We start from the raw sequence: 115,343 nt of genomic DNA on the forward strand, positions 1-115,343 counted from the left end.
TCAGAAGTGAAACGCAATTGCGCCGATGGTAGTGTGGGAGTTCCCATGTGAGAGTAGGTCATCGCTAGGCTTTCAATTTAGAGAATCCCGCTTTACAGCGGGTTTTTCGTCTTGGAGGGGTTCCCGAGTGGCCAAAGGGATCAGACTGTAAATCTGACGGCTCCGCCTTCGGTGGTTCGAATCCACCTCCCTCCACCATTATTACCAAAAGCCTGCTTATTGCAGGCTTTTTTGTATGTGACAGGGAGTGGAAGAGAACCTGGTTCGACAAAATCGTCAGGAACTATTTTGAACGCTCTAGCGTCCCTTTAGGGTAAAATATAGGGATTTATTTTATCATCCACCTCCCTCCACCATCATTACCAAAAGCCTGCTTATCGCAGGCTTTTTTGTATCTATAAAATTATCCGTGCTCTATTTAACGGTGCTTGCCCGTAACCGTGGGTTAGATATTCCCAGGTTGCATCCCTTTTATCCTCCAGTTTCATCGAAAAATTTTATAAATTCGCTATATTTCCTCTCAGACTAAAATAAATTGTAAGCATGGCTCAATGAAATTCGGAATAGATCTATTGGTAATCTTATTTGGTTGACCAAAATCGGGTTTTGGTTTGTTGGTTGTTTGACAATGCGTGAGTGATTCGATAGTTTGATTAACAGTTCGCTATCTAAAAACTAAATTAAATTAGAAAGTTGGAGGTATATATGACCATGATTAATAAAGTCGCTATTGTTGCTGGGGGAGGTCGGGATATTGGCCGAGCTTGTGCTATCGAGTTAGCTAAAAAAGGCGCAAATATTGTTCTGACATATCACTCAAGCGCGGAATCTGCATTGAGTGCGGTCAGTGAAATAGAATCTCTCGGTGTTAAAGCGCTAGCATTACAAGCGGATTTAACGAATCAGGTTGAAGTGACATCTGTAGTGAGTACAACAATAGAGGAAATGGGCAGTATTGATTATTTAGTCCATGTTTCAGGTGGATTAATTGATCGTGTCAAGGTCTCAGATATGTCGCTAAGTCATTGGCATAAGGTGATGGATGTAAATCTAACGTCTCTATTTATGATGTGTAATGCCGTGATCCCCCATATGTCTGCAGGTAGCTCGATTGTTACTTTTGCATCACAGGCAGGTCGTGATGGTGGTGGACCGGGAGCCGCAGCGTATGCTGCCTCTAAAGGAGCGGTCATGACCTTTACTCGCGGGTTGGCAAAAGAGCTAGGTCCGGATATTCGAGTGAATAGCGTCTGCCCAGGTATGATTGCAACAGGTTTTCACGACACGTTTACAGCCGACCAGGTTCGAAAGAATGTCGCTGCTATGACTTGTATGAAGCGAGAGGGGAGTTCAGAAGAGGTGGCTAAGCTAGTTGCGTTTTTAGCAAGTGATGAAGCTTCCTATATGACGGGTAATAATGTTGACATCAACGGCGGGCTGTTATTTTCTTAGGTTGATGTTTAAAGACAATAAAAACCACTTTTTCGGTGGTTTTTATTCTTATCGCAATTTGGTATTACCACAATTAAACTAATTGGTTTACAAAATTGTCAATTTTGGTAATATTTACCCCGCTCGTTGAATGGATATTAACTTTTAATGTCTTTCAAAAATATAATCTAATTTGCAGGACAAACTACAAGGGGCTAATGATGCCAACTTTTTCTTCTATGATGGGTAATCAAACGATTTTACCTATCGTCCAGGCTAATACACCTCAAGAGGGTGTAGAAATCGCCAGAGCTATGCAAGCAGCTAACCTAACAGCAGTCGAGGTTGTGTTAAGAACAGAACAGGCTTTAGCGACTATCACTGCAATTAAACAACAATTGCCTGATCTTAAAGTTGGGGCTGGTACTGTGTTGGATCAATCAATGATTGATGCAGTGATCAAAGCTGGTGCTGATTTTATTGTGACTCCTGCGAGTACTCCTGCGTTATTAAAGGCACTATCTGACTGCAGTATTCCTGCATTGCCAGGCGTGGCGTCAGCGTCTGAGGTTCTGATGGCTCGCGAGTTTGGGTTTAAAGAGCTTAAGTTCTTCCCGGCAGAGCAAAAAGGCGGGGCGCCTTTTATTAAATCAATTTCATCTGTATTTGCTGGCACTAAGTTTTGCCCTACGGGCGGTATTCATGCGGGAAATAAGGCTGATTATCTAAATCTGCCGAATGTTTTTGCTGTTGGTGGAACCTGGATGGCAAATGCTGAATGGATTAAAGCCGGTGAGTGGCAAAAAATAACCGATGCATGCATTGAAGCAAATGGCTAAGCATAATTTTCAATGAGAAAAATCATGACTGATTTAAAGCAACTGGTTAAACCTGGTGTCGTGTTTGGCGAACAGGTTACTCAGTTATTAGACCATGCAAGACTTAATGGCTACGCCATACCTGCGATTAACGTGACTGGTACTCAGTCAGTTAACGCGGCACTGGAAGCTGCGCATAAGGTAAATTCCCCGGTAATTATCCAATTGTCACATGGCGGAGCAGGATTCTTTATTGGTAAAGGCGCACCGTTAGACAAAATGGAGTTGTCTATCCAAGGGGCGTTAGCGGCAGCGGTTTATGTTAACCAAGTCGCAGAGCATTACCAGGTACCTGTCATTTTACATACAGATCACGCAAACCTTGCGTTGCTGCCCTGGATTGACGGTTTGTTGGATGCTTCACAGAAGCACTTTCAGGCAACCGGAAAGCCACTTTACAGTTCCCATATGATTGACTTGTCTGCGGAAACTTTACAGGAAAATATCGATATTTGCTGCACCTACATGAAAACCATGGCAGCGATGGATATGACTTTGGAGATCGAGTTAGGCTGTACAGGTGGTGAAGAAGATGGTATCGATAATTCACATCTAGATAATAGTATGCTCTACACCCAGCCAGAAGACGTTGCGTTTGCTTGGCAACAACTTTCGGCTATCAGCTCTCGATTTACGATTGCGGCATCGTTTGGCAATGTACATGGCGTTTATAAGCCTGGTAATGTGCAACTGACGCCCGAGATCCTGAAATTGTCACAAGAATACGTATCGGCTAACTTTTCATTACCAGAAAAACCTGTGAATTTCGTATTTCACGGCGGCTCAGGTTCTGAGTTGGCAGATATTCATGAAGCTATCGAGTATGGCGCGGTTAAAATGAATATTGATACCGATACTCAGTGGGCCATGTGGGATGGGGTTAATCGCTATCAGCAACAACATAAGGGGTATTTACAAAGTCAAATTGGCAACCCTGATGGTAGTGATAAACCAAACAAAAAGTTTTACGATCCAAGGGTTTGGTTGAGAGAAGGTGAAACTTCAATGGTCGCCCGATTGGAACAGGCTTTTGCTGATTTAAAATGTATTAATCGTTACATCTGATATAGCGATATGGAGTTAATCTGAAAGCTTTCAGATTAACTCTTTACTAAGTGGTTTAGTGAATATAAATCACGTGTTTGGCTTGTCTTACGTCGCACTTCCTCTAACGCTTTTGCTTCACTTGCTTCAAATAACGAATTAATCAAACGATTAAAGTGCGCATGCATTGCCGAACGAGCTCCTTGAGAATCACGATTTTTCAGGGCTTGGTAGATACTTGTATGCTCTCGCAAACGCTCAGCATCACTTTGACTACAAACCCCTTTATATGCGGCTTGAATATCCTTGTTTGACTCTCGTTGGGCCCAAAGTCCCGCAATCGTAAGCTGCAAAGCATTATTTCGGGTTGCACTGGAAATGATATTATGGAACTCTTTATCCGCTTGTTCTGGATTGTTGCCTGAGTCCATTTGCAATAATGTCTGTTGCAATCGCTCAAGCTCTTCATCGGTGATAATTGATGCGGCAAGTGCTGCAGCTTCGCCTTCGACTAGAGCGCGAGCTTGAGTCAGCTCAAATGCGCTGATACTTGGCCCATCTTTTTGATCTTTGCCGCTTTCCAGTACGTATACACCGGAGCTGGTTTTCACTTCAACGCGACCGCGTACTTCCAAAGCAATAATGGCTTCGCGGATGGTAGGGCGACTTACGCTAAATGTCTCGGCGAGCACACGTTCTGGTGGCAGACGACTACCGACAGGATAGGCTCCAGCATCAATTTGTTCTTCGATTTGATCCACGATTTGCCAAAACAATCGACGGTTTTTCATGTCGCATTTCCTATATAACACAAAGTTAAACTGTTCGTGATGAGGACGGACCTCATGCACTTAAAAGTCTTGATGAAAAAAGACCAAAATTCATTCTATCGCAATCATAAACAAGCTGTCAAATTGGTAAGTTTTACTAAAATTATTGTCTTACAATTGGTAATAACAAGCTCTCACATTTGGTCATCTAATGTTTGACAATAGTTACCCATATTGGTTACATTAAATTGTCTGTACATGAATTATTTTTATGCATTGCACAAAATAATAAAACCAACTGAGAAAACAATAATGTTCACAACAATAAAGCTCAACAAGATTGCGCTGGCACTCCTTAATAGTAAAAAGGCCAAACGTACATCTTCGCTGGTCTGCGCATCAGCATTCATGGGGTTACTATCTGCACCCGCGTTAGCGGAAGAAGAAGCTGCTCAAGCCCAAGTGGCACAGCAAGACGTAGAAGTTATTGAAGTCACCGGTACTAACCGCCGGACAATGACCAAGTCCCTTGATATTAAGAAAACGGCTACTGTCATCGGTGATGGTATCTCTGCGGCAGACTTTGGTGAATTACCAGGTCTTTCTCTGTCAGACGTTATCGAAAATGTTTCGGGTGCTTCTGGTCACCGTTTAAAAGGTAGTCAAAACGAAATTTCTATTCGTGGCCTGGGTTCTTACTGGGGTTACGCAACATTTAACGGCCGTACCATTACCAATGCCGGTCCTGGTCGCGCGGTTAACTTTAAAAAATTCCCGTCAGAACTTGTCGATGGTGTATTCATTTACAAATCACAATCTGCTGACCTTGTCGAAGGTGGTACTTCCGGTACGATTGAAGTTTCTTCACTTCGCGCGGTAGATTACGGTAAAAATGAATCAAGAGTTGAAGTCACAGGTATCTACAACGATTACTACAGTGATGTCGATGGTGAAGACGCAAACCCTTGGGGTGCAAAAATCACCGCATCTACGGTTCAAAATTTCGAAACTGACAGCATGGGTGATTTCGGTTTCACCTTAGGTTTAGTTCATTCTGATGACTCAAACCCGGAAGAAAACTTTGGTGGTAACTCACAGATGGGTATCTGTGCAACTCGCCTGGCTGACGGTACGCCTTTGTCGGACAACGGTTCCGATTGTACCTCTGGTGAGCAAGCTGTGAGTGCTGGTCGTGTAGGTCGTAACCCTACACCGATTGATGATTGGGCAAACTTGCCTGAAGGTGAAAGCGCTTCGAACTACCGCCTAATTTCCGATTATGACCCTTCATCTATCTTTTACGTTCCAAACGACGCATTTTGGCGTACCGGTGAAGATGAAGATACCAGAACCAGTATCGTAGGTACCATGCAGTGGATCCCTAATGATCTATTAAATATCAACCTCGATTATGAATATTCTCGCCTGGAATACACTGAACAGCGCATGGAATTAGGTCTGGATACACGCCGTCGTGCATTGTCCGATCATATCATTGCCGATGACCACACCTTGCTTTACGCCAAAGGTGAGGCGCGTCCACATTTATATGGTGAAAGTCGTAACCAGGTTGATGATTATGACGGGTTTGGTCTGAATTTTGAATTTACGCCAAATGACGATTTAACTATCTCGTCTGATCTATCGTATTCTCGCTCATATCGTTATCGTGTTCGTCACCGTTCAAAATTCCGTTCTGAAGAGCGTTATCAGTACGAATTAGACTTCCGTGGCAATAACGTACCTTCACTAACATGGTTAGATGATGACCGTAATGGTCCAAGTGATGCAGGTTTCAATGCTGCAGAAGCGTTTGATGCCACAGATATCAACTCTTTTGTTCACGATGGCGTTGCTTATGCCGAGTATCGTCGTGGCCACGACGAGCGTGAAGATGATATCTGGGCGCTAAGACTTGATGGTGAGTATGTTCTGGATAACGAATTCTTTAGCTCAATTAAAGCGGGTGTTCGTTACTCAATGGAACACTTGCTCGATTATCAGACTAACGATGTATCCACTACCTTCGCCGGTAATGAAAGAACGACCGCTACAGATACCGCAGATTTTGATTGGGATGATAATAACGAAGCAGCACATATAGCGCTTACCCAAGGTATTGTCGATAACTGTCAAAACGGCCATTATAATGGCAACTTATTTAACGAAGAGGGCGGCGGTTCCGGTCAATTCGTTACGTATAATGCCAAGTGTTTTATTGGTCAAATGCAAGGTCAAATTGCCGGTAACAACGGAAACACAGATTTCTATGATATTGGTGAGCGCATGGATGGCCGTAACGGTTCAGACCGTGACGTTGAAGAAGATATCTTCGCGGCTTATGTGATGGCAAATATCGACACTGAAATTGGTGGCTTGCCAATTACTGGTAACATCGGTTTACGTGCGGTAAAAACCAAAACCCATTCTCGTGGTTGGGGTGATAAGGTTTATATCACTTCAAATGAAGACGGTACTTACAGTGCTGTAATCAACCCTAATGACGAAATTGAACGTGTAACGCTGGATTCCAGCTACACCAAGTACTTACCTAGCTTAAACCTACGTTTTGATTTAGGTAATGAAGTCTATCTTCGTACTGCCGCATATCGTGCAATGTCTCGTTTCCAAATGAATGCAATGTCAGCTGGTGTAACTTACGAGCGATGTGAAGATGTGAATGATGATTCCGATTGTGATGAAAATACCAATACAGATTACACACAGGTTGTACAAAGTGGTCGTGCTGAAGGTAATCACATGAATCCGTATATGTCGACTAACTTCGACTTATCTTTGGAATACTATCCAAGTGAAGATTCAGCATTAACACTTGCTGCATATTACAAAGCATTCAATGGCGGATATGAAAACGTTCAGGATGTTCGTGACATTACAGTTAATCTAGATGGCGTTGATAGTATTTATCCAAACGTTTCGCACAGTGCGGTTGATACGGCAGATGATGAATCAACCATCACCGGTATTGAATTTACGGCGAATCAACATTTTTCAATGTTGCCTTACCCGTTTAATGGATTAGGTGCTAGCCTTGCATATAACTATGCAGATTCTGACTTTGTCACTGAAGAAATTGCAAGCCCAGGTATTGTACCTGATGCCAACTTGTTTGGTTTTTCAAGTGACGTAGCGTCTGCATCTGTCTACTGGGAGCAAGGTCCGTTTTCTGCTCGAGTACTTTACAAGTATCGTTCTAAGTACTTCCAGCCGAATAACTTACCGTTTCCAACGCGTACACACCGCTACGTACAAGATCAAGATTACTTAGATTTTTCAGCTAGGTATAAGATCACCAGCAACGTATCGGTATCGCTTAAAGCATTGAACTTGCTTGACGAGCCACAAGTAATGACGCGTGGTAATGATACTACCATCGCCGATTACTCGCGCTCTGGTGCTAAGTTCTACTTAGGCGTTAAAGCTAAATTCTAATGTAACTCCCAAACATTAGGATTAATCGAAGCTCTCTTTTACTGCACATATTAGAGAGCTTCACCTTTTTTAGACAACTAAAAATTGAGTAACAGCATGAGTCGTATTGTAAAACTGGTCAAAACGTTTCTTCCTCTTATCGCTTTAAGTTTGCCGCTAATGAGCAATGCGGTTGCTGCCAAGCAGTTTAAAGTTTCTTCACAGGAACAATATTCGAAAACCCTTAAAAAAGTTCAGCCTGGCGACACGATTGTTCTGGCCGACAAAGTCTGGAAAGATTTTGAAATCGTTTTTAAGGCCAAAGGCACCAAAGCCAAACCAATCACATTAACCGCAGAAACCTCTGGAAAAACGATTTTGTCGGGCAATTCTAATTTGCGACTTGCTGGTGAACATTTGATCGTTAAAGGTTTGGTATTTAAAGATGGCTACTCGCCAACTGGAGAGGTGATTTCATTTCGTCGTAACAAAGATGATTTGGCTTACCACACACGTGTTACCGAAGTGGTTATCGATCACTACAGTAATCCCGATAAATTTGAATCTGATAAATGGGTAGTTATGTACGGTAAACATAACCGTTTCGACCACTCCCACTTAGTCGGAAAAAGCAATTCTGGTGTGACTATGGCGGTTCGCTTAAATAGTGAACAGAGCCAGGAAAATCATCATAAAATTGATCATAACTATTTTGGCCCGCGTCCAATTTTAGGTTCTAACGGCGGCGAAACATTACGTATCGGAACCAGTCATTATTCTTTGTCCGATTCTTTTACGATTGTTGAGAATAACTACTTTGACCGTTGTAATGGTGAAGTGGAAATTATCTCTAACAAGTCCGGAAAAAATGAATTTCGAGGAAACGTATTCTTTGAATCGCGTGGCACCCTGACGTTACGCCACGGTAGCGGTAATTTAGTTGAAGAGAACATTTTCTTTGGTAACGGTGTTGACCATACCGGTGGTATTCGGGTCATCAATGGCGATCAAACGATCCGCAATAACTACCTACAAGGTTTGACAGGTTATCGCTTTGGTAGCGGTTTTACGGTGATGAACGGTGTGGTTAACTCGCCAATTAATCGGTATCACCAAGTTGAAAATGCCAAGATTGAAAACAATACCTTAATTAATGTCGATCATATTCATTTGGCGGCAGGTAGTGATAAAGAGCGTCAAGCTGTGCCGGTTGACTCTGTATTTGCCAACAACCTGATTGTGAACGATACCGACCAGGATAATTTCAGTATCTTTGATGATGTCTCTGGTATTGAATTTGATAATAATGTTCGCTCGAACGTCACTGAACCAAAATTAACCGAAGGGTTTAGCGACCAGAATATCACCCTTGAGAAAGCAGATAACGGCTTGTTATATGCGAAAGACGCGTCAGAAAAAGTGGGTGTTAGCCCAGCGCTTAAGGTGTTAGATAAAGAGCAAACCGGTGTTTCCTGGTATGCAAAACCTGGTCGTGAAGAAGACTTTGACCAGGGTAAAGTTCATCAAGTGAAAAACGCGGATGGATTATATAAAGCATTGGAACAAGCGCAATCTTCCGATGTTATTGCGCTTACGAAAGGCGAGTACATATTAGATAAAATCATTCCTTTAACGAAAACGTTAACGTTTAAGTCTCTCGACAGTGACAACGTTGCAACGTTGAAAATTTCCCGTTCAACCACCTTTGATATCAAAGATGGCGGTAACTTAAAGCTTAAAGATGTTATTCTTGATGGTCAGTATGCTCCGGATAGTGCAGGTAACGCCGTTATCCGTACTTCTAAAATCCCGATGTTGGATAACTATCGTTTTATCGCCGATAACATTCAGGTATCAGGTCTGGATATTAACCATTCTTTTCATTTCTTTGACGTTGGCAATCGTTCATTTGCCAATGAAATTGTCATTACCAATAGTTCATTTAGCAAAATCACCGGTGACATTCTGCGCCTTGACAAAGAAATGGATGATCTGGGTATCTATAATGGTGAGTACATAACGCTGACTGACAACGTATTTGAGTCGATTCAAGGCGCTGTCGCGAAGGTTTACCGTGGTGGTACCGATGAAAGTACGTTTGGCCCGCACTTCACCTTTAAAAATAATCAGGTCATTTCGACCGGTAAAGGTAAGCGTAACAAGTATAAGGCATCTTTATACCTCCACGGTGTACAGGTGAGTAATATCGAAATGAACGAGTTTAGCAACAGTGCTGGTCTTGTCATTGAACATACCGTTGGTGAACCGCAAACATTGGTTAAGTCGAATGATTTTATAGCGACACCTAAAGTTGATGTGAAAGAGCTTAATTTTCCAGGTGAAATCACCGCGACTTTGACCGACAACCACTATCAAGCCGCAGCTAAGAAATAAGGGATAAAGAAAGTGTTATATTCCAGCTTCCTCACGACTATCCAGAATAGGTTAAGTCGTACAAATAAATCGTTTAAGGCGTCTCGCGCTGTGCGTGGGCTGTTAATTCTTGCGAGTCTAGCCGTTGTGCCGTCTACCTTTGCTTTTGCAGAGAGTTTTAATCAAGGCGCACACCCAAGATTGGTGGTAAACGCCAGTGATATTCCGGCAATGCAAAAAGCGGTTAAGCAAGACGGCAGTTTTCAGCAAGCTTACCAGGCATTGAAAATTCAAGTTGATGCGCAATTAGAACGCGCGGTTAATATCCCTGTCCCGAAAGATGCTGGTGGTGGGTTTACCCATGAGCAACACAAGCGCAATTATCGTGCGATGCATGATGCGGGTATCTTGTTTCAACTGAGCGGGCAGGACAAGTACGCAGAGCGTGCTATCGAATTAATGCTTGGCTATGCCGAAATGTACAAAGATTTGCCATTGCACCCGAAGCAAAAAGAGCAGGCACCAGGGCGCTTATTTTGGCAGAGCCTGAATGAAGCCGTATTTTTGGTTTACAGCATTCAAGGTTATGACTTTGTCCATGATTTTGCGACGAAAGAACAGCGCGAGACTATCGAACAAGGACTATTTCGTCCAATGGCGAGCTTTTTATCGTCTGAATCGCCGCAAACATTCGATAAAATTCATAACCATGGTACCTGGGCAACTGCTGCCGTTGGTATGACGGGATTAGTACTTGATGAATCCGAGTGGGTTGAGCAAGCACTTTATGGTTTAGATAAATCCGGTACAGGCGGTTTCATGCGTCAACTGGATGAATTGTTTTCACCGCAAGGTTATTACACCGAAGGCCCTTACTATCAGCGCTATGCATTGATGCCATTTGTGTTCTTTGCCAAAGCCGTGGAAGTAAACCAACCAGAACGTAAAATCTTTGAGTATCGCGATAACATTTTGTTAAAAGCAATCGATACCACGATTCAATTGAGCTATAACCGTCTGTTTTTCCCGATTAATGATGCAATTAAAGACAAAGGTATTGATACGGTTGAATTGGTTTATGGTGTAACGATTGCTTATGGCTTAACCAACAATCCGCAACTATTAGATGTTGCGGAGCAGCAGCAACAGGTATTACTGACCGGTGATGGATTGAAAGTGGCACAGGCAATAGATGCCGGTGAAGCCCAGCCCTATCATTTTGCCAGCAAGGAGTTTGGTGATGGTCAGGATGGTAAGCAAGGAGCTCTAGTTGTGATGCGCGCGAATCAGGACAGCCAAACCAATCCTGAAAAGCACCAGGCGCTGGTCTTTAAAGCGACCTCGCAGGGAATGGGGCATGGTCACTTTGATAAACTAAACTGGATTTTTTATGACAATGGCCATGAAGTCGTCAGCGATTATGGTGCGGCACGTTTTCTTAATGTAGAAGCCAAATATGGCGGTCACTATCTACGTGAAAATAATACCTACGCGAAGCAAACCATTGCTCACAATACGTTAGTTGTCGATCAACGTAGCCACTTTAAAGGTAACACTAAACGTGGTAACAAATATGCGCCGACGGTGACGCTATTTGCCAGCGATGATGATGTTTCTTTGTCTTCAGCTTTCATCGATACTGCGTATAAAGGCGTAGAAATGCGTCGAACTCAGGCGTTGGTTAAGGTTGCTAATCGCGAACTGCCAATCGTAATCGATGTGTTTAATGTGAACAGTGATAAGTATCATCAATACGACTTGCCGTTACATTTCAATGGCCATCTGATGGACACATCGGCGACGTTAAAAACGAATAACACCTCGTTAGCGCCATTAGGTAAGAAAGACGGCTATCAGCACCTTTGGTTAACGTCAGAAGCGAGCCTGGAACAGCCCCTAAGCAAGGTAACCTGGTTAAATGATGATCGTTTTTATACCATGACTACCAAAGCGACAGAAGATATGACGTTGTTGTTCACCCGCACCGGTGCCAATGATCCTGACTTTAATCTTCGCGAAGATAAAGCTTTCATTTACCGCTTAGAGAAAGCGAAAAACGTGGACTTTGTCAGCCTGCTTGAATTACACGGTGAATACAATCCAAGTAAAGAATATACATTGGACGCCCATTCTCAGTTAGAGTCTCTGGATTATTCCGTTGAAGATGACGTTCATGTTGTTCGCTTTAAATTAGCCGGCTCGGATGCTATGTTGTTGGCATTCGTACCAGAAGGTAAATCGGACCAGCAGGTTAAGTTCTCTTTCAATGGTCAGAGCTATAAGTTCAAAGGTCAGTATCTTCTTACTACGGAACAGTAACTTTACAAGCTAAACAAAGTTAAGTTATCCCATTGGCTTTATCCGCTCATTCGGGTCGATAAAGCCAATTTTCAATTTAAATCTTAAAGGAAAATCAGGCCAAATGAACAAGATCGTATTAATGGGCGAATGTATGATTGAATTGCTACAGGACAAGCAATCAGGTCAAATTGCGGGTCAGTCATTTGCCGGCGATGTCTATAATTCTGCTGTTTATTTAAAGCGATTGTTTCCCGCCGTTGATACCAAGCTATTAACTGCCATCGGCGGCGACAGCATGAGCGATGCAATGTTATCTAGGTTTGCCAGTGAAGATCTGAATAATCAATTGGTGTTTCGTGACCCGGAACGATTACCAGGGATTTATCTGGTACAAACCGATGACGAAGGCGAACGCTCATTCCTGTATTGGCGTGAAAGCGCTGCTGCACGTCAGGTTATGCAGTTTGTTGATGCCCCTGAAACTTTGCAGTTAGATGCTGGCGATGTGTTTTTCTTTACCGGGATTTCACTGGCTATAATCGAAAAATCTCATCGTGAAAAGTTTTGGACAGTCGTTAGTCAATTAAAGCAACAGGGCGTTAAAATTGCGTTCGATTTGAATTATCGGGCCCGCCTTTGGAGTACTCTTGAAGATGCTCAGCAACAGTTTGCGAATGCGTATCAACTTGCGGATATTTTGATCCCTGGTGTTGATGATTTTGAACAAATGTACCCATCGTTATGCAATGGCAATATCGATTCAGCAGAAGCGATTGTTGCGTTTTTCCAGGATTATGAATTTTTGGAACTAATCATTAAAAACGGTGAAAAGAATATCATTGTTATGACGCAAGATGAGCGTGCTGAAATTGATGTGCAACGAGTGACCAATGTTGTTGATACAACGTCTGCGGGGGATTCGTTTAATGGTGCGTATTTAGGCGCTCGCATTGCAGGAAAATCAATGCAAGATGCGACTCGCCTCGCTGCAAAAGTTGCAGGTGAAGTGATCCAGCACCCAGGTGCGATTGTTCCCAAAGATGCATTTAGTAAGCTAGACGTCTAATCATTTAAGCGTGCAGGGGGTGCTCATATCACCCCCTTAGCAACGAGTTTTTCGCAAACCCTCAAGAACTCCGCAAACCCTCAATAACATCCGCAAATAACCAGCATCGCAATATCTTTGTGGTGAGTTAATCCGTTTCACTATTTCAGTTTTGATACTTTAAGTCATCTAGTGAATAACCTACTGCTCCTAGCGACTATCATTCACCATGCTACCGTCAAAGTTCCTTTTTAGTGGTTTGTGTTGTTCAATTTAGGTCACACAAATTCTTTGGTAATTGCTCTGCAATTCCGACCAATAAATTCAATGAAAGGCAAAGAGAAAGCGGCAAAGTCTTAAACATTTACTAATCTTATAATTCTTGGCTTTTTCTTTTTAGCTACCTCTGTTAAACATCGGATTCTTGCAGTTTAGAACCCCTGAACAATACACTGCGAGGCCATCACGATGCGTTTCTTGATCCTGTTGTTGTTTTTCTCTTTCGCCAGCATTGCCAATGTAGATTTAGTGAATGTAGATTTGGTAAAAGTAGATTTGGTAAAAGTAGATAAGTCCAAGAACCTTATGTACTTAATCAAACAAGGGGAAGTCGTTCGTCAATACCATATTGCGCTGGGCGAAAACCCTAAAGGGCATAAACAGCGTCAAGGGGATGAGCGCACGCCCGAAGGACGCTATATTCTCGATTACAAAAAAGAAGATTCCTCTTTTTACCGGGCTATGCACATTAGTTACCCTAACGAAGTCGATTTAGCCAATGCTAAGCAAAATGGTGTTTCCGCTGGCGGGCTAATTATGATTCACGGTCAAAAAAATGGTCGAGAAAAACTCGCACCGATTACGCAACAATATAATTGGACCGACGGCTGTATCGCGTTAACCAATGAAGAAATGGACGAGTTCATGGCGTTGGTTAATGTCGGTACACCGATTGAAATCGAGTGGTAATGCTCCCTGTGAATGACCGTAAACATTCTTGCTTTGTAAAATTGTGATTATCATTTATGCAAGCCGTTTTGTCGTATGTACTGCTTGAGCCGGAGAATGTAACCGGAGAATCTGTCTGTTTTTTCTCCTCCTGTGTGAGACATTGACCATTGTTGCAGGGGGTTAAAACCTAACTTTTATCAGTTTAAAATTGAAAAATGCATTAAATACAGCACTTTAGTGCTGTTGAGGTTGTTTTCTGTATGACAAACGCCAATTTTTGGATTGTAACCAAGTGTAACGCGAGTAAACTTAATAACAGCTACAAGGAGTAGCCAAATTAGAAATCAAATAATGGAATTTCAGTAAGGATGCTGGATGGACATTCTGGTAAGGATTACCCTTTTAAGCACGGATTGCTTACTTGCTTAGGAATAGCAATTTTACCTCTTTTGAGGTTATGGATAGCCTATAAGGTGTCAGGACGACCGAAAAGAAAAAATAATGTACGGATACGAACGAATATATGGATAGTTTATAAGGATATATTCTGGCTGGATTGCCAACAAGAAAAAGAGCTTGTTAAGAGCTTTGGAAAAGCGATAGTTAACCCTATCGCTTTTTTTTCGCCTGTCGATTAATGACAACTAATTGAGTGAATTCTGGGGTTTTACGGCACTATGCAGTAAAATAACTCTATTACCCATTATTTACAGACTTCTAATGTCACGTTCAAAAAAATCTCGTAAAGAAGGCGCCTTGATGAAGGCGATTTTACCAAAGCGTACTCCGAAAGAAGAAAAGGAAAAGCGCATCCGTAAAAAAAGCGGCAATAAGCCGGGTTCTCGCCAGGTAACAGAAGCAAAACAATCGAATCAAGCCAATCAATCTGCTCAGCGCGATCCTCGATTAGGGAGCAAAAAGCCGATAGCTTTAGGTGTTGAGCAGGTAACTCATAGTAAGCCTGCACCTAAGCCTGAGAACAGGCCGGAATCGATAGCTCCTGTCCGTGTTGTCGACAATAGTGCCGCGCTGGAGCAAGAACTTCTGGCGCTCGAAAATAATGAAGCCTTGCAAACGCTGGCGGCTCGTGATGAAGCCGGTGAAGCGTTAACTGAAGAGCAACAGTCGCAGTTACAGGCGGGGTTAGCGCGTTATCAGGAGTTAGTGTCTGAACTTGGATTAGAACAAGAGCAAGACGAAGATGTGCAGACCCAAGAGAGCTCGCAAGTTAGCGAAGAGGCGCTTTGGGATAAGCTCGATGATTATGACTTTAGCGAATATCAAGAAGACAAAGAAAAATAGGGTAGTAATTCTGTGTCAAATTCAATGATAGCGGTGCTCATTGGCGCCGCAGTTGTGATCTTTTTACTGGCGGCTTATGCCAGTTATCTGCTGTTTCAGTTGCGACATCAACAGCAGTCGCAGCGCAGCATTGCCCTTAAGCAACAGCAAAAGCGTGCAGAAAAAGATCTCAAGGTAGTTTCCAGTGTCTTGATTATTTGTAAAGCCATACAAGAAAAACAATGCGATTTATCAGAAGGTTGCTGGCGCCTTTCGGTTCTATTGGAGTCTATGGAAGAGTCCCTTGAATCACCAACTCAAAGATTCCCTGCTATATTTAATTTATATAACAAGATTTCGCATATGCCGATTCTTGAGGAAAGAAAAAAGCTTTCCAAAAAAGAAAAGTTGGCGCTGGATCTGGAGCGTATGGGTTATGAAGAGAGTTTGGAATCGGACATTTATGCCGATATTGAGCGCCTGATACCTGACGCATCGAATCGTCAACAAGCATTGCGAGATCTGACACAAAGCAAATAATAAAGGGGCTACGTCTATGTCAGAAGTTCTTAAAGTGGAGTTTACCAAGCGAATTGTAGAATTACAGTCAAGGGTAACCTCAATTCATGATGATTTTGCCGAAGGCAGAAATGCGGATTGGTCGGAACAGGCTGGCGAGCGAGAAAACGATGAAGTTCTGAATGCGCTTGAATTCGAAGCAAAGATTGAAATACAGCAGCTTTCGAATGCCATCACTCGCATTGAAAATGGTTCCTACGGTATTTGCCAGGACTGTGGTGAAGATATTGCGCGGGAGCGCTTGAAGGTACAACCCGCGGCCACTAAGTGCATTCAATGCGCTGACTAAAGTTATTTTTGATACTGCTTTTGTCTTAGATCAACGTTTCAATATCCATTGTCCATTAGACTGGCGTTTTTACGCCAGGCCTGATTTTATGTCCATTGTTCCTATTGCTCAAAACCCACTTGTGTCCAAATATAATTTGCAAGGGCCTCGCTATACTTCTTATCCGACCGCATTAGAGTTCACCGAAAAATTTAACCGTCAGGCTTTTTTAAATGCCATCAACACTGGCAAGTGTCGGGAATTATCCTTATATATTCATATCCCATTCTGTCATAAGCTTTGTTATTACTGCGGCTGTAATAAAATTGTCACTAAACATAAGCACAAAGCAGAGCAGTATCTAATCTTTTTAAAACGAGAAATACATCAACAGGCAAAGTTATTTTCCGATCGTAAAGTTTGTCAGATTCACCTTGGTGGTGGCACGCCAACATTCTTGAATGACCAGCAACTTGATGAGTTAACCTCTTATTTACGCCAACAATTTAACGTGTCAGATCAGGTCGAAATGGGGATTGAAATTGATCCCAGAGAAATGACCGTGGCGCGTATCGCACATTTACACAACATTGGTTTTAATCGTTTAAGTATTGGCGTGCAAGATGTCAATGAGGCAGTGCAGGAGGCGATAAACAGACAACAATCGACCGAACATGTCGCCGCATTAGTTGAGGCCGCGAAAAACCACGGATTTGCTTCTGTTAATTTGGATTTGATTTATGGTCTTCCCCATCAAAATTCCGATACCATGGAGCAGACAATCACGGCCGTGCAGGCAATGGATCCCGATCGCATATCATTATTTAGTTATGCCCACATGCCGCAGCGCTTCGCGTCACAGAGAAAGATTAAGGACAACTGGTTACCAACGGCTGAACAGAAACTGCAGTTAATGGAACAGGCCATGACCGCATTTACCGACAATGGCTATCAGGCTATTGGTATGGATCATTTTGCTAAACCGGATGATGAACTATCCGTCGCCCAAAAAGCAGGGCAGTTACACCGAAATTTTCAGGGGTATACTACCCTTGGAGATAGTGACTTATTAGGACTTGGGGTATCGGCAATCAGCGCCGTTGGCAGAAGTTTGGCGCAAAATCATAAAGACTTAAATGACTATTATCATGCGATTGACGAGCATGAGCATGCGCTTGCTCGAGGGTTAACCTTAACGGCTGAAGACGAATTGCGTTCGGATGTTATCAGGCAACTCATGTGTAATTTCAGTCTGAATAAGAAACAAATTGAAGATAAATATAAAATTATCTTTGATGAGCATTTTTCCGACGACCTACAGAGCTTGAATGCATTAAAAGTTGATGGCTTACTGATCGAGGATAAAGAACAACTTCAGGTCTGTGATATTGGTCGATTATTTGTTCGCAATATTTGCATGTCATTTGATCAATATATCAAACCGCAATTGGCAAATAATCGCTATTCGAGCATCGTCTAGTGGTTTACAAATTGCCGATTGAAAAATCACTGCCGGCGCTTGAAATTACAGCGCTCTGACGTTCGGGTTGAGTGGGGTCAGTTTGTACTTTTGCGATTTCAGCCCATTGATAATAAACGTTGCGGTGTACTCTGGCGTAAAGGTTCCTGCGAATCCGCACTTTTAAACCCAGCGTATCAATTTCTATTGGGTTTTTATTAGAGATCACCACCGAATTTTCAAGGCTGGTGCTTACCTGGATCAGAGTGTGGCTTTCGTCGGAGTCGGTTTTAATATTTTGCCACTGGGTGATAATAAAAGGCAGATCTTCTACCTCAATACGCACTTTTTCCACAGGGGTGACGAGAAAGTATTCGTCATTCTCAAACCATAAAACGGTTGAAAACAGTTTGACCATCGATTGCCGCGAGATTTCACTACCTTGGTAAAACCATTTGCCGTTACCATCGATTTTAATCGGAATATCACCACAAAAAGGCGGATTCCATTTTTCAATGGGTGGCCCTTCATTCGCATCAAGGTTTAAGCCTTTGGCAAGATGTTCTAACGACATATATGTACTCGGTTAATAAAGTCTGTTTCAAGTATATAGGAGTTAACCTGTGAGATAGTGGGGGATATCTAAGCTGTGGCTAAAATTTTGGTTAAAAGTGAAAGTTTTTGCCTCTCGCGCTTGTATTTGTCGGCTAAGTTAATATACAATCCGCGCACTGTTTCAGGCTGTCTTCCTTGGCCTAAACACACCTTCAGTGGTGGCTGTAGCTCAGTTGGTAGAGCCCCGGATTGTGATTCCGGTTGTCGTGGGTTCAAATCCCATCAGCCACCCCATCTTACCAACCCCCAGAAAGTATATTTTTTAGCTAAAGCGCCAGTAAACCACGATGCGAAATCCCCTTGTGATTCCGCAAATACAGATTGGCGTGGATTCAAATCCCATCAGCCACCCCATCTTACTATCTCCCAGAAAGTATATTTTTTAGCTAAAGCGCCAGTAAACCACGATGCGAAATCCCCTTGTGATTCCGCAAATACAGATTGGCGTGGATTCAAATCCCATCAGCCACCTCATCTTTACCCTCAGAAAGAATGTAAATTTCCACGTAAGTAAAACTGATCCACGAACGTAATCACTCGTGATTCCGCAAATACAGACTGGCGTGGGTTCAAATCCCATCAGCCACCCCATCTTACCAACCCCCAGAAAGTATATTTTTTAGCTAAAGCGCTAGTAAACCACGACGCGAAATCCCTTTGTGATTCCGCTAAACGCAGTGCTACCTGGGGTTAATTGAAATAAGTATCCAGCATAATACCCAGGCCGACTTTCTGTTGATTATGGTTGTAATCAATCAAACTTTCGCCGTAGCCATTGAAGTACTGCAAGTAGCCTCTTAAACCACTCCAGATTGGAAAGGTTAAGCCAAGTTCAAATGCGCCTTTATGGGTGGAAAAGTTTTCACGGAGCATGATATCCATCCCCACATCTCCCCACAAATATTCGAACTCTACCTGATAGTTTCCCATGTAATCGCGAATATCCGGGTTGTCATCACCTTCAGAGTCTTCAGGGCTCCTTTTTTCATTTTCAGGCAACCGATACCAAGGCTTGAAGGTGGCTTTAAAGTCTGTTTTCTGAAATATAACTTCACCATACATGCGATTCCAGCTGCGGCTAAGAAGCTGCGAACGGCCATTCGATTGATGCTCCACTCCAACCCCAAGGGTAATGTTGCCATCGAGGAGCTTCCACGGGGTTTTTACCCGATAGAAAATTTCAGGTTGGTAATTGGTTTCGCGAAAAGGTTTGGAGATGTTATCGGCATAGATTTGCCACCAGGATTGCAACGAAATGCCAAAGTGCAAACTGTCTTGCTTGAATAGGAAACCTTCATTCAACAAAGGAAACTTTAGGCTGATCTGGTACTTAGCTTCAATATCTTCAAAATTATCGGCAAATTGCGGGACCTCTGCGTATGCCTGCTCGTTGAAATTATCGGTTGCCGTTATCGGTAAGATATAATTGCGTTTGTGGGGCTTAAGAATGAAATAGCGGGTGTCATAGCGAGATTCCGGCTGCTCATCCTGCTGCGGTTCATCGGTCTTTAAGGTTTTGTCTGCGGCAATGGCGAACGGCACAGACAGGCAAAAATACACACTAAAAATGTAAAGGAGAGTTCGCACAGGGTTGTCCATCTAATTGTTTTTGTTTTACTAAAATTCCATAGTCGGTGATTATATCCTAATTTTCAATGAATATAATCAGGCAACTATTGCACTCCGATTGAGGGTTGGATCTGATACTGGAATTGGCTTAAATTTTAACGTTGAGGCTTTGGTCATCAGTTTCTTACCAAGCTCAGGCCAAAAAAAAGCCAGGTTAAACCTGGCTTTTTCATTATTGATATCGGGTCTTATTTTAAAGAAGACATATATTGCGCAACGGCTTCCATATCTTCATCAGTTAACTTGGCGGCGATATTACGCATCATACTGTTCATATCGTTACCACGTGAACCATCTCGGAATTTGCCAAGTTGTATTTTCAGGTAATCAACGTGTTGTTGTCCAATAACCGGGAAGCCCGCAAGCGCCATTCCCTGACCATTGACACCATGACAAGCGACACAGGCCGTGATGCCACGTTGTGCGTCACCACTCATATATAAGGTTTCACCAAGCTCATTCGCTTCCGCCGCGCTTGGCGATACTTTCTGGCTAGCAAAATAGGCCGCAAGGTTTTGCATATCGTTTTCAGATAATGGCGCAATCATACCCGCCATTACTGGGTCAACACGACCTTCTTCGTTGTTGGTATCAACGGCTTTTTTGAAATCCATCAATTGCTTGAATAAATACTGTTCGCTTTGCCCCGCCAGTTTTGGATACATAGGCACCATACTGTTACCGTCAGCGCTGTGACAAGCGATACATGTCGCAGACTTTTCTTTACCAAGCGCAACATCGCCAACATGATTTAATTCGACGGTTTTCTTTGCTTTCGCTGCTTGTTTCACGTCTGCAGGGGCTTTTAAAAATTCGCCAATATCTGCGATATCCTGTTCAGTAAGGTTCGCAGCAACCTGGTTCATCGCTGCATTAGCGCGTCCAGCTTCACCATCGCTAGTGGCGTGCTCTTTGAAGTTATTTAATTGCTTAACGATGTATTCAGGATGCTGATTAGAAAGATTTGGGTTAATCAATACTTCACTATCGCCATCTTTACCGTGGCAAGTAATACAGGCGGTGATACCGCGGCTTTCATCGCCTTTCTCGTACAAAGTTTTACCCATAGCTGCATCAGCAACAATGGCTGGTGCAGCCGGTGCTGCTGGCGCTGAACCCGCTTCTGCACTCGCACTGTCTGTGCTACCACCTTTGCCTACATTCTCAAAGTACGCACCTAAGTCGGCCATATCCTGTTCCGATAAATTAGCTGCCATCGGCGCCATTACCGGATCGACACGAGACCCACCTTTAAACGCTTTTAGCTGCTTAACGACATAATCGGCGTGCTGACCAGCTAGGTTAGGGTAGGCATCAGTGGTGCCGATACCATCTGCACCATGACAAGCGGCACATACAGCTGCTTTACTTTTACCAGCTTCTGCATCACCTTGAGCCAATACATTACCCATCAAACCGCAACCTAGGATTGCTGAGAGAATGATTTTTTTCATAGAGTTTCTGCCTGTATTTCAAATTGTAATGCGCACATCGCTTTACAATTTATAACGCGTTTATAAAAAATTTCCGACATTTTACACGAAAATATACAGTTCTGTAATGGCTAAGATCAAAAATCTCACCCAGAAGTCACGGTTATTTTTAAATTTTCTTAAAGAGGGGAGGTATTGTTCAAGGGGAAATTTGCACTCGGTTAAACGTGAGTGGAGCAAGGTTTTTGCTCTATGCTTTAGCAAACCCGTGCTTGCAGTACGGTATAGAGAAAAAGCGTCGAAGTAAGCTTAAAATAACCCCTGAAACCCAATTTGATTGAAAACACTTTTGTCATTCAATAGGTTTAAACGTTACCTTTCACGACTTTTCTTCGGCGAAATGCTTAAAAGCTGACGCTTAAAGGTCAACAGAGCGGCTAAAAAAGGATATAATTTAGCGCAAGTAACTTTCATTTTTGGAAAACATTTTGACAGCACCGGTAATTCATCTTCACAAAGCCAAATTCACGTTAAGTGCGCCTGATATCCGTCGATTGCCGGAAGATTCCGGAATTGAGGTAGCATTCGCTGGCCGCTCAAATGCCGGAAAATCTAGTGCTCTCAATACGTTAACCAATCAAAAAAGCCTGGCGAGAACCAGTAAAACCCCGGGGCGTACCCAGCTGATCAATGTCTTTGATATTGGTGATAATCGCCGATTAATCGATTTACCCGGTTATGGTTTTGCAAAAGTTCCTCTGGAAATGAAGAAGAAATGGCAAAAAGCACTTGCTGAATATCTGGAAAAACGACTGAGTTTGAAAGGCTTAGTGGTATTAATGGACATTCGCCACCCATTAAAAGATTTAGATTCTGATCTCATTGAGTGGGCTAATGATAGTGGATTGCCGGTTTTGGCGTTGCTCACCAAAGCCGATAAATTAAAATCCGGTAAACGCAGCGCCGAAGTTTTACAGATTCGCAAAGCGTGTGAACAGCTTCATGACAATATTAAAGTGCAGGCGTTTTCATCGCTTAATCGCTTGGGCCTGGATACCGCGAATCAAGTAATTTGTGATTGGTTTGCAACCTTAGAAGAACAGCAACATGACTCGGAAGAGCAATCGGATTCTGAGTAACCCCAGTCTATACTATGATTAACTGACGCCGGATTTATCCAGGTGGATATCCACATATACGCAATCGGTTAATCATGACTCTACAATGCTCTGCTTATATTGCCACATCACTCGATGGATTTATTGCCGGGGAGGGTGGTGATCTTTCCTGGCTCGATGACGCCAACGCATTAGTGCCCAAAGGTGAAGATTGTGGTTTTTCAGCCTTTATGGATAGCATCGATTATCTAGTGATGGGACGCAATACCTATGAAAAGATTTTGTCCTTTGGGCAGTGGGTGTATAGCAAACCGGTTATTGTGTTAAGTTCCAGATACCTGTCGATACCCGATCACTTAAAAGATAAAGTTACCGCCAGCTCCCAACCCATACAGGCCCTTTGTGAAAAGCTCAGTCGCCAAGGGGCAAAACGCTTGTATATTGATGGCGGCTTTACCATTCGCAGCTTTATTGAAGCCAGGCTTTTAACGGATATTGAAATCACGTTGATACCAACCGTGATCGGCAAGGGCATTCCATTATTTTCTGGCCTGGCGCAAAAGCAACAATTCACCCTGCTCGATACGAAAGTCTATGACTTTGGCTTTGTACAGCTTAAGTATGGATTGGAGTACGGGAGTTGATATCGCTGAAGTGAGCAAGTGGCAGGCTTCAGAGCTCAAAAAAACACAAATTTTAACAAACTATCCGCTTTCTGGTTTTAAACCGTCATGATGAGCCAGTTTGTAATTACCATACGATGGATTGTTTATATCGAATAGCTTGGCTATATTACTTGTGCTTAGCGCTGTGTTTTACAAAGCGTTCCTTCGCTAAACCAATGAAGGTAAGTATATGATATACATTGAGTATTGCACTTTACATCTAAAAAAGGCGCAAGAAAATGAACCAGGAGAGTTACCTCGGTTATGTCCACAGTTTTAGAGGGTTTGCGATTCTTAATGTCGTGGCTATTCATGCAATCGCTTTCGCTTTACTTATCCCAATGGATTGGCAATTAGACACAACGCACCCTCTGGTGATGCTCAACGAATTGTTGTTTCATGATGCAACACTGTTTTTTGCCCTGATTTCGGGTCTTCTGTTTTCATCGATTCTGCGGGTGCGCGGTTATCAAAGCTTTTACAAAAGCAAAGTAATCAATGTGCTACTGCCTTATATCTTTTGCACGATTGTATTTACAATGATGCGCTGGAATGCATCGAATACTGGTCTGGCGCTTCCCGATGATGCTGCTGACTATTTCACCGCAATATTGCCCAACTTTATCCGAGGTGAAGCCCAGTTTACCTACTGGTATATTCCGTTACTGTTAATCTTGTTTATCCTTACACCACTGCTAAATAAACTCACATTACTTCGTTCTTATTCTGCGGTGTGGGTGTGGTTGGTCATGTTGTTGCCTCTGATCTTTTCAAGACCTGAATTTTCTCCAGAAACCTCTCAAATTAACGTGGGTGCCGTGATCTACTTCAGCGGAGCCTATACGGTAGGGATTTTTCTCGGCAATGATCTTGAAAACCTACTCAATAAACTGGCTAGATTTCGATTTTATTTGATAATGACGGTTATCGTCAGTTCAGCCGCTATTGCCTGGTTGATGTACAATGAAATCAATCGCTTTGGCTATTTTTCATTGCAAGAATCACTGTTTTACTTGCAAAAACTAAGCATGGCGACATTGGTATTACTCTGGCTTCGAAATAAGGGAGAGAAACAACCGTATTGGTTGAAGATATTCGCCAATGAGGCGTTCTCGATTTATTTTCTGCATGCTTTTTTCATTTCCCTGCTAGGTATGTACTTCTGGGATTTTCAGCACATCACGGATTACCAACCCTGGACAATGTATTTTTTCGGCGTTGCCAATTTTGTTTTTTCGTTGGCCATGAGCATGATGGTGGTCTGGCTGCTGCGTAAGATGTTCGGTAGACGATCGAGAATGTTGGTTGGTAGTTAAGCTATTCGTATCCAACGTCTCATTCGATTAACTAAATTAGCGTAGTTATGATGCTGAGTGCTTGGGTTTGAATACAGGGGCCAGGAAAATCGGTGAATCCTGACTAGCAGCATCCATGGCTCGTAGACTACACGGATGTAGAAATCCTCGGATCGTAGGGAACGAATACCTGGCCGGATAAGTGCTTTCCATGCATAGTCGAATTTCAGTTCCCGACAAATTCGAGCTGCCTACTTCCGTGTAGGCAAAAAAAAACCGATGCCATTGGCATCGGTTATAAGCTTATGGGGAAGCTAGAAAACAAAAGTTATTACAACAAGAATTCCGTTAGGAATGATTGTAGTTTAGAGTAGCGACTCTAGTTTGTAAAGTCTTTACTCTAAAATAAATTACATTTTTTAGTGGTTTTTTGTAATTTTAATCGGTTTATTCGTGTTTGTTCGTTATTTAACCATTAAAAACCAGTTATTTATGTAATTTTATTTCACTTTTGATCTAATTTTTCATTTTTTGAGTTATACCAATCCATGTTGATAGGTGAACTAAATTATGAAATATACCCTTTGGAACATTTGCTGAATGATCACTAATTAATATGGCTTGGTATTAATGCGCCTGCTGCCAATTATCGCCAATGCCAAATTCAGCAATTAATGGTACCTTTAATTCGACGGCATCATTCATAATCTGAACCAGCTTTTTGGTTACTTCATCTACAATATCTTCATGAATTTCAAAAATTAATTCATCATGAACCTGCATTGTCATTTTAACTCGAGGATCATTCTCGACGGTTAGCCACGCATCCACGGCGAGCATTGCCTTTTTAATGATATCCGCAGCCGTACCTTGCATTGGCGCATTGATAGCCGCGCGTTCCGCTGCCTTTTTACGAGCGCCGTTACGAGATTTTATTTCTGGCAAGAATAACCGGCGTCCGTAGAGAGTCTCAACATAGCCCTGTTCATTGGCAAGCTGTCGTGTCTCTTCCATATAGGTTAAGACACCTGGATAGCGTTCAAAGTATTTATCCATGTAATCCTGAGCTCGGCCTCTTGGAATTCCCAGCTGTTTGGATAGGCCAAAAGCTGACATCCCATAAATCAGGCCGAAATTAATCGCCTTGGCACTGCGCCGGTGATCATTGGTGACGTCATCAAGCTCAATATTGAAGATTTCTGCCGCAGTCGCCTGATGGATATCACGGCCCTGGGCAAAAGCATTTAACAGACCCGGATCATTGGATAAGTGCGCCATGATGCGTAATTCAATTTGCGAGTAATCGATGGCGACTATTTTGTGATTGTCGGGTGCGACAAATGCCTGACGAATTTTTTTCCCTTCTTCGGAGCGAATAGGAATGTTTTGCAAGTTTGGATCCGTAGACGACAAGCGACCAGTCGCGGTTACAGCCTGATGGTAAGAAGTATGTACCCGTCCAGACTGGCCATCGATCATCAGTGGTAACTTATCTGTGTATGTTGATTTAAGTTTTGCTAATCCGCGGTGTTCAAGAATCAATTTCGGTAACGGGTAATCAAGTGCCAGTTCCTGCAATACTTCTTCTGCTGTCGATGGTGCACCTTTAGGTGTCTTTTTAATGACCGGGATTTGTTGCTCTTCAAACAGTATCGTCTGTAGTTGTTTAGGCGAACTTAAATTGAAGCTCTTACCGGCGATATTATGGGCTGCGACTTCGATTTCATCGAGACGTGTTGCGATATACTGGCTTTGCTCATTTAGCAGGTCGGCATCAATTAGTACGCCATGTTGCTCCATTCGGGCAAGCACGGGTAATAGTGGCAGTTCAATATCAGTAAAGACTGAGCATTGCTTTTCGCTTTTTTCCAGTTTGGGCCACAACACCTGATGTAACCTTAAAGTGATATCCGCATCTTCGGCGGCATAGTGACCGGCCTTATCGATATCAATTTGATTGAAAGTCATCTGTTTTACGCCCTTACCGGCGATATCTTCAAAATGAACCGTCTTGTAATCCAGATATTTCTCCGCCAGTGCATCCATATTATGACGAGTCGCAACACTGTTAAAACAGTATGATTCGAGCATAGTATCAAAGCCAATGCCTGCTAAGGTAATATCGTAGTTATTCAATACATTGGCATCGTATTTTAGATTTTGGCCAATTTTTAACAGCGTCTCGTCTTCAAGCAAAGGTTTAAATTTACTCAACACCAATTCAAGGCTGAGTTGTTCTGGCGCATCATCGTAGTCATGACCAATGGGCAAATATGCTGCTTCGCCAGGCTCTATTGCAAAGGACAACCCGACGAGTTTGGCTTGCATGTAATTTAATGAAGTGGTCTCGGTATCAAAGGCAAAGCAACCGCTTTTTATCAGCTTTACAATCCACTCATCTAGTTCATCTTCGCGATAAATGATTTGGTAATTACTGGGAATATCTTGGTTTAATGGTGTTAATTCTTCTGCATCATTCGCGGTCGCCGCGTCTTCTTGAGTCGCTGGAACCGAACCGGCATTTAAATCGGCAAGTAATCGCTTAAGTTCAAACTCTTCATATAGCGATCGCAACGTTTCCGTGTCAGGTTCACTTGCTTCAATATCGGCAAGGTTTTTCTCTAATTCAACGTCGGTTTTTATGGTGGCAAGTTCATAGGATAATGGCAGTTGCTCAACCGCAGCTCTAAGGTTTTCACCGATCTTGCCTTTGATCTTGTCAGCATTGGCGACAACGCCGTCTAGTGTTTCATATTCCGTTAACCATTTTACCGCGGTTTTAGGTCCGCATTTCTGTACCCCGGGAATGTTATCGACTTTATCTCCCATCAAAGCGAGATAATCGATAATTTGATCGGGGCGAACTCCGAATTTCTCAACGACCCCATCAACATCCATGGTTACATTCGTCATGGTATTAATCAGGGTGACGTGTTCCGTTACGAGTTGCGCCATGTCTTTATCACCGGTGGAAATCACCGTTTCTAAACCTTGTGCGCTTGCTTGCTCAGCCAAGGTGCCAATGACATCATCCGCCTCTACGCCTTCAATGACCAACATCGGATAACCCATAGCGCGGATTATGTTGTGCAATGGTGCAATTTGACAGCGCAAGTCGTCCGGCATCGGCGGGCGATTCGCCTTGTATTCTGGATACAAATCGTTGCGAAAGGTTTTTCCCTTAGCATCAAATACCATAATCACCTTGCCATCAGGGTAATCTTTGTTCAGGCTTCTGAGCATATTCAGGACGCCAGTGATCGCCCCAGTAGGGTGACCATCTGCGGTCGACAATGCTTGCAAATAAGGGACATGGTAAGCCCGGAATAGATAGGACGAGCCGTCCACTAAGATATAAGGAGATGATTGTGTCATGGGTATTTAGTGCAATACGAAATTGATGCTTCTAAGAATGCCACAAGCGAGCAATTTAGACCACCGATAACGGCGTTTGTATTGTACACCGAGCAAACGACGTTAAAAATGAAAGAATCGGTTTCTGTGGTAATTTTTCACACAAAATCAAGATGATTTGCGCCGTTTTTGCACTATGTTTGGGCAACAAATGTTGTGGATAAGTCTGTTGAACAATTAACTGTACCACCAATTCAAAAATCAAATGAATTAGTGTAACGAAGCTGTAAGTGTTGATTTTAGTGGGCAGCGCAATAAGGGTAGAACCGTTTCTATTTATTATTATTGGTTAAATAGATGTGGATAAAAATTCCATTTCGCTTGCTTTTTAAGCATCAGAAGATACGGCAGGATGACGCTTTTTTGTACAACCGTGAAAGATACTATCAGAAAGTTTTTCAAAAAAACATGCCTTTTTTACATTTTTTTAAAGAAATTTCAGACGATGAAATTTGCCGCCTCTGTACCCCACTAAATTGCTGGATTTCATATAAAAGTAGCTTTGAAATAAAAATGTAGCGGTAGCGGAAGGGGACGAAAAAAGGCGAACAATTTTATTCGCCTTTTGCTGGCATAAATGTTGACCGCCTAGCTTAATAATAAAACAGCGCCTTTGTATCAATAATCGCTTTGTAGGTGTTTAGCGCATCGTGACAAATTCTTCTGCTGCGGTTGGGTGGATCGCGACAGTATTGTCAAAGTCTGCTTTGGTTGCACCCATTTTTACCGCCACGGCAAATCCTTGCAGCATTTCGTCACTTCCTAAGCCGATACAATGCATACCCACAATTTTTTCGTTTACACCCTGGCAAATAAGTTTCATGCGGCAAGGCTGACGATGTTGGGTAACTGCGGTGTACATCGAAGTAAACTGCGAAGTGTATATTTTGATATCGTCTTCGCCGAACTGTTCTTTGGCTTGCTGTTCCGTTAAGCCTATCGTGCCAATGGTAGGGTGGCTGAATACAACGGTGGGGATCAATGAATAGTCCAGATGCTCGTCGGTTTTGTTATTGAATAATCGCTCTGACAAACGACGACCAGCGGCAACCGCGACCGGGGTAAGCTGTGCCCGTCCGGTATTATCGCCGACCGCATAGATATTATTGATATCGGTATTTTGGTATTTATCCGTCTCGATATATCCTTTCTCATTTGCTTCGATACCGGCATTCTCAAGACCTATGTTGTCCGTTGCCGGTTCACGTCCAATGGCCCAAATAACACTATCGACGTTAAATTCTTTACCATTTTCCAGCTGCAAGGTAAGTGAGCCATCTTGGTTTTTCACGACGGCTTTCGGAGTCGCACCCGTTTGCAGTTGTGGTCCTTCCTGCGCCATGATCTCTACTAACGTGTCGCTCATCAGATCATCAAAATCGCGCAACGGCTTGTGTTTGCGGACCAGCAAATGAGTTTCACTGCCCAAAGCATTAAGTACCCCGGCAATTTCTACTGCAATATAGCCAGCACCGACGACTGCGACTCTTTTCGGTTGCTCCGTTAACGAAAAAAATCCATCGGAGGTGATACCATGTTCGGCCCCTGGGATATCCGGAATCGAAGGGCGGCCACCGGTGGCGATGAGAATATGATCAGCGGTGTAATGCTCACCATTTACTTCAACCGTATTGTTATCGACAAAACGACCAAAGCCATTGATCACTTCAACGTTATTTCTGCTAAGCACCGTGTCATACGAGTTATGGATACGGGAAATGTAGGCTTCGCGACTTTCAACCAGCTTGCTCCAGTTTAACGGGCCGGCGGATAAATCGAAGCCATAATCCTGGCTTAAATGGACAGCATCGGCAATTTGGCCGGCATACCACATGACTTTTTTGGGAACGCAACCAACATTGACGCAAGTGCCACCTAGTGCTTTGGCTTCAATCAGAGCACATTTTTTGCCATACATGGCAGCTCTGTTTACCGAGGCGATACCGCCGCTTCCTGCCCCGATGGCGATATAGTCAAAATGCTTACTCATTGGTGTACTCCGAAATTCGCAACTGTGTTAATCATTGTGTCTAATTGTCTGGTTTTCAACTTATTTTACTTTATATCAGAGCAAGAGCCTGGTCGGTTCCATAGTGGCAACGCAAAAATTGATTTAAATTAAAGGGCTTGGCTAAGGTGTAATCGGCACAGAACCGCGAATTAATATCCGCCTGCTCTTGAAACTCTGCGCTTTAGCACATATTAATTAGCTACTACCTGTCTAATTCCAGAATCAACAAGAGCGACTATGACTACGGAAAATACCGAATCTTTATCAGCAAATCCTCTATTGGCGAATCACGATTTACCCGCCTTTTCACTTATTAAGCCGGAACACATAAAACCCGCGGTCGAAAAAGCAATCGTGGATTCAAAGCAGGCGATTGATGCGGTGGTGGCTACCCGCGGCCCATATACCTGGCAAACCCTGGTGGCTGATATTGAAGCGGTTGATGATGTTCTGGAAAAAATCTGGTCCGGAGTCTCTCATTTAAATTCGGTTGCCAGCACGGATGAAATTCGCGAAGCCCATGATGCTTGTTTATCTATGTTGTCAGAATATGGTACTTGGGTTGGCCAACACCTTGGTTTGTATCAGGCCTATGAAGCATTCGCCAAAAGTGATGAATTCAATCACCTCAATGTTGCACAGCAAAAAGTGATAAACAATGCATTAAGAGATTTTAAACTCTCAGGTATTGGATTACCGGCAGAGCAACAGCAACGCTACGGTGAAATCCAGACACGCTTATCAGAATTATCTTCGCAGTTTAGCAATCATTTATTGGATGCCACTCAGGCATTTTCGGTAAATGTTACCGAGGAAAGTGAGTTATCCGGTCTGCCAGAAAACGCCAAGGCGGGTGCCGCTGAATTAGCGAAAGCTCAAGAAAAATCCGGGTGGATTTTTACATTAGACATTCCAAGTTACTTACCAGTTATGATGTACGCGGATAATCCGGCTCTGCGCGAACAGTTATATCGCGCTTATGTCACCCGAGCCTCAGAATTGGGTCCAAATGGTGGGGAATTCGATAATTCAAAAATTATGGCTCAAACCCTGGAGCTACGTCATGAAGTGGCTCAGCTATTGGGTTTTGAGAACTACGCGCAAAAATCGTTAGCAACGAAAATGGCGGAATCTAACGAGCAGGTTGTTTCATTTCTGGAAGATTTAGCGACTCGCTCGAAGGCGCAAGGGAGTGATGATCTGGCGCAGCTTAAAGCGTTTGCTAAAGAGCAGTTTGGTAAAGAACAATTGCAACCTTGGGATCTTGCTTATTATTCAGAAAAACTGAAACAGCAAAAGTATGCGATTTCCGATGAAGATCTCCGTCCATACTTTCCAGAAGATAAAGTCGTCAGTGGCTTGTTTGAAGTGGTGAATCGCCTGTATGGGTTAACCATTACTCCACGGGAAAATGTCGATGTCTGGCATAAAGATATCAGCTTTTATGACGTATTCGATAAAGATGGCGGTTTGCGTGGTAGTTTCTATCTGGATTTATATGCACGCGAGAAAAAACGCGGTGGTGCCTGGATGGCAGATTGTGTAGGGCGACGTGAATTAAGCGACGGTTCAATACAACTTCCCGTGGCGTTTCTTACCTGTAACTTCACCAAGCCAGTCGGCGATAATCCGGCTCTGTTTACCCATGATGAAGTCGTTACACTTTTCCATGAGTTCGGTCATGGCCTGCATCATATGCTGACTCAAATTAATGCTGCAGGTGTTGCGGGTATTAATGGTGTGCCTTGGGATGCGGTCGAACTGCCAAGCCAGTTTTTGGAAAACTGGTGTTGGGAACCGCAAGCGTTAGCCTTCTTGTCTTCACATCATCAAACGGGTGAATCGTTACCTCAGGAAATGCTCGACAAAATGCTGGCGGCGAAGAACTTTCAATCCGCCATGCAAATGTTAAGGCAGCTGGAATTCAGCCTGTTTGATTTTAAAATCCATGCCCAATATGACCCAGCCAAGGGCGACCAAATACAATCGATATTGAATCAGGTTCGCAAACAGTATGCGGTTGTGGAAGCGCCGGAATTCAATCGCTTTCAACATAGCTTTGGTCACATATTTGCTGGCGGCTATGCGGCAGGTTATTACTCATATAAATGGGCGGAAGTGTTATCCAGTGATGCCTATTCCCGATTCGAAGAAGATGGCGTCTTTAATCGCGAAACCGGGCTGGAATTCTTAACGTGTGTACTCGAGAAGGGCGGTAGCGCCGAACCGATGGAGTTATTCAAAGCGTTCCGTGGTCGTGAACCACAGGTCGATGCCCTGCTGCGCCATTCGGGAATTGGTGCTTAACGCTGATCTGAAATTCACCAAACCGGAACCGATATGGAAAAATTAAGCAGTATCTATCAACGGGCGGAAGATCGTAAGGGAGGAGAAGGGAACTTATCACTTCTCCTTACGCCGTATCATACCGAGGCCGCAAATAATCAGGAGTTGGCCCAGCTTGGCGACGATAGGTTTTTAGCCCATTTCACCAAGAAGGTATTTCAGTCGGGCTTTGTCTGGCGTGTGGTTGAACAAAAATGGCCTGACTTTGAAGAGCACTTTTTTCAGTTCGATATTTTTAAAATCATGATGATGAGTGAAGAGATGCTGGAAAAAAAAGCCCAGGACCCGAAAATCATCCGCAATTTTAAAAAGGTGCAGACCATTAAGGCCAATGCGCAAATGATTTACGATGTGCAGGTTGAGGACAACGGCTACGAGAGTTTCGCTGAGTTTATTTCGGCGTGGCCAGAAGACGATATTATTGGCTTGTGGGCATACCTGAAAAAACATGGCCAGCGCCTTGGTGGGAATACCGGGCCATACGCGCTGCGCGCCTTAGGTAAGGACACATTTTTGCTCAGCCGTGATGTCGAGAGTTATTTTCGTGAGCATAAATTGATTGATGGTGGCCTAACCACAAAATCCAGCCTGAATACGATTCAGCGTTGCTTTAATGAGTGGCAACAGGAGTCAGGTTACAGCTTGCAAACGCTAAGCCGACTCATTTCCTACAGCTGCGGTGATAATTCAATTCAAGTTGGCTTATAATCTGACTTTAGCCTGTTAAGCAATGGATCCCTTTTGACGACGATTGATAACCCTAAGTGTTTGGTCTTTGCCGAGACGTTTAGCAATATTATGCAAGCCGAGCAGGTTAGCGAAACCTGGGCATTGCCCTATGGTGGTGAACTTAGAGACATTCGTAAAGTAAAGTCGCCGTTTTATCTGTTAGCGACCGACAATCAGCTTGAATTACACAAAACTGACGAGCCAAAACTGGGCGGTATTGTCGTTGATTTTGTCAGTGGTGCGGTCGGGCATCGACGCAAGTTTGGCGGCGGCCGAGGGCAGGATATTGCCAAGGCAATTGGCCTTAAACATGGTTTTTCTCCAAACGTTTTGGATGCAACCGCTGGTTTAGGAAGGGATGCGTTTTTGTTGGCCGGACTTGGCTGTAAGGTGACCATGATTGAGCGACAAACACCGGTTGCAGCATTACTCAATGATGGGCTTGAGCGCGCCAAACAAGATTCGGAAATTGGCCCTTGGGTGCAAGATAGGATGCAGATGATTCATGCATCTTCCCTTGAGGCGATGAATATTGAAAAACTGCCGCAAGCGTTACGAGAAATCGATGTTGTTTATCTCGACCCTATGTACCCGCACCGAGAGAAATCCGCACAAGTGAAAAAAGAAATGCGGGTGTTTCAGTCTTTGGTAGGCGAAGATCCGGATGCCGATGATTTATTAGAAAAAGCGCGGGCAATTGCACAATATCGGGTTGTGGTGAAACGACCCAATTATGCCGAGCCACTTGCGGGCGTTGCGCCATCCACCACGATTAAAATGAAGAAGAATCGTTTTGATGTCTATGTGAAAAAGGGCATCCCTAAGGTTTAATGCATCATTGCGGACGCCCTTTGACGAGTTGAATCAGGGATTATCGGAGTCAGGTTATTTGAGCTCTTGTTTATAGATAACACCATCTTTCATAATCAAATCTAATTTATCCTCATCGAGAATCAGTTTGATGTCCTCTAGGGGGTTACCGTCCCATAATAAAATATCTGCAAAGGCATTTTCTTTAATCGTGCCAATTTCATAAGTCGGGTATGGATCGAGTGGTCCTGACCATTTCAGCACAATACCGGCGTTACCGGTCCAGTGTTTTAACGCTTCTGCTGGCGTATACCCGGCATCAACATTACAGGTAATGTCTTCTTTGATCATACCCTTGTAAGGGGAGCTAAACATGTCTGCTCCGCCGATGGTAAATACTTCATGTTTTTTCATCATCTCGGCAACTTTTCGGGCGCCTTCACCAACCGCGACACCTTTGAGTTTTTGTTCATGGGTGAAAAAATCCGGCATTGATTCGTAGCTGCCAAACGTATTGACACTCATAAAACACTGGAAGCTCCAAACGATTTCATCGCCATCATCGATCATATCGGCCATTCGCTCGACAGTCTCTTCACTGACCAAAAAACCATGCTCAAAAGAGCGAACTCCGGCATCTAATGCGCGGTTGTATGAGTCGTCATGATAGGCGTGCACTGCGACATACGTGCCGTAATCACTGGAAATTTCAACCGCAGCTTCTAACTCTTCTTTAGTTGCCCCAAGAATTTCCAATGGATCAAAAATACTGGCCACGCCGCCGCCGGCCATAATTTTGATAAAATCCGCTCCGCCACGAAAGTTTCGTCTTGCAGCGCGGATAACATCTTCACGGCCATCAACAATATATGACTGTTGAATGAGTGCTCCATAATCATTCGGTTCAGCATCGTTTTTGGCGCCCCAGTCACCATGACCACCTGTGTGGGAAAGAACACCACCTGAAGTGTATAGGCGAGGGCCCATAAGAGCACCTATTTGAATTGCATTGGCAATGCCACGCGAGTTGCCGGCGATATCGCGCGCCGATGTAATGCCTTTTAATAAGTAATCATCACGTAGAGATTGCGCTGCCATTGCCCCTGCCGCGCCAAAATCCCATTCGTAAGTAAAGGTATTCGTCCCCTCTGGTGCCATAAATGTGACGTGAGAATGCATATCGATTAGTCCTGGCGTCAGGGTGCGTCCCTCACCATCGATGACTTTGGCACCTTTTGACTCTTCTTCATCAATATCATCGTCAACCTTGATGATATGGTTCCCTTGTATCAACACACTTTTTCCTTTGATTAACGTTGGGCTGAAGCCATCAAAAATGTTGACGTTGGTAATTAAGATAAGCGGTTCAGGCTCTTCTTCTGAGCTTGTGGAATCGCTTGGTGGTGTTGCTGAGTAGGCTAAGTTAGATGCTAAAAAAATCGATGTGAATGCCATCGATATGAGTAAAAAGGCTTTTTTCAGAGGAAATAAGGCCATATACGTTACTCCTAACGGTTACTGAACATTACCTAGAAAGTTTATAAACGATAGAAAAAATGTCCAATAATCGCGATGGAGCGCGGTCGTGAAGTGGTCAATTTATGCCGGTAATGTCGGTTAGAGCGGGTTGTGACTCATTATCGATTGGGTTACCTGCGTGATTGTGGGTAATTGTTGTTGAGGGTTTTTTTGGAATTGCTTGGGTGTTATTCCGCACAGCTGCTTGAACGTTCGAATAAAATGGGTGCTGTGCTGGTAACCAAGCCGGCGGGCGATGTCTTGTACAGACTGTCCTTGCATCAGTAATTTTACAGCGAGTTCCTGACGCAGTTGCTGGATCAACAAGGTCAGCGTTAAATTTTGACTCTTTAGTGCACGTTGTAAATTTCTCGGACTGATGTGGCCCATAATCGCAACGCTATTGAGACTTGGCATTTGCTGACCAAAATAGGGTAATAAAATATCGATTAAATTGGCAAGTTCAGGGTAGGATTTTCGGCAAATTGGCGCATCGAGGGTGGAGGAAACCGATAAACGGGTGTTGCTTGGCTCAGAAGCATCAGCCGAGGGGGACGTTTCCGGCAAGCGAATATCGGTACTAGCAGAGTCCTGAATGGCGCTAATAGTCACGAGCTTGCGGCGACGTTGACAATTTAAATATTGATTTGAAAATTCAATCGTTGTGTGAGGATTGCCGAAAGAAATCAGCTCTTTATTTAAATTGAACTTATGAAATTGTCCAACGGAATCTTGGTTGTCCATTAGGCTTTGCAATTGTCTATCCCAATCCTTTGGTTCAGGACTTCTCAAGCGAATAATTGATGGCGTAAAACTTGCGGGGACATATTGGTGAATGATATCGAGTATAACCATCACCAGATAGCTTTCTACGTGATAATACCCTGGGTAATCCCGGACAACGCCACCGATATGGCAAAATTCAACTTTGTCGTGTCGGGTTAGCATAAAAAAATCGGCATGTGAGGCGCCAGTGTAGGTGAGCCTGGGAATGAGCTTTAAACATTGTTTCAGCGTTTGTTCTTGCAGGGCTCTTGAAGCCAAACCCCGAAGCCCGGTATAGCCGCTCTTCAACCCCGTTTGCCAACCGAGATCTGGGCAGGATTCTGATGTCGCCACATGATCTAAAAACCGATATACGAGATGCGTCGAAATTTTCATGTCGCCCTTGAAAAGGAGACGGTCGGGGAGCTCACATTGATGTATGTAATGACTCACATCAATGCCAAACAAATGCATGTTTCCGGTAAAGGCCCATAACTGCTCAGCGCTGGTTGTCGCGAATTTAAGCACACGGCACCAAGTTAAGTGAATGAATTAGATACTAAAATTTTGGCATAAGCTGGTCGCTTTTCAAATTTTATCTCCAATTAATGTCAACTTTTACTAATCTTAATGGGTTGGCAATATCTGTTTCGATGCCAAAACGTCCGTTTCTGTGGTGTTAATACTTATGATAAAAAGATTTTTCCATTATTTTAATTGGGTATCAAAACAGGCGCATTGCTTAGCAAAACATCTGATTGGCTCTGTCGTTTTGATCGGTTGTTTCTGTTCATTTCCTGGGTTTGGTCAACAAGCCGAGTTTCCTGATACCGCGATCCTGATCGAAAACGTTAATATATTCGATGGCAAAAAAGATGCCATTAAAGCCAATTACCATGTGTTAATTGTTAATCAGTTAATCAAAAAAATCTCCGATAAAAAAATTCCCTATCAAGGCGATGCGTTAAAGATAAATGGCCAGGGCTTTACCTTAATGCCGGGTCTTATTGAATCCCACGGCCACCTCGCGATTGTCGATAGTTTGCCCAACCTCAAACATCATTATGATTGGGTTGATATCGGTGTCCGTCAGGCGGCGATGGCGAAGTCTTGGCTGTTAGATGGATTTACAACCATTCGAGATGTTGGGGGGCCAACAATGGGTCTCAAGCGCAGTATCGATGCCGGTATCGTTCCTGGTCCGCGTATTTATCCATCGGGGGCATTTATTTCACAAACATCCGGGCATGGTGATATGCGTGAACGCAGCGACAGACACCCGTATCTTGATGGCGCAATTGATGAAACCATGCAGCGGTTGGGGTATTACTATATCGCCGATGGTGTCCCCCAGGTGCTTGCTGCCACCCGCAACAATCTTCGCAATGGAGCCACGCAAATAAAAATTATGGCAGGTGGTGGCAATGGTAGTGAATTTGATCCCATCGATAGTTTACAGTTTCGCCCCGAAGAAATTAAAGCGATTGTGAATGCGGCAAAAGACTGGGACACCTATGTTACGGCGCATGTATTTTACCCGGATCAGATTAATCGGTTTATTGATGCGGGTGGCATGAGCATTGAACATGCCCCGGCCATTGACGAATTGACAATGAAAAAGGTCGTCAATAAAGGCGTGTTTGTGGCGATGCAAATGAACGGCTTGTCGAAAGAATTACGGGACAGTCCATTTAACCCTCCTTATGCCAAAGCAGGCATTATCGAAATTCAAAACGATTCGAAAAATTTCGTAAAACTGGTTAAAAAATACCGGCCGAAAATGGTCTTCGCTACCGACGCCCTAGGAGACATTGATACTCAGATGAAGCAACGGCGGTTCGAACTGTATGAGCGGGCGCGGATTTTCGGAAACTTCGAAACGCTAAAAAGTGCCACCTCGGTAGGTGGTGAATTAATGCAACTTACCAATCGACGTAATCCTTATAAACTTGGAAAACTCGGTGTTGTCGAGGAGGGGGCTTATGCGGATTTATTGATTGTGGCCGGTAATCCATTGGCCGATATATCCTTACTTGGCGCAAATAAACAGTGGCATGATGCGCAGCCACCCGAGTCGATTGATACCATCAAAGTGATTATTAAAGACGGGCAAATTATTAAGAGTCGGTTGAGGAATGGTCATGCAAACGACTAAGTGGCATCGCGGCTTATTAATCAGCAGTAGTGTGGTGTTAATGCTGCAAACGCCTTCTGTTCAGGCAGCAAAAGGCGTTAAATTTGGAAGTACCGATGCCGTCGATAATCGCATTACCCAGGATAAAAAAAATCGTAGTCTTCCTCTAAAAGAGCGATTATCGCAAGATGGGATCAATCTTGCGCTCGATTATTCCATGATCACTTTAGGAACCAGTGACAATTTACCTGGCACCGATGATAACGCTGCCGGCGGTATGTTTCGGTTCTATGGGAGTTGGGATCTGGCTGGTGATGATTCAAGCAATACCGGGAGCTTTGTCTGGAAAGTGGAATATAGACACAGTTACAGTGATTTAGAACCGAGGTTTTTAGAGTTTAATGTTGGCGGCCTGGGGCTGCAAGCGCCCCCATTTTCCGATCAAAAAGGCCGCGTTACCAATTTATATTGGAAGCAAAAATTAAATAACGGTAGATCGACGATTGTTGCGGGTTTTCTCGATGCTACCGACTACCTTGACGTGTATGCGGTCGCCAGCCCTTGGACGGGGTTCGTAAATTTTGCCTTCAGTACCGGTAATAGCACCATAGCGCTACCTGGTGATGCTGCACTCGGAGTTGCCGGTGCGACCATGCTTAGCGATAGCTTGTTTGTCATTGCCGGCATCACCGATATGGAATCCGATCCAACAAATCCCTTCTCGGATCTGCTCAGTGAAAGTCATTACTTTAAGAGTATTGAATTCGGATGGACTTCCTCTCAGGAGCAGATTTTTCTGGATAATGTTCATGTGACTTTTTGGGATGCCGACGAAAGCATTTTTATGAATCAGGCCGAGGATTCTGGGGTTAATATTTCTGCTTCGAAAATGATTGGCGCCTGGTTACCATTTGTTCGTGCCAGCTGGGCTGAAAATGGCAGCACTTTAGGCATTGATAAATCATTAAGTACGGGCTTTGCGTATTATGGCCTTGGCGGCGAAGGCAATACGCTTGGGGCGGCCTTGAACTGGGCGGATACCGCAACCGAAGATCAATATACCCTTGAAGTGTTTTATCTGCTGAAACTATTTGGCTCGGTTGAATTGTCACCGGATATTCAGGTTATTAAAAACCCTGCGAACAACCCTGATGAAAATCTGGCAATGATTTATGGTTTAAGGGCGCGGGTGTTCTGGTGATCTTTGGTCTGGGTGCAACTAAGATTAGTGATTAACCAGGCATTAGCAAGGTGTCATTAATCGCGGTAAATCGGTCGCAGCTTTGCAATAAAGCATTGGCGGTTAGCGTTTCTACGCCAATGACTTCCACCTGACACTGGTATTTTGTTTGTAGCTTCTGCACCAGTAAATCGAAGTCGCCGTCGCCGCTAAGAAGAACAATACTGTCACAATCTTCTCCGTAATCTAAAGCGTCAAGCGTGATGCCAACATCCCAGTCGCCCTTCGCCGAGCCGTCACGGCGTTGAATATAAGGTTTGAGTTTTACGTCAAAGCCGATGGCCTGCAATATTCGTTGAAACTGCCGTTGTTTTTCATCCCCAGCATCGATAGCGTAGGCACTGGCATGGATGATATCTCCTTGTGCAGAAATTAAGGCCCACAATGCATTGTAATTAAAATTACGTTTAAAGGCCTGTTGGCAGGTGTAATAGATATTCTGCACGTCCACTAGCACCGCAATGCGTTTTTCGGATGTCATGTCTTTCATGGATTTTCCTCTGCCTACCCATTCGATGGCGATTTTGATGCTTGCTTTCTAAAAGGAGTCTAACACAGAGCCAATGAGTGATTGCGAATAACGATTTAAAGTGGAAGGCTGGATTTTCCCTTAAGATCACCACAGAAATTGATTCGCCTCCCCTCATTACTTTCTCTATACTCTTATACCAATCACACTAAGTTTGTACACAACTCAGAGCAATAATTTAATGTGATTGGTATTAGCTGTTTTAACATTTTCTTAATAATTTTTAGCGCAACAATAAACGTATGAGGTCTTTATGATCAAGGTCAATGACAAAATCCCTGCAGGAGAATTGCAGCAACTCACCAGTGATGGCATGAACAACCTGTCGACAGATTATCTATTTGCAGACAAAAAGGTGGTGATTTTTGCCGTACCTGGTGCTTTTACCCCGACCTGCTCCGAAGCTCATTTGCCCGGCTATGTGGTCAATTTTGATAAATTTAAAGCTAAAGGTGTCGACCGGGTGATTTGCGTTTCAGTGAATGATGCATTTGTTATGAGTGCCTGGGGGAAAAGTCAGAATGCAGAGAATATCCTGATGCTTGGCGATGGCGATGCAACCTTTACCAAGTCTCTGGGGCTGGATATGGATACCGCTAGTTTTGGCGGCGTGCGCTCTCAACGTTATGCCATGGTTGTGGATCATAGTGTAGTAACCCATATCAATGTTGAGCAACCGGGTAAGTTTGAGGTCAGTGACGCTGACACTATGCTTGCGTTGTTGTAAGTCTTGATGATAAACCCAGAATTTATTCTGGGTTTATCATTATTTAATTTGTGACTTTATTCTAAGTTAGCCAAAGCAATTCCGTTTTAAATTCCAATGCGTTAAGATCTCACTATCTCAAGGGTAGGGCGACTTATTCCCAATCTTATAAAGCTATGAACAATTCGGATGGCATTTTTGTGGCCAATTAAAATTTTCTGGAATTGATCAACTACTTATAAGAGCTGGTATGATACTTCCCTGTTGTCATTAATGAAAAAGAGCAGAGAAAGCTATGTTAAAAGCGCAAATGGTTGAGCAGTTAAATGCTCAAATCAATCTAGAATTTTATTCTTCTAACTTGTACCTGCAAATGAGCGCATGGTGTGAAGACAAAGGTTTCGAAGGCGCTGCGGCGTTTATGCGCAAGCATGCTATCGAAGAAATGCAGCACATGAATCGTCTGTTCAACTACGTCAGTGAAACCGGTGCATTGCCTATCCTTGGTACCATCGACGCGCCACCACACGAGTTTGAATCGTTAGTGGAAGTGTTCAAAGCGACGTTTGAACATGAATGTCTTGTGACTCAGAAAATTAACGAGCTTGCACACTTTGCGTTTACCAATCAGGACTATTCAACATTTAACTTCCTGCAATGGTATGTGGCCGAGCAGCACGAAGAAGAAACTTTATTTAAATCAATCATCGATAAAATCCAACTAGTTGGTGATGATGGCCATGCCTTGTTCTTCGTTGATAAAGATTTAGCGGAACTTGCCAAAAATGGCCCTACTTCAGTGACGCCACCTGCTGAAGGCTAAGTTATTGAGGGTAAGCATTTTAAGCTAAGCTTAACTGGGGCTTACCCGAATCTGTTGTTGAAAAAGCCCTGCTTGCAGGGCTTTATTTGTTCTCTGACGATATTATTTTTTCTGAGGTTGATTTGACCATTCAAAAGGTTGATGTTTTGGTGATCGGCGCTGGCGCCGCTGGCCTTATGTGCGCTCTCAATGCTGGCTATCGTGGTCGCAGCGTTACCGTAGTTGATATGGGCAAAAAGCCTGGCCGCAAAATCATTATCTCGGGTGGCGGGCGGTGTAATTTCACCAATCAAAATGCCAGCCCGGAAAACTTCCTCTGTCACAATCCTCATTTTGTAAAATCGGCGCTGAGTCGCTATACCCAATACGATTTCATCGAAATGGTTGAACGTCATGGTATTGAGTACCACCATAAAACTCTCGGGCAATTGTTTTGCGATGATTCTGCCCACGATATTGTCGATATGCTGAAAACGGAATGTGATTGGGCTGGTGTAACCATCAAAATGCAATCGGAAGTACTGAAAGTCGAAGCATTGGATGGCGGTGGCTATCAGGTAACAACTTCAGGTGATGACTATCAATGTGAGTCTTTAGTGATTGCCTCTGGCGGGTTGACGATGCCCAAGCTGGGCGCAAGCCCGATTGGTTATAAAATTGCAGAGCAATTTGGCCTTAAGGTTTTACCAACCTGTGCCGCTCTAGTGCCATTTACCTTGCATGAACAGGATAAAACCCGATTTGACGGTTTGTCCGGGATTAGTGTGGATTGTGAAGTAAGCAGTGAATCCGGACAGATGTTTCGGGAAAATATTTTATTTACCCATCGAGGGCTATCGGGTCCGGCGATTTTGCAAATCTCTTCTTATTGGCAGGCAGGACAGTGGGTCAGTATTAATTTGTTGCCAGAAATGTCGTTACAGGAAACGCTGCGTGCGATCCGGGAAAAGCACCCCCAACGCAGTTTAAAAAATGCCTTGATACAACTCTTGCCTAAGCGTTTGATTGAAAAGCTCGATGCTGCAGGCGAGATCCCACAGAAAAACCTCAACCAATTGACCCACCAGGAATACCAGGATATTCATAACCATTTCCATCAATGGCAAATCAAACCTAATGGCACCGAAGGATATCGCACTGCCGAGGTAACGTTAGGCGGCGTAGATAGCGACGACCTGTCGTCGAAAACCCTGGAAGCGAAAAAAGCACCAGGGCTTTATTTTATTGGCGAGGTTACCGAAGTTACCGGCTGGTTAGGGGGCTATAACTTCCAGTGGGCGTGGGCCAGCGGCTGGGCCGCCGGGCAGGTGGTTTAACTCGCAAAACAAAATCAACGATCAATTAGTTCCATCAATGTTTATGCATGCCCATTTTGTTTTGCCCGTTTCTTATCTCTGATCCAGAACACTGAGCCTTTAGTCTTTTTCATTTCGAAGAGATCGATGGCTGCAAAAAGGTCACTGAGTTTTTTGTATCCATAGTTTCGTTGGTCAAACGAGGCATGATTAGCGATATGGGTGCCAATTGGCCCAAGCATAGCCCAGCCGTCATCTTCTTCTACAGCTTCAATAGCCTGGCGGAGTAAATTTATTAACTTAGTATCACTTTTTATGTTTTTCGTGGGTGTTGTGATAACTTTTTCGGTATTTTCAGGTTCATCTAAGAATAAAAACTTGGAACAGGCATTAACAAATGCATCTGGTGTTTTTCGTTCGCCAAACCCTATTACTAATTTTCCATCAGCCTGAGCTCGAGTTGCCAGAGGGGTAAAATCACAATCAGAAGATACCAAGCAAATAATATCAACGTCTTTAGTGTAAAGCACATCCATGGCATCTATTACTAGTGCGATATCCGTAGCGTTTTTGCCTTTGGTTAAATCAAATTGCTGAATGGGTTGAATACTGTGCTCATGCAAGACGTCTTCCCAAGGTTTTATATTTGAGCTTTTCCAGTTGCCATATGCTTTACGAATATTGACAACACCATAAGATGCCAATTCGGAGAGGATAACCTCGATTTTGGCTGCTGGGGCATTATCTGCATCAATGAATAGAGCGATTTTTTGTTTATCTTTCATTTCAAACAATCCTTGTTTTCAAGACATAGAATATGATTGAAATACTCTATCTGAATATCTTAAATAATAAAACTGAAGATCTAGTTAGCCAGTAGATCTAAAATTAGTTGTTTGAATGTATCAACTTCATGAGCACCTGACAGGGCTTTTTTATTATTGAAAATAAATAAAGGCACGCTGTGAATACCTTGTTGATGCCACTGCTGTTCAATCGCTCTGATATCTGCTGTGAAACGGTTGGTGTTGAGAACGGCTTTCGCTTCGTCTGCATCTAAGCCAACCGCTTTAACAACTTCAAGCAAAGGGCGTTGGGAAAAGTCACCTCGATTGGAGAAAAAATGCTCGAATAAGGCTTCTGATAACGGGTTTTGTAATCCAGAATCCTTCGCCCAATGTAACAACTGATGGCAGTTAAGCGTGTTAAGCATTTTCATCTCATCAAAATAGTTGAAATTGAATCCTACGTCTTTGCCGTGCTCCGTTAACATCGCTCTGGCTTTAATACTTTCTTCAAGCGTTGCGCCATATTTTTTCGCTACATGCTCGCGCAGGTTTTCACCTTCCTCTGGCATATCTGGGTTTAATTCGAACGGGTGCCAGGTAACGGAAAAGTTTACCGCAGGTTGAAGTTCAGCAATGGCTCGCTTCAACCTACCGTAACCAATCACGCACCAGGGACATACCACATCGGAAACAATATCGATTTGTAGAGTCATTATTCGTGCATACCTCGAATCGGGTAGTTGTTGTCTGGATTGCGGATCCAGGTAAGTCCATTAACCAGAGCCTGAAGTTCAGGACGCACGAATGGATTGTTGGAAATATCGATGACCTGAATTGTACCTTGTTCATTGACAACATACAGCGCAGGTTCTGCAAACGGATGATCGGTTTCCTGCTCTGATCGCGGATCAGAGATAAAAGTACCCAAGGTTTTCATCTGCTCGATAGTCAAGCCAAATCCGAGCGGAAAGTCCACGTCTAACCGTGACATATGTTCGCGAAGTTGTGCTTCGCTATCACCGGAAACGGCAATGATATCGACACCGGTTTTCGCCAAATCTTCTTTGAAGGTCTGCAGTTGATTAAGATATTTGGTACATAACGGACAGTGCCTGCCGCGATACACCACGACGAGTTGCCAATCATGACCGTTTTCAGGTTGTCCAAGGGCTTTGGTTTCACCGCCACGAACCGAGACGGAAATGGTTGGAAAGGTGCTACCTGGGTGTAACTTTTGGGTATATGCTGATGCCATAGCCTTTGCCTCAAAAATCTTCTTAATCGGAATTTGATATGGTTGCAGCTCAATTTCCACATCGGAATAATTCATCACATCGTATGCGGTGAATGAGAAAAACACCAATATCATAAAAGATAGAATAGCCGATTTACGTGGTTCCGAATCATAAATCCAAAGCCGAAAGCTATTTAACTTAGGAATACGATAGGTTCGATCTTAAGGCTCTAAATCCTGTATTTAATCGGTTTGTTGATATTCAAAGATTGGTATCGAATAACACCTTAAGCCAGCGAATATCTTCCGGGCCTAGGCCTGCCTGTTTATGCAAAGAGGGTTTTTCATAAACTTCTTGATAAACATGGCAAATAGCGGTTTGTGTGAGCTCGCGCCAACGTTCGCCTTTAAGATCTTTTATCTGACTATTGATTAAATCCGCCTCTAACAAAGGGTCATATTCCCCTTCATCAGTGCGAATTGCTCGAGCCAATTGCGCGAGAATTGGATTGATGATCTTCAAAGTGTTGGCGTCTGAAAATTCTTGATCGAGATTATCCTGAGCTTCTTTAATTTTTTGCTTCAATTGATATTCATTGAGCTTTTCTCCGGTGGCTCTCAGCCCATATTTATTCAGCAATGTACCTATGCCAGGTAACAGCGCTTTAGCCGCAATGCCGGCGCCAATCAGTGGATTGAATATCGCTGCGAGGCCGCCTACGAGCAACATACCGTAGGTGAGTTTTTTATCTAATGCGTCAATGTCATCGGCCAGTGCTTCCAGGCTATTGGGCTCATTAGCATTTCGGGCGCTGACTATCGCTTCGGCCGATTGTGCCATGTAGGTTTTTAACATGACCTCAGCGTGCTCATCGGGAAAGTGAAATACCCGGCGCTTTGGCAGGTTATTTATTTCCGGCACGCCATTAGGTAAACAGCGCATCGTGTGCAATGCAAATTGATATTCGGAAGGCTTAAAAGGAACTACGAAATAATGTTTTTCATCAAATTGCTGATCGCCGTAATTGGCAGATTTTTCCGCGGAAACAAATACTGGCAGGCCATTTACTTTTTCTTGAACCAAAGAGAGCCCGGCGGCGATTTCATCGGTCGCTTTATCGGCGGCAGCTTTTAAAACCGAAAGTCCTTTTTGCAAATAATTGCGCATGGTTTAGCCTTTTTCCCCTGATTTAATTGCAGATGAGTAAACGAACATAATCAATACCAGCATGGGTAAGTTTTTGGTGACCGGGCCAAATGGATGCAACCAAAACTCTGGGGCGATAACACTCAGAAGCAGGGTGTAAGAAACGATTATGATCACCTGAATCGTACAGCAAAGTCTGATGGCATAGCGAGACAAAAGCCAGATACCAAGAGCAATATCTATGATAGCGCCACTATAAATGGCCAGGTCAGCTAAGGTTTCAGAAAAGCCGGCTTGTTGCAATAATTGATGGCCAATTTCAGGGGCGAAAAATATTGATGTCAGGCCGGTGAATATCCAGACAATGGCTAGAGAATAAATGGCAAGTGTTGTTAATGTTTGTTGATTATTTTTAGTCATCGCCTGATTCATGCCTATATAACCGATACCGGTTTAAACACCATCAGATAGAAGATGATAACGATAGCAATAAAAGCCGGGAAGCCAAGTGCAATCCACCAGCGCATTAATTTTTTAAATTCCGGTAAGGTTTTTTCCGCGATTACTGATTCGGTTGCTAAATCTCTTAACCGATATTGGATTCTCAGCACGGGTAACCAGCAAGCGGCAATAATAAGGATCAGGGTTAAAATCCAAATAAACCAGGGAGATGAAAAAGAATAACCTTGTAATTTCATCAGTAAGACACCTGTAGTGATTTGGGTGATGACTGCTGGCGTGGTAAACAGCCAGTCGCCAATAATCACGTGATTGGCAGTTATCTGGATAACGATTGGGTTGTCAGAGCGATACGCCATGAACATGAAAAACGCGATGCCGGTGCCAGTGCCAGCAACAATAACGGCGGCAACGATATGAAGAAATTTAAGGGTCAGATAATAATCCATCAGATGTCTTGTCCTACACTGTGATCTTGCTCCTGGTTTTGTTCGGGTATTTGGCAGTGATGATGAATCTTATAGTGGTCAAAATATGGATCAAAATCCTCTAACTTCAGTAGATTTACACAAGGTGTGGCGCCTGTGGACAGAGGTGCTCTTGCCTCGTCGCAAAGAAGTTTTCTCGCCAGAATGATGGTTGAAAGGGTTGGGATATAAGGACCATTGCCATCGGGGGCATTTAAGGTCCAGGATATTTCGTGGTTTTTCCCTTGCTGGTTGCTACCGGTTATTTTGACTCGCATCGTGCCCTTATCGGTGCCAAACGAGCGGAACAAATTGCTGGCGGTAACGATGGGTTTAGCTAACGGTTGCCAACTTTTTATCAAGCCAATTTTGCTTAAATAGGCCATGGCCACCATCCCATAATGTAAAATGCCTAGTTCAAGTCCAGCCTGAAAGCTCACCCGTTCGCTAACTTGATAAAGGTCTGGATACAGCTCCAGATCCGGAATATCGACATTGGCAAGGTATCGTTTTTGGCCAAACTCGCCGAAATCTTCAACTTTCGGATCCATCCAGCCGTGGGCCTGTTGCCAGATCCCGTCTCGAAACACTGAAAACGAGTGACCAGTGTAGGAAAGTATGCCGGCAACAGTCGCTAACCCCCGTTCTGCTCTATTTCCGGGTGCAATTGCAATGTCAATGGTGCTTATTGAGTTAAATTGTTCTCGATAATTATCAATCACTGCCGATGACAAACCAGGTACAGAACTGGCACCACTTACCAATAGTACGTCTTTATCTCTGGCCTGAGTATTTAGTGTCTTGATATCACATACGAATCTTCGATCATCAGCTAAATCAATATAATGCGCGCTGGCTTCAATGCAGGCCTTAGGTACACGGTAGTCCTGTCCTTGAAACGGGCCTCCAGTATGTATGACTAAATAAGGTGATAAAGCAGTTAACCTTTCGGCGAATTGTGCATGGTTAATATCGAGTTGTGTCGTTTTAATGATCGCGTTTGCCTGGGCTTGTAGCTGATTTTTGAGTGCCTCGGCTTTTTCAATATTGCGACCAGCGATATGAATCGTCACAGCATCTAAATCGATTAACGCTTCGCATATGCGCTTGCCGAAGTTTCCATAACCACCCAGTATTACCACGTTTTTCATTTACTCAATTCCTGACATTGAATGGCAAAGTCGACGTGATAGTGTTCATCGTGCCTGACCCAGGAACGCCGTTTAGAAAATTGAATATGTTGTTGGAGATATTCACCATAGGAAGTTGCAAAGAGCTTAGGCTGTAACTTAGGATCGAAAATTACCCGCCATAAATCGACGCCATGTTGTTTTGCGGATTTATGCAACGCTACTATGTGAGCGGCAAGCGCAACGTAGTCTAGCTGAAATTCTTCAAACCTGTCTTTACTATCAAACTCGATCTCATAGCCAAACTTGTTAAAAGGGTGGGTTGGCAGATGAACCGATTGACCGGATTCGTCGATAACCGGTGTCATAAAATCCACTGACAGGCCATTACGATGGGTTTTATGAGGCTTGAACTCTCCGCCTTCAGCAAATCCGGTTTCTGCATATTTAAAGACTTTGTTCGGTTGCTCGGCTTCCAGCAATTTATATGCGTCTACCACGATTGCTTTTACTTTTGAATGTACATAGGTGCGGCCTGAAATTCGTGCAATGCGACTATAACCAACATAATTTTTTCCGTCAGCAGGGAGTTTTACACCTTGCTGCAAAGATCCGTTAGCTGTAGTTCCGTAGCAGGTACTTTGCGCAGCTAATGTAGAGCATGAAAAAACAATTAGTAGGAACGAAAGCGGTTTAATCATGTGTGGTCTCCGCTCCCTTGTTCATGCTCGTCACGGGAAAATGCCGTTCCAGTAATTTATTACTAAATCGATTATGTGGATCCACCACCTTCTTTACAGCAAAATACTCATTTGCTCTTGGGTAAGCCTGATGGAATTGTTGTGAAGTGGCATGCAGTTGATAGGGTAGGTAGTAAGTTCCGCCGCTCGATATCGCGGCATCAATCATTTCTTTACTCCACCGATTGACTCTATTTCTTCCCTCAATATTTGTTTGCTGGCGATAGTAAACGACAAACGCGAAAACCTCTTGTTCAGCCCATGCCAGGTAAGATCCTGTATCAGGCAATGCATGCCTAACGGAAACGTTCAACACATTGACGTTATGTTTTTGAAAAATATCGACCATCGATTCTGTAAATGTTCCAAATTTATCAATGGGTACAAAATATTCTCGCAATGCGTAAGTGTATGTATCTCGATTTATCGGTTCTAGCTGATTCACATCATAGCTCGCTTCATAATTTCGCCAGTGAACCATATCGAAGGAATATAGAGCTGGTTCGAGAATATATTGGCGTAACCACTTAGCGCTTTCGTGGTGGGCGACTAACTCTGCTAATACAGGTTCGATAAGATAGTCCTGATTCTTATCCACCAATCGCTTTGATTCCGTTACTGGTTGATCGGTCAATGTCCAGCTGACTGCTCGCATCTTCTCGTAATTAGGCGGGTAGATATCGGCGTTATGGAATATTACACGCTCATCTTTAAGGACCTGTTTTGCAAAGTACGCGGGGTAATTATTGAGTTCCATCGTCACGCTTTGACGTCGTACCTTCGTGTTTTTCTCTAATTCTAAGGTAACTTCCGCAATGACACCGATACCGCCATAACCTCCGATGGCGGAAAAATAAAGCTCAGGGTTTTGATCTGGTGAGGCGGTAATAACTTCCCCATTTGCCAACACAAGCGTGATTGAGCTGACGGAGCGAATAATTGGGCCTTCGCCGATATAGCGGCCATGGACATTGACGCTAAGAGAACCTCCAACTGTAAAATTCGAATAGGATTGCATTATTTTGACTGATAGGTCGTAGGGATCGATATATTCCTGAAGCTCGCGCCAGGTTATGCCACTTTGGACACGAATCGTTTGAAGCTTTTCGTTGAGCGTGAGAACTTCATTAAACTGGCGCATATCGAGATGTAAACTGTCTTCGAACGCGATTTGGCCGCCCTGGCTATATCGACCTCCGCCAATCGATATTTTGCCATTGTGAGAGCGGACGGCTTTTGCTATCTCATCCGTGCTATTGGGGACAATAATTTTTGCAACCGAGATTGGATTTAGGCCTGTGATGTCATTGACGATATTGGTCTGCGGCAGAGATCGCGGTGGCTTTTGGGCAGTATCCAATACTAGCCCAAATACATATAGACCAATGAAAAATAAAAACAGGAAAACCCCAATTATCGACGTTTTTATTATTGCTTTCATCGCTATCCATTCCTGTTTTAGTTGCTAACTTCCTATTTATGCAAAGAAATCAATGCAGTGCAAGGTAAAGAAAAATGACAGCTTTGGTTAAGTTATGGCGTGAACTTATTTACTTAACTATTTCGATGTGTTTAATTAAGTGAAAAATATTAGGTCATTAGTTAATTGTAGTTAGAGGTAGTTAAATGAATGGCGGTAATTTAATAAAGCTGGTTACGGCAAATCTTGGCTGTACCCAAAAAGCGTTGGCAACTCAGCTCGACGTGTCTGGTGCGCAAATCAGCAAGTGGAAAAATGGTGAATACCTTTCCGAAGAAATGGAGAGACTTTTGGTTTCTCTTGCGGGAATTGGCAATCGAGATCCGGACATTGTTATTTGGACTGGTGGCAATGAACAGGCCGATCAGTGGGATGCTCTGGTGCGCTTTCTCGCATCATTGTCATTGGAATTTAACGATACCGGTTATTATATCGAGCCGCTAACGCTGGTTGAAGACGACTTTTTATGTTGGAAGGTGCTGCATACGCTATTAGAAGCAGGAATAGCCTTGCCTCATGACTTTCCAGAACAACTAGCCATTGATTACGCCAAATATGCCGAGAAAGGCGCACAATTGCCGATAGAGTTCTCTTCACACCCGATTGTGCAGCTTATTTTCGAAAGCTTTAAAGCGCTCATTCACCTTTATGGTTTTTACTCTGCCTACATCAGTGAAATTATGGAAAATTGGGATCTCAATTTGATGGATACTGAGGCCTGTAATATTGAACCTTGTCTGTTGGATTTAGCGTTTAGCAAAAGTGCGCGTCAATCTCATTTGTTGCCCGAGTTTAATGACTTTAAACACAAGACAATAAACGAATACCGACAATGGCTGGAATTGGTTAAGAAAAACGCTTATGAACGAAATGTACCACTGCGCGCTGAGCTTCTTAACCTGATTTACGATAATCATGAAAATGTTGGTTATGCCGCCAAAGAAGAAAATACTGGAGCCAACCGTTATCGCCTGCATCCTGACGTGTACATGAATGAAATGCTGCATAACCAGCGTACTATTTTAAAGCTAATGCCGGCGATTTGTGAAAAACTGGGAATTGATATAGAGGATTCTGAATGTCTGGATTCGAGTATTGCGACCGCAATAACTCAAGTCTCAACCTAGTCTCGGCGGCGTTAGTTCATAAAATTATATTGGGCTCGAACATTTATAACGTGACAGCGGCAAGATAATAATCTTGCCGCTTTATCCACAATTAGCTTGTCACCGCTAATTGCTTTTGTGCATATTCAAACTTCAAACGATATTCCGTGACTTGGTTTTCAAGCTGAGTCACATCTTCCGATAGTCTGGCTTGCAACTCTGCATTCTCATCACGTAATTGTTTAAGCGTCTCACGAATTTGTGTATTGCTGTCTTCCTGACGGTTTTTAATCTCAGCATTTTTTTGAACAAAGTCAGAGATTTTTTCTCTTTCATCGGCAAGTTGTTGCTTAAGCTTTTCGATTTGTTCAATTTCAGAGGAATGCTCATTGCGTGCTTCGAGTAAGCGACTTTCAAGTAAATTCTTATCTTGATTGAGCTGATTGATAATCGCATCTGTATGGTTTCGCTGCTGGTCGTTGCCCGCATGTGCTTGTTCTAGTTGCGCCTGCAGTTCGCGTACTTCATTAACTTTATCCGCGAGTAGGGCTTCTGTTTCAGACTTCAAGCTGGCAATGACTTGCTGCTGCTTCGATTTGGTTTGATCAAGCTGAGTTTCGGATTTTTGTTTAACGGCCATTAACTGAGCGTTCACCTTGCGAAACTCCGACTCAAGCTCGGTCAACTTCTCTTGTTTTTGGCTCACCTTGTCTTTCAACGTGCTTGTTTGAACCCACAGGGATTTCTTCTCTTGCTCGTTTTGTTTAAGCGCCAGTTCCAAATCTTGTAAATCGGCCAGTTTCGATTTGTTTTGATTGAGCTCCGCTTGCAGGGAAGCGATATTATCTTCGTAACCTTCACGCTGTTTTAATAAGTCGACGCTGTTTTTCTTTATTTGCGATTCAAAATTATTTTCTTGCTGACGCAACTGTTTTTCCAAATCGGCAATGATGTTCATGTGCTTAGATTCAGAAGACAGGTTGCCTTTGAGCTGTTGCGCTAAGGTTTCGTTATCCGCTTTTATGCTAATCAGCTGCTCTTCAAACGCTTTTTTCTGATTCGCTATCGAAATATCATGAATCTGTTGCTGTTTTTGTTGTTCTTTTGCCGCTTTAGAAAGCTCTTTTTGCGTGTTCGCAAGTTCGGCTTTCATGTCTAAAAGTTGCTGTTTTTGCTGCTCAAACTTGGTTTTTTCTTTATCTTCTGAAAGCTGTGATTTTTGCAGTGATGCTTCACTTGTCTGCAACTGCTTTTGTAGTCGCACGACCTCGTCAGATAGCCCTTTTTGTGCCTGCTCTACAGCTTTAGCTTGTGATTTTTCTGCCTTGTCCAGCGCCGCTTGCTGCTTTTTCAATTCCGCCTGATTGTCCTGAAATTGCTGTTTCAATGTGTTCAGGTCATTGTTCAGGCCGGTATTTTTAGCTTGTAAGGCTTTCAACTGAGCTTGCAATGAATCTACTTGTTCGACTTTTGAGGACGTGGATTTTTGCAAGTCAGCGAGTTGCTTATCGTGAGCTTTGAGTAAGTCATCGACTTTTTTCTCATGCGCTACATTTAAACGCGTTAATTCGGCCTGTGCTTTATGACTGTGCTGCTCTGCTGTGTCTAGCGCCGATTTTAGTTCTTTTAATTCATCATTAAGAGCTTTTTGCTGGCCTAGCTTTTTATTTTCACTACCCTTTAGCGATTTCAATTCCGCCTGCAGGTTTTTCATTTCAACGCTGTGGGCCGATTTCAGTTCTTTTAATTGTGAAGAGGTCTTGTCCAACTGGGTTTGTAACTTGACATTGTCTTTGCTCAGGCCATTTTTTTCTTTGCTGAGCGGATCGAGCTGGCTTTGTAACAGTTCACGATTTTCTTGGATAAGGCGCAGTTCTTTTTGCAGTTTTTCTTCGCTGTTCGACTTGGTCTTTAATTGGTTTTCAGCTTTTTGAGTACGATCTTTCAATTGTGCATATTTTTCTTCGTACTGATCTATTTTATGCTTGAGCTGTTCAATTTCACTGTATTTTAAATTAACCGTGTCATGCTTAGAGCGGCTTAGTTTTTCGTGGACGGCTGTAAATTTTTGTTCGAGCTCTTTTTTCTGAAGTTCGAGAGCGTGATTTTTCTGCTGCTCGGCTTTGGCATTCAGTTTTTCTACTAGATGAGAGAACTTGTCTTCAAGCTGAATAAAAATATCGCCGGCGAGCAACTGCAGTTGTTCGTCGATCTCTTGGTTTAGCTCTAGCTTAGATTCTGGCTTAGTACTCATAAACGCGCCTTATTATTGTTTTCGTTTGAAAACCATGAAGTTATTTAACCATCTTTATGGAAAAGTGAAAAGGTTTTATTGGTCAGATCTTCTCAATCTTCAGAAGAAATAGGGCTTGGCGCCTGTTTTTGATGGGTGTTTTTTAACCATGAATTACAATGTATTTCGCGGCCCGCAATGAAAACGGTCGCGTATTGGAGTTGCTTTTTGTCAAGCAATTCCATCTAATGCGATCTTATATAAACATTACTTTAAATTAAAATCGATATGGGCTATTTAGTTTTTGTTTCTTTGCTTTGGGCATTTTCATTCGGGCTAATTAAAGGGCAACTTGCCGGAGTGGACCCAGGATACGTGGCAGCAATTCGCTTGAGCCTTTGCTTCATTACATTTCTGCCTCTGGTGTTTTGGTTTAAAAGTAACCGTTCACCGATAAAGCTAATGGCCTTAGGTGCATTGCAGTTTGGTGTTATGTATATCGCCTACATTCAATCGTACCAATATCTCCCCGGTTATCTCGTGGCGGTATTCACCATTTTCACGCCGATTTACGTTTTTGCATTAAATGCTTTTCTGGAAAAACGCTTTGACTACCGACATGCTTTAATCGTTGCTCTATCGATATTAGGCGCCGCAATTATGGTCGCCCAGTCGGTCGAAGGTAATGACTTTATTATCGGTTTTATGCTGCTGCAGGTAGCAAACCTTGCCTTTGGTTGCGGTCAGGTTTTGTATGTCCGATATTGCAAGCTACATCGTACGGATAAAAACGGTCAGCAAAGCAGTGACGGAATTAATCTTATGTGGATGTATTTCGGGGCGGCATTGCTTGCGTCAATCTACACCATCTCGTTCGGTGATTTCCAGCGAATGCACCTGAAAACCGAGCAGCTTTGGGTAGTCTTGTACCTTGGCGTCATTTCTTCTGCCCTCGGATTTTATTGCTGGAATAAAGGCGCTACTCAAGTATCCAATACAACATTAGCGGTAATGAATAACGCCTATATGCCATTTGCTGTGATCTTTGCATTTACCTTGTTTGGAGAAGACGTCGACTTTGCTAGGTTATTGGCAGGGGGGAGCTGCATCGTGATGAGTATTGTGCTTTCAGTTTATCTAACCAATCGTCAGATAAATCAACCTGGCAGTTAATATTACTACCAGGTAGATGGGTCAAACGTGCCGGTTTTATTGATGGGAATATCGGGTAATAAATTGGCAAATTCCAGTCGGGCATTAAATTCATAATCAACCGGCTGGTTTGGTTTCTCGGCGAATTGCTTGATGACTTTAATGCTGTTTAATAATGAGGCCTTCCCTTGCAGGGTAACCGTCTGGGTTGAAAATGGTTGCAGCGGCGGAACCTGATATTTATTTCCGCTAAATAATGACGAGCCATTGACCACTAACTGATAACTGACTTTGGAAAAATTTAACTCAAAGTCATTGGGGTTGAATATTTCCAGGGTGATTTCAAATTTAGGGCTAAAGCCTTTAACTGGTAACATCCGTACGCCGACAACGTCGATTTCTGGATCTTCCACTTTCAACCCTAGACTGGCACATCCGGAAAGTACGGAACAAATAAGCAATAACACTAACGTACCGCGAGCCAGAGAATTTTTTAACATCAAAAACAACTCCTTGGATAAATTCTGGCTCTATTATGGGAATGTCCGCCGGTGAAAGGCAAGTGCCAATTGCGATTTGTCCATTACCGATTATTTAGATAAAAAGTCTGCTAGCTGATCACTGCCGCCAATATGCTCTCCTTCAATATAAACCTGAGGCGTACTTTCCTGACCCGTAATGGCTTTCAATGACGTTAGCGTAATGCCTTTGCCCAACAAGATTTCCTCGTAGCGATAACCATTTGCGGTCAGTATTTCTTTGGCTTTAATACAAAATGGACATCCGGGTTTCGAGAAAATACTAACTGCTTGTGGCTTAGCGGCATCAGGGTTGATGTATTCCAGCATTGTATCGGCATCAGAAACTTCAAATGGATCGCCGGGAATATTTGGCTCAATAAACATTTTGTCGATAACCCCGTCTTTCACTAACATCGAGTAACGCCAGCTGCGTTTACCAAACCCAAGATCCTGTTTATCAACCAACATGCCCATGCCGTCAGTAAAATCGCCGTTGCCATCCGGGATCAAGGTAATGTTTTCGCACTCCTGGTCGGCACCCCAGGCGTTCATTACGAATGTATCGTTCACGGAAACACAGACAATTTCATCGACGCCATTCTCTTTGAGTGTAGCCGCCAATTCATTGAATCGGGGGAGATGGGTTGAAGAACACGTTGGTGTGAATGCGCCGGGCAATGAAAATACCGCGACGGTTTTTCCAGCGAACAATTCATCGCTCTTTACTGTTTTCCATTCGTTATTCACTCGCAAGGGAAAGCTGACACTTGGGACTTTTTGTCCTTCCTTATTTTCGAACATGGCGGACTCCGCATTTTGTGGGTGTCTTTACAGCATAGATGATAGGCTCGCAGATGGTAGGGGGACTGCTAAGGGAAGTAAAAATGACCCTTGCAAAGGTATACAATTGAAAATATAGATTGATATGCAGCAATTGATTGAATAAAGCTATTATTGGCGATTCTTTATGTTTCATAACAAAACGATTTTTAAATCATGAAGTTAATGATTTCATTTCATTGAAGCCGCGGCAATAGCATCGAGATGCCTTTGCGCTCGCCTTGTTATTCGACTAGGGTTTTTACAGGCGAAGACTGGCAATTGAGGATGTAGTTATGAACTCTGTTGTATGCAAGGGCTGTTTCGTCGCTGTCCTAGTGCCTCTATTTTTATTACCTGTTGCAGTAAACGCAGGGGATTTTACCATCGAAGTCGGTGGCTTTTATGCGAAAACCGACTCTTCTTTAAACGCACGTTCTGCGGTTGATGAATTACAGCAGCAAGTCGATTTACGCTTGGATTTTGAACGCGACCTTGAACTCAAGGAAGAAGAGCTGCTGCCATATTTTAAAATCAATTATGCCTTTAACGATCGACATTATGTCTACTTTGATTATATTCGCTTGCATCGCCAATCGACTACCACAGGCAGTGTTGAACCTTTTGAATTTGACTACGAAAATGAAACGTATATTGTCGATGGCAATGCAGAGTTATCGAGTTCAATGAATGTTGATATTTCTCGAATTGGTTATGGTTATAAGTTTTACAACGGTGAGCGATTGGATTTTGGAATATCCATTGGCTTGCATGTGATGTATTTTGAGTTAGGTTTTGAAGGTCAAATCGAAGTTTGTGACAAAAGAGAAAATAATGTTGGCTGTGCACAAACCGACCCCGATAATTCGGTATTTTCCGATGTTACCGCACCGCTTCCTGACATTGGCTTATCTGCCGATTATCAGCTGACGGAGAATTGGAGCATTAATACTCACGCGCACTATTTTAAAATCAAAATCGATAACATCGAAGGACAATTGGTTGATTTGCATGCCGGTGTTAAATACAACTTTTCGGATACCTGGCATACGGATTTAGGTTGGCGTTACTATGAAGTTACCGTGGATGACAATCGCGACAATGGTGGACTGAACGTGGAATATCAATTCCAGGGGCCAATGTTGATACTCGGTGCAACATTTTAATGATTGCTTATGTGAGGCGATAAAACTCTCGTTCGGATTTTAGAAACCTAATTTATGTTTATGCGTCAATTGAAGTAATTATTAGCAATAATTATGGTCTCTTAATGGACTTATTGAGAATAAGTTGTAAGCAAATAATAATGCTACCTTGCAAAATGAACTAAAGTATAAAATTATTAATAACAAGCGATTACGCCAATTACGGGAAATCTGCTCTCGATTTACCGTAATGGGTTCTAAGGGTTTATAGGTGATATTTCCTAAATGTTGTGGAAATGGCTTATTGCTGTTTTCCCGGCTTAAAAATTCTTTCGAATTAAAAAAGGAAAACCTATGCGAAATTCCATAGCAATATTGCTAACCTTCAGTGCCGTTATTGCCGGCTGCAACTCCTCAACAAGTGAATCCAACACTCAACAAGAACCACTGGTTAATAACCAAACAGATACGCAAGTTTCTGCACCTGAATTAATTGACCGCAAAGTTTTATTTGGCAACCCGAGTCGTTTTCAAGGCCGTATCAGTCCTGACGGTGAAATGATGAGCTTTCGCGCTCCTTTAAATGGGGTAATGAATGTATTTGTCGGTAAACTCGGTGATTTTGACAGTGTAAAACCGGTTACCCATGATAGTGGGCGAGGAATTCCGGTACATTTTTGGTCGAAAGATGGTCAATATGTGATGTATACACAAGATAAAGATGGCGATGAAAACTGGCACCTTTATGCCGTTGATTTGAAAACGGGTGATACGAAAAACCTAACCCCATATGAAAATACCCGTGCGAACGTGATAGCCCAAAGTAAATCCAAACCAGGTGTTGTCATTGTTGGCCTGAATGATCGCGACCCGAAATGGCACGACGCGTATTCAGTCGATATGGCAAGTGGTGAGCGGACGTTATTGGCAGACGCAACGGGTCTTGGTGCTATCATCGTCGACAATAATCTGGATGTGCGCCTGGCAATGAAGCCTTTAGCGGATGGCAGTTATCAAATATTGCAAAAAGAAGGGGCCGGTTGGAGAGAAATATTCTCAATCCCATTTACTGACACATTGACGACGAACATTGTCGGTTTTGATAATGATAATATGGGCATTTATATGCTTGATAGTCGTGACCGTAATACCTCTGTGCTAGTGCATCTAAATTTAGACTCGATGGAAAAAACCGTTATTGCCAGTGATGACAATGTCGACATCGGTGCGGTCTTATTTGATCCCGATAGCCATAAACCGATAGCCTATGCCATCGATAAAATACGACCGATTTGGTACGCCATTGACTCCGATATGGAAGGTACAATCAGCAAACTTAATGATCAGCTATCCGGTGGCTCACAAGTGTTGGCGCAAACACTCGATAATCGTTATTGGACGGTATATACCGACGAAAGTGATGAATCACCTGTTTACAAAGTGTTTGATACTAAAACCGGCGAGCTCAGCGAAATGTTTGTCACCAATCCGGATCTTGAAGGGCTGCCTTTGGTGAAAATGCACGGCGCTGTGATCAAGTCTCGTGACAATATGGATTTGGTTTCCTATTACACATTACCGCTTGAATCCGACCCTGATCAGGACGGTAAAGCTGACAAGCCAGTGCCAATGGTGTTATTGGTACATGGCGGCCCATGGGGGCGTGATGCGTACGGCTATCGAGGAGATATCCAATGGCTCGCAAACCGAGGTTATGCGGTGCTGCAAGTAAACTTTCGGGCTTCAACCGGGTTTGGTAAAGACTTTGTTAATGCCGGTAATGGTGAGTGGGCCGGTGCCATGCATGATGACTTAATTGATGCTAAACGCTGGGCGGTTTCGCAAGGGATTACTGAAAAAGATACCGTAGCGATTATGGGCGGCAGTTATGGCGGATACGCGACGCTGGTTGGATTGACATATACCCCGGATGAGTTCACCTGTGGTGTCGATATTGTTGGCCCTTCAAATTTGCAAACGTTACTCGAATCGATACCGCCTTATTGGGAAAGCTTTAAACAAACTTTCTATCGCGCCATTGGTGACCCAAGTTCGGAAGAAGGCAAGGCCTTATTAGCCGATCGTTCACCATTGTTTAAAGTGGATGATATTAATAAACCGTTACTGATTGCTCAGGGTGCGAATGATCCAAGAGTAAAACAAGCAGAATCTGATCAAATTGTTGAAGCGATGAAAGCAAAAAACATTCCGGTGACCTACGTGCTATATCCGGATGAAGGTCATGGTTTTGCCAAGCCAGAAAATAATTTGTCATTCTATGCGGTGGCAGAATCTTTCCTGGCTTCCTGTAACGGTGGTCGTGCACAGCCGCAAGGTGATGCATTTGCCAACAGCAGTATTCAAATCCCCCATGGTTTGGAATATGTTAGCGGCATCAAATTAGGTGAATCGGGTGAGGGTATGGAAGCGGTTAGCAAATAACCTTCCTCAAACGATAAATAAAAAGCCTGATATCAAGTCAGGCTTTTACTGCAATTAATCTCCCCACGCAAATCAGTCAACAACCCTATTTAATCAGGAATACGAGTAGGTTTCCTCTTCCATCTGACAAGGACTATGGCGCATACTGGCTGGCTAAAACATCTAGTCGACGTGTCTAATCATTTTCATGATTTTAAAAATATTTTCTACCTAGGTGTAATAAATTGTAGTTTCTGCCACTAACTAGATAAGTCGAACATCAGGGGTATTGATAATAATAATGGGAAGTGACTTTTATCAGAGCATGATATTGCCTCATGCCGGCATCATCATAAAAATTTGTCGAGCTTATACCAACTCGCAGGAAGACTTTGAAGATTATTACCAGGAGGTTTGTCTACAGATTTGGCGTAGCAATGACAGGTTTAATCAGCAGTGCGAGTGGTCGACCTGGGTTTACAAGATATCTCTGAATGTTTGCTTAACCTATTTAAAAAAGACCTGTAATCACCACCAGATTTTTGCTTCTGATGCACTCCCTGCAGGGGCACAACAGGAGGTTGCCAACTTTCATGATAGTTCTATAGAGCAATTGTATACGGCGATTCGGCAATTATCTGAAGTAGATCGAGCGGTGATACTACTTTATCTGGAGGAAAAATCTTACCAGCAAATAGCAGACATAATTGGCACTAATTTCAACAATATAGGTGTTCGAATTGGTCGTATCAAGCAACGACTGAACAAGATATTAAACCGGCAGGAGAGTTAAATGAGTAAATCAATAGAATCTATCTGGAAGGAAGGCTTTGTCGACGATAATGCCTTGATCGCACCAAGAATTAACCAGCTGTATCAACAAAAATCAAAAAATATCGTCGATAAGCTGATACGCACCATTGGTTACAACCTCATAGGCCTGATAATTGGCGCTATGGTTATTTTTATGGGGCTGACGTTTGTCGGCGCGCCGATTTTAGGTGTCATTCTGGGCATTATGATTTTTGCTCTGGTGGTTATTGGTAAGCGACAGGTCAGGCAACTCGAACTGCTTGATAAGGACGATAACAGCTATCACTATTTAAAGTCATTTGATGGCTGGCTAAAAGGTTTTATCGCAACTTATACCGCTATTTATCGTTATTTTTATCCAGCAGTGTTTATTCTTTGTGTCACGCGATTCGGTTTTTCCGATATCGGCCGATCAATTATTTCTGGTTTAGCCAAGGATTATCCGGCCATTCCTCAGCTATTCGGCATTCCTGTCGTTTTCCCTGTCGGGGTGATTATTGTTGCGTTCAGTCTCGCGTATTTTGCGGCTGCAATTTACCGACTAGATATGAATTCTTTATACGGACGACAGTTTGCCAAGCTCGATGAATTGATTAAGGATATGGAAGCTATTCAGGAGTAACGTAGGCGAAAAGCGTATCGCACTGGATATCAACCCGGAGTGTCCTGTTCTGAAATAGTGTCGAACTATCAGTACAGGACACCGCGGCAAAAGGTTACTTGATATCTATTCAACCGTAACCGATTTTGCCAGATTCCGTGGTTGGTCTACATCGGTACCCTTGATAATCGCTACATAGTAAGAAAGCAACTGCAATGGCAGGGTATAAACAATCGGTGCTATGGCTTCATCACAATGCGGTACCTGGATAACTTTCATGGTGTCATCACTGGCAAATTTTGCATCGGTATCGGCAAACACATACATCAAACCGCCACGGGCCCGAACCTCTTCAACGTTTGATTTTAGTTTTTCAATCAAATCATTGTTCGGCGCCACCACAATCACCGGCATATCGGCGTCAATTAACGCCAGTGGTCCGTGTTTTAGCTCGCCGGCGGCGTAGGCTTCTGCATGAATGTAGGAGATTTCCTTAAGCTTTAACGCCCCTTCCATGGCGATTGGGTATTGATCACCACGACCTAAAAACAGGGAGTGGTGTTTATCGGCAAAGTCTTCCGCCAGGGCTTCGATGTCTTTTGCTAACGCCAGAACTTCGTCAATTTTCGCCGGTAAACTCATTAAAGATTGCACCAGTTCTTGTTGCAATTCTGGCGTCATGCCTTTGTTTTTGCCGATGGCAATGGTCATCATCATCAGGCCCACTAATTGTGTGGTAAAGGCTTTTGTCGACGCAACACCTATTTCTGCACCGGCTTTGGTCATAAACGCCATATCCGATTCACGAACCAATGATGAGCCAGGAACGTTGCAGATGGTCAAACTTGAGGCATAACCCAATTCTTTACCCAAACGTAAGGCTGCTAAAGTATCAGCGGTTTCACCCGATTGGGAAATGGTGACTAACAGGGCATTTTTCGGGACAAAAGATTTGCGATAACGAAACTCACTGGCGATTTCGATATTGCAGGAAACCCCGGCATATTGCTCAAGCCAATAACGGGCAACCATGCCAGAGTGATAACTGGTGCCACAGGCGATGATTTGTACGTGGTCAATGTCTTTTAAAATTTGATCGGCATTTACACCATCACCAGCAAAAGCTTCGGTATTGATTTGATTGTCAATAATGCGATTTTCTAACGTATTGCGAATCGCCGTCGGTTGCTCATAAATCTCTTTAAGCATGTAGTGACGGTACTCACCTTTGTCACCAGCATCATGGCTAACCTGTGCTTCTGTTGCATCACGCTCGACGGCATTTCCTTTTTTATCGAAGATGTTCACTTCAAATCGAGTGATTTCAGCAACGTCCCCTTCTTCTAAGAACGCAAATTTACGAGTCACAGGTAAAAGTGCCATCATATCTGAGGCGAGGAAATTTTCGCCAAGGCCATAACCGATAACCAAAGGGCTGCCAGACCGAGCTACAACTAAACGCTCCGGATCTCGGCGGTCCATGATCACCGTTCCATAGGCGCCAATAAACTGTTTACAGGCCTTTTGTACCGCAGCCAATAAAGACGCTTCGGTTTTCAGTAAATGATCAACGAGATGGGCGATCACTTCTGTATCGGTTTGTGAGGTAAACACATAACCTTGTTCAATCAATAGGTTTTTGAGTTCCTGGTGGTTTTCGATAATGCCATTGTGAACCACGGCAATATTATTACTGCTGATATGAGGATGGGCATTCTCTTCACTAGGTACACCATGCGTCGCCCAGCGGGTATGGGCGATACCGGTACCGCCACTTAGTGGGTTGTTATTCACCGCATCGGCGAGTTCCTGCACTTTGCCCAAACGACGGACGCGTTGCAGCTCATTGTCGTTGTTAATAATTGCCACACCGGCTGAATCATAACCGCGGTATTCAAGGCGACGTAATCCTTCGACGAGAATATCAGCAACATCACGTTGCGCGACTGCACCAACAATTCCACACATAATTCGATTCCTGTTTCTAAAAATGGGTTATTTCAATGCTTAACTAGTTGTGTATTCGATGACTAATTAAACTGTTAATTTGGTTAGTTAATTTAGTTAAGGCGCACAGACAACGTTTACCTGGTGCGCTTCAATTTGCTGTTTTAGTGACAAACTTAATTCGGAGTCAGTAATTAGAGTATCTACAGAACTCCAGGGTAATTCCTGATTTGGGATCCGGCGGCCGATCTTTTCCGATTCCACTACCACGATAACCTCTCGGGCTACCTCGGACATGACCTGACTCAGGCCAATCAATTCATTGAAGGTTGTCGTGCCTCGATCCAAATCAATGCCATCGGCACCGATGAATAGCTGATCAAAGTCGTATGAGCGCAATACCAGTTCTGCCACTTGCCCCTGAAAGGCTTCAGATGTCGCATCCCAGGTTCCGCCGGTCATCAATAATGTTGGCTCATTTTCCAGCTCGTGGATTTGATTGGCGATAGACAATGAATTTGTCATCACCACCAGGCCATGCTTGTGACGGAGCTCGGGAACGATCGCTGCCGTTGTACGGCCACTATCGATGATAATGCGGTTATGGTCTTTAACATGGCGGGCCGCTTCTCGGGCAATGGATAACTTTCGTTTCGAAACTTGTTCGTTGTTTTCCGCCTGAGTAATTTCTTGGGGCAGGGGGATCGCACCACCATAACGGCGCAATAATAAACCACTGTTTTCAAGAGCTGCTAAGTCTTTACGTATGGTTACTTCGGAGGTTTGGAACTGATTTGCCAGTTGATCGACACTGACTTCGCCTTGTTCGGCCAAATGGCTTAATATTACATGACGACGTTGTTGAGTATTGCGTTTTGACATAAGTTTCGAATGTATTGTTCTAAGTTTCGTTCCGAAAGATGTAATTAAAGCAAAGGATCAAAAAAAAAGCAAAACTCAAACCGTAATAAATCGTAATCAAGGATGATTTTTACGGGGATATGCCGGTGGTGGGTTTTCGAATTGACTGAAAAATGCTACATTAACGCTAATTGTATATACAACTTCGTCGCCAAATTCGATGAATATTTCATCGCGACTAAGATTCTTATCAGGTATCCGTAAAATTCCATGACACAATCTATTTTTCAGCTGCAACAAGGCAACCTTCCACTGTTAATCTCCATGCCTCACAATGGTGTGTCGATTCCCGATGATATACGGAACACAATGACTGCCGCAGGGTTAAGTGTCGCGGATACGGACTGGGATTTAGACCGTTTGTATGCGTTTGCCAAAGAGCTGGGTGTGTATTTAATAGTGCCTGCTTATAGCCGCTATGTAATTGATTTGAATCGCTCGCCGGATGGCGCAAATTTATACCCGGGCGCAGACAGCACTGAGTTGTGTCCAACCACAAATTTTCAGCGCCAACCTCTCTATAAAAAAGACATGCAACCGAATGAGAAAGAAATTCAGCGTCGAGTAACAACCTTTTGGCAACCTTATCATCAGGCGGTGGCTGACACATTGGCCGAGATCCAAAAAATTCATGGCAAAGCGTTATTGTTGGAAGCCCATTCTATCTGCTCGCAAGTTCCTCGTTTTTTTGCGGGCCAGCTCCCGGATTTTAATTTTGGTACCAATCAGGGCAAAAGCTGCACATCACAGCTTCACCAGCTACTGGAAAATATTAACGTTTCTCCGTATTCAAAAGTGATCGATGGACGTTTCAAAGGGGGCTATATTACCCGGGCTTATGCCAATCTCGATAAAAATATTGAAACGGTGCAGCTCGAGTTATCGCAACGGACATATATGGATGAAGCCTTATGGGGAGAGGATGGCAATCCGCTTGCTGAATCTGTTTCCAGCCTGACTGATACGAATCATGTCAGCCAATATAGTGACGAGAAAGCACAGGCTGTTATTCCACAGTTACAAAACATGGTCCAGGCATTTATCAGCTATATTTCTAAGGACACTGTTCCTGACTGCTCATCATCTGGAGTACCGCAGTAATGACCTCTTCCTCTTCTTCCCAAGCGCTGTATGCCGGCGATGTTCTGGTCGGTTCTAACTGGCTGAAAAATAAAACTTTATGGATTGACAATGGTGTGATCACGGAAATTGTCGATGGCAAAGTTGATGGTGCAATAGACACCAATGGACCGATTATTCCAGGCATGGTGAACTGTCATTCCCATGCGTTTCAACGAGGGTTTGCGGGTTTTTCCGAACAGGGCAGTGAAGGCAATGATAGTTTCTGGACCTGGCGTAAAATTATGTATCAGTTTGTTGATCATATCACCCCGGAGCAGGCCAAAATCATTGCCAGGCAGCTATACATTGAAATGCTTAAAGCGGGTTATACTCGCGTCGCAGAGTTTCACTATCTGCACCATGATCCTGATGGCAATCCATACCCAGAATTAAGCACCATGGCCCGGGCCGCGTTCCAAGCGGCAGCGGATTCGGGAATTGGCATCACTATGTTACCGGTTTTGTATCGTTTCAGCGGTTTTGGGCCTTTAGCGCCCACCCATGGACAACGTCGCTTTATTAATTCGACCGAACAGTTTAATCAATTGGTGTCCGATTGCATTGACGTTGCCAAATCCCTAAGCAATGCCAATGTCGGTATTGCGCCACATTCCCTAAGAGCCGTTGATTTAGAATCGATAAATGCTGCGGTCAAACATCTTAAAATGCTGGATGCAACAGCGCCGGTACATATCCATATTGCCGAGCAAATGCAGGAAGTGAACGATTGCCTGGCACATTATCAAAAACGCCCGGTGCAGTGGTTACTCGATAATGTTGCAGTTGATAAGCATTGGTGTTTAATTCACGCGACCCATATTGATGAAAGTGAACTGAACGGGATTGCCAAAAGTGGGGCGATTGCTGGCATTTGTCCTACCACAGAGGCGAACCTTGGCGATGGCATATTTCCAACGGCCCAATTTTTAGAAGCTGGCGGGCAATTCGCGATTGGTTCTGACAGCCATATCAGTGTCAGCGCAACCGAAGAATTGAAGCTTTTGGAATATGCGCAGCGGTTGCAGAAGCAACAACGTGCGGTTTTGGCTAGCTCTAGTGTACCGTCGGTAGGTCGATATTTATGGCAACACAGCACTAAAGGCGGTGCGATGGCAACATCTTCGAATACTGGCGAAATAGCAATTGGCCGGCAGGCCGATCTGCTTGTGCTTGATCCGCAAAAATTACGCCTGTACGCTGGTGGCGCTGATTATCGTATGGATAGTCTGATATTCGCCAGCGCCAGTAATGCGGTGCGCGATGTGATGGTGAATGGCCAATGGGTGGTTCGCGATTACCAACACGACCATCAACAACAAAGCGCGGATGAATTTTCCTCCGTGTTAGAACAACTATCTTCTGGGAGTTAACTATTAGCGACAAGTTGACAGGATCGCCGCATCTGCAAGGATGTCAAAAGTCTCGCGTACCGGGGACTGTGGCAACTGTGGTTACCACTCGGGAGTCTGGTGTGGCAGAGGCGTCATTGACGAGCAACGCCGATGTGGTGGTTGAAGAAGCCCCAGTGGCTGTTGTTTACAATGGCTTAACGCATGCAGTAATGATGCTGACTCCCGTTGAATTAGATCACTTTGCGTTGGGGTTCTCATTAACGGAAGGCATTATAGATTCTGTCTCTGATGTATTTGGCATTGATCAAGTCACCCAGGAAAACGGTCTGGAACTGAAACTCGAGATTAATTCGAGACAATTTAATCGGTTAAAGCAACGGCGTCGCATGCTCAAAGGTGTCAGTGGTTGTGGCTTGTGTGGTAAAGAATCTCTTGACTTAATTTCCCCTCATCGTACGCGGCTTGCCGTTAGTTCAATGCCTCGCTCTGAGGTGATTGCAACATCGCTAAAACACTTCACCGACGCACAACTGATGAATCAACAATGTGGTAGTGTCCATGGTTGTGGTTTTTTTGATAACAGTGGCGCATTGATTCATGTTAGTGAAGATGTTGGTCGTCACAATGCATTAGATAAACTCATTGGATATTTGATTAAACACAATATTAACCTGAACCAAGGCTTTGTCCTGGCATCAAGCCGGGCGAGTTTTGAAATGGTGCAAAAGTGTCAATTATTAGGGATCGCGACCCTGGTAACGGTATCCGCTGCCACCAGTATGGCGGTGGCATTGGCACAATCAAGTAATATGAATCTCATCGGCTTTGCCCGAGACGAACGTAATGTGGTTTATCATCAAGCCTCAATGTAGGGGCGGATTAAAGCGCTATAACAGTCTATATTGCGAAATCACGTCGCAAACTTGCCTTTGATTGTTGCGATTTAAGCGTCGATTACCTTTTGGCTCTTCACAGTATTGTCGGTGAAATTCCCGGATATTATCACGGGATGTGGCGAGCTCACGGATATAAGCCTCTTCCATTTTCGAATACTTGTCAAAATGGGGTTGTAGCACCGTGACTAACTTGGACGGCTTTACGCCAACCTTAGTATCCGTATAGTCACTGGTTTTGTCGTCTAGCCATTGCAGCGACTGCTGCCACCAGGCATTTAACTGTGGTGACGGGTAATAGTGAAGGTACACCGCAGCTGCAACGATCAATATGAGTAATTTTTTCATAACAGGACCCGATAATTATTATTGCCCCCATGATACCTAATTTTGTTTGAAAAAAGCCATTAAACTTGTGTTAAATCATACTTTGGCCTGGCGCTTAAGGTATAATTTAACAAAACGTTGACATAGTCCCAGGGTGAGTTTGTCGTCTAATGGAAAAAAATAAATCCAAGTCCGTACCGGTTAAAACCATACCGGTAAAAGAAATTAAGGTTCACCGTCCACGTCAATCCGAGGTTGAGCAGTATAAGCCTCGCGATCAAATTTATGTCCGAAAAGTAAGTGGTTACTTTCAACAAATCCGTAGGAAAATGAACTTTTTCTTCTTGATCTTGTTCGCCGTATTACCCTGGTTGCAATACAACGGTCAACAGGCAATTTTATTCGATATTGGCGAGCAGCGGTTTAATCTTTGGGGGTTAACCCTTTGGCCTCAGGATCTGACGTTACTCGCTTGGCTGTTCATTATTGGCGCCTTTTTGTTGTTTTTTGTGACGACCTTTTTAGGTCGGGTATGGTGCGGATATCTGTGTCCACAAACAGTCTGGACGTTTATTTTCATCTGGTTTGAAGAACGTTTTGAAGGAACCGCGAACCAGCGCAAAAAATTAGATCAACAACCGATGTCGGTCAATAAGTTGTGGCGTAAAGCCGCGAAACATAGTTGTTGGATCCTCTTTGCTTTGTTTACGGCGATTACTTTCGTTGGCTATTTCACGCCAATGCGGCAACTTGTCATCGACTTTTTCACATTTAACGCCAGCGTGATGGCAACTGCCTGCATTGTGTTTTTTGCCTTTGCGACATATGGCAACGCGGGTTGGATGCGAGAGATCATGTGCCTGCATATGTGCCCTTATGCGAGATTTCAATCGGCGATGTTCGACAAAGACACATTAACGGTATCATATGACAACAATCGTGGAGAAACACGGGGCCCGCGTTCTCGTAAGGCCAACCCTAAAGAACTTGGCCTGGGGGATTGTATCGATTGTAATTTGTGTGTGCAGGTTTGTCCGACAGGCATCGATATTCGTAACGGTTTGCAGTATGAGTGCATCAATTGTGGTGCCTGCGTTGATGCTTGTGATGGTGTGATGGACAAAATGGGCTACGAAAAAGGCCTGATTCGCTATACCACGGAACATGAACTGACCGGTAAGAAAGTCCATATTTTACGCCCTAAGTTATTTATGTACGCGACAATTTTATTGGTAATGACAGGATTTTTCGTAGCAGATTTGGCAACCCGAGTACCATTGCAGCTAGATATTATTCGTGATCGCAATGCATTGTCTCGGGAGACCAATGAAGGGTTGATAGAAAATGTCTACACCTTGAAAGTATTGAACAAGTCGCAACATGACAGCATCTACAAAATATCAATTGAAGGTTTGGAAAACACGCAATGGCGCGGTAAGAAAAAAGTCTCCGTCAGAGCCGCACAACTGGAAACGGTCACGGTGAGTATTGCTGTTGACCCTTATGAGTTGAAAGAATATATGACAGATGTCTCGTTTGTGATCCAGCAAATTGAACCGAGTGATAGTGATGTGATCATTAAGCAATCCAGTAAATTTTTTAATCGCCGACCATAGGGGGGCGTTGAAATCCACCGACTAAGAGAATTGCATCCTAGGGGATTGGATAGATACAGGTTACAATTTTGATCCATTGTTTGAACCGGGATTGATATGAAAGATTTTAACTTCTCATCGCTGGCGCCTGAAACCATTATCGACGGCCTTGAGGGTGCTGGATTTCAGGTAGATAGTGGGCTGCTGGCCTTAAATAGCTATGAAAACAGGGTCTATCAATTCCATGATGAGAACCGCCAAAAATTTGTCTGTAAGTTTTATCGGCCCGGTCGCTGGCAGCTGCAGCAAATTCAGGAAGAGCACGACTTTTCTTTCCAGTTGGATGAGCATGAATTGCCAATCGTGGCACCTTTAAAACGTGATGGCGTGAGTATATTTCATCATCAGGGATTCCATTTTGCGGTGTTTCCTTGCCGGGGTGGTCGTATATTTGAAGTTGATAATCTTGAACAGCTGGAATGGATGGGACGGTTTGTTGGCCGCATTCATGCGGTATCCTCACAACAGAGTTTTCAAACGCGTCCGATAATTTCCACTCAGGAAAGTTTATTTGATGCCAGGCAAGTTCTTATGGACTGCCAAATGGTACCGCTTGGTTTGCAAACACCATTTTTCACTATTCTTGAACAGGCGATTGATATAGCCAGCGCCCGGTATCAGCCAACTAGGCAAATCAGACTCCATGGTGACTGTCATGCCGGAAATATTCTGTGGACCGATGCTGGACCGCACTTTGTTGATCTCGATGATTGTAAAACCGGTCCGGCGATTCAGGACTTATGGATGATGCTTAGCGGCGACAGGCAACAGCAACTGTTACAAATAGATACACTATTATCTGGTTACGAAGAGTTCTTTTCATTTGATACCAGTGAGCTGTCACTGATAGAATCCTTGAGAACAATGAGAGTTGTACATTATATGGCATGGCTTGCCAGAAGGTGGCAAGATCCGGCTTTCCCCCGTAATTTTCCCTGGTTTAATACCGAGAAATACTGGGAACAACAAATACTTGCATTAAAAGAACAGGTGGCCACTTTACAAGAGCCGCCCTTGAGTTTAATGCCATAATGGTATATTCATTAGCAATTACGACAGAAGATTGATCATTCAACGAAGAGAAAAACGCACGCCAAGACTAGAATGGTTTGCTTTGTTGAACATTTTCAAGGTAAAGGTGTCATAAAAACATTCGCCCTACGGGAATGTTCGTTAGACATTTCGAATCGATCATAAAACCATCGTATTTGGTATCACACATAATTAGAAATACGTAAGGAATAGAATTACATGAAGAAGTTAATCACTTTATTTTTAGTTACTGCGCTAGCCGCATTTAGCAGCCAGGCAGCGAAGTATGTCGAAGGAAAACATTACACTAAGGTGAGTGAGACAGCGTCTGCTAAGCCTGAGGTACGTGAGTACTTCTCTTTTTATTGCCCACACTGCTTACGTTTTGAACCTTTTATGCAGGACTTAGCGCGCTCATTACCTGAAGGCGTAAGCTTTGAAAAAAATCACGTAGATTTTCTTCGTGCTGCGAGCGAACAAGTACAGTTCGACATCACTAAAGCGTTGGTGGTTGCTGAGCAACTGCCACAGAAAAATCAGCTAATTGGTGCAATTTTCAATGAAATTCAGGTGCAGCGTCGTCCAATTACTTCACAGGAAGATATCCGCAAGATTTTTGTGATGAATGGTGTTGAAGGTGAAAAATTTGATAAGCTATTCAAAAGCTTTGCAGTAAATTCACAAGCCAAAAAGCAAAAGAAAAACCAGGATGATTTAGTGGCAAAACGCGCATTAACCGGCGTGCCAACGATTGTGGTTAACGGCAAGTATCGTGTTAATGCCAACGAGTTAGACCGTGCCGATTTTCTTACGGATTATAAAAACATCGTGGTGTATCTAAGCCAGTTAGATTAATAACCCGCTCATTATTTTTGAAAGGCGCTTTTAGCGCCTTTTTCTTTGTTTGATAGTTGCCAATTGGCGCGATGAATTTTCCGAGCAATGTTTTCGGGTGTCAGGTCAGTGTGATAATACCAATCACATTAAGTTTGTGCACAACTCAGAGTTAGGGCAGAGGTTCAGTTACAACATAGGTTTCATTGATATAGTCATTCTATATTAATGAAATATAGGGTCGTAAATGGGCCTTAAGGTAAACTCCCTACGGGTGAGTTTTAAAGGCGTTTATCCTGCGTTACTGATTTTGACAATGGAATAACCATTCTCTGCAATCAAAGCCTTGTCTAAAAGCCTTTAAATTCTCACTGAGTGAGCAATAATTTAATGTGATTGGTATAACACCGGGGAAAGGTATTTATTGCTTGGATTTCAGTGACCAGGCAATCACCACGGCAATGCAGGCGAGCACAATACTTACGCTAAACTGTGCACTCGATTGCATCTTAATCCCACTTCCCATCAACGCAAAAATACTCATCTGGGGAATATAGCCGAGATAAGAGCCAAGCAAGTAGGGCTTTAGCGGCACATGGGCGGCTCCGGCACAGAGGTTAAACAGAAAGTTATTTCCCGCAGGGATAAAACGAACCATCAGGGTTTTTCGAAATGTTTGATGCGCCAAAAGCTTGTGAATTTTATCGACTTGAAGTTGATATCTCGGCAGCAACAGCGATCTTAGCCCATATTTGGCGAATAAAATCGTGATTAAACAGCCAAGGATGGCTGCAGTTGTTGCCAGAAATATGCCTGACATGGCACCAAATAAATATCCGGCACTAAATGCACAAATTTGCCTGGGTAACCCGATAGCCGTACCTAGGGTCATCAGGAGCAAAAAGTTTAGAGCCAGATCCTCCGCAAACTGAGCCCGGAACTGCTCCAGAGTGTTGAGGTTAAAATATTGGCTCAGACCAGAATAGTGAATGCCGGCACTAATGAGGATGCCGAGCAGCAAAAAACCTAAGATCAGCTTAATGGTCAGGCGATGGCGTAGCCACCACTGTTTTAGCTTTTTTCGATTCAGGACGTGCCGGTACACCAGGATTGCCTCTTATTACCATCATAAGGTCGCGCCAGCCCATGGGACAGTAATTGCTGAGCCAGGCTTTGACCATCCAGATAAACATCGGCAACAAGACGAAAATACTTGCCGCGTTCAATGTTCCTCAGTTCGATTAACTCTGCTTTTAATAATTGTTCCCGGGTAAAATCTCGGGCCTGAATGGCCAATTGTTTTTCAGCCGCACACTTGCCGCGGATTTCCGGTGTATCCACTGCGTTGATTCGTATCGGTGTATTATTGCCAATAACATCGGGCCAGTGGGCAATATTGGCGCGAAAGGTGTCGCCGTCATAGACATTGACGATACTGGCAACGGTGACGCTGCCATAATTACCGAACAAAAAAGGTGAAAACAGGCTTAGACCAAGCCAGGTTAAAAGGGCGAAAAATCGACGACTAAAGGACAAGGGTAAACAACTTCTTATGCATTATTATTCTGGGCAGATTATAACCCGCTTGGCATCGATAAGCTGTAATTGTTTATGGTCACCTTGTTGGGCAATGCTCGCTTCAATGATGACCTGCTGATTTGGCTTGGCTTTATCGGCTAAAAACTGTGCCGATTTCCCGAAAACGTGGACAATTCGCTCTGCTTTGGCATGTTTTGCCGGTAACCCAGACTGCTGACACTGTACGGTAAATTCAGCCATGGTGGCATTATTCTGGGTTTGCATCAGTTTCACCTCAGAGACTAACGTCGCCTGCATATGTAACTGATTAATGCTCTGCGCCAGGCCCTTACCGACAACCGATACATCGTCGGTCAAAATAAGGTGCTTGTCATTGTCGCCACCGAGTTGACCACTAAGCATGACCAGCTGGCCTTTATCCGCATGAATAAATTCGCGCTCCAGAGACTCTCCCTGGGCAAGACACGTTAAATAGGTCGTCCAGTCTTTGTAGCTATTGGTGGATTTATCAAACCAACGTTGGTGGGTAGCAATAACGAATTCCGACACTGGCGTGGCGGGATTGGCGCGATAACGAACTTCTGGCTTTGCGACCAGATTCCCTGCTAATACGACTTGGCACTGTTGCCATTTTGGCGGCTTGACTGATTGATCCATAACGACTTTCTGCGTACAAAAGATACATCATATAGCATTTGCCGCAACGGGAAAATAGCTGCGTTCAGGCTGATTGCAATGCGATGGAAATTCGCCAGGAGTAGCACTTTTGGCCTGCGCAGAATTCAATGGCAGAATATTTAAAACGTATTAAGTCAGGCAACAATGTATCGGATTTAACCGCTACAAGGTTAATCGTACCTGGTGCATCTTGTTACGAGCATGATGATTGTGAAGAACGACACGGGTACTTCGCTATGTTCAATAGGATTCATTTCCTTTAAAGGCAGGGTTGAGGCCGATATTTTGTACAAATAGCCATCAAAGACGCTGCTATCGACAGATTTATATGGCAAATTCAAAAGGGTTAGAATAAAATTCCCTTTCAATGTGCGGCTCTCGTGGTGAAATGGATATCACGTGGACCTCCGGAGTCTAAGTTGCAGGTTCGATTCCTGCCGAGAGCGCCATTCCTCTTCATAGAAATTTCATTGCAAACAGTGTTTATTCTCGACGTCCACTGTTGAATCCAAATCAATTGATACAGGTTTTGTCATCCATATCGGGTATTCGAGCAAGCACCACTACGCATATATCTATTATCCAGACTTCCTTTGTGTTTGTCTGTTAAAAGACTAGGGTTATTCCATCAGAAATAATGCTAATACTGGCGTCCGCGCTTGTTAATTGCCCACCAAGAAAGGTGCAATGCCGTTTAAAGAGCGCTCGATTGATTGCAGCGGGGTTAGCCCTTGCGGGTATTCTTCCTGCTCGATGACAATCCATTGCGTGGCACCTTTAGTTTTGCAAGCTTGGATCAGCGCATGCCAATCATAATTATCTTCTCCAAGAAGTACTTTAGTCTCTGCTGCAACACTGCCAGGACGGCCTTTATAGGTTCGGATTTTGAAATGGGTTGTTAATGTTCGATTGGGGTGTTGTGTGAGTAATTGCACGGGGTCCTGTTTGGCAAAGCGTGCCCAACCAACATCCAATTGCATAACCACAGCGTTGTCTGTATGAGTATTCAAATAATCCCAGTACGAACCGCTAAGGTAGGTATCGAACTCTTTAGCATGGTTGTGGTAACCAAGTTTTAAACCATAGCCTTGAGCAATGCTGGAAATTTTATTCAGTTCGTTTATCAGTTCGTCGATTTTATTCGGGTCGTTGACCCTGATATCGTGAGGAATAATGACCGTTTCGGCGCCAATCCTTTGGTAAAATCTAAGATTGCGAGCACCAGCGTCTCCACGCAGTTGTTGTAACGGAACGTGTACGCCGCTGACCTTGAGTTGCAGCTCGGCAAGGCGTTTTTTTAAGCCATCAGGGTTGTTAACATAGGGGCCATATCGTCCGGCAAATTCTACCCCGGAAAAGCCCATTTTTGCTAATTCGCTTAGGGTCTTATCAAAGTCTCTGCTCAGTTCATCCTTTACGGAATGAAGTTGCGCACTTATTTTTAATGGCGCCGCCGTTGCAAAGACAATCGGCCAGAGCGATATCAACGACCAAAGCCAGATCAAACATCGTTTTTTTAAACCCACTAATGAAACTTCCTCTTCATTCAAATATTTGCAGTTGCTTAACCGAATAAAAATATGTAACTATCGATTATATTCAATCAAAAGTAATCATTATTGATCGTTAAGTAAAGGCGAATTTTCGGTGAAAATAGGAAATTTTAAACTCATGCTGGCTATGAACATGGCGATTCTATGCGCATCATGCGCCACGGTTAATAAAGTCAGTTTGCTCGACCCTCAACTCTCTCAGTTTGAAAATGTTTACCCATTTGGTAATGCGACAATGGTGGATGGCGAGTTACATTTGCAGTCAGAATCCAATTGGTTTTTAACAACCCGAAAAACCTATCAAGACTTCATTTTAACTGCCGAAATTAAAATGCCTGACGTTACCGAATACAGTAATTCTGGCTTTATTTTTCGAGGTCAAATTCGCGATCTAGATCAGGGCAAAGTCGTTGTTGGCTATCAGGCTGAAGTCGATCCCAGCCCGAGACGATGGAGTGGCGGTTTGTTTGATCAGGGCCGGCGGCAGTGGCTGCACCCTGAACATCCTGTGCGTAGCAACAGGGATAAAGACTTTATTAAATCATACATAGCAAACTGGAATGAAGAGTTGGCAAGCACTTTCAAAGCCAATGCCTGGAACCACTATCGTATTGAATGTCGTGGCACAGAGATAAAAATTACCGTCAATGGCATTTTGACGACCCATATTATCGATCGCAAAGACAGTAAAGGGGTGATTGGTTTACAACATCATGGCAGCAAACAACTCAGGGAAACGGGAAAGAGCGACAATATTGTTCGCTTCCGTAATATTTACATCGTTGAGTTGTAGACATCCTTTTTATCTAGAAACACATATCGCAATCTACTCGATTAGCGGACAAACACAGGGGTTACGAATAAAACTATGGCGCAGGAATATGATGTTATCGTGGTCGGTTCCGGCATAACCGGCGGTTGGGCGGCGAAGGAATTTACCGAAAAAGGATTTAAAACCTTAGTCATCGAACGAGGACGCAATGTGGAGCACCGTGGTTCGGAATATACGGATATGCAGGCGCCCTGGCAAATTGAAAATCGTAATCTGGTCCCTGAAGATTTCGATGAACAAGGGCGATACCAATTGATAAAGCAGAAAGGGTATTTTAAAGGAGCAACTAAGCAATTTTTTGCGGATGACAAAGAACATCCTTATAGCTATCCGGATGCTCGCCCGTTTAAATGGGTGAGAAGCTATCAATTAGGTGGTCGTAGCGTTACCTGGGGTAGACAGTCTCTGCGCTGGGGGCCTAAGGACTTTGTGGCTAATAAGAAAGATGGAAACGGTGTTCCTTGGCCAATAGGTTACGAGGATTTGGCACCCTGGTACGATTATGTCGAATCATTTATTGGCGTATCCGCAAATCGCGATGGGTTGGAAGATTTACCGGATGGTGTTTTTCAAAAACCCTGGGAGATGAGTTGTGCCGAGAAAGTCATCGCAAAAAACCTTCGCAAAGCCTATTCTGATCGCCGGTTGATTATTGGCCGGGCAGCAAATATCACCGAGCCTACCGCAGAACAAATGAAATTAGGAAGGGGTCAATGTCAGGCTCGCGCTTATTGCAAACGGGGTTGCACGTTTGGCGGCTATTTCAGTTCGTTATCGGCAACGCTGCCAGCAGCGAATAATACCGGTAATCTTACTCTGATCACGAATGCCATTGTTGAGCGCGTTGACTATGATGAAAAGCTCGGCCGGGCTTCGGGCGTGAGTATCATTGATACGCTCAGCAAAGAAAAGCGCAGCTACAAGGCGCGGGTGGTGTTTTTATGTGCTTCAGCACTAGGGTCGGTGCAAATTCTGTTAAATTCCAAATCCGCAACGTTTCCCAATGGTATCGCCAACTCAAGCGGCGTCGTCGGGCGCTATATAATGGACCATTTTAGCGGTGTTCTGGCCGATGGCATTGTCCCGGGGCTTGACGATAAATTTGCAACAGGTCGTCGACCCATCGCAACCTATATTCCCAATTACCGGCATGAGAACAAAGATGGTGTTGAATTTGTGCGCGGTTATGGGTTTCAGGCAACGGCTCAACATCGAACCAAGACTCCAACCCATGCGAACAAGGCAGGAATTGGTGTAGATGTGAAGGAAGTCGCGAATCAGCCAGGCCCCTGGAAATTCCGAGCCATTATGTACGGTGAAATGCTACCGTATTTTGATAATGTGGCGTCTTTGCATCCGACTAAGACCGATCAATGGGGGATTCCACAGTTACATATTGATGCCCGCGTTCGAGACAACGAGCGAAAAATGATCAGGCAAGCGGCTAAAGATATTGGTGAAATACTCGATGTTGGGGGCTGCGTCGATATCAATGTCAACACAACACCTGAAGACAGACATATTGCTATTGGCGATCGTATCCATGAAATGGGCGGAGCTTGTATGGGAAATGATCCAAACACCTCCGTATTAAACAAATGGGCTCAAGCCCATGATGTCGATAATCTATTTGTGACCGATGGCGCTTGTATGTCCTCCTGTGCTACCCAAAATCCTTCTTTAACATATATGGCGATTACCGTGCGAGCTGCGGATTATGCCGCTAAATTGATGCAAAAAGGGAGTCTTTAAAGGATGAGGACATTCAGTAGTGAATTTATTATCAGTCGTCGTGTATTTATCGGCTCGGCGATGGTTTTGGTTGCCGCGCCAATACTTGCAGGCACAACTAATACAGAAAAAGAGCTGCTTGTTATCAGCAATAGCGGTCAGTTTTTTTCGGCAGAGCATATGACGATGCTGGCGGATATTGCCGAAATTATGATACCCCTCAGCGACACGGCAGGGGCGACAGATGCTCATGTTATTCCTGTGCTGGATGCGATGATGTTAACCTGGGCGGTAGCCGGGACAAAAAAACAGTTTCTGCAGTTGCTGGTTAAACTTAATGAAATTGCCAAGGCTTCGTTTCAGACTCACTATCTCAACCTAGGTAAGGATAAGCGGGTTGCATTGGTGAGCCATTTGGATAAACGCGCTTTTGCTAATCAGACGTCTGAATTATCGAAAAGCTATCGCAAATTAAAGAAAATTATTTTTCATATTTACTACACCTCAGAGCCGGCAAATCCTGACTTTATGTTGATCCCAGGAACCTATCGAGGCTGCGTAACCCAAGCCGAACTAGACACCTTTAATGCACGTGGAAGGGTGTCTTGAGTTATCCTCGAGGCTCTGCCGTCGCCATTAATCGATAGATCGTGAATGCATTTGTCGAAATGATAAATAATTCCATTAATGTACCACCGATGGAGCCGATGAATATATTGTTAATTAACCACAAGGCTGAACCGATTAAGATTGCGAGTCGCATTTTAATGCCACTTAAACATAACAGCGCGTAGGTACCAAGAACGCTGGCGGCGATAGGGAGCAAGTCAATAAGAGATTGATAGTTGAGATAACTCAACAGCGCGATCAGAACGATGAAGATGATTGCCATTCGCGATGAGCGTATATAAAGAGAAATGAGAGTTCTGAGAAAACTTATTAAACAAAGCGTAGCGGGCACCAAACTATCGAGCAGGTAAAAGTGCACTCCGTGGATCAGGTACACCGCCATTAACAGGGTTTTTAAGTAACGGTCGTCTTTTTGGTAGAAGGCCAACACGGCGAGAAGAAAACTGATCCCGCCAACCAGCTGTCCTATTTCTGTAATACTCAAATTGCTACCTATTTTGAACGAATGTTTTGGCTTTAATTAACGGCGGCGCATCGGCAATATCAAATCATATATATTTGATATTGCCACGGTTAACATTCACCTCTAATTGGGGTTAGACAATATCCTTGCGGTAAACCTGCTGCGGGTTAATTTCGCCAATGATGCCATAATACCTTGTATTAATTTGCAAACCTTATCGTTTTATAGCTTTCCAGCTTTGATTTGTTTATCGGCATAATCAACCGCACGTGCTGATAATGCCATGTAAGTAATGCTTGGGTTTTGCGTACCTGAGCTTGTCATGCAAGCGCCATCGGTAACAAAAACATTCGCCACATCATGGAGTTGATTCCACTTGTTCAATACGCTGGTCTTTGGGTCATGGCCCATTCGAGCGGTGCCCATCTCGTGAATACATGCGCCAGGTGCCGTTGTTCGATTGTGCGTACGAATGTCGGTACAGCCTGCAGCTTCAAGCATCTCTACAGCACACTTTATGCCATGTTCGCGCATTTTTAATTCATTTTCGCGTAGTTTAGCGTCAAAAGTGATAATCGGCATGCCATGTTTATCGCGTTTATTAAAGTTCAGGTACATACGGTTTTCATGATATGGCAAAATTTCGCCAAAACATTCCATGCCAATACGCCATTTACCGGGTTTTAATATGGCATCTTTTAAGTCTGCACCAACAACACCGCTTGGGTTGTTGTGTGTTCGCCGGGCACCCCCTTGATAACTAAAGTTTCTCAGGTAGTCTTTTTGTCTGGTCCGTTCATCAATGTTGGTGAATGGTGGTATAAAAAAGCCCTTTGGCTTGCGGCCTTTGTAATAGGCGTCTTCATAGTCATCCAGTGTGCCCGAAGCGCCCATACCATAATGGTGGTCCATTAAGTTATGGCCTAATTCACCACTGCTATTGCCTAATCCATTTGGAAAGGCTTCTGAGCGACTATTGAGCAAAATCGCGGCGGTACCTACGGTACTCGCATTACAGAATATAATGCGTGCGTAATATTCGGTGATCACACCTGTGTTGGCATCTTTCACTTTGACGCCGGTTGCCTTCTTTAGCTGCGTATCGTAGATAATTTCCATCACGATAGCATCCGATTGCAAAGTGAGATTGTTGGTTTGCTGAGCAACCGGTAAGGTTGCCGATTGAGTGCTAAAATACGCCCCGAATGGGCAACCACGTTTACAGCGATTACGGGCCTGGCACTGTCCGCGACTGCCTAAATGCACCTCAGGATTGTATTCGCTTAAATTCGCGATTCGACAAGGCGTGACAACTCGTTCCGGGTACATTTCGTTCACCGCCTCACGCATTTTTTGTTCGACACAATTGAGTGGGAACGGGGCAATAAATTTACCATCGGGAGCCTGTTTTAAGCCTTCTGCTTGCCCTGCCACACCGACAAAAGTCTCTACATAGTCATACCATGACTCGATATCTTTGTAACGAATCGGCCAGTCGATAGCGATCCCTTCTTTTTTATTGGCTTCAAAGTCGATATCACTCCAACGTGGGCAGTGACGTCCCCACATAACGGAGCGACCGCCAACATGGTGGCCACGGATCCAGTCAAAGCGTTCATCTTCGTCATATGGGTATTCGTCATCTTTATTAATAAAATGCTTAACGTCTTCTTTAACCCACCAATGCAGTCTTTCTTGTTTACCGTAGTGTTTTTGTTTTTCTTCCAGGCTTACTTCGCCTTGATTAGGTAAATCCCACTTATCCATCATTGCGGTTGGGTATTCACCATGATTGACCATACGGCCACGTTCAAGCATTAAGGTTTTATAGCCTTTTTTACAAAGTTCCATGGCACTATAGCCACCTGAAATTCCAGAGCCAATGACAATGGCGTCAAACGTATTATTATTCATTATTCAGCCCACGCTTTGCCACCAACCTCTGCAACGGTCACACAAGGTGTGTAGCCGCCAGGGATGGGTAAATAGTTAAGGTAATTTTCACCAATTTCTTCGGTTGATAAATAGTAAGAAATGGTTTGTTGTTTTAAATCGATATACGCTCGGTACACAGGATTTTCAGGCTCAGATGTCATGGCTTCTAATCGGTGTAATTGCTTTAATTGTGCCTGAGGGTCTGCGTGATAAAAGTTGTTACTTGCCAAATAATCATTAAGGTGTGCGAATTGTTTTAAAAAGCGCTGACGGTACTTTTCATCAAAGACCTTGTGAAACATATTGTCCATAATCAAATGGACCTTCACCTCGGAAGCGGATGGCGAGTCTGTTTTTGGTAAAATCGTATCCATAATTTGGGTGATTGCCTCAAAGGTTTCCCGATCAAAAAATTCAGGCACTTGTGAGGCAGTCAGTGGGATTGGCTTGGCGGTGTCAGTCACGGATTGTTCGCTACAGCCCATTAGTAAAGCCGAGGTCAGGGGGGCACAAATCGCAGTCCCCGTAACCATAGCCGCATATTTTAAAACTTTACGTCTATTCATATTCGTTATTCTTCTTATTTTGTGAATCTTGTTCATTACGTTGGTTAACAAATGACGTTCGTTGCTTAACTTCGGATGTGCGTTGACGTTCATATTCTTGGATATAAACATCGGTACGCTCGCTTAACTCTTTTAATATGGCCTGGTGTTGAGGAGAGTTAGCAAGATTTTTAGCTTCTTGTGGATCTTTGGTTAGGTCATATAGCTGTTGAAAATCGTGCTTGTAAAAATCTACATATTTCCACTGTTTAGTTCTCATACCAACCGTTGGCGGAATTGATACGCGTTTAGGTTGATACATATGTTCGAAAAAGAATTCCTGGCGCCAGGAATCACTTGCGTGTTGGTCATTTTGCAATAATGGAACCAGACTTTCCCCTTGATAGCTCTTTGGTGCCTGCACACCAGCTAACGCTAAAATCGTCGGCGCAATATCAATATTTAAGGCCATTTCAGATTTTTCCTGCCCTTGTGCCGCTTTGTTGCGAGGGTCGTAAATGATAAGAGGAATTCTCAAGTCTTCTTCCCAACCAAACCATTTGCCCGCTAATTGACGTTCGTTGATGTTATAGCCATTGTCCCCAGCATAAATAATCACCGTATCATCGGCAATTCCTTGCTTCTCTAATTCGGCGTAAATCATCCCAACGGCTTTATCCACACCACTAATTGCCCGGTAATGCCGTTTAACCATTTTTTGATAGAGTTCATCACTGCCGTAACGGTACTGCCAACGAACATGGCCAATCGATTCCTGTAAAAATTGAGGCAGTTCGGCGAAGGTTGTATCACGAGAAAACTTGGCATCTGGAATTGTGACATGCTGATAATACTGTTCGAATTCTTCAGGATAGTGGTATTGATTTTCTTGATCGCTATCGTGTGCATGCGGATCCCAAAAATTGACGGCCATGACCCAGGGGGTGTTGTCATTTTCCGGTTGTGCGATAAACGCTTTGGCTAATTCTGCAATATGATAAGTCTGTGGTATCTCTTCACCTTGGTACTCAACCGTTCTGGTTTGTAGCAATTCTTTAAAGTAATCAAATTTATCTTCCGATTTGCCTGACAGCTTAATCTCATATTTACCAACAAATGCAGAGCGATAGCCATTATCCTTTAAAATTTTTGGGTAAATGCTATTGCTTTCGTCAATGCCGGTAGCCGGGCGACCAAAGGTAAAATCATGGGTACGCTCGGTTAAACTCGTTAAGATACTAACCCGCGATGTTGCACAAATTGGGGTGGTTACAAATGCGTTGGTAAACACTGTCCCTTTATTCGCTAGCCGATCTAAATTCGGGGTTTTGATAATAGGGTGATATTTACCAATCAAATCCCAGCGATGGTCATCAGCAAGAATAAATAAAATATTGGGTCTGGCTGGGGAAGCTTGAGTGCCATGTTCAGGCATTGACGCGCTGTTGCAGGCCATCATAGTCAGACTAACCATCATTAGCAGAATAATGCTGGGTATCGATACGTTAAAGAAAACAGCGGATTGTTCTTTTTCTAACTTCATTTGCATTCCATTTATGATTCTGGACGACTCAACACTAATGCCCGCCAGCGGCCTCGAGCAAACGCAGTACCACCATTTTCAGGTATTTTGCCATTGGTGACGGCCATTGCCGCCACTTTGATTATGTCATCTTTTAAAAGTGTAACCTTATCGATATGAAAATAAGCTTCCTGATAATCGATTGCCGTCTCTGGGTTTTGAAATTGGCCGACGATCTTATCGTTAATCATGACCTGGTATTTTGATTCACCATCAATTTCAGAGAGGGTAACCAGCGTTAGTGTGTATTGACCGGCTTCTTTTGCCTGCACTTGATACTCGGCGTAAGCAAATTGATTGCGAAAGGTTTGCTGTACAGCATTGATTGCCAAGGCATGCTCTTTTTTGTGGTGATAAAATGGGATTTGCTCAACGTCATGATTATTGCTTGTGGGATACGCGAAATCTGTAGGGGCAGCCAATATTCGCTGATAATTATCAATCTGATGCAACATCACTTTCTTCTCAAGGGGCGCCGAAGAGACCTTGGGTTTGCCTGGCACTATACCTTGAGGCTGAACATCTTTATTCATGGTCAGCAATAACTGATCTAATTCAAAGCCATCTTCACGCATCGATACCTGGATGGTATGCACACCCGCGGAAGGGATATCCAGGCTGATGGTGTTGGCAACGCCACAATGGTTTTCTTTGCTGCGTTGTGCCGAAGACCAGGTCCACTGGTGTTTACCTTGACATAATTGCAGGCGTTGACCGGAAGCTGGCCATTGCCCATTAAGACCGATATGGACGCCATTGTCTTCACTGCCCGTGCTATAGGCGCGAGCCCAAACGTAGTATTTTCCCGGCGAGGCAAAATAGGTTGGGTAGCTAAGTATCGCGAGTTTTCCGGGTTGTTGACTAAAGTTTTCACCTTGTTCCAGCAATTCATGATGATTGGTGCGTGTGTCGGGCAACAATTCTATGTATTTTCCCGCACTGGCGTTGTGATAGTGAGGCTGATCTGCATCAGGGTAGTGATGAGGCTGGCTTTCTTTAGAAAACACGATCCAGCGGCGTTTGCTGTCCAGGTGTTGGCTGGCGAAATTTTCTGCCTCGATTACCAGAGAGTTTTCAGTATTTGGTGGGACGCCTTCGTCACCCTGAACGGTAAAATTAGAGCCCAAGCTCAGAGCCAGAACGAATAAAGGCAGCAAGCCACGGTGCATATAGGTAGCGGCGGTCATGGTTACTCCTCGTAACGGGTCATTTCTGACGCTGCCAGTAACACAGCTCCAACACCATAAAGCTGAGTGTCTTGTTTGTTTACCGGATCAGGTGCTTTGCCAACTTGTTGTACCCAGTTAACACGTCCGTTTGTGGCAATCGCACGTGTAATCGCTTGCCAGCCATTTTTTACCGATTGTTTATAGATGTCGTCAGTAAGGACCTGGTTATTTACACCCCATGCCAGTCCAAAGGTGATGAATCCAGTGCCGCTAACTTCTGGCGTTTTTACTTTATCTGGATCCAGTAACGAGGCGGGCCAATAACCATCAGGTTTTTGAACGCTCACTAACCCTTTGGCGAATTTTTTGTAGAGTTCGATATAATTATTTCGTGAAGGGTGGTGTTGAGGAAGTTCCTCGATCAATAGCGGTAACGCAGCAAAAACCCAGCCATTGCCTCGACTCCAAAAGACAGGTTGGTTGTTATCACTGACTTTATCAAAATAGCGACTGTCGCGGTAAAATAGCCCATGTTGTTCTGAAAATAAGTAGTCTACGGTGAGCCAGAACTCCTGATCGGCAAAGTCAAAATACTTTTTATCCTGGGTGATGTTGCTTAGTTTAAGCCAGGTTCTTGGGGCCATAAATAACGCATCTGCCCAACACCAGCGGTCCTGACAAACGCTTTCATAAGCTTTGGGTTTGGGGAGCGATTCATTCATTTCCAAACTCACCGTTGAAGGGTTGGCGAGAATTTCATCGAACAATGCTTTTACAGGTTGATAAGCGGCTGTATTGCCGGTTCTCTCGGCCAGCCATAAATAGGTTTGGCCAATGGCATGATCGTCGGCGTGTTTGCCCCGAGACAGACGCAATAAATATTGCTGTGCTTTCGCCATTGTCTCAATATGAGCCAGCATGTGCGGATCATTAACCGTATCGACCCAGCGAGTTAAGCCAATATAAAATGCTGCCTGAATCCAGCCCTGTGGATTTGATGACGCGTGGTGGTAACGCGGTGCCAGGTAATCAAAATTGTCTAGGTGATTGATTTGCCACTGGGCTACTTTATTGCCAAGTATCACTGCACACCCTTGAGTCGGAGCTTGCACTGCCGGCGTATTTGTATCCGGCAGCGAGCAATCGTGCTGCTCTGTACTTGCGGCACTACCGACATAAAACGCCAATAGAAATAACAATGAAGAACGGAATATTGGTATGTTAACTGGCATGATTTCCTTTCCCGATGGCAGAATTTTTAGAGATAGCCGTATACATCGACAGCTTTCAATTCGACAAGTTTTGATAACTTATACTATAAAAATCAAACTTGGTCATTATAAATCATAATTACTCAAGAAGTACTTCAGTTTCAACCGGAAGTTTGTTAATTTGATCGGCGCCTGCGAGAAAGCAGGGGCGCTAAGTTAACGATGAAATATGGTTTTTATAATGATCGGGTAATCAAAAACGCCGTTTTGGGTCTGCTCCAGGGGTGGCGTGACTTAACGTTTCGAATCATAGAAATACGCCATAAAAATAAGAATACAGGAGCATAAATGAAATTATTCCATTCCTTATTGCTATTAACCGCAGCATTGTCGACATGTGCCTTAAGCCTGACGGCATTCGCATTTTCCTCGATGTCTACTCGCGTTAAAACGCCACCGAACATCATCATGATTGTGGTCGATGATTTGGGTTGGTCTGATATTGGCTATAACCAAACAACGGATTTATTTGAGACACCCAATATTGATGCGTTAGCCCGACAAAGTTTACAGTTTGATAATGCATATGCTGGCGCGGCGAATTGCGCCCCAAGCCGGGCGGTGTTGATGTCAGGACAATATGGCCCTCGCCATGGTGTCTATACGGTATCGCCTTCGGCAAGAGGAAATGCAAAAGCACGCAAATTAATTCCGATAAAAAATCAGCGAGGTTTAAAACCAGACGTCATTACCCTAGCTGAAGCGTTAAAAACTGCGGGATATGCCACCGGCCATTTTGGCAAATGGCATTTAGGTGCAGATCCGGATACCCAAGGGTTTGATATCAATGTTGCCGGTAGTCATCAGGGAATGACCTTTCATTACTTTAGTCCATACGAGTTACCTAATATTCAGGATGGTCCAAAAGGCGAGTACTTGACTCATCGCCTGACATCGGAAGTGATTGACTGGGTGAGAACCCAGAAAGACACGCCATTTTTTGCATATCTTCCTTACTATACCGTGCATACACCGTTCCAAGCAGCTGCCGATAAAGTCAAAAAATACCATCAAAAAGGTATAACAGACGAAAAACAAGCAACCTACGCGGCAATGGTTGAACTGATGGATAGCAATGTCGGTCGTATTTTGACAGCATTGGAGGCTGAAAATATAGCGGCCAACACCTTAGTGATTTTTACTTCAGATAATGGTGGTTATCGTATGTCTAATTTCCCATCGCCTCTGCGCGCGGGCAAAGGCTCTTATTACGATGGCGGCTTGCGTGTACCATTGCTGGTTCGTTGGCCAGATCACATCCCATCTGGCGTCAACCACACGCCGGTAATCAATGCCGATTTTTACCCGACATTGCTAAGTGTGGCAAATGCGCAACGGCCAAATCAAGTGTTGGATGGTATCGATTTAAGTTCGGTGTTGTTGGACCAGCAATTCATAGAATCCCGCGATCTTTTTTGGCACTTTCCTGTATACCTGCAAGCACGTAATGCAGCAACAGACCAGAGCCAGGATCCCTTATTTCGGACTCGCCCGGGTAGTGCGATGCGCAGTGGCAGCTGGAAGTTGATTCATTACTTTGAGGACGATGAGTATGAATTGTACGACCTTGCCAAAGATATGGCTGAAACACATAACCTGGCCGCGAAATTACCAGAAAAGTTGAATGAACTGAAAGCAAAACTGCAGGCATGGCGACTCAAAACGGGCGCAGATATGCCAACACAGCTTAATCCTGAATATGACGCAGATATAAATCAACAACTGATAGATGAGCTCAAAATACACACAAAGTTTGAGTGATATTAGGATGGATGGCCCTGGTTAAAAATAGCTAGCGCTATTGGAATACGCCGATAAATCAACTTTTAAAGTCGCGAAAAACCACAAGCCCGAGCTGATCGCGGCGAAGTTTGAACTATCACGATGGATGGGGAAAACCATAATGTTGCATAACCGATTTATGTTAATGCATCGAAAAAACGGGTTATTTTCATGTCTGTAATTATCCGACTCATGCGAACATTGGCTTGCACAGCTATTTGTGGCTTATATCCTGAACGACACCCTTTCAAAGTCTTACCGGATGTCTGATGGATATACGCGGCTTGCATCGGTCGCGGTGTTAACTCCTTACATTATCTTCTGTTACAGCGTTTCCTAAACGTTGTACAACTCAACATTTTTCTATGCCATGAGCGTTACTCGTTTTTTTTGTACAGCTCAAAAGTGGTCACATATAATCATTTGTGCTCATTAATTGCTTCAGTTTCAATCTGAAGTTTGTTAGTTTGGCTAGCACCTATAACAAAATATCATGCGCTAGTTTAATAACATCACGTCGGGTTTCCTCTGTGTATTGAGAGAATGCAGGGCTTAGACAGATCTGGACCGGCTTCGATGGGATTGAATCTTTTCGCCTCAATCGTTTGGGTTGGCAGCATGATCATAAAATAAACAGAGAAGAGTATGATGAAAAATGGGCGTAGCAGATTGATTTTCTGGGTAGCGATCAGCGCGATATGCTTGGGGTGTTCACCGCAACCAACCGCTGAAGAAATTACCGCTAAATCGATACAGAAGTCGACACAGGAAACGTCGTTAAGTCCATCAAATCTACTTATTGAGGGCAATAAAACGCCCTTAAATGTCCATAATGGCAATGCCAATATGTCATGGCATGCGAATGTCGAACGACAACGTTACTACCAGATTCAGGTTGCAACGACTCTGGCTAAGCTACATGACGGCGAGTCTGATTTATGGGACAGCGGTAAAGTCGATTCGAGCCGCTCGGTCAATATCCCATATCAAGGTAAGACGTTGAAGGCGAATCAACGGGCTGTGTGGCGTGTCCGGGTTTGGTCGGATGATGCTATTAATCCGGGAGCCTGGAGTCAGGCAGAATATTGGGAGATGGGTCTGCTTAATGCCCATTCCTGGCAGGCCAAATGGATTCAGGCGGAACAACAAGTTGCGGTACAGAACAATGATGCCGTTGAACACTGGATGCGTTTGGCCGCGGATTTAACTAATCCAAAATTGAATCAAAGCAAAAGAGATACGCAACACCAGGTGCTGAAACAGCTAATCGAGCAACCAACCGCTGCTTTGTTCAGGCATGATTTTCACCTTGATGGTAGAAAGATTGTTAAGGCTAAACTGCATAGTACCGCCGCAGGCTATTATGAAGTTTATTTGAATGGCAGGAATGTTGATGACCGTATCATGGACCCCGGGCAAACCGATTTCGACCAACGCATTTTATACAATACCGATGCCGTATCTGATTTTTTGTCGCCAGGTAAAAACACCATCGCAGTTCACTTAGGGAGCGGTTGGTATGACGAAAATATCGCTTTTAGTCGCTGGAGCAACCCCGACAAAAAGTCCTCAACCGCCAAGAAAAAATCATTATCTTACGGCCAACCAAAATTTATTGCGCAATTGCACGTTACTTATGATGACGGTTCGAGTCAGCTTATCGTGTCAGATGAATCTTGGTTAAGTCATCCTTCTCCCATTGTAAAAGAAGGGGTTTTCTCAGGAGAATTACTCGATGCTAACTTAGCCATTGATGGCTGGAATCGCACTGGTCTTGAGGTAAAAGACTGGCAGCCTGTCAGAGTCCTGAACCAGTGGCCAACAAAGGTGTTAGAACCGCAATTATTGCCCCCAATAAAAGCGATTAAAAAGCTTACCCCGGTGGCGATGTTTAATCCGCAGGCCAATGTATGGGTATTCGACTTCGGCCAAAACTTCACCGGCATACCAACCATTGATTTGGCGAAATTAAATTTATCAAAGGATCAGGCTGTCTACTTTCGTTATGGGGAGTGGGTCGATACGTTTGGCAACATTAGCCTTAAATCCGGTGGCGGTGCGCCCCTGTTAAAACAAGTCGATGGCTATATTGCTACTGGTGATGAGCAAGGTACCTGGACACCAATATTTACCTGGCATGGTTTTCGCTACGTTGAAGTGACAGGGTTGCAGGAACAACCAGCATTGGACGCAATTTCTGCGCATTTAGTGCGCAGTGATGTCGCTGTGGCAGGCACCTTTGAGAGTTCCGATCCACTGTTAAATCGGATTCATGACACGGCTTTGTGGGGCTATGAAAGTAATTTGATGGCATTGCCAATGGATTGCCCTATTCGTGAACGCGCCGGCTGGACTGGTGATGCGCACGCCGCCTTGATCACCGGTAACTATAACTATCAAATGGGAAACTTCTGGCAAAAATACCTTGGAGATTTTAAAACCGCTGCCTATGTTGCACCCGCCGTCGTTCCCGGAAAACGCACCCATGGTGGTAATTTTGATTGGGCTGCCGCGGAGATTATTATTGCCTGGGAGCACTATCGACATTATGGCGACCTGCAATTATTGCAAAACCAATACCCAAGCATGCAGGAATATATGCAGGCTGGAGAAGCGAAACTGGAGAATTCATTGCTCAGAACCGGTTATGGCGACTGGTGTGATCCTGTGGTCAAGCCAGGCACGCCGCGTGTCAATGGCAGGTGCAGCCCGCAGCATACAACGCCAACCATAACCAGTTCCGCATTGTTTGCCCATACCGCTGATCTGATGGCAAACATCTCAACGCAATTGAACAAGCCCGAACAAGCGAACCACTATTCGCAGTTGTTTACGCGTATCTCTGAGCAATTTCATCAGGAGTTCTACGACCCTAAAACTAGTCATTATGGGAGTCAAACCGCCGATGCAATGGCAATTATGTTTGCTATTGCCCCTGAACATTTGCGGCCATCGATTGCTCATGCTCTCAATGAGAATGTGATCCGCGACTGGCATGGACATGCTTCGGTTGGCGCGCTTGGACAAACGTATCTTTATCGGGCTTTAAGCGATTTTGGCTATGCCAACACGGCGTTTAATATTTTTAAGGCCAAAGGTTATCCGGGTTATGACTATATGTTTAATGAGCTCAATGCCACCACACTCTGGGAGCGCAAAGGGTTTTATGATCCTCAGCAAGATCCCGATGGCACCGAAGCGCCAGGTTTTTCTCTAAACCATCCTTTTCACAGTGGCTATGATGGTTGGTTTTACGAAGGGTTAGGGGGAATAAGGCCTCTGGACGATAGCGTCGGTTACCAACATTTTGCGTTACAGCCTGAATTTGTAGACGGATTGGATTGGGTCAAAGTGAGTTACCAAACCCATTATGGGACGATAAAAAGTCACTGGCAGCGAGAAACGGATACCGTTGTCTGGAAATTCACTGTGCCTGACAACACCGTGGCTTATGTGAGCGTGCCTGAGATAAACGCAAAGGGAGCTAAAACGAAAAAACCGGCAAAGTATTCTGCCGGGCAATATGTTCTGCAGATCAACCTGAATGGAACCTAAACGTGAAATGGCGACATTGATAGAAAATTCCCGCCGATGCGCCTTCATTTCATCCAAAGCGAGCGCTTGGTAATAATGCGGCCATCGACCACGAATAGCCCTAGACAACAAGACTTAATAACAAAACTAATATAGAAACGAGATTAGGTGAGATACCCATGAACATTAAACAATCGATAGAGCGCGTACCCGGTGGAATGATGCTGGTACCATTATTTCTAGGGGCACTCATAAATACTTTTGCCCCCGATTCGGCGGATTATTTTGGCGGTTTTACCAAAGGACTGATGACCGGGATATTACCCATTTTAGCCGTTTGGTTTTTTTGTATTGGTGCAAGTATTAACCTACGTTCCACCGGAACTGTGTTACGTAAATCCGGCACTCTGGTAATCACCAAAGTTGCTACCGCATGGCTTGTTGCGATAATTGCAGCGGCGCTAATACCGGAACATGGCGTTGAAGCTGGCATATTTGCCGGGCTTTCAACTCTGGCATTAGTTTCTGCAATGGATATGACAAACGGAGGTTTATATGCCAGTTTGATGAACCAGTATGGCTCGAAAGAAGAATCCGGTGCGTTTATCTTAATGTCGCTTGAATCGGGCCCACTAATGACCATGCTAATTTTGGGGTCTGTTGGCGCAGCATCCTTTGAACTTCACCATTTTATTGGCGCAGTTTTACCGTTTCTTGCGGGTTTCATTCTCGGTAATTTAGACGTCAGTTTACGGGAATTCTTTAGCCGAGCCAGTGCCGTGATGATCCCATTTGTCGGGTTTGCATTAGGCAATACGATTAATCTGAGCGTTATCATGGAAACCGGATTGCTGGGTATCATTTTGGGGCTTGCAGTCATTGTTATTACCGGTATCCCACTTGTTCTTGCGGATCGCTGGATTGGTAAAGGCAATGGCACCGCGGGAGTCGCCGCATCATCCACGGCTGGCGCTGCAATCGCAAACCCTGCTGCCATTGCAGCGATTGAGCCTAAATTTGCTCTCGCGGCACAAAGTGCCACGGCATTAATTGCCACAAGCGTCATTGTCACCTCTATTTTAGTACCGATTATTACGGCTATGTATCACAAACGCTATGCGCATCAACCGCAGGACAATGATAACTATGAGGGCGCGTATGTCAGTTAAACTTTCGGCGTTACTTTCGATATGTACTCTATACCTGGCAGGTTGCCAGTCGGTATCGTTAACGCAACAACCAGGGGCGGACATTCAAAAACAGCCGAACGTATTGCTGATCATGGTCGATGATTATCGCACGGCGATGGGCGCGATGGGGGATACCAGAGCCATAACCCCGAATTTAGATAAATTGGCCTCTCAGGGAATGTTATTTAATCGTGCCTACGCGAATGTTCCCGTTTGTGGCGCATCACGAGCCAGTATGATGACCAGTATTTACCCTCACAAAACGCGATTTATTGATTACCTCGCCAATGCAGAGCGCGAAGTCCCTGACGCCGTGACTATGGGAGAGTTTTTTAAAAGTGCCGGATACCATACCCTTTCTAATGGCAAAGTATTTCACAGTAGAGAAGACTCAAATGAAGAGAGTTGGAGCGAATCAGCATGGGAGCCCAAGGCCAAAGGACCGGCATATTTTAGTGAAGATTCAAAAAACTATGTGAAACCGAGCAAACGTTTTGGCAATAGAGGACCTTGGTACGAACGCTCAAATCACGACGATGAGGCGTATTATGATGGTCAGGTAAAACAAAAAACCATTGCTGATTTGAGACGATTAGCGCAACAGGATAAACCCTTTTTCTTAGCCGCAGGGTTTCGCCGACCGCACTTGCCTTTCAACGCCCCAAAAACGTATTTTGAGTTATACAATCAGACGGACTTTCAACCGTCAACATTGCGAACTAAGCCAATCAATGCACCGGAGTCTTTAACGGGTTCTGGTGAAATTCACGTCTATCACTTTAAAAATCACCAGTATAACTCGGATGAATTTCATCGATTGTCGTTACTGGGATATTACGCAGCGGTGAGTTTTATCGACCAGCAGGTGGGTGACATATTAGCTACTCTAGATGCGTTAGGACTACGTGACGATACGATAGTGGTGTTAACCAGCGATCATGGATTTAACTTAGGCGAACACAATTATTGGGGAAAGCATAATATGCTCAATAGTGCGTTACACATTCCTTTGATCATTGATGCGCCTGACCGTGAAGCGGCATTAACATCGGATGCTTTGGTGAGCCTGGTTGATGTTTTTCCAACCTTGATTGAGCTTGCCGGGTTGAAACCTGATCAGCAATTATCACAACAAATGGTCGGACGTAGCCTGGTACCGTTATTAACCAATCCTGAGGATGTACATAAACCCGTTGTTTATTCTCGTTTCAAACAAGGAGATACGGTTATCACTGAAACATTAATATATACGGAGTATGTGACCGCTGACGGTCATCTGCAGAGGATGTTATTTGATCTGGCAGTGGATCCACAGGAAACAACCAATGTTGTATTTGAGCCTCGTTATCACAGCGATGTTAAACGTTTATCGGCACAGCTTCAGCAATTAAAAAATCAAAGTGAGGGGTACTCAACGAGTCAATAATCCGGGTAATTTAATCGGTATTGGCAAGCGATAACACGGTCTTTGCGGTGGTGGTTGCTCCTCCCCCGTTATAGTGAATACTATCACCTGCCTCGGATCAATGACGTACCTCTCGAGGAAACCTTGTATCAAAATCTGTATTCGGTCACTCATGCCCGGTGCACACTATGGCATTGACTCTTGCCAATGCTCTATTAGCAGATAATCCTGTGGTTTTAAGGTATTTTCCAGTGCTTTGTCGACACTTGTCCTGCGTGGCGGATTGTTTTGGTCTAACTTAAATGCTGGTGCTGTGATTACAGGAATATTACCAAAGCCTTCCGTGAGAAAGTCACCTTGTTCAGACATCCATGTAAATAACTGTTTTTGTAGTCGGTTTTTGATGTTGGTCAATTCTGGAACGGCGATTAAATTATGCTGCTCAAACGGGTCCGACTCTAAGTCATACAATGCTTCAAAGGGTTCATTGGGGTGCTGCATTGCACCAAGCCGTAAAAATGCATTGATATTCGGTTTGTCGCCCAGGTTTTTGTCGAGTACCTCAAGCGCATTAAAGTTACGGATATATTTATAGCGCTTGCTGCGGATCATCCGCGAGGGAAAAATATGCGCATTAATAATATTTTGATTGGTTCTGACCCCATATACGTATTGGTGAATGGCTTTGTCGGCGCCATTTAGCAAGGTTAAGAAGCTTTTTCCGTCCATGCTTTGATCCGCATTACCACCGGCAATATCGATAAAGGTTGGCAGTACGTCAGTATAGTGAATTAACTGTTCAGAACGAGAGTTAGGTTTTATGACATTTGGCCAGCGCACGATAAAAGGGACTTTTAAACCGATGTCTTTAACACCAAACTTGCCTGAGACCCCGTGATCAGCGCTATAAATAAACAGCGTATTGTCGGTTAAATGCGTGTCTACCAATGCCAGAACATGTTCCAGTTGGGTATTGTCCTCTTCAATACTTCGGTAATAGCCGGCTTTTTTCTTCACATAGGTTTCATTATGTTTTAAATGCTCATCGTAAGGATGAAATTTAAGGTCTTCTGGATTTGGATTTTTTACGTCAAAATACTTACCGTGGGGATACTTTGAGGTGATAAACATGACAAAAGGCTTGTTGACTGTTTTAAAGTAGGTTTCGATGTCTGCCAGGGGAATATAGTCTCTAGGGACGCCAGCTTTGGGGATCGGTTGCCACTCATGATCCCAGTCATAGATGTTTGCCGGTTTAACATGACTTTTACCCGCCAAAACAACATCATAACCTAATGCTCGCATGTGCTTGGTCACCGACTTTATATTCGGTCGAGTCGGAGTATGATTGGCGAAAGCACCATTTTTTAATGGATATTTACCGGTAAAAAGTTGCGTTCTGCTGGGAGCGCAAATTGCCTGAGCCGTAAAGGCGTTTTCAAATAACATGCCCTGATTAGCGAGTTGATCGATCGCCGGAGTATGTACTTTTTCATTGCCGTAAACACCGTAGTCGTAAACATCTTGATCGTCGGCTAAATAAAAAATAATGTTTGGCTTATTGGTATGCGCCAGAGCTGTTGATGCATTGTCCCCAGCTTGGGTTTTCGTAAGGCCGCTTAAAACGATTGCGATAAAGCTCAATGAAATTGTCAGTAACGTGTTATTTGTCATTGTCGATGGTACCAATATGATGAATAGCAGGGAAAGGTAACCACTTTCCCTTCATTTGCGTCCTAAAAAATGCGTTATACCAATCACATTAAATTATTGCTCACTCAGTGAGAATTTAAAGGCTTTTAGGCAAGGCTTTGATTACAGAGAATGGTCACTCCATTGTCAAAATCACTAACACAGGATAAACGCCTTTAAAACTCACCCGTAGGGAGTTTATCAGAGGTCCATTTACGGCCCTATATTTCATTAATATAGAATGACTATATCAATAAAATCTATGTTGTAACTGAACCTCTGCCCTAACTCTGAGTTGTGCACAAACTTAGTGTGATTGGTATTAGAATGTCTAGATTCAATCTGACAGTTAACGATTAATGATCCTTTACCGCTGGGTCTGGATGCTTGTATAAACCCGGCGTGATTTGCACGTCTAGCTCGGATTTATCAGATGGCCAGGCAAGAATGACTAATTGTTGTCTGTCTTCATCCCAGATAATGTTGCCAGGATTGGTGTTTGGCTTTGAATGTTTAACTTCAAAACCTCGAGTAAGAGGACTTTTGGTTAAAATCATGTCGTCATCAATGTGTACGGTAAATCCGTCGGGATAGTGGCGATCCGCGCCAATAAAAATGCGCGAGGCACCTTGACGATTATCACTTACCATAGTTAGGCTTAATGTCCTGCTAGCAAAGTCAAACAGAAAGCTTTTAATATCCCCAGCAATCAGTTGTGGATAAGGGCGGGCGATAATATCCGTGATGTATTTGCGCTCCACCGTGCCAATGGCCTGTTTATCCCGAAAAATTGCCCAGGTTGATTGGCCGCCGGGTAAAAAGTTTTGATAGCTGCGATTCCCTAAAAACCAGGCTTTAATTGAGCCAACGCCCATTTGGTCAAATATTTCAGCGGTTTTAATATAAAACTCAATATAATTAAGTTGCTCTTTTACTGAATTATCGGTGGTCACGAACGTTGGAAAACCCCACTCACCAATTAAAATAGGCGCCTGTAATAATTCCGACTCTTTAGCAAATCGTTCCATGGTTGGAACGATGTAATCCATGTTTTTTTGGTAAATATGCGGCGCAAAAATAATATTTTTTCGTTTGATTTTTTGCTTAATCTCCGCATATTGGTTGTTATTAATGGCGTCACCTTTATTCATAAAAACGGTTTGTATTAAAAACTGTTTTGTCTCGCTATACGGCAAGGCTGCGTCGATAAGCTTTTCGTAAAAAGGGATCAAATACTGATTGGTTAAATCATCATAGGCAATATCCATGTCTTTTTTACGAGGTTCATTAACAAGGTCATAGCCAATTACCGCATCATTGTCTTTGAAAGTATCCCATATATGCCGCCATGCGTTGATATACGTTTGCTGGGCATTGTTTTCATCGAGGTAAAGTTCCGACCAGGAAAACCCCTTGGCACCGTAGACGGTCAATTTAAAAATGGTTTTTATACCGGCTTCTCTCGCTAACGTTGTCGCTCTCTTTACCCGAGCCAAATACTCAGGTTCAAATGATGATTGACCAAATTCACTTAACCTGCCCAACTCAAGGCGAATTACCTGAACGTTAGCGCCCATGCGCACCATGCGAAGATAATCGTCAGGATTAAAATCGACTGAGCCTGCATGATCATTGGTGTTGATAACAAAACCGCGAGGGATCATGTGTCGCCCGTCACTGTCACGCAGGCCATGCTTTATATCGAAAGCCTGGGCGCTACCTAGGATTAAGGTAGAAAACAGCGTCGCTATGAGTGCCATTTGCAAAATACGGTTCATCCGTATTTACTCCAAATGGAAAACTAAGTCGATAGGTTCGGCGATAGGAGAATTGTCACTATGGGTTTCCATAATATCTGCCATAAATGCCCACCATTTCTTAACGATTGGCTGCAACGGTAAATTATCCATGCTGTGATTCGAAGTGCGTTTTAACACCGCAAATAATTTATTTGAGGACTTTTCGTGAAAAATTGAATAATCCGAAACCCCAGCAGCTTTAAGTGCGGTTACCAGTTCCGGCCAAATATCATCATGTCGTTTTTTATATTCTGCTTCTTTGCCAGGTAAGAGCGTCATAACAAAGGCAATTTTTTCCATGGTTTTTATCCAATATAGGGGTTAGTGATAGATTCGAGCAGTAAACAGGAGTCACTAGCCGGGTGTTGCCAGTGACTCAAGCGCATGCTTATTATTGATAGGTGTCTAGATAGGAATTCCAAGCATCTGCTGTGGTGATCTCTGCAGCAGTTTGCCAGGCAAATCCTGCTTTATAGGACAATTTTCCCTGAGCATCGGATTCGGTGAAAATCCATATATGGCTCTCATCTTTAATATCGCTTGCTATATGTTTAATCTCTTTAACAATGCTTGGTTCAACAAGTGCGCCGGTACCTAAGCCCTGACCGTCAATGTTTTCCCATGCTGAGATTCGGCCTGTTTCGGGGTTGGAAAAAGTCTCTGCTTTTTCATCATGGGTGGCAATTCCGATGGCAATGGGTAAAGCAGCGGGTTTGTCGTCCAACGTATACTCAGAGTTGACGGTGTATAGTTGACTGCCTAATGCTAAAGAGACCATTTTCGATTCCTTAACGATACCTAACGGTGTATACCATTCATACACTAAGTTAAAGACCACTTCGTCACCACCACTTTTAAGAACCTTGTAGCTTTTATAGCTGTGCGGGGCGTATGCTGTGCCATCAACCCAAACCGCAGAACCACCAACACCTCTACTAATGCCGGTATGATAAGGGTCATAGCCCTCGCCGTGATCAACATGATAGGAGATACCATCAAGATGCCCTTGGTACCATTTGTCGATAATCGAGTAATCTACCCGTTTTAACCAGGCATCAACGCCACTGGAGTGCCCTTTTAATGGTGCAGCTGGTCCGTAAACTCGGAAAGCAACTTTGTCATTTTCCCAGGCAAAATCGTCATTGCGTTCTGGGAAAAACCGACCATATGCCATCACTTGTGTATTCGCCGCCGGGGTCGATTGTGCCGTTGCCGTTTTGCTTGTTGGCTGTGTATCACTGGCGCCTGTGCAACCGTTTAGCAATATGCTACTGGCCAACAACACCAGTAATGAATTCATTGGTTTTACGAAACGTGTTGTCATAACTTTATCCTTTATTTTCAATATTCCGATTCACTCAGTACACCATGAGTTACGTCCCAGGCTAAACCATAGGTAAAGAAAGCCGTACCACTGGTTTTAGGCAAAAGCATCTTGTTTTTTACCAAAAGCGACGTTGATCAGGTTCCATCGGCTTTTTGCAGAGTTTTCAACTTACTTTATAATTTTGATTGATGTTGCACTATTGTGAGCGTTGTTGCAACTTTGAGGTGGCTGAGTTAATTTATCTGGTCTGATAGGCAATCCAAATAATAAGTTCAACGCAGTGATATGAATAGACGACATTTTCTGGTTGGTGGTGCTAGCGCCTTTGCTGCAGCGGCAATTTTTCAACAAGGCTGGTTTAGAAAGCTGAAGCAAGAGTACCCCAATGTACTTATGCTGATTGTCGATGATCTAAATGACTGGATTGGTCCTTTAGACGGACACCCGAACGCGAAAACTCCGAATATCGATCGATTGGCAGAGCAGGGAACCGTATTCGCCAATGCCCATGCGTCCGCACCCATTTGTGGTCCTTCCAGAGCCAGTGTGATGACAGGGCTTGCTCCTGCCACTACCGGTATCTACGGTCATGTTGGCGATAATGACATTAAGCTCGCTAACGAAAAGGCGGCACAGTCGGTGTTTTTGAGTGAGTACTTTCGACAACATGGATATTACACCGCAGCCGTGGGAAAAGTCTTTCATGATCAGGTAGCAGACGGCAGCTTTGACGTTTACGGTGGTCGCGTAAAACAGTTTGGACCTTATCCTGAGCAGCGTATGAAGTGGCATGACCCCAGAACCAATACCGACTGGGGCGCTTTTCCTGAACGCGATGATCAAATGCCTGATTTTGACAGCGCCCATTGGTTAGCCGAACAGCTGCATCAGGCTCATGAAAAGCCTTTCTTTATGGCTGGCGGTTTTTTACGACCGCATGTGCCGTGGCATGTTCCGCAAAAGTGGTTTGATATGCACCCCATCGAAAAAATAACCCTGCCAAATTATAAAGCAGATGATTTGGATGACGTGTCGGCGATTGCAAAAGCCGTTGCAGAACTACCGCAAATGCCGAGTACCGAGTGGGCGATTAAAAATGGTGAGTGGAAGAATATGGTTCAGGCGTATCTGGCCAGTGTCACCTTTGTCGATTCCTGCATTGGTATTGTTTTGGATGCGTTAGAAACCAGTCCGTATGCACATAATACCGCGGTCGTGGTTTGGGGGGATCATGGTTATCAGCTTGGCGAAAAGGGCAAATTTGCAAAAATGTCTCTTTGGGAGCGTGCGACAAGGACACCATTGATTATCAAACCACCCAGGAATCAACAGCGATCTGCTACCAGTAACGTGACCCACAAACCGGTGAGCTTATTGGATTTATACCCAACGTTACTCAAAATTTGTGGCTTGCCCGATAACGCAGCCAATCAGGGGAATGATCTGACGCCGTTGCTGGAGAACCCAGAGGCTCCCTGGGAGCACGTGGCGGTAACAACCTATGGTCCCAATAATCATGCGATTAAAACGGAGCGCTATCGATATATTGTTTACGCGGATGGATCGGAAGAGTTGTATGACCACTTTCACGACAAAAACGAATGGCATAATTTGGCGGCAGAGGTTAACTATCAGGACATTAAAAGTCAGCTGAAGCAGAAACTACCCCAAGAAAATGCAAACTGGTCGCCAGTGTCTTATTACCGGGGCAATGACTATTTTAATGGACTGACGGACAAAGCCCTGCAACAGACGGGATCGGCAAAGCCGTAAAGCAAAAACCATCAATTTAAGGTTTAAGAGAACGGTAGGTTTTTGCAACAGGCTGACACATGACAGATTGTAAGACCCTTGTTGTTCAAGTGTCAGCGAAGTCGGTGCGATTGCAGGAATAGGGGAACAGTCGGGATTACATTGTTTTCAGGGAGGAACAATAATAAAAAGGCAAATGATTATGTTAAAAAGAATAAATACAAACGTCGTTATCTGTTTGTTGTTATGCATAACAGCGAATAGGGTGTTCGCCGCGGACTGCAATTCAGTGCCGGTAAATCCAAATGGGGACACAAATAAATTACGCGACGCGTTGCAGCAGGCAACCAATACGGGATTGTCCCTGGAAATTAGTGGCACCTATTATATCGATACGGATCTGAAAGTTTACCTGAAGAAAGATTTAATCGTCGATGCGACGGGGGCTAAATTCATTGCTACCTCATCCTTAGATGGTGATATGTTCAGTTTTGATGCGCATAACAGCAAATCCGATGAATGCGATAGCGCTGCAACTTTGGTTGACCTTGACTGGCAAGGCGGGGACTTCAATATGGCAGAAGCTAAAGTATCTACGGTTGTCCCCATCCGATCTCGAACTCCTGCTGGTCGCGAGGGAACCAAGGCCACCGCCGATGCTTTGTCGATAAGAGGAGTGAAAGCCAATGGAGACAACAAATTAAACGACGTGAAGATTGAAAATATTGTCTTTACAGGCACGAAAAATACTACTGATGCCTTTGATCGTGCTGGCGGTGATAGTGGAATTTTATTGATTGGTGGATTAAAGGTTGATATTAAAAATAACCGGTTTTATGGCGTACGCGATGCCGCAATTTATGTATCGGCCGGAGGCGTAAATGGCGAATTTGGTGATCACTTTACCATCCATAATAACTATGTGGAACGTGCATATGATGGTATTACCAGCAAGCGTGGTGCTGACAATATCAAGATGCTCAACAACACGATGCAAGATGTCGTTGTAGGATTGAGTATAAAGCGGGTTTATGATGGTTGGACGTCAACCAATGTAACCATCAGTAATAATCACATAACTGCTGCGGTGCGGCCGGTGAGTGTTGAGCGCGCGAACAATGTGACCATTGAACATAATCAAATCCTGGCACTGGGTGCTGAAGTCGCCAACCAGTCAACAGCCATCAATAAATATGGGGTTCACTACGAAGGTATTGCCTTAAACGGCGTCCAGGGAAGCAATACGATTCGCTATAATACGATAAATGGCATCACGGGCAGTTCACGTGAAGGCATCACCACCACCTATGGTATCGTTACGCGTTTTGAAGATGGTCGGGAAACGACGGGCGTTACCATTACGGATAATACGTTTTCTCGATTAGACAAGTGGGTGAATCACTTTTAATTAAGGGTCCCTGATGACAGCCCTTTCTGACAAGAAGGGGCTGTCCTGCATTCGCCGATGATAGTCAGTGAACTCTGGCCATCATTGTAATACCAATCACATTAAATTATTGCTCACTCAGTGAGAATTTAAAGGCTTTTAGGCAAGGCTTTAATTGCAGAGAATGGTCGCTCCATTATCTCAAAATCGGTCAAAATCAGTAACGCAGGATAAATGCCTTTAAAACTCACCCGTAGGGAGTTTATCAGAGGTCCATTTACGGCCCTATATTTCATTAATATAGAATGACTATATCAATAAAATCTATGTTGTAACTGAACCTATGCCTTAACTCTGAGTTGTGCACAAACTGAATGTGATTGGTATAATTATCACCATGGCGTAATCCATTATTCTGTTGGCGCGCTTTCCTCTTGCACTTTTGTAGTCAATTTCGATCATATTTAGCCTACCAGTGACCAGATTCGATTGTTTTTGCTTGTTTTTTCTGTTTTTAGCGTTTAGATTAATTTTTAGCCAGCTGGCTTTATAAAAATAAACGGGGAGATACAAGTTGAAGAACATGTTCATGAGAAAATCTGTATTGGCTTTATCGGTTACGGCCGCTTTAAGCGGCGTATCAGGCGGTGTGTTTGCACAAGAGAATGACGCGAACAATCAGCAAGATGACGTTGAAGTTATTGAAATTACCGGGATTCGCAGTGCATTAGCAAGTGCGCTTGCAGAAAAGCGTGACTCATCAAATATTAAGGAGGTCATTCAGGCAGAAGACATCGGTAAGTTGCCCGATCAAAACTTAGCTGAAGTCCTTGAAAATATTACGGGTGTACAAATCGATCGGACCAATGGTGTAGGAACAGGAGTGCAAATTCGTGGTACCGGCGCAAACCGAGTAGAAATTAACGGAGTTTCCACGGTAAGTTCAGGTAGTGGCAGAACCGGTATTAGTTTTGAAGATTTACCCGCAGCCCTTATCGCGTCTTTAGAAGTCACCAAAGCTTCAACCGCAAAAACGGTCGAAGGCTCGGTTGGCGGTACTATTAATTTACGCACATTGCGTGGTAATAGTCTGGAAGAGCGTTTGACCCAATTTCGCATTCAGGCCGAAAATAGTGATTTGGCGGATTCGACGACTCCGCGAATTTCCGGCACCTTTGGTGACAACTGGGAAACGGATTTAGGAAAAATCGGTGTTGTTATTACCGGTAGCTATGCTGAACTTGATGTTGCTTCAGCTAACCCTCGCTTTGACCGTGATCGAGTCGTTATGCCTGATTCCGGCAGGGCCAGTGCCGAAGAATTTCCTTTCTTGCGTACTCAGTTCCTGGATCAACCACTAAACGCTGAAAATTATGAAACCAAGAACCTGACGTCTTCATTTGAAATTCAAACCAGTGACAATCTGAAATTTTATTTTGACGCAACCATCAATGACCAAGAGCGTGTGCAGACCAACTCTCGGGCATTCTTTTCAGGCACTGGCGGAAATCCCGTTATCGACAACACCGACAATACCAGCTTTGAAACTATTGATTTAGGTACCGTTGATGGCATGTATGGGAGCTTAGATCTTGGCGAAGTAAACGTGGTTACCAGCGGTATACTTGGAGTGGGATCTGAACTTGTTAATGGGCGAGAGCGCGTCGATCCGAATCTACGTACCGGTAACAGTAACTCCTCGCGGTTAACATTAAGTCGGGTGTTTGCTTTAGGGACGGAATATAGCAGTGATGATTATCAGCTTCACGCTGAAATTTCTTATTCCGATTCTGAGTCAGATAATCCTTCGTTAAACTCTTCTTTGGATTTTATTAACCCCAATAGTACCCAGCCTGGCCCGAATACCTATAACGATAACGGTACACCAGCCATTTTCAATATCGCCAATAATACCTTTGAATTTGGTATTGCTCCGGGACTGCCTGAATCACCAACATCTGCGCAACTGCTTGATCCAAGTAATTATGCGTTAAGAAGTATTGGTCAGGGACTGCGGGTTCGGGAAGGAACCGAAGCGGCTGCCAGAGTCGACTTTACCTATGATATTTCCGAGATGGTTCCGCTATTTTATGATTTTAATGCGGGTGTGCGCTGGAATCGCACGACCAATATGACGAATAATACGACATCGAGTAATAGTTTTGGTAACTGGAATCGACCTATGGCCGATTTATTTTCAGATATCGTGACACCTGGCGCGAATAACTTTAATGGCGCGGATGATCGAACCTTATATATTAGTGACTATTTGATTATTGATAATGGCATATCCTTTAGCGATCCGCAGCGAGTACTCGATACCATAAATCAGGCAATTTCCGCGAATAATGCGATTTATGGCGAAGACGTTAATGAATCATTAGCAGAGCCAACAACCCAGATCTCTTCTTTCTTTGATATTGAAGAGGAAACCATCGCACTCTATATTCAGGGTGACTATGAGGTAGAGTTCGGAGATGTGCCCGTCAGTGGTAATCTCGGTGTCCGCTATGTCGTCACTGACATCGAATCGACAGGTACAAGTGAAGTCAATGGTGTGGTAACACCGAGCGTAGAATCAAGCGATTATGATTTTGTTTTACCGAGATTCAATATTGTTGCTGAATTAACGGACGGTTTATTGTTAAGGGGAGGGATCGGTAAAGATATTCGCCGACCTAATTTTGATTCTCTTTCAACGTCAGCAACGTTTGGTAGTAGCGCATCCGGCACCGTTAATGTCGGTAACCCGGCATTGCAACCTGAGCAAATTTGGTCTTATGATCTGTCGTTAGAGTATTATTTATCTTCATCCAGTTTCGTCAGCATTGGTCTTTTCCATAAAGAAAGAACGGACTTGATCACTTCCATCCAGGATGAACCGGCAGAACCGATTGGTCCGACGGGCCAGATTGAGCGTGACGTCATTGCACCTTGTGAAGAAGGGGGGATCTTTAACCCGAATGTACCTGCCGAAAATTACAATGTATTTTCAAGCAGAACCGATACCACCGGGATTTGTGTGGCCAAACGCTCACAAATCAATGCCAGTGGAACGGAAACTCAAAGTGGTATTGAACTGGCAGCGCAATATGACCTGTCAGAATATGAAGAGCAATTAGGCTGGGCATCAGGTTTTGGTGTCATCGCTAACTACACGTATCAGGAATCCGGGGCAGCTTTAGATGAGTTTCGCAGTGCATCTGGTGCCATAAATGAGATCTTAGGGCGAACCGATACTGATAACAGCACAGCGACCTTAGCGGATGATGTCGTCACAGAGCGAATTACTCTGGATGATTTGTCCGAGAATGCCTATAACTTTACTTTGTTCTATGACAAGTATGATTTAAGTGCTCGAATCCGCTATACCTGGAGAGACTCGTTTACGGAAACACTGAATCGCATGCGATTTAACCTGCCTCCGGTCATCGGTGAGCGTGGGCAACTTAATATGAGTGTCGGTTATAGCATCAACGAACATGTTTCTGTCGGGATTGAGGGTGTTAACCTGACTCAGGAAGATCGCACAAGGTGGTGTTTTAATGAAGGAACGCTTTTGTGTGAGCAAAGTCTTACCGACCGAAGAGTTACCCTTGGTGTTACCGTAAAACTTTAATCATATTGGCATAATGACTTAAGCCGTTTAGATTAAGCAAAATAAGCTCTGACCATTGTCAGAGCTTATTTCATTCAAAGCTAACCTTCCCTGTCCCAAATTACTTCTAACCCAAAGCCTATGTTGATGAGCTTAGCCCAAGGTTATTTATCTTAAAACGCAATTCATGTATCTTGCGTTAATTATTTTTTAGTCAGTCAATGTTTATCAGCAAAAGGCTTGCCAAGGCAATTTAATCGCTGAACCGCACCTGTAAAAGATGCCGCCAATCGTATTAGGTGTCTATGCAATCACTGGTGACCTGTGATGATTGGTTTTGATTTTTACATGTTTTGTGCCGTTTGTTCTCTTTGTCTGGAAATTCCCGAAAAAACCCTTGGATAGCCCGCCAGTAAAGGGTTTTGTGTTTTTGGGTGTGGTTTCTTATGCTGGTCTCATGCAAATCTACCGATCAATAATCAGTGTGCTAAGTCATTGTTATTAATCGGTATTAACGGTTTTAGATTGTTTATGATTGGTTTTGAGTTGTTTTAATTTTATTTGATGGTAATATCGTTGGGTGATTTTTTTTTACTCAATGAGTGAATCACTATTTTTATTGAGGCTATACCAATAAAAAAAAATAAAAATAAATGGGGAGATACAATGTCTAGTTTTAACGGGCAGAATAACAATTATAGAAGAGCTGCTTTAAGCAGTTCCGCACTATTGCTAATGGCAGTTAGTGCTCCGTCAGTATTAGCTCAAGAAGTCAAAGCTGCAATTGCCAGTCAAAATGGTGATGGTACCAATACTGAAGAAGTTGAAGTCATTGAAGTTACTGGTGTACGAAGTGCATTGGAATCCGCGTTAAATGTAAAACGCGAAGCAAATTCAATCGTTGATGCGATATCCGCTGAAGATATCAACGGATTACCGGCTCTGGATATGGGTGAAGCCTTGCAGGCGATTCCTGGTATTCAAGTGAACCGTGAAGGGGAGCGAAGAACCTCGGATATCAATTTACGCGGCCTGCCAGGTAGCTTTGTTAAAGTTACCGCTAACGGTCAATCATTTACTACCCCGAGCCGAAGCGCTTCGCCGGTTGGTAGCCCGAACCCTTTCGGATCATTCGACCCCAGCGTATTTGATGGTGTCACAGTGATTAAAAGCCCGACCGCGGCACATCAAGAAGGCGGTATAGCGGGTATTGTTGATAAAAAATTACCAAGCTCTTTGCGCAAACCTGATGGGCGTTATACGGTTAGTGTCGGTACTCGCTATGAAGATCTAAAAGACGGTTTTGATACGGAATTTAAATTAAGCGCTTCGAAACATTTCATTGAAGATGTATTCGCCGGCGCGCTGAAAGTCGGTTACTCAGATCAAAATTTCCGACGTGACTCGGTGTTATTCGCTCGTAAAGAGTTTGTTGATAGCAATACTTACGACGAATATGACACCTGGAAAGCGGACATGGTTTCTCAAGGCCTACTACCTGAAAATGCGGTAGTCAAAGCCTCTTCCACCGTACAACAACTCGCAGAAGTCAGCCGCGGAGACCGTATATCCGTTGCCGGTAATCTTGAATTCAAGCCAACCAAAAACTGGGAGCTTGGCTTAGATGTCCTTTACACTAAGCGTGACTTGAAAGATGGTAACTTCGAACAAGTTAGCTCTGAAGTTCGAAATCGTGGTACCAGAACCTGGCGCGGACAGCAGATTATCCCTGATCCTAATACCGTTCCATTTCTAACCGGTTATGGTGATGATGGTACGCCGATATATGCCATTTCACGGGTTACGCTGGAAAATGCGGCTTATGTTCCCGCCAACCGTATCTTTGGTTTTTTTGAAGAAGCCAAAGGCGCATTTTTCGATTTCGAATATGTTGGCAATGACTGGTCGTTCGACGGGATAGTGTCTAAATCAAAATCTGAAAACGAATTTAACCAGACGGGCTTTGATTTTCGTTTACAGGGAAGCACCAGTGGTTCCATTCAACCTACCGGTGTGACCACTGTTATTGATACCGGTCAGGGTAATCTTGACAATATGTTTGTATCTATGGATGGCTGGCAAGGCATCAATTATGATCAGGCTTTCAAGACGGGTAACCCGTTAAACCTCAATGTTGGTGATGTATCAGATCCAAGAAAACTGGACTTCTATGTCTTAGGTCGACACGACAATCCGAAACGGGATATGGAGAGCATTGACCTAAACCTACATAAAGAATTTGATTTTGAAATTATTGGTGATGCATTCGTATTAAATACCCTTCACTTTGGTGGCCGTTACTCTTCTGAAACACTTGAAAATGAAGATTACACTCCATCATCGGGCGGTATCAATGTTGCAAATATCGGTAGTGACTTTTTAAGTGATCAAATTTTAGCTGAATCGCAAAACCCGTGGTTTAACGGTAAAATTCCAGGTGGCGCCGGCTCTGAAGGTGGTTGGTATACACTGGACACGGCTTATATTGTTGAGCAACTGCAAGATGGTTTGGTAATTTCCGATGAGTTTACTGAAATCCCATCCAGCGGTTTTATCGCCAGGACGGAAAGAAATACCGATAATGTGTTGGATCGTTGGGAAACTAACTTCGACGCCACTGAGGAAATTACCGCCGCGTATTTGATGGCCGATTTTGCCGGTGAGTTAGGCTCTGTATTCTACTCGGGTAATCTTGGTGTACGTTATGTGACAACGGATGTGACCATTGATGGTGCACAGCAGGAATATTACGACGGAAATCAATATCGAATTGTCGATATGGTCACCGAAAACTCTTATGATCATGTCTTGCCATCGTTTAACGCGGCGTTCGAATTACGTGATGATTTGGTAGCACGTTTTGCGCTTAGTAAGGGCTTAGTTCGTCCTAATATTCGCGCGCAAACGCCAGTATTGACGGTACAGGAAGGTGAAAACAGCGTACGCGTTGATTTCCCGAAAAGTGACGTTGAACCTTATACCTCCGACAACTTTGATTTATCGCTGGAATGGTATAACCGCGAAGGTAGTGCAATTTCAATTGGATTCTTCCAAAAAGATATTACCGGATTATTCCAGGAAGAAGTGATTTGTCCTATGCCAGGAGAGCCTAATGCTGAAGAGTTGACTCAGCAGACGGGTGATTTGATTCGTGAAGATTTTGCTGATGGAACCTTCATATGTACCCAGCAAGACCCCTATGAACAGGAAGATGGCGATATTATCAACCGAACTGCTAACATCAAGCGTTTTTACAATAGTGCCAGCACCATTGAAGTAACCGGTTATGAATTAGCGGTACAGCAAAAACTCGACTTTTTACCATATCCGTGGAATGGTTTGGGCGGCGTTCTTAACTACTCATATGTTGAAAATGAAACCCTTAACGAAGGCGCGGAAGATAAAGGCGATGGCTTAATCGGTATTTCGCCAAACTCGTATAACCTGATCACTTATTATGAGAACGACGGATTTAGTATCCGCTTAGCTTATAATTACCGGGACGAATACAAACTCGACGGTGGTGCATCATTCGGTGGTCCAGACCAAAAGAATGTTAAGGCTCGTGGACAGCTGGATTTGTCCGCTTCCTATGAAATCACTAAGAATTTGAAAGTGGCCTTTAGAGGTTATAACCTAACCGATGAATTACGTTATGAATACGTCGGTGAAGATGCTCGCAATGTAAGTCGTATTAATTACGATGGTCGTACTTATTCGGCCAATATTAGTTATACGTTCCAATAGAGAGTAATCATTAAGATTGCTCGATAAATTGGTGTTTATTCAGTCAATGGGTAAATAGAACAAGTCTAAATGCGGCCAGTACTTACTGGTCGCATTTTTTTTGGCAAAATTAATCAATAAGTACATATTTATGAGAAAAATCACCTTCCATATAACCGCCTCAAACCAATGTGTTTTGGCATTTTTCTTGTTGTTGTCGCTTGGTAACCTGGCGGGTTGTACAGCGAACACCGATGCAACGGTTACCACTAACGCTGCCAGCGACAGTCAATCACAATTATCATCGCTAGCTATCGACAATGTTTGGTCTGGGCACCGAATCAAACCTTATTTACTGACGCGCGGTAAAAATCAGTTTGTCGCTTATTTCGACAGCAATCGGCAAATGACCGTTGCTCACCGTCTGCTTGGAAAACCTTGGCGGTACTACAAGGTTGATAGTTGGTTAGGCTGGGATAGTCACAACTATGTGACGATGGAACTTGATTCTGCCGGGCACCTGCATGTTATGGGAAATATGCATGGCGATGCGATTGAATACTTTCGTACCACGGTGCCAATGCAGGTCAGAAGCCTTAAACGGGTTGCCTCCATGGTTAATTTATCTCAGGAACAACGGATGACTTATCCGGTATTTCTATTGAATAAAGACAATCAGCTGATTTTAAAATATCGCGATGGCGGTAGTGGCAACGGTAACGAAATCTACAATATTTATGATTCCCAAGCGCAAAAATGGTCGCGCCTTCATGGCAATACATTTCTTGATGGTGAAGGCAAGATGAGTGGTTACTTTGAGGGCCCGATTAAAGGCCCAGATGGTCATTTTCATTTGATCTGGGTATGGCGGAATACACCAAATGCCGCAACCAATCACAGCCTTTCTTATGCTAAAAGCCCCGATTTAATCCACTGGAGTGACTCACAAGGCAAGCCATTAGCGCTACCCATTACTTTAAAAGCGACAGAAGTTGTTGATCCGGTTCCGCCTTTTGCTGGAATGATAAATGGCAATGTCAAACTCGGCTTTGACCGCGATCGCCGTCCAATTATTAGCTATCACAAATACGATGCGTCAGGCAATACTCAGATGTATGTTGCCCGCCAGGAAGGCAAACACTGGAAGTCGGTGCAAATCAGTGATTGGCAGGATTTTCGCTGGGATTTTAGTGGCCCTGGATCGCTAGGCAAATTTCCAATCAAACCCCAGTCACCGACGCTGCGTAACGACGGTAATATAGGGGTGATCGTCAGAAAACATGAGCAGGTAATGCAGTTCGTGTTAGACCCTGATACATTGGCGCCGATTCGGGTCGAAGACGTTAATATCTACCCTCCAGAAATAGAATCGCTTACCGAAAAGGCGAATGCCTTATTAATCGATAAAGCCTTAAAACCGTTAGAGCACAATGTTTTTATTGGCGCTGGCGACACGTCATCTACGGACAGTAAGTTTTACTTATCCTGGCATAGTCAATCCGGCAATCGCGACCGAGCCCATGATTCTATTTCTCTGCCAAGCGTTTTACTCTTGCACGAGGTGAGTTATTAGCGTCGAGTAAGGATATCATCCGGCAGATAGCACAGATAACCGATTCACTTGTTGTCGCGCCGGAGTGAAATATTTTGACGTTACATTAATGCCGCCAAATAAGGCTCTAAATAAGCTGCCAGTAGATAAGGTGACACACCACGAACAGGCGACGTCAGAGACGTCTCTGATACCTCATGATTGAATTTGACCAAAAATGCTTGACTGTGTTTATTTGTGGGGTGATACTTCGTCATGTTTTGATCTGAGAGTGTCGTTACTTAGCCTCCGGAGGGCATTGATAACGGTCTGATTAATAACGCAAAGGCTGTTTTGACAAGGTGTCAGGGGCGGGCAGAAAGCGAAATCTGATTGCTAATGCCTAGATGCGTATCGCTTGGATAAACTCAAGAGAATGACCCAAAGTCTTTAATACCATGGGTTACAGTGCAGCGGTATACTTGTTAATTGCTAAAAAATTAAGTAAAACGACCAGATAAGTTATCCGTGTAAACCTAGCTTACACGTAGCGTTGTAACGCTAAATTGCAGAATAAGAGTAGGAAAGAGCATGACTCAACGTATCGATAAAGCATTTATTGCAGAAGAAAATGCAAAATTAGCAGGCTTTTTAAAAGAAGATTATGAGGCGCTGGGCAATCAATTAGCCCGTGACGATATCAATATTGAAGATATCACCGCCAAAGCCGAGCAATTTCAAATTGCGGTGCCTTCCTGGGGTACCGGTACCGGTGGTACCCGTTTTGCACGCTTTCCTGGCGAAGGTGAGCCGCGCAATATCTGGGAAAAGCTGGAAGATAGCGCGGTTATCAATGACTTATCACAGTGTACCGAGCGAGTATCGCCACATTTTCCCTGGGATAAAGTGGATGACTTTACGGAATTAAAGCAAACCTCGGACAGCTTAAACCTGAAATGGGATTCGATTAACTCCAACACGTTTCAGGATCAACCGGGCCAAGCGCATAGTTTTAAATACGGTAGTTTAAGCAACACCCGCGCGGAATCACGGGATTTGGCGATTCAGCACAACTTAGATTGTATTGAATGGGGTAAAGCCTTAGGTTCCAAAACGTTAACGGTTTGGGTGGGTGATGGCTCTAACCATCCGGGTCAACAACATTTTCAAAGTGCGTTTGAGCGTTATCTTGACAGCATGAAGCAGATTTATGCAGGTCTGCCGAGTGATTGGGAATTGCACATTGAACACAAGATGTTTGAACCTGCGTTCTACTCAACCATTATTCAGGATTGGGGCAGTAACATTCTTGCGGCGATGGAGTTAGGGCCACAGGCCAAATCTCTGGTGGATTTAGGGCACCATGCGCCGAACGTTAATATTGAAATGATCGTATCTCGTTTGATCCAGTTTAAAAAGTTGGGTGGTTTCCACTTTAATGATTCGAAATATGGTGATGATGATTTAGATAGTGGCAGTTTACATCCGTATCAACAGTTTCTTATTTTCAATGAGCTTGTCGATGCGCAATACCGTAACCAGGAAGGTTTCGGACCGAACTATATGTTAGATCAATCGCACAACGTAACCGACCCAATCGAAAGTCTGATGAATTCAGCGGCGAGTGTTCAGCGCTCTTACGTTGCGGCATTGATTGTAGATCGTAAGAAGCTTAGCGGCTATCAACAGGACAATGATGCGTTGATGGCGAGTAACACGTTAAAGAAAGCCTTTACGACGGATGTGTCACCAATTCTTGAGATGGCACGTTTTAACCGAGGTGGGGCGATTGATCCCATCGCTGTGTATCGAGCATCGGGCTACCGGGCTCAGGCTGGCCGTGAACGTCCTAATAGTGGCGGTAACGGTTCAGGCATCGTTTAAGGTACGCGTTAAGTCATAAACTCACATCATAAAGGTGCTTCGGCATCTTTATGTGTATCTAGTGATACACACCAGAAAAATAATTATAAAAATACGACAGACAATAAAACTGTCGAACATTGAGGAAGTTAAATGTCAACAGCAGAAGAATTCGAAACTCAGCCAATTACACCAGACAAGTTACAGGGTGGGAAAACATTCGCGGCAAGTTATGCAGGGGAGCATGTTGCCGGTACTGAATTTGTTATTGGTGCTTTGTTTGTATCTTGGGGCGTCGGTGCAATAGATGTCTTATTGGGTTTGTTATTAGGAAACTTATTGGCGGTACTCACATGGGGATTAGTGACGGCACCTATTGCTACGGATACCCGACTCACTTTATACGCTTACCTTGAAAAAATCGCCGGTCCAGGCACGATAAAATTGTATAGTGTAGTCAACGGGATTTTATTTTGTGTGCTCGCAGGGGCAATGATTACGGTATCGGCTTCGGCGGTACGAATACTCTTTGGCATACCGGATCAGGTAGGCTACTTTCCAACAGACTTACGTTTTGTCCTGGTCGTGCTCGGCGTTGGCGCCGTTGTCGTTTATATGGCAGTAAAAGGCTTTGAAAAACTCGCGGCTTTTGCCGAAGTGTGTGCGCCTTGGATGATATTAATGTTTTTGGTGGGGGCTTTTGTAATGTTGCCCACTACGGTTGCTGCTACAGCGAGTGTTGACAGCATTAATAGTTTTTCTGATTTTCTTACCGTTGCCAGTGAATCTATCTGGAAAGATACCGACGGCGACATTGGCATCTGGCATGTCGTCGCTTTTGCCTGGGTCGCGAATTTAGCGATGCATGGTAGTTTAGGTGACATGACCTTATTACGCTTTGCCAAGAAAGCGAAATATGGTTACTTCTCGGCCCTGGGGATGTTTATTGGTCATTACATGGCATGGATTTGTGCCGGTATCATGGGGGCCGGTGCTGCAATTTTATTGAAAACCAGCATTACCGCGATAGACCCGGGTTCAGTCGCATATCAAGCCTTGGGTGCAACCGGTATTTTAGCGGTGATTATCGCAGGATGGACAACCTCTAACCCGACGATTTACCGTGCCGGATTAGCCTTTAGCTCACTAAATCATGCGTGGGGCCGGACGCGAGTAACAATTGTCGTTGGTATTATAACCACCATTATCGCCTGTTCACCGTTTGTCTTTTCTGGCTTGTTAGGCTTTGTCGGGTATATGGGGCTTCTATTGGCACCTGTTGGCGCAATTATTGTCGCCGAGCATTGGCTCTTTCCCAAAATGGGTTTAACCCGTTATTGGTCATCCTATAAGGGCAATACAACCAATCTCGCGGCTGTCATCACCTGGGTTGTATCTATGGTTGCGGGTATCGCTGTCGAACAGACGGGGTTATTACACTTGTTTTTCATTTTGATCCCATTGTGGATTTTTTCAACGGTGCTTTACCTTGGGTTAGCATCAGCAATGGGGGCGAAAGAGACGTACCCTGAAGCCAGGGTTGCCGAACAAGCAGAATTAGAGCGAAAAGAAAAAGAATCCGCATATTTAAGCTCGCCGGTTTCTGCTCAAAACGTCGCTAAAAATAAGCAATCTTCGTTAGTTAAGTTTGCAAAATACCTTGCCTGGGCGGCGTTGGCGAGTTGTGTATATCTGGGTGTAATGTCTTATGTAAATCAAGATATTGAAACAATTCGGACTTGGTTAATCGCGCCAACACTGATCTATTTTATTACGGCTACTTATGCGTATCTGGCACAATCAAAGCAGCAACAGGAAACTGTGCACTCCGACTGTGAAGCTACGATAAAGCCAGCTTTAAAATAAACGATTCACATTGGTATTGTGACCCTTTGGGGTACGAGTCAGAGCAGGCATGAATTGATGATTTATGCTTGCTCAATTAATTAACGCCTTGCTTGAGAACATCATGACTGAACTTAATAGCCAGCATCTTCGACATTATCCTAACAAACCAAAACAAGTATATTTATACGGAACCTGTTTGGCTGACGTCCTCTTTCCAGATTCTGGTATTGATGCGATTGAATTTCTTGAGCAGCAAGGTATTGACGTGATCTTTCCACAAGGTCAGACATGTTGTGGGCAACCAGCCTATAACTCTGGCTATCAGCAACAAGCCAAGTCGGTCGCGTTACAGCAAATCGCGCAATTCCCTTTGGATATTCCCATCGTCATTATTTCAGGTTCCTGCGGTGGCATGATGCGTCATCATTATCCGGAGCTATTAAAAGGCGAGCCGGGTATCGAGGCGTTTTGTGAGCGAATTTTTGAATTTACCGAATTTTTAGTTCATGTACTGAAAATAAAATTGACGGATAACGGCGAACCGGAAAAAGTCGCGATGCACACCTCCTGTGCAGCACGCCGCGAAATGGGGGTTCATATCACCGGAGCCAGTCTTATCAACCAACTCGATAATGTCGAACTCGTCATCCACAAACAGGAAAAAGAGTGCTGTGGTTTTGGCGGTACCTTCGCTGTGAAGCATGGCGATATTTCCGCGGCGATGGTGGCTGATAAGTCTGCCAGCTTAGTGGATGCCGATGTCGTAAGGTTTGTCAGTGCCGACTGGGGCTGTTTGATGAACATCAATGGTGCTCTGGAGTATCAAAAGCAACCATTGCGTGGTGAACATATTGCCAGCTATTTATTAGCAAGAACCGCAGGGAAAAAAGCCGGGGAAACGGATAATGACAGTTAAAATTCAGGAACCTGAGCAGTCAGAAAGTAAATATGCCGAAACCGCCCGTGCGTTTCGCCAAAATGTAAAAAAAGATTTAGCTAACGCCGAGTTAAGAGAAAATTTTCATGGCGCGATGAATTACTTAATGGCAAAACGTGCCGCGTCTTTTCCCAGTGACGACGAACTGGAGACATTGCGTAATCAATGTAAGCTAATCAAACAGCGCGCTTTGCTTAAGTTGCCGTATTTGTTGGAAAAGCTTGAAAGTAATTTACAGGCCAATGGTATTCATGTGCATTGGGCGGAAACCATTACTGATGCTAATGAAATTATTGCGCAAGTCATCACCAGCAAAAATGGTAAACACATTGTTAAAGGTAAGTCGATGGTGTCCGAAGAAACGGCATTAAATGACTATCTACACGCAAGGGATATGGAAATTCTGGAGTCGGATATGGGAGAGTATATTGTGCAGTTAGCACATGAGCACCCATCACATATCATCATGCCAGCCATCCACCAGAATAAAAAGCAAGTAGCAGATCTGTTCGATAAACATATTGATGGTTTTGATTACACCACAGATGTTGATGCGCTCATTGGGGAAGGTCGTCGTATTCTTCGCGATAAATTCTGTCATGCAGATGTGGGTATCACCGGTGTGAATTTCGCTGTTGCGGAGACCGGAACCCTGTGCCTGGTTGAAAACGAAGGTAACGGGCAAATGTCCAGTGCCGTGCCCAATGTGCATATCGCTTTAACCGGCATCGAGAAAGTCGTTGAGTTGTTAGAGGATGTGCCGCCATTACTTAGCTTGCTCACTCGCAGTGCAACGGGTCAGGCCATCACCACCTATT

Annotated in this window: 89 protein-coding genes and 3 tRNA genes (1 of these 92 running past the window's edge); 54 read left to right on the plus strand and 38 right to left on the minus strand. The window is 43.9% G+C overall.

Features of this window, described 5'->3' with window-relative positions; all coding sequences use genetic code 11:
* Positions 1 to 113 precede the first annotated feature (113 nt).
* The 4 genes from FE810_RS06945 (at position 114) to fbaA (ending at position 3,374) form a co-directional block, all read left to right on the plus strand.
* Positions 114 to 198, plus strand: a tRNA-Tyr gene (locus tag FE810_RS06945).
* Positions 199 to 705: 507 nt separating this feature from the next.
* Positions 706 to 1,452, plus strand: a complete 747-nt coding sequence (locus FE810_RS06950; RefSeq protein WP_138319325.1) for an SDR family NAD(P)-dependent oxidoreductase — start codon at positions 706 to 708, stop codon at positions 1,450 to 1,452.
* 200 nt (positions 1,453 to 1,652) lie between these two features.
* Positions 1,653 to 2,270 (plus strand): bifunctional 4-hydroxy-2-oxoglutarate aldolase/2-dehydro-3-deoxy-phosphogluconate aldolase, encoded by a 618-nt coding sequence (eda, locus tag FE810_RS06955; protein ID WP_138319505.1) that lies wholly within the window; start codon positions 1,653 to 1,655, stop codon positions 2,268 to 2,270.
* Positions 2,271 to 2,294: 24 nt separating this feature from the next.
* Positions 2,295 to 3,374, plus strand: coding sequence for a class II fructose-bisphosphate aldolase (gene fbaA, locus FE810_RS06960; RefSeq protein WP_138319326.1), 1,080 nt, complete (start codon positions 2,295 to 2,297; stop codon positions 3,372 to 3,374).
* 35 nt (positions 3,375 to 3,409) lie between these two features.
* Here fbaA and FE810_RS06965 read toward each other — a convergent pair whose 3' ends face one another.
* A complete protein-coding gene (locus tag FE810_RS06965; protein WP_138319327.1) occupies positions 3,410 to 4,144 on the minus strand; it encodes a FadR/GntR family transcriptional regulator in 735 nt (244 codons plus the stop codon).
* Between the two features lie 291 nt (positions 4,145 to 4,435).
* Here FE810_RS06965 and FE810_RS06970 point away from each other — a divergent pair, with 291 nt between their 5' ends.
* The 9 genes from FE810_RS06970 (at position 4,436) to hemN (ending at position 17,833) form a co-directional block, all read left to right on the plus strand.
* Complete coding sequence (locus FE810_RS06970) at positions 4,436 to 7,576, plus strand: TonB-dependent receptor (protein WP_171022284.1); 3,141 nt, start codon at positions 4,436 to 4,438, stop codon at positions 7,574 to 7,576.
* Positions 7,577 to 7,672: 96 nt separating this feature from the next.
* Entirely contained in the window at positions 7,673 to 9,949 is a 2,277-nt protein-coding gene (locus FE810_RS06975) for a chondroitinase-B domain-containing protein (protein WP_138319329.1), read from the plus strand.
* Positions 9,950 to 10,039: 90 nt separating this feature from the next.
* Positions 10,040 to 12,247, plus strand: a complete 2,208-nt coding sequence (locus FE810_RS06980) for an alginate lyase family protein (RefSeq protein WP_246036959.1) — start codon at positions 10,040 to 10,042, stop codon at positions 12,245 to 12,247.
* 103 nt (positions 12,248 to 12,350) lie between these two features.
* Positions 12,351 to 13,295: a sugar kinase gene (locus FE810_RS06985; RefSeq protein ID WP_138319330.1), complete on the plus strand. Its 945-nt coding sequence runs from the start codon at positions 12,351 to 12,353 to the stop codon at positions 13,293 to 13,295.
* A 447-nt stretch (positions 13,296 to 13,742) separates the two neighbouring features.
* On the plus strand, positions 13,743 to 14,243 hold the full coding sequence (locus FE810_RS06990) for a L,D-transpeptidase family protein (RefSeq protein WP_138319331.1): 501 nt from the start codon (positions 13,743 to 13,745) through the stop codon (positions 14,241 to 14,243).
* Positions 14,244 to 14,945: 702 nt separating this feature from the next.
* Positions 14,946 to 15,527 (plus strand): Der GTPase-activating protein YihI, encoded by a 582-nt coding sequence (yihI, locus tag FE810_RS06995; RefSeq protein ID WP_138319332.1) that lies wholly within the window; start codon positions 14,946 to 14,948, stop codon positions 15,525 to 15,527.
* A 12-nt stretch (positions 15,528 to 15,539) separates the two neighbouring features.
* Positions 15,540 to 16,046 (plus strand): DUF2489 domain-containing protein, encoded by a 507-nt coding sequence (locus FE810_RS07000; RefSeq protein ID WP_138319333.1) that lies wholly within the window; start codon positions 15,540 to 15,542, stop codon positions 16,044 to 16,046.
* A 16-nt stretch (positions 16,047 to 16,062) separates the two neighbouring features.
* The gene (locus FE810_RS07005; protein ID WP_138319334.1) at positions 16,063 to 16,374 is read left to right on the plus strand and encodes a TraR/DksA family transcriptional regulator; all 312 of its coding nucleotides are present in this window, start codon (positions 16,063 to 16,065) and stop codon (positions 16,372 to 16,374) included.
* Positions 16,375 to 16,462: 88 nt separating this feature from the next.
* Positions 16,463 to 17,833 carry an oxygen-independent coproporphyrinogen III oxidase gene (gene hemN / locus FE810_RS07010; RefSeq protein ID WP_138319335.1) on the plus strand — a complete coding sequence of 457 codons (1,371 nt, stop codon included), beginning with the start codon at positions 16,463 to 16,465 and terminating at the stop codon, positions 17,831 to 17,833.
* A 4-nt stretch (positions 17,834 to 17,837) separates the two neighbouring features.
* Here the strand turns inward: hemN and FE810_RS07015 are convergent, their stop codons facing one another.
* Positions 17,838 to 18,386 carry a DUF1285 domain-containing protein gene (locus FE810_RS07015; RefSeq protein ID WP_138319336.1) on the minus strand — a complete coding sequence of 183 codons (549 nt, stop codon included), beginning with the start codon at positions 18,384 to 18,386 and terminating at the stop codon, positions 17,838 to 17,840.
* A gap of 199 nt (positions 18,387 to 18,585) precedes the next feature.
* On the opposite strand from FE810_RS07015, the gene FE810_RS07020 reads away from it, so the two are divergent.
* Positions 18,586 to 18,661 (plus strand) — tRNA-His (locus FE810_RS07020).
* 456 nt (positions 18,662 to 19,117) lie between these two features.
* On the opposite strand, the gene FE810_RS07025 is transcribed toward FE810_RS07020, so the two are convergent.
* Together FE810_RS07025 and FE810_RS17145 are read right to left on the minus strand one after the other, a co-directional pair.
* Positions 19,118 to 20,014, minus strand: a complete 897-nt coding sequence (locus FE810_RS07025; RefSeq protein ID WP_171022285.1) for a phospholipase A — start codon at positions 20,012 to 20,014, stop codon at positions 19,118 to 19,120.
* 230 nt (positions 20,015 to 20,244) lie between these two features.
* Positions 20,245 to 21,510, minus strand: a complete 1,266-nt coding sequence (locus FE810_RS17145; RefSeq protein WP_212744482.1) for a c-type cytochrome — start codon at positions 21,508 to 21,510, stop codon at positions 20,245 to 20,247.
* Between the two features lie 467 nt (positions 21,511 to 21,977).
* On the opposite strand from FE810_RS17145, the gene yihA reads away from it, so the two are divergent.
* The 3 genes from yihA to FE810_RS07045 all read left to right on the plus strand — a co-directional run bounded on the left by yihA (position 21,978) and on the right by FE810_RS07045 (position 24,588).
* The gene (gene yihA, locus FE810_RS07035) at positions 21,978 to 22,628 is read left to right on the plus strand and encodes a ribosome biogenesis GTP-binding protein YihA/YsxC (RefSeq protein WP_138319338.1); all 651 of its coding nucleotides are present in this window, start codon (positions 21,978 to 21,980) and stop codon (positions 22,626 to 22,628) included.
* A gap of 74 nt (positions 22,629 to 22,702) precedes the next feature.
* Positions 22,703 to 23,251 (plus strand): dihydrofolate reductase family protein, encoded by a 549-nt coding sequence (locus FE810_RS07040; RefSeq protein WP_138319339.1) that lies wholly within the window; start codon positions 22,703 to 22,705, stop codon positions 23,249 to 23,251.
* A 260-nt stretch (positions 23,252 to 23,511) separates the two neighbouring features.
* Complete coding sequence (locus FE810_RS07045; protein ID WP_138319340.1) at positions 23,512 to 24,588, plus strand: acyltransferase family protein; 1,077 nt, start codon at positions 23,512 to 23,514, stop codon at positions 24,586 to 24,588.
* A 606-nt stretch (positions 24,589 to 25,194) separates the two neighbouring features.
* Here the strand turns inward: FE810_RS07045 and polA are convergent.
* Entirely contained in the window at positions 25,195 to 27,948 is a 2,754-nt protein-coding gene (gene polA / locus FE810_RS07050) for a DNA polymerase I (RefSeq protein WP_370738924.1), read from the minus strand.
* Positions 27,949 to 28,621: 673 nt separating this feature from the next.
* Entirely contained in the window at positions 28,622 to 29,971 is a 1,350-nt protein-coding gene (gorA, locus tag FE810_RS07055) for a glutathione-disulfide reductase (RefSeq protein WP_138319342.1), read from the minus strand.
* Positions 29,972 to 30,229: 258 nt separating this feature from the next.
* Between gorA and prlC the strand changes: the two genes are divergently transcribed.
* The 3 genes from prlC (at position 30,230) to FE810_RS07070 (ending at position 33,898) form a co-directional block, all read left to right on the plus strand.
* Entirely contained in the window at positions 30,230 to 32,299 is a 2,070-nt protein-coding gene (gene prlC / locus FE810_RS07060; RefSeq protein WP_138319343.1) for an oligopeptidase A, read from the plus strand.
* A gap of 33 nt (positions 32,300 to 32,332) precedes the next feature.
* Entirely contained in the window at positions 32,333 to 33,046 is a 714-nt protein-coding gene (locus FE810_RS07065) for a DNA-3-methyladenine glycosylase I (protein WP_138319344.1), read from the plus strand.
* Between the two features lie 90 nt (positions 33,047 to 33,136).
* Positions 33,137 to 33,898: a class I SAM-dependent methyltransferase gene (locus tag FE810_RS07070; RefSeq protein WP_138319508.1), complete on the plus strand. Its 762-nt coding sequence runs from the start codon at positions 33,137 to 33,139 to the stop codon at positions 33,896 to 33,898.
* 54 nt (positions 33,899 to 33,952) lie between these two features.
* Here FE810_RS07070 and FE810_RS07075 read toward each other — a convergent pair whose 3' ends face one another.
* Positions 33,953 to 35,374, minus strand: coding sequence for an amidohydrolase family protein (locus tag FE810_RS07075; RefSeq protein WP_138319345.1), 1,422 nt, complete (start codon positions 35,372 to 35,374; stop codon positions 33,953 to 33,955).
* 120 nt (positions 35,375 to 35,494) lie between these two features.
* Positions 35,495 to 36,634, minus strand: a complete 1,140-nt coding sequence (locus FE810_RS07080; RefSeq protein WP_370738925.1) for an AraC family transcriptional regulator — start codon at positions 36,632 to 36,634, stop codon at positions 35,495 to 35,497.
* A gap of 214 nt (positions 36,635 to 36,848) precedes the next feature.
* On the opposite strand from FE810_RS07080, the gene FE810_RS07085 reads away from it, so the two are divergent.
* Positions 36,849 to 38,315 (plus strand): metal-dependent hydrolase family protein, encoded by a 1,467-nt coding sequence (locus FE810_RS07085; RefSeq protein ID WP_138319347.1) that lies wholly within the window; start codon positions 36,849 to 36,851, stop codon positions 38,313 to 38,315.
* Positions 38,302 to 39,495, plus strand: a complete 1,194-nt coding sequence (locus tag FE810_RS07090) for a carbohydrate porin (protein ID WP_246036961.1) — start codon at positions 38,302 to 38,304, stop codon at positions 39,493 to 39,495. Before FE810_RS07085 ends, FE810_RS07090 begins: the two co-directional genes overlap by 14 nt.
* 31 nt (positions 39,496 to 39,526) lie before the next feature.
* On the opposite strand, the gene FE810_RS07095 is transcribed toward FE810_RS07090, so the two are convergent.
* Positions 39,527 to 40,024, minus strand: coding sequence for an NYN domain-containing protein (locus FE810_RS07095; RefSeq protein ID WP_212744483.1), 498 nt, complete (start codon positions 40,022 to 40,024; stop codon positions 39,527 to 39,529).
* A 292-nt stretch (positions 40,025 to 40,316) separates the two neighbouring features.
* Between FE810_RS07095 and FE810_RS07100 the strand changes: the two genes are divergently transcribed.
* From FE810_RS07100 to FE810_RS07110, 3 genes are all read left to right on the plus strand, one after another.
* Positions 40,317 to 40,790 (plus strand): peroxiredoxin, encoded by a 474-nt coding sequence (locus FE810_RS07100; protein ID WP_138319348.1) that lies wholly within the window; start codon positions 40,317 to 40,319, stop codon positions 40,788 to 40,790.
* Between the two features lie 274 nt (positions 40,791 to 41,064).
* Positions 41,065 to 41,592, plus strand: a complete 528-nt coding sequence (gene ftnA / locus FE810_RS07105; RefSeq protein ID WP_138319349.1) for a non-heme ferritin — start codon at positions 41,065 to 41,067, stop codon at positions 41,590 to 41,592.
* 128 nt (positions 41,593 to 41,720) lie between these two features.
* A complete protein-coding gene (locus FE810_RS07110) occupies positions 41,721 to 42,908 on the plus strand; it encodes a BaiN/RdsA family NAD(P)/FAD-dependent oxidoreductase (protein WP_138319511.1) in 1,188 nt (395 codons plus the stop codon).
* A gap of 41 nt (positions 42,909 to 42,949) precedes the next feature.
* On the opposite strand, the gene FE810_RS07115 is transcribed toward FE810_RS07110, so the two are convergent.
* The 9 genes from FE810_RS07115 to FE810_RS07155 form a co-directional block, all read right to left on the minus strand.
* Positions 42,950 to 43,672: an NYN domain-containing protein gene (locus tag FE810_RS07115; protein ID WP_138319350.1), complete on the minus strand. Its 723-nt coding sequence runs from the start codon at positions 43,670 to 43,672 to the stop codon at positions 42,950 to 42,952.
* Positions 43,673 to 43,752: 80 nt separating this feature from the next.
* Complete coding sequence (locus FE810_RS07120) at positions 43,753 to 44,388, minus strand: DsbA family oxidoreductase (RefSeq protein ID WP_138319351.1); 636 nt, start codon at positions 44,386 to 44,388, stop codon at positions 43,753 to 43,755.
* Positions 44,388 to 44,930 carry a redoxin domain-containing protein gene (locus FE810_RS07125; protein WP_138319352.1) on the minus strand — a complete coding sequence of 181 codons (543 nt, stop codon included), beginning with the start codon at positions 44,928 to 44,930 and terminating at the stop codon, positions 44,388 to 44,390. Before FE810_RS07125 ends, FE810_RS07120 begins: the two co-directional genes overlap by 1 nt.
* Before the next feature lie 241 nt (positions 44,931 to 45,171).
* A complete protein-coding gene (locus FE810_RS17200) occupies positions 45,172 to 46,077 on the minus strand; it encodes a hypothetical protein (protein WP_246036962.1) in 906 nt (301 codons plus the stop codon).
* 3 nt (positions 46,078 to 46,080) lie between these two features.
* Positions 46,081 to 46,476 (minus strand): DoxX-like family protein, encoded by a 396-nt coding sequence (locus FE810_RS07135; RefSeq protein WP_138319353.1) that lies wholly within the window; start codon positions 46,474 to 46,476, stop codon positions 46,081 to 46,083.
* A gap of 14 nt (positions 46,477 to 46,490) precedes the next feature.
* Entirely contained in the window at positions 46,491 to 46,964 is a 474-nt protein-coding gene (locus tag FE810_RS07140) for a DUF2269 family protein (RefSeq protein ID WP_138319354.1), read from the minus strand.
* Complete coding sequence (locus FE810_RS07145; RefSeq protein ID WP_138319355.1) at positions 46,964 to 48,133, minus strand: saccharopine dehydrogenase family protein; 1,170 nt, start codon at positions 48,131 to 48,133, stop codon at positions 46,964 to 46,966. The genes FE810_RS07140 and FE810_RS07145 overlap by 1 nt, the downstream gene beginning before the upstream one ends.
* On the minus strand, positions 48,130 to 48,813 hold the full coding sequence (locus FE810_RS07150; protein ID WP_138319356.1) for a penicillin-insensitive murein endopeptidase: 684 nt from the start codon (positions 48,811 to 48,813) through the stop codon (positions 48,130 to 48,132). The genes FE810_RS07145 and FE810_RS07150 overlap by 4 nt, the downstream gene beginning before the upstream one ends.
* Positions 48,806 to 50,293, minus strand: coding sequence for an FAD-binding oxidoreductase (locus FE810_RS07155; RefSeq protein WP_138319357.1), 1,488 nt, complete (start codon positions 50,291 to 50,293; stop codon positions 48,806 to 48,808). The genes FE810_RS07150 and FE810_RS07155 overlap by 8 nt, the downstream gene beginning before the upstream one ends.
* Before the next feature lie 185 nt (positions 50,294 to 50,478).
* Between FE810_RS07155 and FE810_RS07160 the strand changes: the two genes are divergently transcribed.
* The gene (locus FE810_RS07160) at positions 50,479 to 51,459 is read left to right on the plus strand and encodes an XRE family transcriptional regulator (RefSeq protein ID WP_138319358.1); all 981 of its coding nucleotides are present in this window, start codon (positions 50,479 to 50,481) and stop codon (positions 51,457 to 51,459) included.
* Between the two features lie 91 nt (positions 51,460 to 51,550).
* On the opposite strand, the gene FE810_RS07165 is transcribed toward FE810_RS07160, so the two are convergent.
* Entirely contained in the window at positions 51,551 to 53,692 is a 2,142-nt protein-coding gene (locus FE810_RS07165) for a coiled-coil domain-containing protein (protein ID WP_138319359.1), read from the minus strand.
* 267 nt (positions 53,693 to 53,959) lie between these two features.
* On the opposite strand from FE810_RS07165, the gene FE810_RS07170 reads away from it, so the two are divergent.
* Positions 53,960 to 54,844 (plus strand): EamA family transporter, encoded by an 885-nt coding sequence (locus FE810_RS07170; RefSeq protein ID WP_138319360.1) that lies wholly within the window; start codon positions 53,960 to 53,962, stop codon positions 54,842 to 54,844.
* 5 nt (positions 54,845 to 54,849) lie between these two features.
* Here the strand turns inward: FE810_RS07170 and FE810_RS07175 are convergent, their stop codons facing one another.
* On the minus strand, positions 54,850 to 55,323 hold the full coding sequence (locus FE810_RS07175; RefSeq protein ID WP_138319361.1) for an LEA/WHy family protein: 474 nt from the start codon (positions 55,321 to 55,323) through the stop codon (positions 54,850 to 54,852).
* Positions 55,324 to 55,413: 90 nt separating this feature from the next.
* Entirely contained in the window at positions 55,414 to 56,145 is a 732-nt protein-coding gene (locus FE810_RS07180) for a glutathione peroxidase (protein ID WP_138319362.1), read from the minus strand.
* A gap of 314 nt (positions 56,146 to 56,459) precedes the next feature.
* Here FE810_RS07180 and FE810_RS17205 point away from each other — a divergent pair, with 314 nt between their 5' ends.
* From FE810_RS17205 to FE810_RS07200, 4 genes are all read left to right on the plus strand, one after another.
* Complete coding sequence (locus tag FE810_RS17205) at positions 56,460 to 57,329, plus strand: DUF481 domain-containing protein (RefSeq protein ID WP_246036963.1); 870 nt, start codon at positions 56,460 to 56,462, stop codon at positions 57,327 to 57,329.
* A gap of 333 nt (positions 57,330 to 57,662) precedes the next feature.
* Entirely contained in the window at positions 57,663 to 59,750 is a 2,088-nt protein-coding gene (locus FE810_RS07190; RefSeq protein WP_138319363.1) for a S9 family peptidase, read from the plus strand.
* A 280-nt stretch (positions 59,751 to 60,030) separates the two neighbouring features.
* Complete coding sequence (locus tag FE810_RS07195; protein ID WP_138319364.1) at positions 60,031 to 60,522, plus strand: RNA polymerase sigma factor; 492 nt, start codon at positions 60,031 to 60,033, stop codon at positions 60,520 to 60,522.
* Positions 60,523 to 61,164, plus strand: a complete 642-nt coding sequence (locus tag FE810_RS07200) for a hypothetical protein (RefSeq protein WP_138319365.1) — start codon at positions 60,523 to 60,525, stop codon at positions 61,162 to 61,164.
* Between the two features lie 105 nt (positions 61,165 to 61,269).
* Here FE810_RS07200 and glmS read toward each other — a convergent pair whose 3' ends face one another.
* Together glmS and FE810_RS07210 are read right to left on the minus strand one after the other, a co-directional pair.
* Positions 61,270 to 63,111, minus strand: a complete 1,842-nt coding sequence (gene glmS / locus FE810_RS07205) for a glutamine--fructose-6-phosphate transaminase (isomerizing) (RefSeq protein WP_138319366.1) — start codon at positions 63,109 to 63,111, stop codon at positions 61,270 to 61,272.
* Positions 63,112 to 63,207: 96 nt separating this feature from the next.
* Positions 63,208 to 63,972: a DeoR/GlpR family DNA-binding transcription regulator gene (locus tag FE810_RS07210; protein ID WP_138319367.1), complete on the minus strand. Its 765-nt coding sequence runs from the start codon at positions 63,970 to 63,972 to the stop codon at positions 63,208 to 63,210.
* Positions 63,973 to 64,221: 249 nt separating this feature from the next.
* Between FE810_RS07210 and hutG the strand changes: the two genes are divergently transcribed.
* The 3 genes from hutG (at position 64,222) to fdhD (ending at position 67,357) form a co-directional block, all read left to right on the plus strand.
* The gene (gene hutG, locus FE810_RS07215; protein ID WP_138319368.1) at positions 64,222 to 65,112 is read left to right on the plus strand and encodes an N-formylglutamate deformylase; all 891 of its coding nucleotides are present in this window, start codon (positions 64,222 to 64,224) and stop codon (positions 65,110 to 65,112) included.
* A complete protein-coding gene (locus FE810_RS07220) occupies positions 65,112 to 66,503 on the plus strand; it encodes a formimidoylglutamate deiminase (RefSeq protein WP_138319369.1) in 1,392 nt (463 codons plus the stop codon). The genes hutG and FE810_RS07220 overlap by 1 nt, the downstream gene beginning before the upstream one ends.
* Positions 66,504 to 66,571: 68 nt before the next feature.
* Complete coding sequence (gene fdhD / locus FE810_RS07225) at positions 66,572 to 67,357, plus strand: formate dehydrogenase accessory sulfurtransferase FdhD (protein ID WP_171022288.1); 786 nt, start codon at positions 66,572 to 66,574, stop codon at positions 67,355 to 67,357.
* A 15-nt stretch (positions 67,358 to 67,372) separates the two neighbouring features.
* On the opposite strand, the gene FE810_RS07230 is transcribed toward fdhD, so the two are convergent.
* The gene (locus FE810_RS07230; protein WP_138319371.1) at positions 67,373 to 67,726 is read right to left on the minus strand and encodes a hypothetical protein; all 354 of its coding nucleotides are present in this window, start codon (positions 67,724 to 67,726) and stop codon (positions 67,373 to 67,375) included.
* Positions 67,727 to 67,875: 149 nt separating this feature from the next.
* Here FE810_RS07230 and ccoG point away from each other — a divergent pair, with 149 nt between their 5' ends.
* The 3 genes from ccoG to FE810_RS07245 all read left to right on the plus strand — a co-directional run bounded on the left by ccoG (position 67,876) and on the right by FE810_RS07245 (position 71,247).
* The gene (gene ccoG, locus FE810_RS07235) at positions 67,876 to 69,321 is read left to right on the plus strand and encodes a cytochrome c oxidase accessory protein CcoG (protein WP_138319372.1); all 1,446 of its coding nucleotides are present in this window, start codon (positions 67,876 to 67,878) and stop codon (positions 69,319 to 69,321) included.
* Between the two features lie 96 nt (positions 69,322 to 69,417).
* Positions 69,418 to 70,392 carry a serine/threonine protein kinase gene (locus FE810_RS07240; protein ID WP_138319373.1) on the plus strand — a complete coding sequence of 325 codons (975 nt, stop codon included), beginning with the start codon at positions 69,418 to 69,420 and terminating at the stop codon, positions 70,390 to 70,392.
* A gap of 219 nt (positions 70,393 to 70,611) precedes the next feature.
* Positions 70,612 to 71,247: a thiol:disulfide interchange protein DsbA/DsbL gene (locus tag FE810_RS07245; protein ID WP_138319374.1), complete on the plus strand. Its 636-nt coding sequence runs from the start codon at positions 70,612 to 70,614 to the stop codon at positions 71,245 to 71,247.
* A gap of 400 nt (positions 71,248 to 71,647) precedes the next feature.
* Here FE810_RS07245 and FE810_RS07250 read toward each other — a convergent pair whose 3' ends face one another.
* From FE810_RS07250 to FE810_RS07260, 3 genes are read right to left on the minus strand one after another with little or no spacing between them, the layout of a single operon-like run.
* Entirely contained in the window at positions 71,648 to 72,331 is a 684-nt protein-coding gene (locus FE810_RS07250) for a TVP38/TMEM64 family protein (RefSeq protein WP_138319375.1), read from the minus strand.
* Positions 72,313 to 72,762 (minus strand): thermonuclease family protein, encoded by a 450-nt coding sequence (locus FE810_RS07255; protein WP_138319376.1) that lies wholly within the window; start codon positions 72,760 to 72,762, stop codon positions 72,313 to 72,315. The genes FE810_RS07250 and FE810_RS07255 overlap by 19 nt, the downstream gene beginning before the upstream one ends.
* Before the next feature lie 24 nt (positions 72,763 to 72,786).
* Entirely contained in the window at positions 72,787 to 73,422 is a 636-nt protein-coding gene (locus FE810_RS07260; RefSeq protein WP_138319377.1) for a single-stranded DNA-binding protein, read from the minus strand.
* Between the two features lie 395 nt (positions 73,423 to 73,817).
* Here FE810_RS07260 and FE810_RS07265 point away from each other — a divergent pair.
* Positions 73,818 to 73,892 (plus strand) — tRNA-Arg (locus FE810_RS07265).
* A gap of 213 nt (positions 73,893 to 74,105) precedes the next feature.
* Here the strand turns inward: FE810_RS07265 and FE810_RS07270 are convergent.
* Complete coding sequence (locus tag FE810_RS07270; protein WP_138319378.1) at positions 74,106 to 74,969, minus strand: sugar phosphate isomerase/epimerase family protein; 864 nt, start codon at positions 74,967 to 74,969, stop codon at positions 74,106 to 74,108.
* A 160-nt stretch (positions 74,970 to 75,129) separates the two neighbouring features.
* Here FE810_RS07270 and FE810_RS07275 point away from each other — a divergent pair, with 160 nt between their 5' ends.
* The 3 genes from FE810_RS07275 to FE810_RS07285 all read left to right on the plus strand — a co-directional run bounded on the left by FE810_RS07275 (position 75,130) and on the right by FE810_RS07285 (position 78,168).
* On the plus strand, positions 75,130 to 75,789 hold the full coding sequence (locus FE810_RS07275; RefSeq protein ID WP_246036964.1) for a 3-keto-disaccharide hydrolase: 660 nt from the start codon (positions 75,130 to 75,132) through the stop codon (positions 75,787 to 75,789).
* Positions 75,790 to 75,864: 75 nt separating this feature from the next.
* Positions 75,865 to 77,580, plus strand: coding sequence for a GMC oxidoreductase (locus FE810_RS07280; RefSeq protein WP_138319380.1), 1,716 nt, complete (start codon positions 75,865 to 75,867; stop codon positions 77,578 to 77,580).
* Positions 77,581 to 77,583: 3 nt separating this feature from the next.
* Positions 77,584 to 78,168, plus strand: coding sequence for a gluconate 2-dehydrogenase subunit 3 family protein (locus FE810_RS07285; RefSeq protein ID WP_138319381.1), 585 nt, complete (start codon positions 77,584 to 77,586; stop codon positions 78,166 to 78,168).
* A 1-nt stretch (position 78,169) separates the two neighbouring features.
* Here FE810_RS07285 and FE810_RS07290 read toward each other — a convergent pair whose 3' ends face one another.
* The 6 genes from FE810_RS07290 to FE810_RS07315 form a co-directional block, all read right to left on the minus strand.
* Positions 78,170 to 78,673 carry a YgjV family protein gene (locus FE810_RS07290; RefSeq protein ID WP_171022289.1) on the minus strand — a complete coding sequence of 168 codons (504 nt, stop codon included), beginning with the start codon at positions 78,671 to 78,673 and terminating at the stop codon, positions 78,170 to 78,172.
* A 201-nt stretch (positions 78,674 to 78,874) separates the two neighbouring features.
* A complete protein-coding gene (locus FE810_RS07295; protein ID WP_138319383.1) occupies positions 78,875 to 80,566 on the minus strand; it encodes a GMC oxidoreductase in 1,692 nt (563 codons plus the stop codon).
* Positions 80,566 to 81,153 carry a gluconate 2-dehydrogenase subunit 3 family protein gene (locus tag FE810_RS07300; protein ID WP_171022290.1) on the minus strand — a complete coding sequence of 196 codons (588 nt, stop codon included), beginning with the start codon at positions 81,151 to 81,153 and terminating at the stop codon, positions 80,566 to 80,568. Before FE810_RS07300 ends, FE810_RS07295 begins: the two co-directional genes overlap by 1 nt.
* Positions 81,146 to 82,675: a sulfatase-like hydrolase/transferase gene (locus FE810_RS07305; RefSeq protein WP_246036965.1), complete on the minus strand. Its 1,530-nt coding sequence runs from the start codon at positions 82,673 to 82,675 to the stop codon at positions 81,146 to 81,148. The genes FE810_RS07300 and FE810_RS07305 overlap by 8 nt, the downstream gene beginning before the upstream one ends.
* Positions 82,676 to 82,686: 11 nt before the next feature.
* Entirely contained in the window at positions 82,687 to 83,901 is a 1,215-nt protein-coding gene (locus FE810_RS17075; RefSeq protein ID WP_246036966.1) for a hypothetical protein, read from the minus strand.
* A 2-nt stretch (positions 83,902 to 83,903) separates the two neighbouring features.
* Complete coding sequence (locus FE810_RS07315; RefSeq protein WP_138319385.1) at positions 83,904 to 85,115, minus strand: glycoside hydrolase family 88/105 protein; 1,212 nt, start codon at positions 85,113 to 85,115, stop codon at positions 83,904 to 83,906.
* 327 nt (positions 85,116 to 85,442) lie between these two features.
* Here FE810_RS07315 and FE810_RS07320 point away from each other — a divergent pair, with 327 nt between their 5' ends.
* From FE810_RS07320 to FE810_RS07335, 4 genes are all read left to right on the plus strand, one after another.
* Positions 85,443 to 86,915, plus strand: a complete 1,473-nt coding sequence (locus tag FE810_RS07320; protein ID WP_138319386.1) for a sulfatase — start codon at positions 85,443 to 85,445, stop codon at positions 86,913 to 86,915.
* 666 nt (positions 86,916 to 87,581) lie between these two features.
* Complete coding sequence (locus tag FE810_RS07325) at positions 87,582 to 90,491, plus strand: family 78 glycoside hydrolase catalytic domain (protein ID WP_246036967.1); 2,910 nt, start codon at positions 87,582 to 87,584, stop codon at positions 90,489 to 90,491.
* 158 nt (positions 90,492 to 90,649) lie between these two features.
* Positions 90,650 to 91,639 (plus strand): 2-keto-3-deoxygluconate transporter, encoded by a 990-nt coding sequence (gene kdgT / locus FE810_RS07330; protein WP_138319387.1) that lies wholly within the window; start codon positions 90,650 to 90,652, stop codon positions 91,637 to 91,639.
* Positions 91,629 to 93,086 carry a sulfatase gene (locus FE810_RS07335; protein WP_171022291.1) on the plus strand — a complete coding sequence of 486 codons (1,458 nt, stop codon included), beginning with the start codon at positions 91,629 to 91,631 and terminating at the stop codon, positions 93,084 to 93,086. Before kdgT ends, FE810_RS07335 begins: the two co-directional genes overlap by 11 nt.
* A 165-nt stretch (positions 93,087 to 93,251) precedes the next feature.
* Here FE810_RS07335 and FE810_RS07340 read toward each other — a convergent pair whose 3' ends face one another.
* The 4 genes from FE810_RS07340 to FE810_RS07355 form a co-directional block, all read right to left on the minus strand.
* On the minus strand, positions 93,252 to 94,739 hold the full coding sequence (locus FE810_RS07340; RefSeq protein ID WP_138319389.1) for a sulfatase family protein: 1,488 nt from the start codon (positions 94,737 to 94,739) through the stop codon (positions 93,252 to 93,254).
* Between the two features lie 374 nt (positions 94,740 to 95,113).
* Entirely contained in the window at positions 95,114 to 96,535 is a 1,422-nt protein-coding gene (locus FE810_RS07345) for a glycoside hydrolase family 5 protein (RefSeq protein ID WP_138319390.1), read from the minus strand.
* Between the two features lie 6 nt (positions 96,536 to 96,541).
* Entirely contained in the window at positions 96,542 to 96,856 is a 315-nt protein-coding gene (gene rhaM, locus FE810_RS07350) for an L-rhamnose mutarotase (protein ID WP_138319391.1), read from the minus strand.
* A 91-nt stretch (positions 96,857 to 96,947) separates the two neighbouring features.
* Positions 96,948 to 97,880 carry a DUF4861 family protein gene (locus tag FE810_RS07355; RefSeq protein ID WP_246036968.1) on the minus strand — a complete coding sequence of 311 codons (933 nt, stop codon included), beginning with the start codon at positions 97,878 to 97,880 and terminating at the stop codon, positions 96,948 to 96,950.
* Between the two features lie 288 nt (positions 97,881 to 98,168).
* Here FE810_RS07355 and FE810_RS07360 point away from each other — a divergent pair, with 288 nt between their 5' ends.
* From FE810_RS07360 to FE810_RS07400, 9 genes are all read left to right on the plus strand, one after another.
* On the plus strand, positions 98,169 to 99,656 hold the full coding sequence (locus tag FE810_RS07360) for a sulfatase (protein ID WP_246036969.1): 1,488 nt from the start codon (positions 98,169 to 98,171) through the stop codon (positions 99,654 to 99,656).
* A 181-nt stretch (positions 99,657 to 99,837) separates the two neighbouring features.
* Positions 99,838 to 101,043, plus strand: a complete 1,206-nt coding sequence (locus FE810_RS07365; protein WP_171022292.1) for a right-handed parallel beta-helix repeat-containing protein — start codon at positions 99,838 to 99,840, stop codon at positions 101,041 to 101,043.
* Positions 101,044 to 101,611: 568 nt separating this feature from the next.
* Positions 101,612 to 104,641, plus strand: a complete 3,030-nt coding sequence (locus tag FE810_RS07370; protein WP_246036970.1) for a TonB-dependent receptor — start codon at positions 101,612 to 101,614, stop codon at positions 104,639 to 104,641.
* A gap of 645 nt (positions 104,642 to 105,286) precedes the next feature.
* Positions 105,287 to 108,367 carry a TonB-dependent receptor gene (locus FE810_RS07375; protein WP_138319393.1) on the plus strand — a complete coding sequence of 1,027 codons (3,081 nt, stop codon included), beginning with the start codon at positions 105,287 to 105,289 and terminating at the stop codon, positions 108,365 to 108,367.
* Positions 108,368 to 108,497: 130 nt separating this feature from the next.
* On the plus strand, positions 108,498 to 109,919 hold the full coding sequence (locus tag FE810_RS07380) for a BNR repeat-containing protein (RefSeq protein ID WP_138319394.1): 1,422 nt from the start codon (positions 108,498 to 108,500) through the stop codon (positions 109,917 to 109,919).
* Positions 109,920 to 110,468: 549 nt separating this feature from the next.
* Positions 110,469 to 111,761, plus strand: a complete 1,293-nt coding sequence (gene rhaI / locus FE810_RS07385; protein ID WP_138319395.1) for an L-rhamnose catabolism isomerase — start codon at positions 110,469 to 110,471, stop codon at positions 111,759 to 111,761.
* 132 nt (positions 111,762 to 111,893) lie between these two features.
* Complete coding sequence (locus tag FE810_RS07390; protein ID WP_138319396.1) at positions 111,894 to 113,606, plus strand: purine-cytosine permease family protein; 1,713 nt, start codon at positions 111,894 to 111,896, stop codon at positions 113,604 to 113,606.
* A gap of 103 nt (positions 113,607 to 113,709) precedes the next feature.
* Entirely contained in the window at positions 113,710 to 114,504 is a 795-nt protein-coding gene (locus FE810_RS07395) for a (Fe-S)-binding protein (protein ID WP_138319397.1), read from the plus strand.
* Positions 114,494 to 115,343: the 5' portion of a LutB/LldF family L-lactate oxidation iron-sulfur protein gene (locus tag FE810_RS07400; RefSeq protein ID WP_138319398.1), read on the plus strand. 617 nt of this gene lie beyond the right edge of the window; the window shows 850 of its 1,467 coding nt (coding positions 1–850); the start codon lies at positions 114,494 to 114,496; its stop codon lies beyond the right edge, outside the window. The genes FE810_RS07395 and FE810_RS07400 overlap by 11 nt, the downstream gene beginning before the upstream one ends.

The organism is Thalassotalea litorea (genome assembly GCF_005843925.1).
Lineage (GTDB): Bacteria > Pseudomonadota > Gammaproteobacteria > Enterobacterales > Alteromonadaceae > Thalassotalea_A > Thalassotalea_A litorea_A.

Excerpts from the sequence above, each read along its gene's own strand:
- FE810_RS06950 (WP_138319325.1), top strand. The coding sequence starts at position 706 with ATGACCATGATTAATAAAGTCGCTATTGTTGCTGGGGGAGGTCGGGAT.
- eda (WP_138319505.1), top strand. The coding sequence starts at position 1,653 with ATGCCAACTTTTTCTTCTATGATGGGTAATCAAACGATTTTACCTATC.
- fbaA (WP_138319326.1), top strand. The coding sequence starts at position 2,295 with ATGACTGATTTAAAGCAACTGGTTAAACCTGGTGTCGTGTTTGGCGAA.
- FE810_RS06965 (WP_138319327.1), bottom strand. The coding sequence starts at position 4,144 with ATGAAAAACCGTCGATTGTTTTGGCAAATCGTGGATCAAATCGAAGAA.
- FE810_RS06970 (WP_171022284.1), top strand. The coding sequence starts at position 4,436 with ATGTTCACAACAATAAAGCTCAACAAGATTGCGCTGGCACTCCTTAAT.
- FE810_RS06975 (WP_138319329.1), top strand. The coding sequence starts at position 7,673 with ATGAGTCGTATTGTAAAACTGGTCAAAACGTTTCTTCCTCTTATCGCT.
- FE810_RS06985 (WP_138319330.1), top strand. The coding sequence starts at position 12,351 with ATGAACAAGATCGTATTAATGGGCGAATGTATGATTGAATTGCTACAG.
- FE810_RS06990 (WP_138319331.1), top strand. The coding sequence starts at position 13,743 with ATGCGTTTCTTGATCCTGTTGTTGTTTTTCTCTTTCGCCAGCATTGCC.
- yihI (WP_138319332.1), top strand. The coding sequence starts at position 14,946 with ATGTCACGTTCAAAAAAATCTCGTAAAGAAGGCGCCTTGATGAAGGCG.
- FE810_RS07005 (WP_138319334.1), top strand. The coding sequence starts at position 16,063 with ATGTCAGAAGTTCTTAAAGTGGAGTTTACCAAGCGAATTGTAGAATTA.
- hemN (WP_138319335.1), top strand. The coding sequence starts at position 16,463 with ATGTCCATTGTTCCTATTGCTCAAAACCCACTTGTGTCCAAATATAAT.
- FE810_RS07015 (WP_138319336.1), bottom strand. The coding sequence starts at position 18,386 with ATGTCGTTAGAACATCTTGCCAAAGGCTTAAACCTTGATGCGAATGAA.
- FE810_RS17145 (WP_212744482.1), bottom strand. The coding sequence starts at position 21,510 with ATGAAAAAAATCATTCTCTCAGCAATCCTAGGTTGCGGTTTGATGGGT.
- FE810_RS07040 (WP_138319339.1), top strand. The coding sequence starts at position 22,703 with ATGACTCTACAATGCTCTGCTTATATTGCCACATCACTCGATGGATTT.
- FE810_RS07045 (WP_138319340.1), top strand. The coding sequence starts at position 23,512 with ATGAACCAGGAGAGTTACCTCGGTTATGTCCACAGTTTTAGAGGGTTT.
- gorA (WP_138319342.1), bottom strand. The coding sequence starts at position 29,971 with ATGAGTAAGCATTTTGACTATATCGCCATCGGGGCAGGAAGCGGCGGT.
- prlC (WP_138319343.1), top strand. The coding sequence starts at position 30,230 with ATGACTACGGAAAATACCGAATCTTTATCAGCAAATCCTCTATTGGCG.
- FE810_RS07065 (WP_138319344.1), top strand. The coding sequence starts at position 32,333 with ATGGAAAAATTAAGCAGTATCTATCAACGGGCGGAAGATCGTAAGGGA.
- FE810_RS07070 (WP_138319508.1), top strand. The coding sequence starts at position 33,137 with ATGCAAGCCGAGCAGGTTAGCGAAACCTGGGCATTGCCCTATGGTGGT.
- FE810_RS07075 (WP_138319345.1), bottom strand. The coding sequence starts at position 35,374 with ATGGCCTTATTTCCTCTGAAAAAAGCCTTTTTACTCATATCGATGGCA.
- FE810_RS07080 (WP_370738925.1), bottom strand. The coding sequence starts at position 36,634 with ATGCATTTGTTTGGCATTGATGTGAGTCATTACATACATCAATGTGAG.
- FE810_RS07085 (WP_138319347.1), top strand. The coding sequence starts at position 36,849 with ATGATAAAAAGATTTTTCCATTATTTTAATTGGGTATCAAAACAGGCG.
- FE810_RS07090 (WP_246036961.1), top strand. The coding sequence starts at position 38,302 with ATGCAAACGACTAAGTGGCATCGCGGCTTATTAATCAGCAGTAGTGTG.
- FE810_RS07095 (WP_212744483.1), bottom strand. The coding sequence starts at position 40,024 with ATGAAAGACATGACATCCGAAAAACGCATTGCGGTGCTAGTGGACGTG.
- FE810_RS07100 (WP_138319348.1), top strand. The coding sequence starts at position 40,317 with ATGATCAAGGTCAATGACAAAATCCCTGCAGGAGAATTGCAGCAACTC.
- ftnA (WP_138319349.1), top strand. The coding sequence starts at position 41,065 with ATGTTAAAAGCGCAAATGGTTGAGCAGTTAAATGCTCAAATCAATCTA.
- FE810_RS07115 (WP_138319350.1), bottom strand. The coding sequence starts at position 43,672 with ATGAAAGATAAACAAAAAATCGCTCTATTCATTGATGCAGATAATGCC.
- FE810_RS07120 (WP_138319351.1), bottom strand. The coding sequence starts at position 44,388 with ATGACTCTACAAATCGATATTGTTTCCGATGTGGTATGTCCCTGGTGC.
- FE810_RS07125 (WP_138319352.1), bottom strand. The coding sequence starts at position 44,930 with ATGGCATCAGCATATACCCAAAAGTTACACCCAGGTAGCACCTTTCCA.
- FE810_RS17200 (WP_246036962.1), bottom strand. The coding sequence starts at position 46,077 with ATGCGCAATTATTTGCAAAAAGGACTTTCGGTTTTAAAAGCTGCCGCC.
- FE810_RS07135 (WP_138319353.1), bottom strand. The coding sequence starts at position 46,476 with ATGACTAAAAATAATCAACAAACATTAACAACACTTGCCATTTATTCT.
- FE810_RS07140 (WP_138319354.1), bottom strand. The coding sequence starts at position 46,964 with ATGGATTATTATCTGACCCTTAAATTTCTTCATATCGTTGCCGCCGTT.
- FE810_RS07145 (WP_138319355.1), bottom strand. The coding sequence starts at position 48,133 with ATGAAAAACGTGGTAATACTGGGTGGTTATGGAAACTTCGGCAAGCGC.
- FE810_RS07150 (WP_138319356.1), bottom strand. The coding sequence starts at position 48,813 with ATGATTAAACCGCTTTCGTTCCTACTAATTGTTTTTTCATGCTCTACA.
- FE810_RS07155 (WP_138319357.1), bottom strand. The coding sequence starts at position 50,293 with ATGAAAGCAATAATAAAAACGTCGATAATTGGGGTTTTCCTGTTTTTA.
- FE810_RS07160 (WP_138319358.1), top strand. The coding sequence starts at position 50,479 with ATGAATGGCGGTAATTTAATAAAGCTGGTTACGGCAAATCTTGGCTGT.
- FE810_RS07165 (WP_138319359.1), bottom strand. The coding sequence starts at position 53,692 with ATGAGTACTAAGCCAGAATCTAAGCTAGAGCTAAACCAAGAGATCGAC.
- FE810_RS07170 (WP_138319360.1), top strand. The coding sequence starts at position 53,960 with ATGGGCTATTTAGTTTTTGTTTCTTTGCTTTGGGCATTTTCATTCGGG.
- FE810_RS07175 (WP_138319361.1), bottom strand. The coding sequence starts at position 55,323 with ATGTTAAAAAATTCTCTGGCTCGCGGTACGTTAGTGTTATTGCTTATT.
- FE810_RS07180 (WP_138319362.1), bottom strand. The coding sequence starts at position 56,145 with ATGTTCGAAAATAAGGAAGGACAAAAAGTCCCAAGTGTCAGCTTTCCC.
- FE810_RS17205 (WP_246036963.1), top strand. The coding sequence starts at position 56,460 with ATGAACTCTGTTGTATGCAAGGGCTGTTTCGTCGCTGTCCTAGTGCCT.
- FE810_RS07190 (WP_138319363.1), top strand. The coding sequence starts at position 57,663 with ATGCGAAATTCCATAGCAATATTGCTAACCTTCAGTGCCGTTATTGCC.
- FE810_RS07195 (WP_138319364.1), top strand. The coding sequence starts at position 60,031 with ATGGGAAGTGACTTTTATCAGAGCATGATATTGCCTCATGCCGGCATC.
- FE810_RS07200 (WP_138319365.1), top strand. The coding sequence starts at position 60,523 with ATGAGTAAATCAATAGAATCTATCTGGAAGGAAGGCTTTGTCGACGAT.
- glmS (WP_138319366.1), bottom strand. The coding sequence starts at position 63,111 with ATGTGTGGAATTGTTGGTGCAGTCGCGCAACGTGATGTTGCTGATATT.
- FE810_RS07210 (WP_138319367.1), bottom strand. The coding sequence starts at position 63,972 with ATGTCAAAACGCAATACTCAACAACGTCGTCATGTAATATTAAGCCAT.
- hutG (WP_138319368.1), top strand. The coding sequence starts at position 64,222 with ATGACACAATCTATTTTTCAGCTGCAACAAGGCAACCTTCCACTGTTA.
- FE810_RS07220 (WP_138319369.1), top strand. The coding sequence starts at position 65,112 with ATGACCTCTTCCTCTTCTTCCCAAGCGCTGTATGCCGGCGATGTTCTG.
- FE810_RS07230 (WP_138319371.1), bottom strand. The coding sequence starts at position 67,726 with ATGAAAAAATTACTCATATTGATCGTTGCAGCTGCGGTGTACCTTCAC.
- ccoG (WP_138319372.1), top strand. The coding sequence starts at position 67,876 with ATGGAAAAAAATAAATCCAAGTCCGTACCGGTTAAAACCATACCGGTA.
- FE810_RS07240 (WP_138319373.1), top strand. The coding sequence starts at position 69,418 with ATGAAAGATTTTAACTTCTCATCGCTGGCGCCTGAAACCATTATCGAC.
- FE810_RS07245 (WP_138319374.1), top strand. The coding sequence starts at position 70,612 with ATGAAGAAGTTAATCACTTTATTTTTAGTTACTGCGCTAGCCGCATTT.
- FE810_RS07260 (WP_138319377.1), bottom strand. The coding sequence starts at position 73,422 with ATGGATCAATCAGTCAAGCCGCCAAAATGGCAACAGTGCCAAGTCGTA.
- FE810_RS07275 (WP_246036964.1), top strand. The coding sequence starts at position 75,130 with ATGGCGATTCTATGCGCATCATGCGCCACGGTTAATAAAGTCAGTTTG.
- FE810_RS07280 (WP_138319380.1), top strand. The coding sequence starts at position 75,865 with ATGGCGCAGGAATATGATGTTATCGTGGTCGGTTCCGGCATAACCGGC.
- FE810_RS07285 (WP_138319381.1), top strand. The coding sequence starts at position 77,584 with ATGAGGACATTCAGTAGTGAATTTATTATCAGTCGTCGTGTATTTATC.
- FE810_RS07295 (WP_138319383.1), bottom strand. The coding sequence starts at position 80,566 with ATGAATAATAATACGTTTGACGCCATTGTCATTGGCTCTGGAATTTCA.
- FE810_RS07300 (WP_171022290.1), bottom strand. The coding sequence starts at position 81,153 with ATGAATAGACGTAAAGTTTTAAAATATGCGGCTATGGTTACGGGGACT.
- FE810_RS07305 (WP_246036965.1), bottom strand. The coding sequence starts at position 82,675 with ATGAAGTTAGAAAAAGAACAATCCGCTGTTTTCTTTAACGTATCGATA.
- FE810_RS17075 (WP_246036966.1), bottom strand. The coding sequence starts at position 83,901 with ATGACCGCCGCTACCTATATGCACCGTGGCTTGCTGCCTTTATTCGTT.
- FE810_RS07315 (WP_138319385.1), bottom strand. The coding sequence starts at position 85,115 with ATGCCAGTTAACATACCAATATTCCGTTCTTCATTGTTATTTCTATTG.
- FE810_RS07320 (WP_138319386.1), top strand. The coding sequence starts at position 85,443 with ATGAAATTATTCCATTCCTTATTGCTATTAACCGCAGCATTGTCGACA.
- FE810_RS07325 (WP_246036967.1), top strand. The coding sequence starts at position 87,582 with ATGATGAAAAATGGGCGTAGCAGATTGATTTTCTGGGTAGCGATCAGC.
- kdgT (WP_138319387.1), top strand. The coding sequence starts at position 90,650 with ATGAACATTAAACAATCGATAGAGCGCGTACCCGGTGGAATGATGCTG.
- FE810_RS07335 (WP_171022291.1), top strand. The coding sequence starts at position 91,629 with ATGTCAGTTAAACTTTCGGCGTTACTTTCGATATGTACTCTATACCTG.
- FE810_RS07340 (WP_138319389.1), bottom strand. The coding sequence starts at position 94,739 with ATGACAAATAACACGTTACTGACAATTTCATTGAGCTTTATCGCAATC.
- FE810_RS07345 (WP_138319390.1), bottom strand. The coding sequence starts at position 96,535 with ATGAACCGTATTTTGCAAATGGCACTCATAGCGACGCTGTTTTCTACC.
- rhaM (WP_138319391.1), bottom strand. The coding sequence starts at position 96,856 with ATGGAAAAAATTGCCTTTGTTATGACGCTCTTACCTGGCAAAGAAGCA.
- FE810_RS07355 (WP_246036968.1), bottom strand. The coding sequence starts at position 97,880 with ATGACAACACGTTTCGTAAAACCAATGAATTCATTACTGGTGTTGTTG.
- FE810_RS07360 (WP_246036969.1), top strand. The coding sequence starts at position 98,169 with ATGAATAGACGACATTTTCTGGTTGGTGGTGCTAGCGCCTTTGCTGCA.
- FE810_RS07365 (WP_171022292.1), top strand. The coding sequence starts at position 99,838 with ATGTTAAAAAGAATAAATACAAACGTCGTTATCTGTTTGTTGTTATGC.
- FE810_RS07370 (WP_246036970.1), top strand. The coding sequence starts at position 101,612 with ATGAGAAAATCTGTATTGGCTTTATCGGTTACGGCCGCTTTAAGCGGC.
- FE810_RS07375 (WP_138319393.1), top strand. The coding sequence starts at position 105,287 with ATGTCTAGTTTTAACGGGCAGAATAACAATTATAGAAGAGCTGCTTTA.
- FE810_RS07380 (WP_138319394.1), top strand. The coding sequence starts at position 108,498 with ATGAGAAAAATCACCTTCCATATAACCGCCTCAAACCAATGTGTTTTG.
- rhaI (WP_138319395.1), top strand. The coding sequence starts at position 110,469 with ATGACTCAACGTATCGATAAAGCATTTATTGCAGAAGAAAATGCAAAA.
- FE810_RS07390 (WP_138319396.1), top strand. The coding sequence starts at position 111,894 with ATGTCAACAGCAGAAGAATTCGAAACTCAGCCAATTACACCAGACAAG.
- FE810_RS07395 (WP_138319397.1), top strand. The coding sequence starts at position 113,710 with ATGACTGAACTTAATAGCCAGCATCTTCGACATTATCCTAACAAACCA.